General features: G+C 43.9%; 72 protein-coding genes and 1 pseudogene (1 of these 73 only partly in view). 29 read left to right on the top strand and 44 right to left on the bottom strand.

Features of this window, described 5'->3' with window-relative positions:
* Positions 1-365, top strand: a 365-nt coding sequence (locus AB9N12_RS18575; RefSeq protein WP_369893573.1) for a hypothetical protein, incomplete at its 5' end; no start/stop codon positions are given.
* A gap of 8 nt (positions 366-373) precedes the next feature.
* On the opposite strand, the gene AB9N12_RS18570 is transcribed toward AB9N12_RS18575, so the two are convergent.
* The 12 genes from AB9N12_RS18570 to AB9N12_RS18515 form a co-directional block, all read right to left on the bottom strand.
* Positions 374-874, bottom strand: a complete 501-nt coding sequence (locus AB9N12_RS18570) for a hypothetical protein (protein ID WP_369893572.1) — start codon at positions 872-874, stop codon at positions 374-376.
* A gap of 57 nt (positions 875-931) precedes the next feature.
* Positions 932-1183, bottom strand: a complete 252-nt coding sequence (locus AB9N12_RS18565) for a hypothetical protein (protein ID WP_369893571.1) — start codon at positions 1181-1183, stop codon at positions 932-934.
* A 91-nt stretch (positions 1184-1274) separates the two neighbouring features.
* On the bottom strand, positions 1275-1928 hold the full coding sequence (locus AB9N12_RS18560) for a DUF3164 family protein (RefSeq protein ID WP_369893448.1): 654 nt from the start codon (positions 1926-1928) through the stop codon (positions 1275-1277).
* A 33-nt stretch (positions 1929-1961) separates the two neighbouring features.
* Positions 1962-2132 carry a hypothetical protein gene (locus tag AB9N12_RS18555; protein ID WP_369893447.1) on the bottom strand — a complete coding sequence of 57 codons (171 nt, stop codon included), beginning with the start codon at positions 2130-2132 and terminating at the stop codon, positions 1962-1964.
* Positions 2129-2368 (bottom strand): hypothetical protein, encoded by a 240-nt coding sequence (locus AB9N12_RS18550; RefSeq protein WP_369893446.1) that lies wholly within the window; start codon positions 2366-2368, stop codon positions 2129-2131. Before AB9N12_RS18550 ends, AB9N12_RS18555 begins: the two co-directional genes overlap by 4 nt.
* Before the next feature lie 21 nt (positions 2369-2389).
* On the bottom strand, positions 2390-2572 hold the full coding sequence (locus tag AB9N12_RS18545) for a hypothetical protein (protein ID WP_369893445.1): 183 nt from the start codon (positions 2570-2572) through the stop codon (positions 2390-2392).
* Between the two features lie 33 nt (positions 2573-2605).
* Positions 2606-2842, bottom strand: a complete 237-nt coding sequence (locus AB9N12_RS18540) for a hypothetical protein (protein WP_369893570.1) — start codon at positions 2840-2842, stop codon at positions 2606-2608.
* The gene (locus AB9N12_RS18535) at positions 2842-3039 is read right to left on the bottom strand and encodes a hypothetical protein (RefSeq protein ID WP_369893443.1); all 198 of its coding nucleotides are present in this window, start codon (positions 3037-3039) and stop codon (positions 2842-2844) included. Before AB9N12_RS18535 ends, AB9N12_RS18540 begins: the two co-directional genes overlap by 1 nt.
* Entirely contained in the window at positions 3011-3424 is a 414-nt protein-coding gene (locus AB9N12_RS18530) for a hypothetical protein (RefSeq protein ID WP_369893474.1), read from the bottom strand. Before AB9N12_RS18530 ends, AB9N12_RS18535 begins: the two co-directional genes overlap by 29 nt.
* Before the next feature lie 75 nt (positions 3425-3499).
* The gene (locus tag AB9N12_RS18525) at positions 3500-4138 is read right to left on the bottom strand and encodes an ATP-binding protein (RefSeq protein ID WP_369893293.1); all 639 of its coding nucleotides are present in this window, start codon (positions 4136-4138) and stop codon (positions 3500-3502) included.
* 6 nt (positions 4139-4144) lie between these two features.
* Positions 4145-4759 (bottom strand): AAA family ATPase, encoded by a 615-nt coding sequence (locus tag AB9N12_RS18520; protein ID WP_369893442.1) that lies wholly within the window; start codon positions 4757-4759, stop codon positions 4145-4147.
* 245 nt (positions 4760-5004) lie between these two features.
* On the bottom strand, positions 5005-7008 hold the full coding sequence (locus tag AB9N12_RS18515) for a hypothetical protein (protein ID WP_369893569.1): 2004 nt from the start codon (positions 7006-7008) through the stop codon (positions 5005-5007).
* Between the two features lie 39 nt (positions 7009-7047).
* On the opposite strand from AB9N12_RS18515, the gene AB9N12_RS18510 reads away from it, so the two are divergent.
* Entirely contained in the window at positions 7048-7383 is a 336-nt protein-coding gene (locus tag AB9N12_RS18510) for a hypothetical protein (protein WP_369893440.1), read from the top strand.
* Positions 7384-7402: 19 nt separating this feature from the next.
* Here AB9N12_RS18510 and AB9N12_RS18505 read toward each other — a convergent pair whose 3' ends face one another.
* Positions 7403-7762, bottom strand: coding sequence for a hypothetical protein (locus AB9N12_RS18505; protein WP_369893568.1), 360 nt, complete (start codon positions 7760-7762; stop codon positions 7403-7405).
* Between the two features lie 165 nt (positions 7763-7927).
* Here AB9N12_RS18505 and AB9N12_RS18500 point away from each other — a divergent pair, with 165 nt between their 5' ends.
* Positions 7928-8353, top strand: coding sequence for an XRE family transcriptional regulator (locus tag AB9N12_RS18500; RefSeq protein ID WP_369893567.1), 426 nt, complete (start codon positions 7928-7930; stop codon positions 8351-8353).
* Between the two features lie 875 nt (positions 8354-9228).
* On the opposite strand, the gene AB9N12_RS18495 is transcribed toward AB9N12_RS18500, so the two are convergent.
* Positions 9229-9954 carry a glycosyltransferase gene (locus AB9N12_RS18495; protein ID WP_369893566.1) on the bottom strand — a complete coding sequence of 242 codons (726 nt, stop codon included), beginning with the start codon at positions 9952-9954 and terminating at the stop codon, positions 9229-9231.
* Between the two features lie 63 nt (positions 9955-10017).
* Between AB9N12_RS18495 and AB9N12_RS18490 the strand changes: the two genes are divergently transcribed.
* Positions 10018-10152 carry a hypothetical protein gene (locus AB9N12_RS18490; RefSeq protein WP_369893565.1) on the top strand — a complete coding sequence of 45 codons (135 nt, stop codon included), beginning with the start codon at positions 10018-10020 and terminating at the stop codon, positions 10150-10152.
* A gap of 338 nt (positions 10153-10490) precedes the next feature.
* On the opposite strand, the gene AB9N12_RS18485 is transcribed toward AB9N12_RS18490, so the two are convergent.
* The 10 genes from AB9N12_RS18485 to AB9N12_RS18440 form a co-directional block, all read right to left on the bottom strand.
* On the bottom strand, positions 10491-11477 hold the full coding sequence (locus tag AB9N12_RS18485; RefSeq protein WP_369893564.1) for a glycosyltransferase family 2 protein: 987 nt from the start codon (positions 11475-11477) through the stop codon (positions 10491-10493).
* Positions 11474-12655: a polysaccharide pyruvyl transferase family protein gene (locus AB9N12_RS18480; protein ID WP_369893563.1), complete on the bottom strand. Its 1182-nt coding sequence runs from the start codon at positions 12653-12655 to the stop codon at positions 11474-11476. The genes AB9N12_RS18485 and AB9N12_RS18480 overlap by 4 nt, the downstream gene beginning before the upstream one ends.
* Before the next feature lie 107 nt (positions 12656-12762).
* Entirely contained in the window at positions 12763-14475 is a 1713-nt protein-coding gene (locus tag AB9N12_RS18475) for a thiamine pyrophosphate-binding protein (protein WP_369893578.1), read from the bottom strand.
* Between the two features lie 66 nt (positions 14476-14541).
* Positions 14542-16296, bottom strand: a complete 1755-nt coding sequence (locus tag AB9N12_RS18470) for a thiamine pyrophosphate-binding protein (RefSeq protein ID WP_369893562.1) — start codon at positions 16294-16296, stop codon at positions 14542-14544.
* Positions 16297-16419: 123 nt separating this feature from the next.
* Positions 16420-16932, bottom strand: coding sequence for an SDR family NAD(P)-dependent oxidoreductase (locus AB9N12_RS18465; protein WP_369893577.1), 513 nt, complete (start codon positions 16930-16932; stop codon positions 16420-16422).
* A 2-nt stretch (positions 16933-16934) separates the two neighbouring features.
* A complete protein-coding gene (locus tag AB9N12_RS18460; RefSeq protein ID WP_369893561.1) occupies positions 16935-17288 on the bottom strand; it encodes an SDR family NAD(P)-dependent oxidoreductase in 354 nt (117 codons plus the stop codon).
* A 5-nt stretch (positions 17289-17293) separates the two neighbouring features.
* Positions 17294-18838, bottom strand: a complete 1545-nt coding sequence (locus AB9N12_RS18455; protein ID WP_369893560.1) for a lipopolysaccharide biosynthesis protein — start codon at positions 18836-18838, stop codon at positions 17294-17296.
* A gap of 426 nt (positions 18839-19264) precedes the next feature.
* Positions 19265-19861, bottom strand: coding sequence for a UpxY family transcription antiterminator (locus AB9N12_RS18450; RefSeq protein ID WP_369893559.1), 597 nt, complete (start codon positions 19859-19861; stop codon positions 19265-19267).
* A 356-nt stretch (positions 19862-20217) separates the two neighbouring features.
* Entirely contained in the window at positions 20218-21165 is a 948-nt protein-coding gene (locus AB9N12_RS18445; RefSeq protein WP_369893558.1) for a tyrosine-type DNA invertase cluster 3b, read from the bottom strand.
* A 113-nt stretch (positions 21166-21278) separates the two neighbouring features.
* Positions 21279-22250, bottom strand: coding sequence for a type I phosphomannose isomerase catalytic subunit (locus AB9N12_RS18440; protein WP_369893557.1), 972 nt, complete (start codon positions 22248-22250; stop codon positions 21279-21281).
* Positions 22251-22509: 259 nt separating this feature from the next.
* Between AB9N12_RS18440 and AB9N12_RS18435 the strand changes: the two genes are divergently transcribed.
* From AB9N12_RS18435 to AB9N12_RS18395, 9 genes are all read left to right on the top strand, one after another.
* Positions 22510-23607, top strand: a complete 1098-nt coding sequence (locus tag AB9N12_RS18435; RefSeq protein WP_369893556.1) for an aldose epimerase family protein — start codon at positions 22510-22512, stop codon at positions 23605-23607.
* A 50-nt stretch (positions 23608-23657) separates the two neighbouring features.
* On the top strand, positions 23658-24935 hold the full coding sequence (locus AB9N12_RS18430; RefSeq protein WP_369893555.1) for an MFS transporter: 1278 nt from the start codon (positions 23658-23660) through the stop codon (positions 24933-24935).
* A gap of 39 nt (positions 24936-24974) precedes the next feature.
* On the top strand, positions 24975-26129 hold the full coding sequence (gene galK, locus AB9N12_RS18425) for a galactokinase (RefSeq protein WP_369893554.1): 1155 nt from the start codon (positions 24975-24977) through the stop codon (positions 26127-26129).
* A gap of 289 nt (positions 26130-26418) precedes the next feature.
* Positions 26419-27120 carry an iron-sulfur cluster assembly scaffold protein gene (locus tag AB9N12_RS18420; RefSeq protein ID WP_369893553.1) on the top strand — a complete coding sequence of 234 codons (702 nt, stop codon included), beginning with the start codon at positions 26419-26421 and terminating at the stop codon, positions 27118-27120.
* Between the two features lie 19 nt (positions 27121-27139).
* Positions 27140-28150 (top strand): GGGtGRT protein, encoded by a 1011-nt coding sequence (locus AB9N12_RS18415; protein ID WP_369893552.1) that lies wholly within the window; start codon positions 27140-27142, stop codon positions 28148-28150.
* 410 nt (positions 28151-28560) lie between these two features.
* A complete protein-coding gene (locus AB9N12_RS18410; protein ID WP_369893551.1) occupies positions 28561-28797 on the top strand; it encodes an XRE family transcriptional regulator in 237 nt (78 codons plus the stop codon).
* A gap of 109 nt (positions 28798-28906) precedes the next feature.
* On the top strand, positions 28907-29890 hold the full coding sequence (locus tag AB9N12_RS18405; RefSeq protein ID WP_369893550.1) for a hypothetical protein: 984 nt from the start codon (positions 28907-28909) through the stop codon (positions 29888-29890).
* Between the two features lie 22 nt (positions 29891-29912).
* Positions 29913-30713, top strand: a complete 801-nt coding sequence (locus tag AB9N12_RS18400) for an outer membrane beta-barrel protein (protein ID WP_369893549.1) — start codon at positions 29913-29915, stop codon at positions 30711-30713.
* A 15-nt stretch (positions 30714-30728) separates the two neighbouring features.
* Positions 30729-31397, top strand: a complete 669-nt coding sequence (locus tag AB9N12_RS18395) for a hypothetical protein (RefSeq protein WP_369893548.1) — start codon at positions 30729-30731, stop codon at positions 31395-31397.
* Between the two features lie 160 nt (positions 31398-31557).
* Here the strand turns inward: AB9N12_RS18395 and AB9N12_RS18390 are convergent, their stop codons facing one another.
* Complete coding sequence (locus AB9N12_RS18390) at positions 31558-31809, bottom strand: transposase (RefSeq protein ID WP_369893547.1); 252 nt, start codon at positions 31807-31809, stop codon at positions 31558-31560.
* 74 nt (positions 31810-31883) lie between these two features.
* Between AB9N12_RS18390 and AB9N12_RS18385 the strand changes: the two genes are divergently transcribed.
* From AB9N12_RS18385 to AB9N12_RS18370, 4 genes are all read left to right on the top strand, one after another.
* Positions 31884-37514, top strand: a complete 5631-nt coding sequence (locus tag AB9N12_RS18385) for an alpha-2-macroglobulin (RefSeq protein ID WP_369893546.1) — start codon at positions 31884-31886, stop codon at positions 37512-37514.
* Positions 37515-37557: 43 nt separating this feature from the next.
* Positions 37558-39897, top strand: coding sequence for a penicillin-binding protein 1C (pbpC, locus tag AB9N12_RS18380; protein ID WP_369893545.1), 2340 nt, complete (start codon positions 37558-37560; stop codon positions 39895-39897).
* 83 nt (positions 39898-39980) lie between these two features.
* A complete protein-coding gene (locus AB9N12_RS18375; protein ID WP_369893544.1) occupies positions 39981-40418 on the top strand; it encodes a hypothetical protein in 438 nt (145 codons plus the stop codon).
* A gap of 77 nt (positions 40419-40495) precedes the next feature.
* Positions 40496-41155, top strand: coding sequence for a LuxR C-terminal-related transcriptional regulator (locus tag AB9N12_RS18370; protein ID WP_369893543.1), 660 nt, complete (start codon positions 40496-40498; stop codon positions 41153-41155).
* A gap of 33 nt (positions 41156-41188) precedes the next feature.
* On the opposite strand, the gene mnmA is transcribed toward AB9N12_RS18370, so the two are convergent.
* The gene (gene mnmA, locus AB9N12_RS18365) at positions 41189-42256 is read right to left on the bottom strand and encodes a tRNA 2-thiouridine(34) synthase MnmA (protein ID WP_369893542.1); all 1068 of its coding nucleotides are present in this window, start codon (positions 42254-42256) and stop codon (positions 41189-41191) included.
* Between the two features lie 174 nt (positions 42257-42430).
* Between mnmA and AB9N12_RS18360 the strand changes: the two genes are divergently transcribed.
* Positions 42431-43882, top strand: coding sequence for a S41 family peptidase (locus AB9N12_RS18360; protein WP_369893541.1), 1452 nt, complete (start codon positions 42431-42433; stop codon positions 43880-43882).
* A 6-nt stretch (positions 43883-43888) separates the two neighbouring features.
* Positions 43889-44689 (top strand): DUF4595 domain-containing protein, encoded by an 801-nt coding sequence (locus AB9N12_RS18355; RefSeq protein ID WP_369893540.1) that lies wholly within the window; start codon positions 43889-43891, stop codon positions 44687-44689.
* 354 nt (positions 44690-45043) lie between these two features.
* Here the strand turns inward: AB9N12_RS18355 and AB9N12_RS18350 are convergent, their stop codons facing one another.
* Both AB9N12_RS18350 and AB9N12_RS18345 read right to left on the bottom strand, forming a co-directional pair.
* Positions 45044-45862, bottom strand: a complete 819-nt coding sequence (locus AB9N12_RS18350) for an alpha/beta hydrolase (protein WP_369893539.1) — start codon at positions 45860-45862, stop codon at positions 45044-45046.
* 25 nt (positions 45863-45887) lie between these two features.
* Positions 45888-46322 carry a DUF2007 domain-containing protein gene (locus AB9N12_RS18345; protein ID WP_369893538.1) on the bottom strand — a complete coding sequence of 145 codons (435 nt, stop codon included), beginning with the start codon at positions 46320-46322 and terminating at the stop codon, positions 45888-45890.
* A 223-nt stretch (positions 46323-46545) separates the two neighbouring features.
* Between AB9N12_RS18345 and AB9N12_RS18340 the strand changes: the two genes are divergently transcribed.
* On the top strand, positions 46546-47328 hold the full coding sequence (locus tag AB9N12_RS18340) for a M48 family metallopeptidase (RefSeq protein WP_369893537.1): 783 nt from the start codon (positions 46546-46548) through the stop codon (positions 47326-47328).
* A gap of 98 nt (positions 47329-47426) precedes the next feature.
* On the opposite strand, the gene AB9N12_RS18335 is transcribed toward AB9N12_RS18340, so the two are convergent.
* The 13 genes and pseudogenes from AB9N12_RS18335 to AB9N12_RS18275 all read right to left on the bottom strand — a co-directional run bounded on the left by AB9N12_RS18335 (position 47427) and on the right by AB9N12_RS18275 (position 71490).
* The gene (locus AB9N12_RS18335) at positions 47427-48647 is read right to left on the bottom strand and encodes a glycoside hydrolase family 88 protein (RefSeq protein ID WP_369893536.1); all 1221 of its coding nucleotides are present in this window, start codon (positions 48645-48647) and stop codon (positions 47427-47429) included.
* Positions 48648-48736: 89 nt separating this feature from the next.
* Positions 48737-50383: a glycoside hydrolase 43 family protein gene (locus AB9N12_RS18330; RefSeq protein ID WP_369893535.1), complete on the bottom strand. Its 1647-nt coding sequence runs from the start codon at positions 50381-50383 to the stop codon at positions 48737-48739.
* 401 nt (positions 50384-50784) lie between these two features.
* Entirely contained in the window at positions 50785-52737 is a 1953-nt protein-coding gene (locus tag AB9N12_RS18325) for a glycoside hydrolase family 97 catalytic domain-containing protein (protein ID WP_369893534.1), read from the bottom strand.
* Between the two features lie 51 nt (positions 52738-52788).
* Positions 52789-54198, bottom strand: a complete 1410-nt coding sequence (locus AB9N12_RS18320) for a glycosyl hydrolase family 28 protein (protein WP_369893533.1) — start codon at positions 54196-54198, stop codon at positions 52789-52791.
* A 79-nt stretch (positions 54199-54277) separates the two neighbouring features.
* The gene (locus AB9N12_RS18315; protein ID WP_369893532.1) at positions 54278-55573 is read right to left on the bottom strand and encodes an alginate lyase family protein; all 1296 of its coding nucleotides are present in this window, start codon (positions 55571-55573) and stop codon (positions 54278-54280) included.
* A 60-nt stretch (positions 55574-55633) separates the two neighbouring features.
* Positions 55634-56890 (bottom strand): DUF5013 domain-containing protein, encoded by a 1257-nt coding sequence (locus tag AB9N12_RS18310; RefSeq protein ID WP_369893531.1) that lies wholly within the window; start codon positions 56888-56890, stop codon positions 55634-55636.
* Between the two features lie 15 nt (positions 56891-56905).
* Complete coding sequence (locus AB9N12_RS18305) at positions 56906-57649, bottom strand: IPT/TIG domain-containing protein (protein ID WP_369893530.1); 744 nt, start codon at positions 57647-57649, stop codon at positions 56906-56908.
* 32 nt (positions 57650-57681) lie between these two features.
* Positions 57682-58848, bottom strand: a complete 1167-nt coding sequence (locus AB9N12_RS18300) for a DUF5013 domain-containing protein (protein ID WP_369893529.1) — start codon at positions 58846-58848, stop codon at positions 57682-57684.
* 37 nt (positions 58849-58885) lie between these two features.
* Positions 58886-60640, bottom strand: a complete 1755-nt coding sequence (locus AB9N12_RS18295; protein ID WP_369893528.1) for a RagB/SusD family nutrient uptake outer membrane protein — start codon at positions 60638-60640, stop codon at positions 58886-58888.
* Positions 60641-60672: 32 nt separating this feature from the next.
* Positions 60673-63940 (bottom strand): annotated as a pseudogene (locus tag AB9N12_RS18290) (SusC/RagA family TonB-linked outer membrane protein).
* 50 nt (positions 63941-63990) lie between these two features.
* Positions 63991-64521 carry a sigma-70 family RNA polymerase sigma factor gene (locus AB9N12_RS18285; protein ID WP_369893527.1) on the bottom strand — a complete coding sequence of 177 codons (531 nt, stop codon included), beginning with the start codon at positions 64519-64521 and terminating at the stop codon, positions 63991-63993.
* 102 nt (positions 64522-64623) lie between these two features.
* Positions 64624-68703, bottom strand: coding sequence for an ATP-binding protein (locus AB9N12_RS18280; RefSeq protein WP_369893526.1), 4080 nt, complete (start codon positions 68701-68703; stop codon positions 64624-64626).
* 33 nt (positions 68704-68736) lie between these two features.
* Complete coding sequence (locus AB9N12_RS18275) at positions 68737-71490, bottom strand: six-hairpin glycosidase (protein ID WP_369893525.1); 2754 nt, start codon at positions 71488-71490, stop codon at positions 68737-68739.
* A 203-nt stretch (positions 71491-71693) separates the two neighbouring features.
* Between AB9N12_RS18275 and AB9N12_RS18270 the strand changes: the two genes are divergently transcribed.
* Positions 71694-72986: a hemolysin family protein gene (locus AB9N12_RS18270; protein ID WP_369893524.1), complete on the top strand. Its 1293-nt coding sequence runs from the start codon at positions 71694-71696 to the stop codon at positions 72984-72986.
* A gap of 56 nt (positions 72987-73042) precedes the next feature.
* Positions 73043-73519, top strand: a complete 477-nt coding sequence (locus AB9N12_RS18265; RefSeq protein WP_369893576.1) for a copper resistance protein NlpE N-terminal domain-containing protein — start codon at positions 73043-73045, stop codon at positions 73517-73519.
* 115 nt (positions 73520-73634) lie between these two features.
* On the opposite strand, the gene AB9N12_RS18260 is transcribed toward AB9N12_RS18265, so the two are convergent.
* Entirely contained in the window at positions 73635-75020 is a 1386-nt protein-coding gene (locus AB9N12_RS18260) for a GDSL-type esterase/lipase family protein (RefSeq protein ID WP_369893523.1), read from the bottom strand.
* A gap of 91 nt (positions 75021-75111) precedes the next feature.
* On the opposite strand from AB9N12_RS18260, the gene AB9N12_RS18255 reads away from it, so the two are divergent.
* The 3 genes from AB9N12_RS18255 (at position 75112) to mtgA (ending at position 78058) form a co-directional block, all read left to right on the top strand.
* Complete coding sequence (locus AB9N12_RS18255; protein ID WP_369893522.1) at positions 75112-76464, top strand: MATE family efflux transporter; 1353 nt, start codon at positions 75112-75114, stop codon at positions 76462-76464.
* Positions 76465-76620: 156 nt separating this feature from the next.
* Entirely contained in the window at positions 76621-77337 is a 717-nt protein-coding gene (locus tag AB9N12_RS18250) for an OmpA family protein (protein WP_369893521.1), read from the top strand.
* Positions 77315-78058 carry a monofunctional biosynthetic peptidoglycan transglycosylase gene (gene mtgA / locus AB9N12_RS18245; protein ID WP_369893520.1) on the top strand — a complete coding sequence of 248 codons (744 nt, stop codon included), beginning with the start codon at positions 77315-77317 and terminating at the stop codon, positions 78056-78058. Before AB9N12_RS18250 ends, mtgA begins: the two co-directional genes overlap by 23 nt.
* 107 nt (positions 78059-78165) lie before the next feature.
* Here the strand turns inward: mtgA and AB9N12_RS18240 are convergent, their stop codons facing one another.
* Positions 78166-78669 (bottom strand): RNA polymerase sigma factor, encoded by a 504-nt coding sequence (locus AB9N12_RS18240; RefSeq protein ID WP_369893519.1) that lies wholly within the window; start codon positions 78667-78669, stop codon positions 78166-78168.
* Positions 78670-78988: 319 nt separating this feature from the next.
* Between AB9N12_RS18240 and AB9N12_RS18235 the strand changes: the two genes are divergently transcribed.
* Positions 78989-79486, top strand: a complete 498-nt coding sequence (locus AB9N12_RS18235) for a DUF4251 domain-containing protein (protein ID WP_369893518.1) — start codon at positions 78989-78991, stop codon at positions 79484-79486.
* 7 nt (positions 79487-79493) lie between these two features.
* Here the strand turns inward: AB9N12_RS18235 and AB9N12_RS18230 are convergent, their stop codons facing one another.
* Entirely contained in the window at positions 79494-80117 is a 624-nt protein-coding gene (locus tag AB9N12_RS18230; protein WP_369893517.1) for a trimeric intracellular cation channel family protein, read from the bottom strand.
* Positions 80118-80209: 92 nt separating this feature from the next.
* Here AB9N12_RS18230 and wecB point away from each other — a divergent pair, with 92 nt between their 5' ends.
* The 3 genes from wecB to AB9N12_RS18215 all read left to right on the top strand — a co-directional run.
* Entirely contained in the window at positions 80210-81298 is a 1089-nt protein-coding gene (gene wecB / locus AB9N12_RS18225) for a non-hydrolyzing UDP-N-acetylglucosamine 2-epimerase (RefSeq protein WP_369893516.1), read from the top strand.
* 275 nt (positions 81299-81573) lie between these two features.
* Complete coding sequence (locus AB9N12_RS18220; RefSeq protein ID WP_369893515.1) at positions 81574-84150, top strand: DUF5686 family protein; 2577 nt, start codon at positions 81574-81576, stop codon at positions 84148-84150.
* Positions 84151-84154: 4 nt separating this feature from the next.
* On the top strand, positions 84155-84776 hold the 5' end (the start) of the coding sequence (locus AB9N12_RS18215; RefSeq protein ID WP_369893514.1) for a replication-associated recombination protein A. It continues 650 nt past the right edge of the window; the window shows 622 of its 1272 coding nt (coding positions 1-622); the start codon lies at positions 84155-84157; its stop codon lies beyond the right edge, outside the window.

Below are 84776 nucleotides of genomic sequence, written 5' to 3'. Positions count from 1 at the left end.
GGCCTTTGCCTGCCGTGTTCGTGGAGTTCGAGCCGATAGAGTGGCGGCAGCAGAACAACGGCGCACGACGCGGAGACGTGGCCGTGCGCCTGCATCTGGTGACACGCGCCATCGGCACACACGGGGTTGCCGACCCGAAAATGTCCGATGCGCTGGAATTTCTTGATTTGATAGACCGGATAAACTCCGCCATGCAGGGGTTGCGAGGGGGTAACTTTTCAGGCTTCCAGCTGACCACCTCGGCGACTAATCACGACCACGCGGAACTGATGGAAAGTGTCGAGCGGTACATCACCAGCGCGCAGGACATAACGGCAACACCCAAAAATGTTCAGATAAATTCGGTTAAACTGAGAATAACATAGATTGGAGACTAAAACCTCCTAAATTTCCAGTAGCCGGACGATGTCTTTCTTATACTGTAATGAATTGGGTAAGGAGTATCAGAGATATCTGTATTGGCTCCGTTTCGAACAACACTTTCTGCTGTCACCTCTGGGGAGACTATTTGATATATCGGAAATAAATCCAAATATTCTCCGATAATAGAGTTTATTCGATATACCGGAGTCCCCGTTACCCCCAAATCGGGGTTTGCACCTTTCATAAGGAAATTGATTTCTACAACCAATTGTACGCTATCCGGTAAATTGGCATTTACCCCAACATATTCGTAATATGCAATATGATCGCTGTCTTTATTGCGCTTACGAATCTCTTTGAGCCTGTATTTTCTGGTTCCTTTAGATAACAAATTATCGATCATTACCGGGACGTTCTCTTTATCCGCACATTCAAAATATTCGGCATATTTATCCGCTTTTGAAGGCAATACTGCGGATAGCATTAAAAATAAAATAATAATAAATTTCATGACCTATATATGTTATGTTTTGGGGCAAATATAAAGAATAAAAAGGAAATTCCCGGATTATTCGAGGGAATTTCCTTCTATTTCATTCCATAATGTGAGCTGTTTCGGCTGCTGCACTGGCGGAGGGGTCGGTATGCCTAAATAATTCATGTAGGTGCGATAGCAAATTTTGAACGTCGGGAAAATATGCTGCCGCCATACGGCCTTGTAACATCGCGCCTGATTGCCGCTTTCATAGTAACGCTCGGTAATGGTTCGAACCATCCTTATGCGCTCTATGGTACTTTCGTGGTGTTTTCGTTTCTCCATCTGCTTCCTTTTTATTACCTTTGCAAATGTCCTTTTGCAAAGGCTTTGCGCCGGTTCGCTATATTTTAGCAGATGGAGCTGGCGCGGCTTTTTATTCCACGTCGGTCATGCCGAGCGGAATATTTACCCAAGCACCCTTTTCGTTTTTATATTCAGCACGAATGTATTTCTTTGTTTCGGTGGGCTGGTAGCTTTCCTCGATGATTTGCACGCCCTCGATAAAACGCTCGTTGCCCGTTTCCTCGGCCATCTTACGGAGCTGGAGCACGCGGCTGGCCTTGATGTTCCCGCTTTGGTCACGGGAAAGCAGACGCAGCACGGCATTCACAAGGGCTTTGCTCGTTTCATCTTTGGCAAGGCTTTCAATATATTCCTTGACCATCGAGATGCCGTCCTCCACCGTGTCACGGTAACCGTCGATGGTGTTCACACCGAGGGTAAGACGCAGTTTGCTGTCGCCGGAGGTAAACGTATGGCTGCGCTGGTCGTCTTTCGTCAGTCCCAGAACCTCCGACTTCATTCTCAGAATGGCGTCGAAGTTGCCGAAAACGGTGTTCTTGACCGTCTTAATCTGTTCGCTCAACTCTTGGAGGACGGGTAGTGTGGTACGCAGTTCGTCATCTACCATCGCGGCGTAGTTCTCGCGCTGCCGCTTGCGCTGTGCCGAAGCTTCTTTCTTTTGTTTCTCCGCGCGGTACGCCTCAAATTCTTGGCGTTCTTCCGCTGTCATTGTTACATTTTCCATATTAAACGGATTTTGAAGTTATTAAAAAAGGGATTAAATGCTGTTCATCTGCTCTATTTCACGTTTGGCTGCTGTAAAATCCAGCACGCACAAGCATCCCGCCGCTTTTAACAAAATGCCTGAAAATATCAGAACAAAGGCGACCAACGCAAAAGGCATGGCGACTATCATTCTAATTACCTGTTGATAAGTTGGTTTTCTCATTTTTGATGATTATTTGATGGTTTCCACTCGATTGTTATCACGGCATCGAGTTTACCGCTACCGTTACACACGGGGCAGTCTTTTTTCACACGCTCCCGCAGTTCTTCACTCCAAAAGAAGCCGTTACCGTGACAATACCCGCACGAATGACCGCTGCTGATGATGTCTTCTTTCAGATTGCCACCCCCGACAAATGCAGGAGGTGTTACTTTGATGATGTCGCTTTTTACACTCATACCTGATTTGTTATTAGTTTATTAAAATGGCATCGTATTCCAATAGTTACGCCAATGCCCGAAACAATCACATCGGTTTCCGTCATTTTCTCTACGGACAAAAGCGAGATTGTTTCTATCAATCAATAGCTCATTGTAAGGGTATTGTTTAACTCTGATTTTATAGGCTCGTAGAGCAAGCCAGCGATTCTTTATTTTATTCATGCCTGTTTTGTTATTAGTTATACACAGATACTTTTAAACTCCGATTGAGAAATCTTTCCCTTTCTCTTCGATTACTCTAAAGAAAGCAGTAGCCGGACAAACATCTGCATCTGTCGTTGTAAGACAAACGCCATCAGAAGGGAAGTATTCACAACCTATATCATTGTCCCAATCTATATACTTTTGAGCTTCTATCGCTACTTTATCGCAATATTGCCTATATGAGATGTACGAACTTCCGACTTCGTTTATCAATCTCTTTATATTCATTACTGATTTGTTTGAAACATATTATACTGAAAATCATATCCCAATGTCCGCAGCCGTTTTTCCTGTACCGCACTGCGGTTCTTGCTGTCCTCCGGAAGTATGACCACCCGTTGTTCACGGTTGAACAGGTAGCCTTTCTTCCGCATCCAGTAGCGCAGATTGCGCTCCTTACGCATTTGCCTGTCTTTTGTTCCCATGACCTAACAGTGTTTGCATAAACAGGGTGTCGGCAATGTCATTTACCGCCTGTATGTCTTTTACCTTGTTGTTGAACGCGGCCACCAGATTGCGCAACCTTTCACGCGGTATCTTGTTAAAGTCCGTGTGTCCCGTGGCACGGCAGGCAATACCTTTAATCACCGTGGCGTTACTCTCTTTGCCCGTGGCTTTCAGATAGCCGCCGATGGCGGCCATTACACGCTTGCGCAGTTTGTCCATTTCACCCGCGCCCGTCTTTTCATTCACCTGTGCCGAAAGCTGACCGCACACGTTTATCAAATCGTGGGTATCCATGTCGCGGCTGCTTTCCACACCGTAGCTTTCCACAATGGCGCGTTTCTCCGCGTCAGTCAGCCCCAACACGCTGCAAAGGGTGTGGAACTTCTTCAAAATATCCCTGTGGATTTCATCCATCGTTTTGTTTTCTGTCATATCATTTTACATTTTATCAATCCAATACTCCTGTGCGCCTGCTTCCCATATCACGAAGTCCGCGCCGCCCTCACCGAGGTCGGCAACCTCGTAACGGGTAGTGACGAATGCCTTGTAACCCTCCACACGTATTTTTATCTCACTGTCATAGCGGATGTTCTGTGCCATCGTGCCTTTGGGCTGGCCTGCCTTTTCATGGCTAATGAAAATAAACAGTTTGCCGGGGAACTCGTCACGCAAAGTCTGGTACTGATCCATATTGAAGCGTCTTAAATAATGTACGCTGTCAATCACAATCACGTCAGGGCTTTGTTTCTTCTTCAAACGGGTGCGCAATTCTTTCAGCTGTTCTTTATTCAGCAGTATAATGCGGTTGCCGACTTCCGCCATGCCCACGCGCTCCCATGCTTTTTGCAATGACAGGCTTAAACCCTGCTCCAGACTGTTATATGCCACGCGACGAAAGCGGGTAAGGTACTTGCAGACCTGCATCACAAAGGTGGTTTTACCTGAGCCGCTGCCGCCGTAGATTATCCATGCGCCACGCAGTTCCGGCCGTCCGAAGCTGGCAAGAAATGCCCCGTCAAAGTCGGCCACCTCAAATTTTGCCGTCAGTACGTTTTTATTGCTTATCGCCCGTCCCATAGCTATTTATTTATCCTCCTTTTGCAAAGCCCAAATAGCGCGTTTTACACGACGCAAATCACATTCGCAGTCCTCCACTATGCGGTTGATGGCGTTCGTGGCTGTAATGCCGTTTGCTACGCAAATGGCGGCTACATCCTCGCTGTTCACCACCTGCAACTCCACGAACTTGCGTCCCATGCGGCTGTAAATTTCCTCGTACCCCTTGCGTTTGGTGCGCAGCCCTTTTTTAATGCGCTTCTCCAGAAAATTGGTGGCGCAAAGGATGATTCCACAGTGTCCCTCCAGCTGGTTGTAAAGGCTGATAAAGAAATAAAGCACCTGATCCGAAAGTTTGTCGGCCTCGTCAAGCACCACAAGCGGATTTTCCTTGCGTTTGAGCGTGTCGATGATGTCGTCCATCATATCCGACACCGTGCTGCCCGTGAAGTCCACACCCATACATTGCAGCAGCTTGCCCATGAACGTGCGGCGGTTCCAATACTCGGAGCAGCAGAGGTGGTAAACGTGGCGGTGCGCGGCGGCGTAGTTCTTTATGGCTTCCGTCTTACCGCATCCGGCATCACCCGTAACGGCCAATACAAGGCTGTCCTCGCGGGCATTGTCAAGCAGGAAGCCCATGCGGCTGTACGCGCGTGTTTCAGCAATGCGCCACGCTTTTGCCTCGTGTCCCGTCTGGGCGGCTATCGTGCGCCACATTTCCTCGCTGATGGTGTCCCAATCTCCTGCCAGCACCTTGCTGACAGTGGCCGCGCTTACGCCGTTCATGCTGTTGGCCGCCTTGTTTTGGCTGCCTTTCTGCGCGCAGTAGTCTTTAAGACGTGCGGCAATCTGTTGTTTTTCGTCCTTTTGCATCTTATTTCGTTTTAGAAAATTGAATAATCGTCTTTATCTGTCGAGGGTGCGCCCTGCGGTATAATGGGAACTTCCACCGTCTTAACTTCTATCGCCTCCACATCAACAGCTTTCAGACGTTTCTGCGCTTTCGGCAGTTTATGCTGGCCGCGGCTGTCACATAACAGTAGGCGGTTTAACGTATTATCCTCACGCATGTACGTATCGGCCTTTTCATAAGCGGCATTCAGGTTCTCCAGAACGTACCCCTCCAGCCGTTCGTTAAAATCAAACACCTTTTGAAGTTCCGCGGCATCACCCGTCTTTCGGTCGGCAAGTGCCATCGGCTGCACGTATTTTTCTGTCAGCATGAAACGCAGCGTGCCGTCTTCATTCACAGCCAGAACCTCATGCAGGTTGTCAGGATCGTACTTGACCGTCCAGCGTGTTCCCGTGTGTTCCCTGAAACGGATGTCAAAACAGTCATAGTCGCGCTTCATACCCAGAAGCGTGGGGCGCAGGCCGCTGCCCTCGATGGCGTTCTTGAAGCCTGTCGCCGCGCCGAAGCTGTACAGATACGCCTCACGGTTCAAAGGCAGGCGGCGTTCCGTCGGCAGGTTCTCCATCAATGCGCGGAACTGCGCTATTTTTAAGGCGCGTTCAGCCTGTATCATTTCCTCTATCTGGCGGCGGACGCCTGCCTCGTCGGGGAAACTGTGCCGAAGCCTGTTCAGGGCTTCCGCATTGGGCTGGCGTTTCGGGTTCGTCGTCACGCCGTAGCCGCTCCAGTTGTTCCACTTGTTACAGTAGGTTTCATTCAGGTAGTCGAAATACGGTTCTATTACCTTTGACTTGGCGTTCTTCACGCGGGCGGGGGTCAGCAATTTGCCCATCACGCCATAAACAGGCGTCATGGCCTTAATGGCATAGTGGTCGCATTGTATCTGGTTTGCCCGAAGCATGACCCCGAAAAGCTCCTCGCTGTGCTTGGCTGCATTGCGCAGTGCTTCGGCTATCAAATCGGGGGTCTCGTGCGTGCCGATGGCATACCCTATCGGGTAATTTATACACGGGTCAAGCACCACCTCCAACGTCAGACGGTTGTCGTAATTGGCAACGTTGTGTCCCTTGCTGTTCGTCTTGGTCTTTTGATAGAGCAGTTCCACATCCCAACCGTCAAGCGTCCACATCAGGAACGGAGCGGTCGGACGGCTGCGCTTCACTTGCATACTCTTTTCGTTGCGGAAATTCGTAAGACCGCGGCGGCCGACTGAAATTATAAGGTCTTTTTTCTTTCGCCACACACCGACGGCGGAGGGGGTGATCTCTTTCCAGCCGTTCTTGCGGGCTTCACGGTTATAATACCCCGCGATTGTTACGTCGTCAAGGTTGTTATGGTGCGCAAGTATGACCGTTAAAACGCTTTCCTTGTCTTCGTCATCCACCTTTGCGGCGTTGATATTCTGGAATTTCTTGCTGATGAAGCACGCATAACCCTCGTGCAGGTACTCGTTGAACTTGCGTTGCAGGCGGCGATCGCTTTCGGGTAACGAGTGCGGGAAGCGGTCAGCCAGGCGAGGCAGGGCTGCCGCGGCCTTGCGCCAGAACTCCGTCTTGTTCACACGCGGTTTGCTCTGACGCATGCGGTGACTGTTGCTGGTTTCGATACACTGCCGAAAAGCGTTCATGATGGCACAGTTGTTTGAATATTCCGCCTGCTTCTCGGGGGAGAGATGGCGACCATCGGGCAGCACGTAGGCCTCATAAAACCGCATGGCCTGTCCGTCCGGGGTGATTGTATCCATAAAAGGCTTGCTGTCGGCTTTTTCCTGTAAGTCGGGGTTGCGGCGGTAAACCTCCGTGCGGTATTTTAATGGCAGGCTTTCAACGGCAAACAGCGCGGGTGTACCATAACAGGCACGTTGCACCTGCTTAATCTTCCCCTCTCTTACATAGTAGTTAAGGTTAGATTTCGACATGATGCCTGCCGTTAATTCTGCATGGCTTATACAAAGCGTGTTACCGTAATATTCCATAATTTGCGTATATTTGTAGCGGTTGTTAAAATTACATTTATGGAAGTCAATATTTACTGTCACTTGTCCGCTCCAGCTGTGGAAGAACATAACGTTCGAGAATATTTAGAAGAGTTTCTGTCTGATATATCAGGCATTCTACAAGTTGTGGCTCGGGCTTTCTTGATTGTATGGGAAAAGTCCGATCTTGCACCCGAACCAAACTATTTACAACATTCATTTGATGAAGAAGGCACCCTGACGCTGCCTTTATCCTTTCAATATTCCTGTCTGGAACAGGCATATTTAAGGGTTGAACTAATGAAATCTCTATTCTCAAATCTGGCCTACAAGAAAGGGGTTGAGATTGTTTTCGAGTACCACCTTGACGATTGATCCTGTTTTTGCTCATGGCTTAAAGGTTTTGTGCTTCCGCCTGTATGGCAGGAAACTGGTTTAACATTACGTTTTTGTAGTTCTTCACCGGCTTGCCGTCCTTGATGATGTCCACACGCCCCGTGTTCTTATCGCATTCCAGCATCACACCATTGGGGAAATACTGACGCATATAGCCGTCAACATCGTGCATTGTTTCCATTGCGGGGGAAACAATCATTAGAATACCACCACGTTGCAGGGCGTGAAACTGAATTTTCCGAATGGTGTTAGTGTCCTGCTCGTATTTGAGCGCTTTCCATACCGTAACGTCCGACACTCCGAATGCTTGTGCCAAAAAATGACGATCTTCCTTAGTCACATGAATGTACTTTTTCATTGTTGCTTGTTTATGTTTTACACCTTAAATTCACCATATCACCTTTTTTTCGTATATTTGGGCGCTGGTTAATTTTTTAATCCGTTGCAAAGATAATGCGCATTTGCGCATATAACAAATAAAAATAGAATTATTTTGCGCAAATGCGCTATTTTTTGATTACTTATGAGTATAAATGAACGGTTCGGAAAGATAATACGCACGCTATATGGAGGCAACAAGAGTGCTTTTGCCAGTGCAATTGGAGTAGCTCCGTCTGTTGTTGAAAATATAGTAGGAAAACGACAGGGGAAGCCGTCCTTTGATGTAGTGGAAAAAGTATGCGCAATTGCGGAAGTAAACACTACATGGTTTATAACAGGTAGAGGAGATGCTTTTGATTTCCGCCCCGAAGAGGAGAAAGTGGTCGGTGCTTCACCCAGCACAGGGATTGAAGATAAATTATTCGCAATAATTCAAGAAAAAGACGCAACGATTCGTACTATGTCCGAAGAAATCGGGCAGCTACGTGAGCGCATAGCCCAAATGCAACAGCGTTTTGAAAAAAATGCAACCAATGCGAACACCGATACTATTGCCAATGTCGGCTAATTCGGTACACCAACACACTGTCTACATTCATACTGCCGACATCCCTAAAATGGGGCAAAAAGGATGATGATTAGCTATTTTCTTCATTTTTGGAGAGTAAATCATGCATTAAGCACTTATAATCAATTACTTATACAGATTATAGCCGTTATTTTTCCTATATTCAAAAAGGAATTAAAGGGGTAGATTTTCACGAAAAAGCCGCTTTTTTATAGTCATTTTTGCCATTTGGGGGGAGTATTCCCCTACCGATAACTATACCCAACACTATACCCAACACTATACCCAACACCTATTTTTTAAACGAAACGTACCATTTTACCTCCTACCTACACGAACATTTACTACCTTAATTCTATCATTTCCGAAGGCTCATTTAACAGGCGGTTAAATACCCATTAAACAGTGTTTGTGTTCCATTTGCAACCTCACCTTTCCAATACCGACTCCATGTTAGGAAACGAACAGACATACGGGCAAAAGCCCCATTTAACGCAGTTCTTGCCCATTTGTAAGCATTGCCGCCAAACAAAAGGAAGCGGTCAGAAAGCCTCTAAAAAGCCACCTGACCGCCCATGCGATTAAAGCAAATTAAACCTGAAGCAAAGCCGCATTAAACACCTGCTTAAACACTTTGCTTTCGTCTTAAACCAAAACTAAACCAACTTAAACCTTTTGTACGTTTCGTTTTATAGTACTCTATCCTATTATCCCTACTTATATATTTAATTATCAAATCCTTATATCCTAAAACGAGTATTATGCTTTTGTACGTTTCGTTTTCACGCCCATAATTTGATTTCCTGATAATAATTTTTATAATTCTTTTTATCTCAGTTTTCTTTGTCTCATTTTTTATCTTCATAAATGGAATATTACTCTTCTATCACTTTCACCCACTTATCCGCTACTGTTGCAGGCTCGAATCTATGTGCACTTTCAATGGCTTGACATGCAATTTTCCGACGTAATTCATCATTGTTCATTAATTCAAGCATTCGGCTTGCGTATGTATTGATATCCGTATCCGGAATGATGAAACCATTATATCCGTCTGTTATGATGTCACGGAGTGAACTGTAACTGTCGTATGCCAATGGAACGACACCCATCTGCTGGCTTTCGGTGAGGGTAAGCCCCCACCCCTCACTGCGGCTGGTCATCATAAAAAGAGATGCCCTGCGATAGTAAGGCTCCGGATTTTGACGACCATGAAACGTGACTCGCTGCAGACCGAGTTGACGGACCAAGCGATAATAACGGGCTTCGTCCATACCGTGCCCGACGATATGAAGCGTCCAATCCTTATTTCCCGAACTTTGTTCAATCTGTTGCCAAATACGCAGGATATGGGAAATACGTTTTTGAGTTTCCTCCAGACGGGCAACCACAAGTACAATTTTCTCTTTATGGGGTATCTCTGTCTCAGACAGGAACGCAGAGAAGGACAACATATTGGGAATGAAGCGCAGTTTACTACCATCGGTTATGCGGGCATAATCGAGAAACTGTTGGCGGAAGCCCCTGGAAAGCAGCACCATGCGGTGCGCGCTTTCATAACCACGGTGATATTGGCATGATATGCTTGCGTTATAATGCATTTTAAATAATGGATATGTTATAAGATAAAGTAGCGCCCGACAAGAGGATAACAACCTAGGCGAATGAAGCAATTTGAAGAATATGCTGCGGAACGTTATGAAATGTTCCCCCCATCCTGGCTCGAAGTGATGGACCAATATAAATCTGATGCCCATCCCTTTCAAGCAGTCAGCAAACCTTGGCTGCATGTTGAATGATCCTTGATTGATGATAATCGAAATTTGATGGCTCGTTACAAATCGGTGCAATTGCTTCCGCCAAGCCTTGCCATACCAACGAGGTAGACAAAATGATCCGTCAAGATATTCAAGCTTGTCAATCTTGTCGGGTACCATATATGCGGAATAACATTTGTATCCATATCGACTACGCAGTATGTTGGCTAAAGAAAGTGTTATACGCTCTGTACCTCCCTTGGTAGGCGAAAGCTGATAAGTTGTAAAAAATAAGATGTTCATAGCTATGTGATGCAAATAAAAAATGAGTTGGATGATTCATCCTTTCCGTTTTATCTGCGCCACATGGCTGTATAGACTCAGATACTTGTAAGATAATGTTTTACGGGACTCAGCATAAAAGATAGTATTTTCCGAAAGAATTGAAGCGTACGGAACATTGCCACCGCCATGCGGTAATGGCCACCGAGTGCTGTCACTCCGAAAAGATACGATTCAAGGTTGGGGGTGTCTATGCACACATCTTTGCAAGAAGGAAAGAATGAGTAATATTCATCACGGGTCATCAGGCCGTTTCGTAGCGCATCAAGTTTTGCACGGTGAGCCGCGAGACGGACAAGGTAGCTTTTACCCCCCCCTATTTTGTCAAGCATTTTTACGTATTCCTTTTGCATATTATAAGTCTTTATCGAAATATCTCGTGTTATGCTCTTCGGAGCATAACAATAGTGGTAGTAAGCACGGGTCAAAGAGACCACGCGCTGGGAGTGACGTGCCAATTGGGCGAGAATAAGCACATCTTCGCAATAGTCCACTCCATTGAAAAAACGTAAATTATATTTTTTATATAAATCATGACGCATAAGCTTGTTACAAAGCGAACCGTGAACCCGCCCGTGAATAACATCGTCGATAAGTTGTGAAGTAGTGTTACCCGTAGGTCGCTGGCGGCTCACATATCGGAAACCTCGCTTATTCTCACCGTAAAAGTCGGTTACAACAAGATCTGCACCCGTTTCACGAATGTAGGAAAGCATGTCGGCAAGCATCGCAGGCTCCACAAAGTCATCGGCGTCCGCATGGATGGAATATTCACCCCGTGCATTATCCACCCCCGCCTGACGTGCGGATGCGACACCGCCATTCTCCTTGTGTATCACACAAAAACGCGAATCGCGGTCAGCATATTCATCACAAATCGCTCCTGATCTGTCAGTCGATCCGTCATCAATCAGCCAGACTTCCCAATCCGTGAAAGTCTGCGCCACAAAGCTGTCTAAACAACGTCTCAGGTACTCTTCCGCATTATATACGGGGATAATAATTGAGATCACCGGATTCTTCATATCTTTTTCTTTTTAGATAGTGCATCACGAAGGAACTCCCATGATTTGCTGCGCAACGCAGAGAGTCTCCGTTCTACATCATCCCAGTCGATGGGCTTGTCCATCAATGCTTTAAAGTCGGATCCATCAGCCATGATACGCTCTTGCAAACCAAGACTTCCAAGCAATGATGTGAGACGGGCATTGGCTTTGCTCCTTTTACCCGTAAGAGGTATTGCAACAAATGACCGGTGATAAATAATACTAAATACAATACCATGAAAGGAACTGCTGGCTACGCAACGGGCATCGCGGATGAGGGTGATCCACTCCGGAATAGTGGCCGACAAGCTATCGTTGCCTTCAAACAAGTTACGCCCCTGATAATAACCGGATGAATACACCGTCTTCAGTTTCAGCCCCTTTGATAACCGGTAAGACTCGATTTCACCGGCATGTATTTCTTGTTGTGTGCGTACATTAAGCACATATACGAATATATAATCTTCATTATGCAGCTTCTCCCCTTTTGTCAAAGCCGAATAGGATTGGCTGTCAATAAGGAGGGTGGGATCTATAACCTGCATGATATCCGTGCGACTGGCCCTCTGACATTGTTCCCATCCTGACTGCTCGCGTACACTGACCGCGTCAAGCCTTTGTATCAACCGGGTGAAAAGTTTCTGTTCGCTCGGAAGAATTTCCCGTCCGATACTTGCTGCGTATGAGATACGTAAAACTGATTCTGACCCAAAATCAAGATACCAAGCCCTGTTGTTGGGATTTGAAAGCGTATCAAACCAGACCTGATCGCTACCTGTTATATATGCATCAGCAACAGGAGGGGATTCCCTTAACTCAGATAGGGTTGTATAAATCCTGTCAGACATTGCAATATACTTGTTCCTGAACTTGTCAAATTCCCGCTTGGGATTATTCGCTTTATTGATGGCGGCAAGTTGCTTTTCAATTCTCCATTCAGCTTTTTCTCGTGAACGCCTGCCACTAATAAGATGTTTAAATGTCGAAAGCTGAAATTTATTCATAACATGTTTCCACAATGATGGACATTGCGCTACAAATCTCACAAGATAGGGCTGGTGCCCTTGTCCTCTAAGGTATTGCTGCAACGCCCAGCATTGCAACTGTTGCCCGTAGTTGTCTTTGCTACTCCAGCAAGTTAGTATCCCTATTCTCATTAATTCTTAATTTATTGAGTTACACCCTACTACAAGTTTTTATAAAATATCCTTCAGGTATTCAGACTTATTGATTTACAAAATGTTATCGTTCAGCCTAAATCAGATCATTTATCCAATAAGTTCTTTACAACTCTCACACCACCCTCTCCAAGTATTCCCTTGGCAAAAATTTTGACTTTATGCTTCAATACATAATTTTTAGAACTTCTTATATGGCAAAGGGTATAAAGGGCTACATTCTCATCCTTACTGTCGGTAAACACCTCGAAAAGCATCGGACGATCCGTGACTTCGGGTATGAGCCAACGCTCGGCAGCTGTAAGGTATTCTTGCTTATTTGAGGCAGTAAGGTACTCAAAACCGCAGTTCTCGGCTGCATGGCGCAGGAGTTGCTGCGACTTGTTGCCGAAATGCCCAGCTGCCGCCATATACTTATCGGCATCGTCACCGAAAATCTGGGCAATGTGGTTATAATTGCGGAATTCCGTGCCCTTTCCATTGTTGATCACCATAATCCGGAGATTATTGTTAATAGATGCAGATGCAATCACGTTGATGTCATAGAAGAAAGCGAGATCACCGAAAATGCCGAAATAGAGTTTGTCAGGATGAACGAGCGAAGCCCCCACCAGCGATGATACGCAGCCGTCGATGCCAAATCCTCCGACGTTGACCTGTGATGTCACCCCGTCGGTAAAGGGAAAGAAATTCCAATGTCTCAACGAATTGAGTATTCCGAGCTGAACGTGTGAACCGGCAGGTATGAGATGGGCTGTATGGTGTGCTATCCACCCGTTACTGAAAGGCAGTTCCGGAATTTTGCTTGCTGTAATTTCATATTCTGTACGGCAAGCATCAAGATAGGAGTGGTTGCCTGTGCCTGATGCCGCATAATGGCTGAAGAACTCACGTTCACTCATGTTAAACAGGTGGGTGAGACAATGAAAGAAGTCACGATATGTACCATCTTCCGACACACGCCACACTTCCTTATGAGCCAACCGTCCTGCGGTGTAATCTCCTGTTATCTCACCGATATGAATAAGCAGATCGGGGTACATGAAGGACGAATCATAATTCTCCTGTGCCAATGGCAGAGCAAACTGTATACGATAACGTCCGTAATAGTTGCTTGCAGCATCGCAAAAAACAACAGCATCGTTCGTTGAGCAAAAAGCGTCAATGGTATTGGTGTCTTCATCGGTGAAACGTTTATGGCTTCCCACGAATATGGCTATGCGTCCTTGCGGCAACGGTGGAAACTCCATGCCCCGGTCCACCCTGTGCAGGATGCGTGTGGGTGGCAGATGCCTTACAGAGAAATCACGACTGTAAACGGTTATAAGGTTGACATGAACCGGTCCGCCACCATTGAGAGACAATCTCGACACGGCCTCATTAGCCTGTATCACAGCATGTGCCTCGCCATCGGACGATTCCACCGTATCAATCTGGAATGACTTTACCACCGTGTCAGCTGGAGGTGTTGACCGATCGGTAACCTGTGCCACCAGCTGACCTACACGGCTTAGACGTTGACTGGAAGTCACGACCAGCACGGGCAGGTGTCGGTAATAAGCATCGGTAAGGGCCGGCATATAGTTGCGCGAGGAGGTTGCTCCCGTACAGCTCAGCACTACCGGATGCATAGTTTCGGCAGCAAGTCCAGTAGCCATATATGCGGCACTGCGCTCATCAACACAAGAATAGAGCTCGAAGAACGGATCGTTTTGGATGCTACCAACAAAAGTCACGTTGGTAGCTCCCGGCGATGTCACCACGTGATGGATGTCGTTGGCTTTCATCACAGCTATCAGTATCTGTATATTTCTTTCGGAAGTGTAGGATTTACCCCCCCTATTTTGATTTTTTTTAACATAATATTATTCCCCTAAAATATTCTTGATTGTTTGCACAGCCCCCTCACCAAATACATCCTTCACGATGCCTTTCATCTTTCGTTTCAGTACAGTCTTCGCGTCAACCATGAAATTTGAGATCAGCTCGAGAGCCTTATATTCCTCTGCACTGTCGACAAACACTTCGAAAAGTATCGGACGATTGGTAACAGAGGGGTGGAGCCAGCGTTCTACCGCCGTAAGATATTCTTCCTTGGTAGAGGCTGCAAGGTATTCATAGCCCAGGTCCTCAGCATAGTGCCGCACAAGGTCTGCCGATTTATTGCCGTAGTGTCCGGCCGCCGCCATATAAGGTTCAGCGTCTTTGCCAAATGCGCTGCATGGATGACCGTAGTTGCGGAACTCACCTCCCTTGCCATTGTTGACGAGCATGATACGGATATTGTTACCCACATGTCTGTTGCCCACCACGTTCATGTCGTAGAAAAATGCAAGGTCACCAAACACACCGAAATATAACTTTTCGGGATGTGCAAGTGAAGATCCTATGAGCGATGACACATCACCATCGATACCAAAGCCTCCCACATTGGAATAACCTTCCACGCCTTCTGGCATGGGAAAAAAATTCCAAGAGCGTAACGTGTTGAGGATGCCGAGATGGAGTACGGAGCAAACTGGCAGTCGATGCATGGTGTGCTGTGCCGCCCAAATATTGCCAAAAGGCAGTTCCGGAATCCGGCTACGCACGACAGCGTCCTCCTCGCGACAAGCGTCAAGGTAGGCATGGCGGCTTTGCCCCTCCTTGGCATAGTGCCTGAAGAAATCAGCCTCGGGCATTTCAAACACTTTGGTCAACCTGCGCATGGGATCACGCAACTCGCCATCGAGGTTCACACGCCACACTTCATTGCTCCGCACCCCCATGCCTGAATAGTCACCGCTTACTTCACCGATATGTATAAGCAAATTTACTTTACGGTTGGATGATTCATATTGGTGTTGTGTGGCCACAAGTGAAAATACCACCTTGTAACGGCCATAATATCCGCTGGTATTGTCGCAGAACACCACGGCATCATGCGTGGCACAGAAGTCATCTATCGCTTGGGTCTGCCCTTCGGTAAAACGAAGGTGGGAACCGACCGTGACGGCTATCTTTCCTTCCGGCAACTGCGGCATTTTGTCATTAGGGGTATATCTGCGTATACAACGGACGACAGGAAGTTCCTTCACGGAAAAGTTCCGGCTGTACGTCGTAAACAGGTTTATATGCACGGGACCTCCGCCATGACGTGTAAGAGCCAGCAGGGCATTGTTCACATTGATGGTGCAAAGTTGCTCATCATTGTCGTCTCGGACAAGAGGAGCCTCCACACTCAAGGTCACAATGTCGTTTGGTAACTGCCGGCGGTCTATATTCTGCGCAATCAGCTGACCTATGCGGTAGTTGCCTTGGTGTGATGTCAGGGCAAGGACAGGCAGTTTGCGGTAATAAGCCTCCGTAAGCCCGCTATAGTAGTTGCGCGAAGCGGTTGCCCCAGTGCATGTAAGCACCACGGTCTCACCGCTTTCTGCAGCCAGGCCGCAGGCAATATAGGCAGCACTGCGCTCATCCACCGAACTGTAAATCTCAAAGTATGGGTCTTGCTGCACACTGCCGACAAACGTAATATTGGTAGTACCGGGCGAGGCTACAATCTTACGTATACCATGCGCTTTGAGCAAAGAAATGACAATCTGCACATTGCGCTCATCGGTATAATACTTTTGTTCCATGTATTGTTGAATGTAATATTTATAGACCTGTAAGTCTGTGAAACCTATCGGGAATAATTTTTAATGTGGCACCTGCGTCAAACAGGGAAACAGTTACGGTAACAGTCTGCTATATTGTAAGAATCAGTTAAAGTCGTAATCCATATCTTCATTTGTACAGTTTCCCGCCCCTCCGGTCATATAAACAATATCCCCCACAATCATTCGCCCCATGCCACTCACAAGGATAACGGCCATGTTGGCAATTTCTTCCGGCAGCGCAAAGCGGCCCGTCGGGTTGGATGAATGATAGATGTTCTCTTTTACTCCGCCAGTCATCAGCATCGGTGTTGCCGTGGGACCCGGAGCCACACCATTCACCACAATACCGTGGGGCGCAAGCATGCGTGCCATGCCGAGTGTAAGCCCGCGAATTCCCCACTTGCTGATAGTATATGCAGACGTGGCCGGACGCAGACTTGATGAGGAGGCGATATTAAGAATGTTCCCCTTGATATTGTTGGCTTTCATATAGTGTGCAACGGTCTGGGAGAGAAAAAATACGCCACGGAGATTTGTATCAAGCACTGCATCAAAATCCTCTTCTTTGCCTGTGCCGAAATTGCAACCAAGTACACCTGCATTGTTTACAAGGATATCTATCCCCCCCCCGCAACAGCCTCTTTTAGTTTGTCGGCAAAGGTTCCGGTTAGAGTATTATCCATCACAAGACCACGTATCATACCTTTGTTGACTACTTCGTCATTGATGTCTCTGCAAGCCTTATCGATGCGTTCTTGTCTACGACCGGTGATAATCACTTTTGAACCGGCATTGATATAGGCCTTTGCTATCTCATAGCCGATGCCGCTTGTGCCGCCCGTAATGAGGGCGGTGCGACCTTTCAGCAGCTCATTGGGAGCCAGACATGACACTTGAGGATAGACGTTCACAGTGGGCACACCTTTGATTATATAACGTATGCCGCGTTTGATGATACTTTTGACTGACATATATGTTAGATTCTCTTGATTTTATTTTTGTATATGTTCACCACTTTTTGTGTGACAACCTTCTGCTCGTGACTGTCAAAGCCCACATAATAGGTAGCCGCAATGGATGATGCAAGACAGACCATTGTTGAAATGACAAGTCTGGAAAATGATTCATCTGCCATATAAATGACCAATGATGGCAGAATACATGAAACCATCGCTACAAGCAGTATTCGCCCGATTACCCCGCGCACGAAACTCATGACGGGAAACTTCAGCAACCCTTTCATAACATAAAGGCGGACAGCGTCAACTGCCACATATACTCCGCAGAATACGACGTATACAGCTTCCACCGGTGCACCTATTTCAAAAACAAGGTATGTGACGGGGAACACCAGACACCCTACAGTACTTACCAACAACACATAGCGGCGTATGGTGCCTGTGGCCATGCATGCAGTATAACCGGTATTGCCAAGACGGTCGAGCATTGTGGCAATGATGCCAAGACGCACAAAGGCAACAGTGTGTGGAGGCACTTCTTCAAGCCAAAGACCAAGGATATAGTCCGCTTCAAATAACACAGGCAAAGAGATAGCCAAAGTAAGAAAGGCTGAAAATTTTGCTCCACGGTTGACAAGTTTGTACATCTCGTTCATCTGCCTTGCAGCATAACTCTTGGTGATTTGAGGATTGAGAGCCGTTGTAAAGTCATTGACAAATTTTATCATCGCTGCTTCAACCTGCGTTGCTATTCCCCTTGCCGCATTTACAGTTACACCAAAAGACAGGTTAATGAGAATATTAATTCCTTGTGTGTTAAACATATAAACTGCATTAGTGAAAAATCCCCAACCGGCAAATAAAGCCATCTCACGAAGCAGGGTACGGTCATGAACCCTCTGATAACGAGTTTCCGCAAAGTATCGGTTACAATATACCCCATACACAATTCGTATGACTATGGCAACCAAAACAAGAAGCAATGAGTATACTATTAATTTGTCCCATGCAGAAATATAGAGAAAATAGACTATGAATAATTTTAATGCTGCTTCCAAAATGCTGACATAAGCAAAAACGGACATTTTCTCATGAGCTATGATGACAGCATTATATGGGACACTGATCAAATTAATAATAAATGTTGCCAGTGAACATTGCAACACCCAATTGGCTGCATGCAACCGTTCTGCCGGAATGTCAATCTTGTTGTTAAGGAACCAAAAACCGATAGTTTCTCCTAACAAAAAAATGAGTAATGATATGCCTATTTGTATATTAATACTTGTAGAAAAGATGGTTCTCAGTCTGTTTACATTGCCATGTCCCAGTTCAAATGTGATAAAACGGCTGATGGAACCAGACAAAGCACCGGATACAACAGAGAACATGGCAACAACACCACCTACCACATTGTATATACCATAATTGTCCACACCCAAGACAGAAAGGATTACACGGCTCGTATATAACGAAATGACCATAACAAGGATGGTACGTATATACAGCAACAGCGTATTTCTCGCAATGCGTTTGTTGTTTGATTGTGTTTCTATGCTCATAGTAAGCACTCAACAGTGTCCACCCTCTTAAAAATCAAGAAGATGAACTTTGAGTATTTTAAAAATTAGCGATTTATAATGTTTATATAGCCATCGACATAGGAACAAACTCTTCATAATTCTCATTTCCGTCCATCAGCAGCCTGATTGTAGTTGCAATATAGTCACGGGCATTGAGGCCTACATTCTTGCAGGGTTTAATCAAGGGGAACATTCAATCAATGCTGCCGGATATTTAAAATCCAACTCATTGACATAAAAGAACGCCTTTGAGTGCTTACATGAGCATAGCTCACCACCCAAATTTCAGGTGAATCTGTTTGGACGATGAAGGTAATCAAATGCTTGCTCATATCAGATTCTTTCAATCTCATCTATGGAAAGTCCGAAAGCCTGTGAGATAAATTTTAACTAAAACATTTGGCTTTAACCACACCGGAAATTCGGCATACGACCATCGTCTAGCAACTCCACATACCCAACCGGCATATCCGCACAAGCACACCCCAGCATATCCAGACGGACAGCGATCTTACTCTTGCCGCCAACCGTGACAAGCTCGCCCACAAGCCCCGTCAAAGGACCTTTGATGACACGGACCTTCTCACCACGTGCCAAGGGAGCACTGTTCATACTGATCGCCTCTTCCGAATAGTCGAGCATAAAACGGAAACGGGCCATCTGATCATCGGGAATTACTGCAGGACTGCTCTCACCGCGCATGACCATATACCGGCTGACTGTAGACAGGGAAAGGACCTCTTTGCGTTCTTTCCCATCCGCATGCACAAAAACCATCATGGGAAGCAACACACATTCGACCACCTTGCGGCGGTCGCTCCATTGATGTACTTCCTGCTGGACCGGTACAAAATTCTCAATCCCCATCTTGCCTAAACGCTCGGCCACTTTCTTCTCATGATGCATGCGAACCAAGGCGACATACCAGCGTTTAGGGTGTGCTACGCCTTCCCCTGTCCCATTTTTAGGCCCAGCACTTAAAGTTTCTTTCGTTAGAATCATACTTTTTTACCCCATACTAGTCCGTTACTTCTTAGGTAACGGATAAGGTACTCATTCACAGGGAAAACAGATGAAAGCAGAAAAACATGGACAGGAGCTACCTACAAGGATGTTTTTCTAACCTAAGCGAAGGGAAAAGCAGCTTTGAAAACAGGGTATAAGAATTTAAGACATGATCAGACAACGGCATCATGTCCGGATAGTTTTTTGTTGCATATTTCAACAAATCTGTAAAAAAATGAAGATTTTACTTGTTTGTTATTTGTATTTTTACATATCTTTGCATCGAATAATTATCCGTTACCTAAGAAGTAACAGACATAATTCGATATTGATTTCTAATACTTTACCGTTAATCATTTACCTGAACGATAGTTCCTGATGTAAGATAAATTCCCCTTATTTACCTCTGTGCGTTCTTTAAGACCGAAGCCTTTCAAATAGATTTGTGTGGTTCTGATAGATTTGTGTCCCAATGATTCACTAATCATTTCGATCGATACTCCCCGATACTTGGCGGTCGTGGCCCAGGAATGGCGGAGGGTGTAAGAAGTGACGGGAGACTTCAGATGTAAGGCTCTGGCCAAGTCTTTCAAACAATTATTGAACTGACGCAGGGCGGACTGGTATTCCCGATAAGCCCGTTCATCCGTCCGTTTCTTGTCACTACTAAGGATGTCAAACAGATAATCCGGAAAATCAGGACGAGAATCCTGACGGCTACGGAGCCGGTTGATCATCTCCTTTGCCGTATCAAGCACTTCCACACTCATCGGAGTCTTGGTCTTGATTCGGTTATACCGCAATACATTCTGATCCAAGGCAGATTTCTCCAGATGGGCCAGATCTGCAAACGACATTCCACAGAACTGGAACATCAGGCAGGCAATCGCCTGTGTTCGACGCAATCGATCCGACTTGGGATCTTCATACAGAAGCTTGTGCAATTCGACAGCGGGCAGGGCTTTCTTCTGGCGGACATCCACTCCCGTATAAACATCGTGGAACAGTCGCGGCACATAAGGCGCAATGCCAGCTTCCACTCCCCGATTGTAAATGCTACGAAGCATACGCATATACGTGGAAATCGTGTTCAGTCTCAAGCCACACCCGTAAAGGTACTGACCATAACGCCGCAAACTTCCACGGCTGACCTGTCCGAACGACACATGGGACGTGCCGCAAAACTTGCTGAAAGAATAAAGGGCATTCTGATAGACATGTGCTGTTGAATAACGACCCTCCTTTCGTAAACGAACGATGTAGTTCTCCCCACACCGGCTAAATCCATTTTTGTTCCTCATTTGCATCATTAATTATTTTATTTATTGTGCTATTGGGCAAGCGGCAAAAAAAAGAAAAATAGGGGCATCCTCCCAAAAAGAATGCCCCTCCATAATTTTATGTTTATCTCGTTTTATACGTATGTTTCCAGCATTTTCACACCTCCTTCTTCAGGAGTGATAATGACATCCTGCGTGGTAGCAGGCAACAGGATAGATTCACCTGCGCTGACAGTCACTTCATTACCTTCATTATCTTTCATCTTACAGGAGCCTTCCATACAGATGAAGATCACGAATGAATCAAGTTCAGAATAGTCGCAACTGATTTCTTCAGTCATGTCATACAGAGAAGTAGTGAAGTAAGTGCAGGCAACCAGTTCTACCGGTTCATCCTTCAACGGTTCGTATTTAGTGCGGTAGTCATCCAAAACCTCATAGTCGATGGCTTCACGGGCTAAATCGGTGTGAAGTTCGCGGGTTTTGCCATTCGCATCTTTACGGTTGAAGTCGTAGATACGGTAAGTTATGTCAGAGGTTTGCTGAATCTCGGCAATGAAAGCACCCGCCCCGATGCTGTGCACACGTCCGGCAGGAAGGAAGAACACATCACCCGGATGGATTTCATATTCCTGCAATACATCGGTAATCGTATTGTTCAACACGCGTTCTTTATATTCCTTCGGGGTAATCTGTTCAGAGAATCCTGAACGCAATTTAGCTCCTTTGTCAGCATCTATCACATACCACATCTCCGTTTTTCCCATCGAATGGTGGCGTTTCTTCGCCAACTCATCCGTCGGGTGTACCTGGATTGACAAATCCTGTTTGGCGTCGATAAACTTAATGAGCAGTGGGAATTTGTTACCGAAACGGGCATAATTTGCTTCTCCAACCAACTCCTCACGATACTTTCTTACCATATCGGTCAAGTTTAAACCTCTATCCGGGCCATTAGCCACCACGGATTCGTTCTCGTCAACGCCGGAAATCTCCCAGCTTTCTCCTACTCCTTTCAAGTCTGAATTCAAATGCTTGAACGGAATAATCTTGTCGCCTCCCCAAAGCGTCTGCTTCAGAATAGGTTCGAATTTTAATGGATACATTTTTGTTTTTCTTGTTATAAACTTAGATTAAATTCGCTCGGATTGTTACAATCCGGCAACAAACATACAAAAAATAGTTTAGTTTTTAAGAAAAGGAGGATGAAAAATCATTTAAGATAGAATCTTTTGTCCTTGTATCCGAAGAAGATGGAATCATAAAGCTAAACTTTCCTAAAGCATCCACTATATTTAGACGGAATAATTTGTGAGAAAGAAAGAATTTCCCTTTATTTGCAGGAAATTTTTAATCATACCAGACATGAATAACACATTCCCAACAGAAGGGAATCTATCAGGGCTCAGCCGGAAAGATTTCCAAAAGGAGATAAATGATAAGAAAACTGATTTATTTATCCTCAAAAACGCAAAGGGAATGGAAGTAGCTGTAACCAATTACGGATGCGCCATTCTTTCTATTATGGTACCGGATAAAAATGGTAAGTATGCCAATGTAATCCTCGGACACGACAGCATCGACCACGTCATCAACAGCCCGGAACCTTTCTTAAGCACTACTATCGGACGCTATGGCAACCGTATCGCGAAAGGAAAATTCACCTTGTTCGGTGAAAAACATGAACTCACCATTAACAACGGTCCTAACTCTCTGCATGGAGGGCCTACCGGTTTCCACGCCCGCGTATGGGACGCTGTCCGGATTGATGAGAGTACAGTGCAATTTAACTATGTCTCTGCTGACGGCGAAGAGGGATTTCCCGGCAATCTGGAAGTAGAAATGACTTACCGCCTGGACAACGAAGTAAATGCACTGAATATCGAATACCGCGCTACCACCGACAAAGCTACAGTCGTTAACTTGACTAACCACGGTTTCTTCAACCTCGCCGGTATTTCCAACCCCACTCCTACCGTTAACAACCACATCGTTACAATCAACGCTGATTTCTATACGCCTATCGACGAAGTTTCTATCCCTACCGGTGAAATCGCTAAAGTAGAGGGTAGTCCGATGGATTTCCGTACTCCGCACACAGTAGGCGAACGTATCGACGAGAAATTCCAGCAATTGATTTTCGGTGCAGGATATGACCACTGCTATGTACTGAACAAGATGGAAAGCGGTTCGCTCGAACTGGCTGCCACTTGCAAGGATCCGGAAAGCGGACGTATCATGGAAGTATATACCACCGAAGCGGGGGTACAACTCTATACGGGCAACTGGCTCAACGGATTTGAAGGTGCACACGGAGCTACATTCCCTGCCAGAAGCGCCATCTGCTTTGAAGCACAGTGCTTCCCGGATACGCCGAACAAAGCACATTTCCCATCGGCTACTTTACTGCCGGGAGATGAATACCAACAGATCACTGTCTATAAATTTACCGTAGAAGAATAAGATTTGAAAAATAACTAACCTAATTTATAAACTAACATTTTTTTTGAACCATGACACAAGTAAAAAAGAGTGGTAATCTCATCGCTATTATCACCATGTGCTTTATTTTTGCGATGATTTCTTTTGTTACTAACATGGCCGCTCCATTCGGTAATATCTGGGGATTCCAATATAGTTGGGCTGCCATGATGGGAAACATGATGAACTTTGCGGCTTACCTGTTTATGGGTATTCCCGCAGGTAAAATGCTTGTCAGATACGGCTATAAGAAAACAGCGTTGAGTGCTTTGGCAGTAGGTGCTGTCGGATTGATAGTACAATATCTTTCCAGTATTTTCGGAGCAGACATCGAGACTTTCACTTATGATGATCAAATCGTTGCCTTGAACCTTATTATTTATCTGTTAGGCGCATTTATCTGCGGTTTCTGTGTATGTATGCTGAATACTGTAGTAAATCCGATGTTGAACCTCTTAGGTGGCGGCGGGAACAAAGGGAACCAGTTGATTCAAATCGGGGGTACCTTGAACTCACTGACCGGAACATTGACTCCGCTATTGGTAGGTGTATTGATCGGACAAGTTACCGCAGAAACAAGCATGAGTAATGTAGCTCCTCTTTTGTTCATCGGTATCGGTATATTCATCCTGTCATTCATCATCATTTCATTTGTCGCCATCCCCGAACCGCAAGCTAACACAGGAAACAAGAAGTTTGAACACAGTCCGTTGGCTTTCCGCCACTGCCTGTTGGGCGTTATTGCCATCTTCTTCTATGTGGGTGTAGAAATCGGTATACCGGCACAGCTAAACTTCTATATCACGAATCTGGGATTCGAAGGTTCTGCAGCCATAGGCGGTACATTGGCTGCCAGCTACTGGTTCTTGATGCTTATCGGCCGTGCTTCCAGCAGTATCATCAGTGGAAAAATTTCAACTACTGCACAAATGACTGCCGTTTCTCTATTTGCCATTATCATGTTGCTGATTGCTATCCTCATGCCTGAAACAGTCACTGTGGAATTCAAGGGAAATGAAATTCCAATGAAATGTTTCCTCATTGCAGTATGCGGACTTTCCACTTCTGTAATGTGGGGTGGCATCTTCAACCTTGCCGTAGAAGGACTGGGCAAGTATACAGCTGCTGCATCCGGCTTATTCATGATGATGGTAGTCGGTGGCGGTATCATGCCATTGATTCAAGACTTCATAGCCAAAGCAACCAACCCGATCACAAGCTACTGGCTGATTATCGCTATGTTGGTCTATATTTTATATTATAGCAAGATCGGTTGCAAAAATGTCAACAAGGATATTCCCGTGGAATAACAATATAATTAATTTATTCACCTTTAAAATATAAATATCATGGATACAGAATATGTAAGAAGTCGATTCATTAAACATTTTGACGGTACTACCGGATTTCTATATGCTTCTCCGGGCCGTATCAACCTAATTGGCGAACACACTGACTACAACGGTGGATTCGTATTTCCGGGCGCGATAGATAAAGGGATGATTGCTGAAATCAAACCTAACGGTACCAACAAAGTTAGAGCTTACTCTATCGACTTGAAGGATTATGTAGAATTCGGTTTGAATGAGGAAGATGCTCCACGCACCAGCTGGGCGAGATATATTTTCGGTGTATGCCGTGAAATGATTAAACGTGGCGTTGAAGTGAAGGGATTCAATACCGCTTTTGCGGGTGATGTGCCTCTGGGTGCAGGGATGTCTTCTTCTGCTGCTTTGGAAAGTACGTATGCTTTCGCATTGAACGAACTGTTCGGTGAAAACAAAATCGATAAATTCGAATTGGCTAAAGTGGGTCAGGCTACAGAACATAACTATTGTGGTGTGAACTGTGGTATTATGGACCAGTTTGCTTCTGTATTCGGTAAAGCCGGCAGCTTGATCCGTCTGGATTGCCGTTCACTGGAGTATCAATATTTCCCATTCCATCCGGAAGGTTATCGTCTGGTTCTGATAGATTCGGTGGTGAAACACGAATTGGCTTCTTCTGCTTACAACAAACGTCGCCAAAGCTGTGAAGCTGCTGTTGCCGCTATCCAGAAAAAACATCCGCACGTAGAATTCCTGCGCGACTGTACGATGGCTATGCTGGAAGAAGCAAAAGCTGATATCAGCGCTGAAGACTATATGCGTGCAGAATATGTAATCGAAGAAATCCAACGTGTACTGGACGTTTGTGACGCATTGGAAAAGGATGATTACGAAACTGTGGGTAAGAAGATGTATGAAACTCATCACGGCATGAGCAAGTTATACGAGGTAAGCTGCGAAGAACTCGACTTCCTGAACGACTGCGCTAAAGAATACGGTGTAACCGGTTCACGCGTAATGGGTGGTGGCTTCGGTGGTTGTACCATCAACCTTGTGAAAGAAGAGTTGTATGACAACTTCGTTGAAAAGACAAAAGATGCTTTCAAAGCTAAATTCGGCAGAAGCCCGAAAGTGTATGACGTAGTAATCGGTGACGGTTCCCGTAGACTGGAATAAGCTATTATTTGAATAACGATAATAAGAAAGACTGTCTGACAAGTTTAGACAGTCTTTTTTTGTTTCCTAATTACAACAAAGCAAAGAATAGATAGTTTCCCCGGCTCTAATCTTTCACAAATGCAATCCCGACTTTACAAACGATGAAAAACGTAAAGCGATTTGTCTCTTTTCACAAAAAAGTAATAAAAGGCAATTTGCAGAAACAAATAAATAGACTACCTTTGTAGACGATTTAGAGAAACGTGACTACGTATTTTTAATTATATTACTAAAAAAAGAGCTAATTATGACTTATTCACACGAAGTGGAACACATGTGTGTTGTAAAGAAGGGTCCTAACCACGGACCGGCTCCCATACCCGAAGAAGGCAAATGGGTAAAATCTAAAGAAATCGTTGATATTTCCGGTTTGACACATGGTATTGGTTGGTGTGCTCCTCAACAGGGTGCTTGTAAACTGACACTGAATGTTAAAGAAGGTATCATTCAGGAAGCTTTGGTTGAAACTATCGGATGTTCCGGTATGACTCACTCTGCTGCTATGGCTGCTGAAATTCTTCCGGGAAAAACGATCCTTGAAGCATTGAACACTGACCTGGTTTGCGATGCTATCAATACAGCTATGCGCGAGCTGTTCCTGCAAATCGTTTACGGACGTACTCAATCTGCTTTCTCTGAAGGAGGATTGATCATCGGTGCAGGTTTGGAAGACTTGGGAAAAGGTCTGCGTAGCCAGGTAGGTACTCTTTATGGTACTTTGGCCAAAGGTCCCCGTTACCTCGAAATGGCAGAAGGGTATATCAAACAGATCTTCTTGGACAAGAACGACGAAATCTGCGGATACGAATTCGTACACATGGGTAAGTTCATGGAGGAAATCAAGAAAGGTACCGATGCTAACGAAGCTTTGAAAAAAGTTACAGGTACTTACGGACGCGTAACAGCAGAACAGGGAGCAGTTAAATCTATTGATCCACGTCACGAATAATATAAGGAGGAAAGAAACTATGATTAGAGAAGTAAAATTCGAAAGCCAAGACCGTCGTATGAAAGGTATCATTAAAGCCTTGAACGCTAACGGCATCAAAGACATCGAAGAAGCTAACGCTATTTGCGAAGCTGCCGGACTTGATCCTTATAAAACATGTGAAGAAACTCAGCCTATCTGTTTTGAAAATGCAAAATGGGCTTATGTAGTAGGTACTGCCATCGCTCTTAAGAAGCACTGCACAAACGCTGCTGATGCTGCTGAAGCTATCGGTATCGGTCTGCAGTCATTCTGTATTCCCGGTTCTGTAGCTGACGACCGTAAGGTGGGTATCGGTCATGGTAACCTGGCTGCTATGCTGCTGCGCGAAGAGACTAAATGTTTCGCTTTTCTGGCAGGTCACGAATCTTTTGCTGCTGCCGAAGGTGCTATCAAAATCGCTGCCAAAGCAGACAAAGTACGTAAAGAACCGTTGCGTTGCATCCTGAACGGTCTTGGAAAAGACGCTGCTCAGATCATCTCTCGTATCAACGGCTTTACTTATGTTCAGACTCAATTCGATTACTTCACAGGTGAACTGAAAGTTGTCCGCGAAATCGCTTACTCTGACGGTCCTCGTGCAAAAGTAAAATGTTATGGTGCTGACGATGTTCGCGAAGGTGTGGCTATCATGTGGAAAGAAGGTGTAGATGTATCTATCACAGGTAACTCTACGAACCCGACTCGTTTCCAACATCCCGTAGCAGGTACTTACAAGAAAGAACGTGTTCTTGCAGGTAAACCTTATTTCTCCGTTGCTTCAGGTGGTGGTACAGGTCGTACTCTTCATCCGGACAACATGGCTGCCGGTCCTGCTTCTTATGGTATGACCGACACGATGGGTCGTATGCACTCAGATGCTCAGTTCGCAGGTTCTTCATCTGTTCCTGCTCACGTAGAAATGATGGGATTCCTGGGTATCGGTAACAACCCGATGGTGGGATGTACAGTGGCTTGTGCGGTTGACGTAGCTACTGCTTTGAGTAAGTAATTTATTACTTTTATATATAAAGAGAGTGCCGTATTGAGCACTCTCTTATTTTTTATAAAAACAAAAACTTTCGGAATAGCGATTCCATTCCTATATTGATTAAAAGATACTTGAGCTTTTAGCTCTCTGAAAACCGCCAATTTGAAGCAAACGAGAATAAGTAACTGAAAGTTTACGTCCTATGGGCGTGAACTATTATGAAGAATGTTACATTTTATCTACACTTTTGTTGTTTACTTATCTACAATAATATTATGCTATCAAGTAACTATAAACATACCTTTGCACAACAATAATATAAAACGATATTACATATTCTTCAATAGAGATAAACAAAGAGAGGAGATAAGAGAGAGAAACTAATGGCATAAATAAAAGAATTATTAAACTCTCGAAGATCACTCGAATGTATGATACATATAGGACAACTGATTGAAATGGAACTTCACCGTCAAGAACGTTCTGTGACCTGGTTTGCAAATAAACTATATTGCGATCGAACAAACGTGTACTCTATATTCAAAAGAAAGAGTATTGACACAGAGTTACTATTACGCATTAGTTATATATTAAATCATAACTTCTTCAGTTACTATTTTTCCGAATTTGAAGAAGAACAAACAATACATCCGAAAATTAGCAACTAACACGTGAATAATATTCTACAGTTCTGTATGTATACTTACAACAACATATTTTTAACCTTATACGTTTTACAAGCTATCTTTGCATTAGAAATAAAACAAAATTATAGATATGCAAAACATTAAATATATCATATCAATAATCTCTTTATTTACAATATGCAGTTACACTTACGCACAACAAGTTGACTACTCTATTGTATCAGTACCCGAAGAATCTGGAATAGATTTTATGAAAATAACGTCGTCCGGTGATTATGTATGCATGCCAGTTGTAAAACGTTCGTCAGGAAAAATAGATTGGCTTTCTAACCATATACTAGATATTTCTGTAGATGGAAAAAATATAGCTTATCTTTCATACAGAAATAATACAACCAACATATTTATTAAAGAATTAAGCAAACAAGGCAGTTCTATCCAGAGAACAAACCGAACAGGGGTATTAGACTTCTCTTATTCTCCAGACGGAAAATATATCTGTTTTTCTGAAACAAGAGGAAATACCAATCAAATATTTCAGACTAATGCGAATAGTGGATACGTTTGCAGGCAAATCACTAATGGAAACCAAGATTACTCTCCCATATATTCCTCAGATATGAAATTGATTTTTTTTGCACGGCAAGAGATGAAAGGAATAAGCATATGGAGCTATAATATTCAAAATAACTTCTTATCTAATTATAGCAATGGAATGAATCCATGTCCGATAAACAAAGAAAGTGCATTTCTTTGTACACGTATCAGTGGAACTGGAAAAAGCGAGATATGGAAAATTAATTATAAAACAGGTGTAGAAGAATGTATTGTCTCTGATCCGCAGCATAGTTTTACTACTCCCACTCTTTCACCAGACGGTCAATGGATTCTATTTGTAGGAGACAGCAGAATCGATGGTGATAACTTCAGCTATCTCAACACAGATATATTTGTATGCAAAGTTGATGGAACAAGATTTTCACAAATTACTTATCACGCAGCGGATGATCTTAGTCCTGTATGGAGTAAAGATGGTAAATATATCTATTTCATCTCCCAACGTGGAGACCAAACAGGAACTGCAAACATTTGGAGAATGAATTTTTCTTATTAATTTACTAAAAGCATAAAAAACAATGAAAACAATGAAACTTTTTCTAGCAGCTAGTTTAATATTGATAACAAACGCTGCGTCAGCACAATTCGCAAATTCTAATACTTCGACTTCCGGAACTATGCCACAAAGTTCATCGCGCAATGTAGACACTAATGGCTGGCAAAGGATTTCTCTTTCATATAATCCCCTAAAAATTACATCTGATAAATCAGATGCTGAAGATATTAATGGAACGGGGATTGCGCTTGAGTATACTAAAGGGTTCAGCATTGCAAAGGAATTTCCAATCTTCTTGGAAATAGGTGTAAATGCCATGTACTCATTTTATAAAGTTGATGAAAATGAGAAAGGGCAAGATTATACACTTATTAATGGCACTAAAGCAGAATTAAAATATACCCATCTGGCACTAAAGGTTCCTGTGAATTTGGCATATAAATTTTCTTTGTCTAATAAGAATATTTCTATCGTTCCTTATGTTGGAATTAATTTTAAAGGGAATCTTCTAGGGAAAGCCAAACATAAACTAGTAGATGATTTGGATGAAGAAACAACAGAAAAGGAATTTTGGCAGGATTACGAAGAGGATTATGCAGAAGATCACGGAATATCTGGTAGAGAAGAAAGTAATTTGTTTGACAAAAAAGAGACTGGAAATAAAGATGCCACATGGAAACGTTTCCAAATGGGTTGGCAATTAGGAGTAGGTCTTTATTATAACCAACTGTACGTAGGGGTAGGATATGGCAAGGATATTACCGAACTGTGTAAGAAAACTAAAATAGGAACAACCTCAATAACATTAGGATATAGTTTCTAACACAAAAAGAAAAACATGAAGACATTTAGATTTTTTACACCTATTGTTATAGTAATATTATGCATGGGGCTAGTCTCCTGCAATGATGATGAAAAAGACGAAGGTGAGGATACATTACAGAGCTTGGTAGGAGAATGGGTACGTGAAAATGATGGCGGTGAAGAAGTATCTGATGGATATATTTTTTATAAGGACGGTACCGGTATAGAATGGGAGATAAAATCCGAAGAGAGATGGGAAATTAAGTGGAGCTATTCCAATAACCAATTGACTATTACCGATGAAGATGGAGATAAATATACTTATCAGGTTAAGTTAAAGAAAGGTGAAATAAAAGATACCATGACTTTAACGGAAAAAGATGGGGAGTATACTCGTACCTATAAGTATTGTAAATATCATGATGTTGCCGATGAATCTAACAACGATAATATTAAGGGAGCATGGTATTCGGAACGTGAAGAAGAAGGTTGGTACTTTGATGGAAAAGGAAATGGCTATTTCTTTGATAAGTATGGTGATACAGAAAATTTTACTTATAAATTAAGTGGAACCAAGCTCACGATAAAGGAAAACGGGGGTACTTATTCCGTGACAGTAAAAATAAGCGGAAATACGCTTAAAATAACAGATGAAGGTGAAAACCTTACTTATACGAAAGTAGATATTAATGATTTTCTATAACAACATACGGGAATTATAAAAAGAAACCCCTTTTTTTGTATTAACCACATTCTTTCTCTGTGATGGAGAGGGGTGTGGTTTTCTATTATTTAGGAGAGTGCCCCACCTGATCAGAATACGAAATCTTTGACGCTGTCCCTAACAACGGCTCAGTAGCAAATTAATGGGGATATGCATATAAGTTAGCAATTCGAAAAAGAAAGAACTTTTTGTCTGCGACTCCTCTTAGATTAGCCCGAAACAGTTTGATTTTAGCATCGAAAGACTCCGCCAGTGCATTTGATGAGCGATTATTGTATAAGTTCAATATTTCATGACTCTTTGTTTCAAGATGTTTCAATTGCTTGAAACACTTTGTTCCAAGGCACAAAAACTTTCCTTTTCCCCATAAAAATTGATTAAGAACTTGCAAAAATAATCAGAATAACAAAGGATTTAGCATAAAAGCTGTATATTTGTTTGTTGAATTATAAAAAAATCTTCGCTATGGGATTAACAAAGACTACACGTAGCATCAGTGCTACCGGACTATGCTTACTTATCATGATGACTGTAGGCCTATATTCATGCACACATACTCAAAAAGACATTATTCCTTCTGCCGATTATGCACCGTATGTCAATGCGTATACAGGAGGAGTTATTTCGCAAAATTCGACCATACGCATAGAACTGACCCATGACCAGCCCATGGTGGATCTGAACAATGAGTTAAAAAACAATCCGTTCAGTTTCTCACCTTCATTAAAAGGAAAAGCATATTGGGTTAGCAACAACACCATTGAATTTGTCCCTGAAGAAGGGGCGCTGAAACCGGGAGCACTTTACGAAGGAACTTTCCTGCTCGGAGATTTCATCGAAGTCGATAAAAAGCTGAAAGAGTTCAACTTCTCATTCCGTGTACAGGAACGTAACTTCACCTTGCAACTGGAACCATTGTCGATTACAGCTACCCAACCGAATGAAATAAATGTGAAAGGAGAGATACGTTTCAGCGATGTAGTGAAAAAGGAAGAGGTAGAAAAGATGTTGACTGCCAGTGACGGGAAAAAGAGTTATCCGGTGGAAGTCACCGCGGCAGACAGCCATACCCGGTATTCGTTCACTATCCGACAAGTCCCCAGAGAAGCCGCTGATTACTCCTTAACTATCACAGCCAACGGCAATCTGGTCGGCATCGAACGTAAACAAAGTGAAGAAGTGCTGATACCGACAAAAGATTGTTTCCGTTTCCTGTCTGCCAAACGTATCGACCAACCGGAAAATGGAATCGAGATTGTTTTTTCCGCTCCTTTATCCACTACCCAGGATTTAAAAGGACTGGTTGAGATCCCGGAAATCTCCTCATCAATCTTCCAAATCAGCGAGAACAGAGTTTATCTATATTTCGAAGCAAACACACTGAATAAACTGACGTTGAATATCCATGAAGGAGTCAAAGACAGTCAAGGTAAAGCGTTGGGAACTTCCCATACGATCTCATTCAGTGAAGTGAACTTGAAACCACAAGTGGAAATGTCTACTACTGCCGCTATCCTACCCGATTCGAAAAGTCTGATTATCCCTTTCAGGGCTGTCAACCTGTATGCGGTGGACCTGAGCGTGATCCGTATTTTCGAGAACAATGTATTGATGTTCATGCAAACCAATTCACTGCCCTCTGCCAATGAGCTGCGCCGTTCGGGAAGACTGGTTTACAAGAAAACATTATGGCTTGCCAAAGATGCTTCCAAAGACATTCATCATTGGGGAGATTACTCGATAGATCTTGCCGGATTAATTCATCAGGAACCGGGTGCCATCTATCGTGTGATACTTTCATTCCGGCAGGAATACTCTGCCTATCCTTGTGGAGGGGGCGAGAATCAGGATATGAAATTCACCGACAACAACATCTCTGACGGGCTGACCAAAGTAAGTGGAAGTGTCTTGTCCGAAGAAGATGAAGCCATCTGGGACACTCCCGAAGCTTACTATTATTATAACGGCGGCACAACGGACTGGAGTGTGTATCGATGGGCGGAACGCGACAATCCCTGCCATCCGTCTTATTACATGACTTCAGATCGGATTGCTGCCTGCAATGTTTTTGCTTCCAACCTGGGAATGATTGTTAAACGGAACTCACTGAATAAGCTGTGGATTGCCGTTAGTAATGTTTTGGATACAAAACCGATAGGGAAAGCACAGGTAACAGCGTATAACTTCCAGTTACAACCCATAGGAAAAGGAGAAACCAATGGAGAAGGATTTGTGGAAATTACTCCGAACGGTGTGCCTTTCATTATCGTGGCAGAATCGGAGAAGCAAAAGGCATATGTCCGCGTTGTGGACGGTGAAGAACAGTCTGTCAGCAGATTCGATGTGGGAGGAAAAGATGTTCAGAAGGGACTGAAAGGATTCATATATGGCGAAAGAGGGGTATGGCGTCCGGGAGACACGCTACACATTTCCTTTATATTGGAAGACCGCGAAAAAAGAATCCCCGACAAGCACCCCGTAGCACTGGAGATTTACAATCCGAAGGGACAGTTCTACACGAAAATGATTTCAACACAAGGAATGAACGGATTTTATACATTCGATGTTCCGACACAGGCAACAGACCCGACCGGGCTTTGGAATGCGTATATCAAGGTGGGAGGAACCACCTTCCACAAAGGTTTGCGTATCGAAACCATAAAGCCCAACCGCCTGAAAATAAATCTGGCATTGCCGAAGGTTCTTCAAGCTGAGGACAAAGAATGGTACGCCCCACTCACTTCAACCTGGCTGACAGGAGCAACTGCCTCCAAACTGAAAGCCAAAGTCGAAATGTCTTTATCGAAAGTAAATACACAGTTTGAGAATTACGAACAATATATCTTTAATAATCCGGCTACGGATTTCACGACTATCAAAACAGAAATATTTGACGGTACACTGGATGCAGAAGGAAGAGCAGGCGTCACACTGAAAGTCCCGACTGCAACGGAAGCACCGGGTATGCTGAATGCCACTTTCACCACTCGCGTGTTCGAACCGGGAGGAGATGCCAGCATCTACACTCAAACAATTCCATTCTCACCATTCACCTCTTATGTCGGTATCAATCTGAACCAGCCGAAAGGCAAATATATTGAAACTGACAAAAATCATGTATTCGATATTGTCACTGTAAACTCACAGGGACGGCTAGTGAACAGTTACAATCTGGAATACAAAATATATCGCATCGACTGGAGTTGGTGGTGGGAAAACAGCAATGAATCTTTCGGGACATACATCAACAACAGTTCCATCACTCCTGTTGCCAGTGGCAACTTACAGACAAGAGGCGGAAAAGCATCTTTCAAATTCCATGTCTCTTATCCATCGTGGGGACGCTATCTGGTTTACGTAAAAGATAAAGAGAGCGGACATGCCACCGGAGGTACCATTTATATCGACTGGCCGGAATGGCGGGGACGTTCGAACAAAACCGATCCTAGTGGCATCAAGATGCTTGCTTTCTCCCTGGACAAAGATTCTTATGAAATCGGAGAGACAGCCACAGCAATCATTCCTGCAGCAGCAGGAGGACGTGCACTGGTATCTATAGAAAACGGTTCTACCGTGTTACGGCAAGAATGGATAGAAGTTTCCAACGGAGAAGATACGAAATATACATTCAAGATTACACCGGAGATGACTCCCAACGTATATCTACATATCACTCTGCTACAACCTCATGCGCAAACTGTCAATGACCTGCCTATCCGTATGTATGGGGTCGTTCCGGTATTCGTGACTAACCGTGAGACAGTGCTGCAACCGCAGATACAGATGCCGGAAGTGTTACGTCCGGAAACAAACTTCAATGTGACCGTCAGCGAAAAGAGTGGAAAACCGATGACTTATACATTAGCCATTGTAGACGACGGTTTGCTGGATCTTACCAATTTCAAAACCCCGGACCCATGGAATGATTTCTATTCACGCGAAGCACTCGGCATCCGGACATGGGATATGTATGATCATGTATTGGGAGCTTACGCCGGAAGTTACAGTTCCCTTTTCAGCACAGGTGGAGACGCTACATTGAAACCTGCGGATGCAAAAGCGAACCGCTTCAAACCGGTAGTCAAGTTTGTAGGTCCTTTCTATTTGGGAAAAGGTAAGAGCCGGACGCATACGCTGAAACTTCCGATGTATGTAGGTTCGGTACGCGCCATGGTGGTTGCCGGACAAGAGGGAGCGTATGGCAATGCGGAAAAAACGGCTTTCGTACGGACTCCGTTAATGATGTTGTCCACCTTGCCCCGTGTACTTAGCATTCAGGAAGAAATCACCGTTCCGGTCAATATCTTTGCAATGGAAAATCAAGTGAAGGATGTAACCGTATCACTTCAGGCATCCGGCGGAGGAGTACAGGTTGTAGGGGCCAACCGGCAATCGCTCTCATTTAGCCAACCGGGTGACCAGCTCGTGTTCTTTACCTTAAAAACAGGTAGCCAAACAGGAAAGGCTACCATCCATCTGACAGCCAATGGTGGCGGACAACAGACGAAAGAAACCATTGAAATAGAAGTACGCAACCCGAACCCCGTGGTTACCCTGCGCAACAGCCAATGGGTAGAAGTCGGACAAAGCAAAGAACTTTCATACCATCTAAGCAGCTCTTCTGCAAACAGCCAGATAAAGCTGGAAGTATCACGCATACCTTCGGTTGACATCAGCCGCCGTTTCGACTTCTTATACAACTATCAGCACCATTGTACGGAACAGTTGACTTCCAAGGCATTGCCTCTTCTGTTTATCGGTCAGTTCAAAACAGTAGATAAGACGGAAGCCGAAAAGATAAAGACAAATGTACAGGAAGCTATCCGGCAGATTTATGGTCGTCAGCTCCCCAATGGCGGATTTGTATATTGGCCGGGAAATACTGTTGCCGACGAATGGATCAGTTCGTATGCAGGAATGTTCCTGACACTGGCACAAGAAAAAGGATATGCCGTTCATTCGAACGTGCTGAACAAGTGGAAGCGTTTTCAACGTGCTGCCGCGCAAAACTGGCGGATACCGCAGGATGCAAGCGGCTGGCAACAATGGCAGTCGGAGTTGCAACAGGCTTTCCGTTTATATACGCTTGCATTGGCAGGAGTACCTGAATATGGAGCCATGAACCGGATGAAAGAGCAGGCCGGATTATCCATTCAGGCTAAATGGAGACTGGCAGCAACCTATGCACTGGTGGGAAAGATGAAACCGGCTGGAGAACTGGTGTACAATGCGGAAACAACAGTAAGCCCCTACTCTTCCATGAATCAGATTTACGGTTCCTCCGACCGTGATGAAGCGATGATTCTGGAGACACTGATCCTGATGAACCGGGAGCGGGATGCTTTGCAGCAGGCGAAAGTCGTTTCAAAGAATCTGTCACAAGAGGAGTGGTTCAGTACACAATCCACCGCTTTTGCTCTGATGGGCATGGGACGTCTGGCTGAAAAGCTGTCAGGCACACTGGATTTCGTATGGACATGGAACGGCAGACAACAACCTGCCGTGAAATCGGCCAAGGCTGTGTTTGAGAAGGAGATAGCCACCACTCCCCCATCCGGTATGATTACTGTGAAGAATCAAGGGAAAGGAGTCCTGGGCGTAGACCTTATCACACGCACACAATTGTTGAACGATACATTGCCGGCTATCAGTGACCACCTCCGCATGGATATAAGATATGCCAACCTGAACGGTACACCGATCTCTGTCAATGACATTATACAGGGAACTGACTTTACGGCTATCATCTCCATATCCAATATTAGCGGAACTTCCGATTACAACCATTTGGCACTGACGCATATCATACCGTCCGGTTGGGAGATATACAACGAAAGAATGGTTGCCCCCGAAACGGAAAGCGTAGCAGCCGACGGTTCCGGTAAATCCGTCAGCAAATATAATTATCAGGATATACGCGATGACAGGGTATTGACTTATTTCAATTTGCGTCGTGGTGAAACCAAAGTGTTCACTGTCAGGCTGCAAGCTACTTATGCAGGTAACTTTATTCTTCCCGCCGTTCAATGTGAAGCGATGTATGATGTAAACGTACAGGCACGCAGCAAAGCCGGAAGGACGACTGTCAGTCGATAAATGTTAGGCACGGTTGTCACAAAGATATGTACCTTAGATTTAAATGAATCCTATAAAATTCTTCAAACGGTTATCTGTTGCTAAGAAAATAATGACCATAAGCATTGCTCTTTTGGTGATAGGATACATCTTTTGCCTTCCCCGGCAACTGTTTCATGTACCCTACTCCACCGTTGTGACTGATCGAAACGAAGAATTACTGGGAGCCCGTATCGCTTCGGACGGTCAATGGCGGTTTCCTCCCCGCAAGACAACACCCGAGAAAATCAAGCAATGCCTTATTACCTTTGAAGATAAACACTTTTACCACCACTGGGGAGTTAATCCATTATCTATCGGACGGGCGGTTTATCAAAATTTGAAGAACAAACGTGTTGTAAGCGGAGGCAGTACCCTTACCATGCAAACCATCCGTCTCGCTCGGAACAAGCCCAGAACTATCGGAGAGAAAATCATTGAAATGGTATGGGCCACCCGTCTGGAATTCCGGGCTTCCAAAGAAGAAATCTTCTCCATGTATGTCTCCCATGCACCATTCGGAGGCAATGTAGTGGGACTGGATGCTGCCGCCTGGCGTTACTTCGGTCATTCTGCGGAAAATTTATCATGGGCGGAATCTGCCATGTTGGCTGTCCTGCCCAATGCCCCCGCCATGATTCATCTATCCAAAGGACGAGAGAGACTTCTTTCCAAACGTAACCGTTTATTGAAACAACTTCTTGAAAAGGAGATTATCGATGCGTCTACCTATGAATTGGCTATCAGCGAACCGTTACCTGACGAACCGCACCCTCTTCCTCAAATAGCCCCTCACCTGGTAACTCACTTCTATCAAGAAAGAAACGGATTATACACCCGCTCAACCATCGATAAAGGAATACAAACCCATATAGAGAACTTGGCGGAACGGTGGAGTAACGAATTTAATCGAAGTGATATCCGTAACCTGGCCATCTTAGTTATCGACATTCCTACCTATCAAGTGGTAGCCTACTGCGGAAATGTACACTTCGACCGTAAACAAGAAGGGAATCAAGTAGATGTGATTCAGTCCCCCAGAAGTACGGGCAGTATTTTAAAACCCTTTCTCTATGGTGCCATGCTACAGGAAGGTAGTCTATTACCGCAAATGCTGTTGCCGGACATACCCGTTAACATCAACGGTTTTACTCCACAAAACTTCAGTATGCAGTTTGAAGGAGCCGTTCCTGCTTCCGAAGCTCTTGCCCGCTCATTGAATATCCCGGCTGTCACGATGTTACAAAGGTATGGAGTACCTAAATTCCATCACATGCTGCAACAAATGGGGTTCAAGACGATTAACCGGTCAGCCTCTCATTATGGATTGTCACTCATTTTAGGAGGAGCAGAAGCTACCCTGTGGGATGTGACAAATGCCTATGCACAAATGGGGCGAAGCCTCTCCCACCACCGTGTTTCTATGAATGTCTCCCAAAGAAAAGAGGCACAGATACTACTGGAAACAGAAGAAAAAACAGATTCGGAAGAAACTATCTGGGCTGATGCAGGAGCAGCCTGGCTTACCCTTTCCGCCTTAACAGAAGTCAACCGGCCTGAAGAGATCGACTGGAAATCAATACCTTCCATGCAAACTATTGCGTGGAAGACCGGAACCAGTTACGGATTCCGTGATGCCTGGGCTGTCGGCGTGACTCCCCGCTATGCAGTAGGCGTATGGGTAGGAAATGCAACAGGAGAAGGTAAACCCGGATTGATCGGTGCGCAAACTGCCGGTCCCGTATTATTCGATATATTCAATTATCTCCCTTCTTCCCCCTGGTTCGAACGTCCCACAGGAGTTTTCGTTGATGCAGAAATATGCCGCCGCTCCGGTCATCTGAAAGGACGTTTCTGTGAAGAGACCGATACCGTACCGATCCTTCCCGCCGGATTACGGACAGAGGCTTGCCCTTACCACCACCTCGTCACACTATCCGCTAACGAAAGCCATCGCATCTATGAGAACTGTACCCATACAGAACCCACCATTCAGAAATCATGGTTTACCCTGCCTCCCGTATGGGAATGGTTCTATAAACAGCACCATCCGGAATATAAACCGCTGCCACCTTTCAAAGCCGGCTGCGGAGAAGATTCTTTCCAACCCATGCAGTTCATCTACCCCCCGATGAATGCCCACATCAAGTTACCCAAGCAACTGGATGGCAGCAAAGGCTTTATCACTGTCGAACTGGCACACAGCAATCCCAATGCAACCCTCTTCTGGCATCTCGACGACACCTATCAGACACAGACACAGGACTTCCACAAAATTTCCCTGCAACCTACTCCCGGTAAACATTCCCTGACAGCAGTAGACGGAGAAGGCAACACAGTTTCCACCACTTTCTTCATCGAATAAACATCTTATTTTTTATCTTTGCCGCATGAAACAGTCATTGAAACAAAACGGACAGTCAAACCGTTTATTATAATAAAAAGCCCATGAAATACGGAGTTAACAGAGACATCTTACTTATCACAGCCGGTATCGTCTGGATGATAGCCGGTGCCAATATACTGCGAATAGGAATTGTAACCTGGTTAAACACCTCTCAGGATTGGATGTTCAAGATAGGAGAAACGATCGTTGTTTTCTTGTTATTTTTCGTTCTGATATTCAGAAGACTCTATTATAAACATACCCGGCGAATCGAACAAAAGAAAGAACACAGAAATTGCCCGTTTTCCTTTTTCGATGTGAAAAGCTGGATTACAATGATCTTCATGATTTCTTTAGGAATCACCATACGCAGCTTCCACCTTCTGCCCGAAAGATTCATTTCAGTTTTCTATACCGGATTATCTATTGCCCTCATCCTGACAGGAGTGTTGTTCATCCGTTACTGGTGGATCAGGCGTCCCTGGTCATCCGAATCTTAAGAATCTTATCATTACTCTGCTGCCAATCGCACAAAATGCGTACATTTGCAGCGGAGTCTTTTTATTCAACATGGCTTATGAGAGAATTTATCATTGCAGACAATCAGGATATCAGTAAGGCGGGAATGATGTTCCTGTTGAGTAAACAAAAGGGGGTATCCCTCCTTTTAGAGGCTGACAACAAGGCCGAACTGATTCAGCAGCTACGACTGTATCCGCAAGCAGTGATTATCCTGGACTATACTCTGTTCAATTTTACCGGGGTAGATGAATTGCTCATCTTGCAGGAAAGATTCAAAGAAGCCGACTGGATCCTATTCTCCGATGAACTGAGTCTGCACTTTCTCCGTCAGGTACTATTCAGCAGCATGGCTTTCGGGGTAGTGATGAAAGATAACTCAAAAGAAGAAATCATGACTGCCATTCAATGCACTACCCGCAAACAACGGTATATTTGCAGTCATGTGAGCAATTTGCTGCTTTCGGGAGCTTCTTCTCCGCTGGCAGCGTCAGGCATGGATGATCATCTGCTGACGCAAACAGAGAAGAATATCCTAAAAGAGATCGCATTAGGGAAAACAACGAAAGAGATTGCTGCAGAGAAAAAACTTAGTTTCCATACAATCAACAGCCATCGTAAGAATATCTTTCGTAAGTTGGGAGTGAATAATATGTATGAGGCTACTAAATATGCCATGAGGGCAGGAATTGTGGATTTAGCCGAATACTATATCTGACATTGCTCCATAAGGACAATCCTATACGCCTATTTAACAGACGATTTCTCCACTTCCTACACAAACTTTCGCATCTTCGTCATAAATCACTCCAAACTGTCCCGGAGCAATGCCTTGCAGCTTTTCGGAGGACAAGATACGGAACTCCTTCTCTCCTTCCTTTATCAGTTTTCCTTTGGTAAAGTCGGGCGTGTGACGAATCTTGAAAGTGATGTCTATCTCCTTTTCCTCTCCTTTCCATGGATTATCAGTAATGAAATGGAAATCATGCATCCGGAACTCATTGCCGTACTGTGTTTCCACACCGTAGCCACGGGACACATAAATTATATTTTCTTCTATATCCTTCTTTACTACAAACCAGGGGCCACCGCTCAATCCAAGCCCTTTCCGCTGACCGATCGTATGAAACCAATAGCCGCGATGCGTACCCAATTTCTTCCCGGTTTCCCATTCTATAATCATCCCCTCCTTTTCTCCTAAAAAGCGACGGACGAAATCATTGTAATTTATCTTTCCGAGAAAACAGATGCCCTGACTATCCTTTCTTCTGGCACTCGGCAATCCGGCTTTACTTGCAATCTCACGCACTTCCTGTTTCATCAATCCTCCAATGGGAAACAGGAGTTTGGAAACTTGCAGGTAATCAATCTGTGCGAGAAAGTCCGTTTGGTCTTTCACAGGATCTTTCGCTGTGCCCAGCCAAGTTTTACCGTTACGTTGCAAGGTGGTGGCATAATGACCGGTTGCCGTAAAATCGAAATCTTTCCCGGCACGCTGTTCAAAGCAGCCGAACTTGATAAGCTTATTGCACATCACATCCGGATTCGGCGTCAATCCCTGCCGGATTTTATCAATGGCATAGGCTGCCACATTCTCCCAATACTCCCGATGCAAATCCACTACCTCCAAAGAGAGACCGTACTTACGTGCCGTAGCGGTAGACAACTCCATATCTTCCTCTGCCGAACAGTCCATATATTCCGCTCCGTCCATGCCTATCTTAATATAAAAAAGAGTGGGCTTATATCCTTGTTCACAAAGGAGATGTACAACAACCGAACTGTCGACGCCCCCTGATAATAATGCAGCTATATCCATAAATAATGATTTTCCTATTAATAACGTTCTAAGCGAATACCTATTAAAATCTTCCAGACTGCAAAGATAAAGCAAGAATCTCTAATAACCAACCACATATTGGAGGCATTTTTATACCATAAATGTGGTAGATAAACAAAGTATTTCCTACATTTGCACAGTAAAAAGCTTATTATGATGACGAAAGTAAGAAAGATAATCCTCATGCCTGCCCTGAGCATCGCATTTATCAGTGGCTTTTTCTCCTGTGGTGTCGACCGCTGGCCGGAGTATGCCCATCAGATCGCATTGGATTCATGGATGTACGACATCATGCAGCAGAACTATCTGTGGTATCAAGATCTACCCTCCGACAACAATGATTTGAATCTGTTTCTGGATCCAGCCTCGTTCTTGTCGAAAGTGAAATCCCCCAACGACAGTTATTCGTTTGTGGATTCCGTGATGGAAACTCCGCTGCCTACCTACGGATTTGACTATTCACTTGTCCGAAGCGTAGATATTGATACGGCCTACAATGCATTGATTACTTATGTAATTCCCGGTTCACCGGCGGCAGAAGCCGGACTGATGCGCGGCGACTGGATTATGAAAGTGGACACCTCCTATATCAGCAAGAGATATGAAACGCAACTGCTGCAAGGAACAGAAGCCCGGGATTTAGTGATGGGAGTATGGAAAAAAGTTCCTGTCGAACCGGAAGAGGGAGAAGAAGGTGGAGAAACAGCATATCAGTATAAGGTAGTACCGGATAACAGGACGCTGGATTTACCCGCCGCACGAATTGTCGAAGATAATCCGGTACATCAAACTAAGATATTAACACTGGATGACGGCAAGAAAGTCGGTTACATTATGTACAATAGCTTTACGGCAGGGACAAAAGCAGATCCGGAAAAATACAATGACGAACTGCGTAAAGTCTCACAGGAATTCTTAGCGGCAGGTGTGCAGGACTATGTCGTACTCGACTTACGATACAATGCAGGCGGTTCATTGGATTGCGTTCAGCTATTAGGCACCATCTTAACTTCGGGCGAGCGATTAAACAAACCGATGGCTTATCTGGAATACAATGACAAGAACAGGGATAAGAATACAACAATAAACTTTGATCCCCAAGTACTAAAGACAGGGGTTAATCTAAACCTACCCGGTCTATTTGTAATCACCAGCGGGACAACGGCGGGAGCGCCGGAAATGTTAATCAGAAGTCTTTTTTTGGAAGATTCTTATCCTGTCATTGCCATTGGTAGTACCACCAAAGGGCAAACCGTAGCAACAGAGCAATTTATCAATGAAGAATTTCTATGGTCTGTGAATCCCGTAGTCTGTACAGTCTATAATTCCACGCGTGACAATTGGGGGGCTATCGCACCTAATAATAATTTTAAGGTCAGTGAAACAACGATTGACGGAGTTGCCAATTACAGTGAATTCCTGCCGTTCGGTGACCCGAATGAAAGACTACTGAAAATAGCTCTCGGAGTAATCGACGGTACTTATCCGCCGACCACTAATGAAGATACGGAAGATAAAGCAAAGGAACAATTCAAGATAGAGAAAAATGTAATAAGTCCCGCAAGCCGACGATATACGGGCGGCAACGGACTAAGAATCCAATAAGGCGAAATGAAAAAAATCTTTTTTCTATTCATTACAGCTTTACTCCTGGGTTGTTCTGAAGAGCCTGATGATGAGCATCATATAGAAGACAACCGATGGAGTATTGTCTTCCATGAAACCATCATAAATGACTCATATCCTGTATATAAAACAGAGACATTTCTTTTCGACCGACAGCAACTGATACAGCACAGTGTCAACCAGAAAGCCTTAGAAAGCGAAATCAATTATGAAGCAAGCCTTACCTATTCCGACCATAAAGTGGACGTACTAACAGAAGGAATCACCCTGTCCTATATATTAAATGACAAAGGTTACGCCACCCGATGTATGTATAGTACCGCTTCCCAAAAGCGTGAATATCTATTTTCCTACTCCGCTGAAGACTATTTGATTCAACTAAATGAAACGATTGAAAACAAACCATATTCTATCACGACGTTCACTTACGATGACGGAGATTTGACGTCCGTCACTTCATCTTTAAACGGAATAAGCAACACTATCCACTACGAACCGGACGAAAACGAGAATTACGAATATTACATACCTTGCCTGGGTTTGTTGGATACTCACCCCGTCACTCTTCATATAGAAGCCGTTTATGCCGGATTATTGGGCAAATCTCCCCGCCATCTCACTGCACATACCAGCCCCGAAGGGAATGATGATGAATATACCGACTATACCTATCAATTCGATGATAAAGGAATTCCAACACATATAAAGAGCCAGACATTCTATCAAGGCAAGAGTTTCGATACTTATTATCCCAACTTACGCAACATCTCAATCACTATCGAATAGATTCATATTTGTCAAGAGCAGATTTACGCATTATTAACAGAACAGCGGCCTTATTCCGTATCTTCCAAACAAAGCGTCGGTTTATACCAAACAGAGCATCGCTTTACACCAAACAGAGCGTATGATTTACCTTGATAAAGCCTGCGATTTACCATCCCCCGGTCACTAAAACTTCTTTATATACCGGCTTACTACCGCTACAAACGGGAATAAGGTCCTCCGTCACTGCAGCATGCAACAAAAAAAGGAGAAAGCTTTCACTTCCTCCTTCTATCGTAGTTTAACCTCAATCTATTTTATGATTCTATGTACAAAGATACGACATTGAAAAGCCAAAGTCAAGTATTCTCCGGTTTATTTCTGAAAAAACTTATCAAAGAACAGGATTTGATAATCAATGGAATTGTTCCAGTACTTTCCTGTATGCCCACCCGGACGAGTGATAAAGTCGTGATCAATCTTTCGCGCCAACAGACGGTTGTGTAAATCCTTGTTCACGTTCAGGAAGAAGTCCGCTTCACCACAGTCGATGATCATTGCCAAATCCCCATTTTTTATTTTATCAATCTGGTTGATGACCGTATGTTCATCCCATACCTTCTTGTTAGCGGCAAATTCGCCCAACTGCTTCGCCATCTCCCAGTTCTGCGGAAACGGTCGAATGTCCATCCCGCCACTGGTAGTTCCCACAGCACCAAATACATCTTTATGACGGATAGCGTTCCACATGGCCCCGTGTCCACCCATGCTCAATCCGGTGATGGCACGTCCTTTCCTGTCGGCAATCGTCTTGTAATGCTCGTCGATATACTTCACCAATTCCGATGAAATAAAAGTTTCATAACGATAAAACGGATTGAGCGGACTATCCCAGTACCAACTATTCTTTCCGTCGGGACAAACGAATATGATTCCTTTCTCGTCTGCAATTTGAGGAAGATTCGGTTTAATACCTATCCATGCTTTAGCGTTCCCACCGTAACCGTGCAACAAATAAATGACGGGGCAAGCAACCGCCTTCTTTCCCAACGCAACATCCGGCGCTACCACCACCACTTGCACTTCCTTATCCATGGAAGCACTTTCAACTAATAAGGTATCTACTTTGGCAGCAAAAGAGGGAGCCACCAGAAGTAAAAGAAGAGCAATTAATAAAAGTTTTTTCTTTTTCATTATGTTGTTATATAGTTAGATATAATTATTCCTTTGCCACTGCCGAAGGATCAAATTTAGAAACCGGCATTTCAAAGTTTTCACGACACTGTTTACAGGTGTAGATCCAATGGTTGTCTCCCGGAGGAGCAACCGCCAATGCCGAAAGGATAGCAGCTCCCATCGCACGCCATCTCTTTCCTTTTCTCAAAATCAACCGGATATCCGATGAACCGCAGTACGGACAAAGCGTCAACTCCTCCGGCCAGCTATCGTTATCCCTCAACACTTGAACAGCTTTATCATACTCTTCCTCTGCCACCAATATATCTACCCCTGAAATGCTGCTCGCATAGCTTTTATACAAAGTAGAAAAATGCTCGTTATGCAGAATAGACTCAATGCCTTCATTCTCCAATGCTCCTTGAAGGATATGCGCTCTCATTGCATCATTACAAGTTATCAATTTTACGGTCTTCATAAGCAATATGTTTTAATTTTCCACAAAAATAAGAGATAAAAATGAAATGTGAAATAGAATCCGGCCAACTTTATCAAGAAATAAAACGGTCCCAACAAGAAGTGATTCTATTTTTATTGATGGAAGGTATCATTCTTTAGTACTTTTTTCGTACTTTCGCAGTAATAATTTGCAATCGGATAAAAAACTGTTGACACATAAAAATATCAAACTATAGAAAAGTATGAAAAGAAAAATTGTTATGATTGCCTTCGTATTGTTGGGCATGGGAATGACAGCTTCTGCACAATTCGGCAAGAAGATTAATCTGGGAAAAGTGTTACAAGCCGGTAAAGACGTAGTATCGGCCGTTACTTTATCCGATGTGGACATTGTTAACATGAGCAAGGAATATATGGAATGGATGGATGCTCATAATCCTTTAACTAAACCTGATTCCGAATACGGCAAACGTCTGGAGAAGCTGACCGGACATATCAAAGAAGTAGACGGACTGAAGCTTAACTTCGGTGTATACGAAGTGGTAGACGTAAACGCCTTTGCCTGCGGTGATGGCAGTGTACGTATCTGTGCCGGTCTGATGGATGTTATGACGGATGAAGAAGTAATGGCTGTGGTAGGACATGAAATCGGTCACGTTATTCACACGGACTCCAAAGATGCCATGAAGAATGCTTATCTCCGCTCAGCTGTAAAGAATGCGGCAGGCGCCACCAGCAATAAAGTAGCCAAGCTGACTGATTCTGAGCTGGGAGCCATGGCGGAAGCTCTTGCCGGTGCGCAATATTCGCAGAAGCAGGAAAGTGAAGCAGATGATTACGGTGTAGAGTTCTGTGTAAAGCATGGCATCGATCCCTATGCGATGGCTAACTCACTGACTAAACTGTCCGAACTGTCAAAAGATGCTCCACAGGCTTCTTATCTGCAGAAGATGTTCTCGTCACACCCGGATACGGTGAAACGTATCGAGCGCGCCAAAGCAAAGGCTGCAACCTACGCTAAATAACAAGCAAGAGAATCCTTCGGATACGGATGACGCGGAAAACACGGATCTATCATTTATCAGATCTATGTTATCCGCGTTATTTGTGTCTGAAAAGCTTGCTATCCTAATACTCCGTGTCCTTCCTGCAAACGTTTTAATCTCAACAATGCTTCGATATAATAATAGTCTGCATAAATAATAGAAGCATCTATCTCGGAATGAGCAGGCCAATGTCCTACACTGTGCAACAGGAATGACGGTTTACTTTTACCACTCTGATAACTGTCAGAACTCAGATTCGTCAGCATCTCCACCGCAGCATCTCTGTAACGTTTGCCCGTAGCATTCGGAAGATAGGTAGATAATTCGAGTAAAGCAGAGGCCACCACTACCGCAGCCGAGGCGTCCCGGGGAGCATCCGGTATTCCCGGGGCACTGAAATCCCAATAAGGAACTTTGTCTTCGGGCAGACGTTCGAGATAAACATCTGTCACCTTCTGCACGAAATCAAGATACTTAGGATCTTTCGTTTCACGATAGACTACTGTGTATCCATAGATTGCCCATGCTTGTCCGCGTGCCCACATGGTGCTGTCGGCATAGCCCTGATGAGTCACCCCTTTTATCAGGTTCCCTGTAATGGTATCATATACTGCTACATGGTAAGAAGTATAATCAGGGCGGAAATGACATTTCATTGTTTTGTCGGCATGAGAAACGGCCATATCATACAAATAAGGATTGCCACCATTCTTCGCCGCCCAGAACAACATTTCAAGGTTAATCATATTATCCATGATTGTGTTGTGGGGCCAGTTGCGAGGTTCCACTTCACGAGGCCATGAAAGTATGGTTCCCACTACCGGATTAAACAGAGTAGACAAAGAATCGGCAGTATCCAGAATCACTTTCTTATAAGCCGGATTCTTTGTCAAACGATACCCATTTCCATAACTGCAAAACACGAGGAATCCCAAGTCATGGTCATAGGCGGGAATTTGAGAAAGAAACTCCAATGAGCTCGTGAATCTCTTGGCTTCTTCCAAAATACGTGTATCCCGTGTATATTCGTAATCATACCAAAGTACCCCCGGCCAGAAACCGGCACACCACTCTTCTTTCGTTGCCTTGCGGCAGTTCCAGTGATGTTCGTCAGCCATGATATTACGCGGCATCATCGTATAGTTAATTCCGGAATCTGTTTTCAACTCCGTAAGTGTACGCAGTGTCTGTTCCGCGCAGTAATCCAATGCCTGATTCACATCCAATGTACCGGAAGGCTTGTGGGTACACGTACAAAAAACGACCATCACAGCCATACCTATTACCATCTTTTTCATCTTCGTTTACTATATTCGTGTTAATTCTTATTCTTTATTTCTCTTTGTCGATTACTTGGCCATTCATCCATTACTTAGTCATACACTACTTATTTAGTCACCCGGAACCAGTCTATATCTGCCCATCCGCGATTACCTTCATTCGGAGTCACGCAGAATACTCCCACTTTGGCTCCTATCCATTTGCCTTGTCGGGCTGTGAAAGACTCTCCCACTGTCGTATATTCCTTTCCGTCCAGACTATAAGCGAATGTACAAACAGCTCCTTTACGAACCTTTACTTGCAAGTAAACTGTTTGCCATTCATTATCTGCTACTCCCGGCATCTTCAGATGTTCCACCGGAAGGTTTGCCAATTCTTTTATCTGTTCGGGAGTATGCTGTTCCGCATCTTTACAGATTGCCTGTTGCAGAATGAATTTATCTCCCGCCTTACGAATAGAAAGATAACTGTAATCCCATCCCATCACGATCAGTCCTGCCTGTTCACCATCCTGTTTGGCAGTAAAAGTCAATTTGGTAGTAGCTGTAAACTCTTCAGCCGGAAACTTCTGCATCAACAGATTAGGCACTTCCCAGAAGTTCACGAATTCTTTTGAAAGGTTGCCTGCATACAAACGGATATATCCTAAGTCGGTAGTGAACACGTAAGTCTCTTTTTTATTAGCATGCCATTGCCACTGTAGTCCCAAATGCCGGGTGTTGAACTCATCACTCTCCGGCGGAGTAGCTATCGGATAACTTTTTCCGACATTTGGCTTCTTATAGGTTGTTACCGGTTCACCGCAACCGTCTTTATCTTTATCTACTCCGATTACGGGCCAATCATTTACCCAAGTCATCGGATTCAGATGAATCACACGCCCGTAAGCTCCTTTATCCTGAAAATGAATGAACCAGGATTCTCCCGTATTCGTATCTACCCAACCGCCCTGATGGGGACCGTTGATAGTTGTCTTTCCTTGTACCATGACAATCTTCGATTCGTAAGGACCGTAGATATTCTTTGAACGAAGAACCAGCTGCCAACCGGTAGCCACCCCGCCTGCCGGAGCAAAAATGTAGTAGTATCCGTTGCGTTTGTAAAGCTTCGGTCCTTCTATCGTATGGTTCTTGCCATCATTTCCGTCAAACACCATCACCGGATCGGAAACAGCTTCCGTACCTTCAACATTCAACTCGCAAATCGCGGCAATACTATTTACTCCACTGCGACTGGCAGCGTATGCATATACAAGATACACCTTACCGTCTTCATCCCAAAGCGGTGTCGAGTCAATCATTCCTTTTCCGGCCTTTACCAATACCGGCTTGCTCCATTTTCCTTTCGGGTCTTTTGTCTTTATCATGTAGATTCCGTAATCCGGATCACCCCAGTAGATATAAAATTCCCCGTTATGGAAACGGATAGAAGGCGCCCATACTCCCTTACCGTGCTGTGCCTTATCGAAAAATTCTTTCGGCTCCTGCACCGGTAGTGCATAATTCACCAGCGACCAGTTCACCAAATCGTTGGAATGAAGAATAGGAATCCCCGGAATACAATTAAAACTGGATGCCGTCATATAGAAATCATCTCCGTCCGCACAGACATCCGGATCCGAATAATCGGCATGAAGAACCGGGTTCCGATAGGTTCCATTCCCTTTATCAGCCACCCAAGTTTGAGAAATATCTTGTGCACCTGCCAATGAACAGCAAGCCATCATTCCTGCTAAAAACAATTTTTTACGCATATATTCAGCTATCAATTCATTCAATACTTAATAGAAGACTTACTTGTTACTCCTGAAAACAAGTTCTTTTCACCTTTATCTTATTTGTCAACCGGTTTGTTTATATATACGAAGGAGATTAGATAAATACCTACTCTCCTCACAGTTATTCTTTAGTATAACACAAGGTGATAGGTGACAGATACGGGTGATAGGTTAACGACAACCTATCACCGCTCTGTAAATACGATGAATAAAGAGTTTCAGGACGATGGTGATAGGTTGAAAGAGGAATTGACGAAATCAATAGGGAGAGGATTGGCTGCAACTCGGTTGGTCTGCACGAACAGAGATAACAACACATGAAAAAAATAGTGATTCATACTGTTTCTTATAATTGCATTTATCAGTAATCAGCCATTTCATTTTTCCAGTGGAACAAAATGCAATGCAGCCCCGCCACTTACTTTCAACTTTAAAATAAGTTTATCTCCGGCTTTTATCTTCTTATGAGTACTGCGTACTTTCGTTCGTGTATTCAGCTTGTCATCATCTTCGTACAGATGAAGCATGTACTTCTTACCCGGTTCCAGAAAATCCGTAGTCAATATCATCGTACGGGCTTCCGTATTTGTCATTGCTCCTACAAACCAGTCATTCCCCGAACGACGTGCCTGAATGATATATTCACCAATTTCTCCATCCAATGCTCTACTGTCATCCCATGCACTCGGAATCGCTTTCCAAAAATCCAGTTCTTCTTCTCCCTGATAAAATTCGGGTCTGTCATACCAGAACATAAATTGCAAAGGACTGTAATACACTGCTGCCATTGCCAACTGATGTGCTTTCGTATTCTTCACCCGGCTATTGAAATAACAAAGCGTATAATCTCCTGCACCTGCCAGATAGCGGGTGAAAGGAAGGGTCGTATTGTGTGTGGCATCCGGCATTTCTTCATTACCACGAATACCCTCTTGCGTCATCAGGTTAGGATAAGTGCGGCTGAAACCTGTCGGACGATATTCGTCATGAATATCTACCATCAGACCGTATGCCCCGCATTTACGGACAGCCTCATGCAACCAAGTGCTCCAATGTTGATTGCCAATCTGCACAAAACCGAACTTGATTCCTTTCAACCCCCATTTCTTATACAAAGGCAACAAGGTATCCAACTGTTGCACCAACGCACGCTGATTGACATACACCATGAGTCCTATTCCTTTCGATTCGGCATATCTACACAAATCGGGTATAGCAAGGTTTTTATCAGGAGAGACAGTGGCAGCGTCCGAACTCATCTTCATTTCCGGCCCGTACCAGCCGGCATCCAAATGCACATACTGAATACCACGCTCTGCTGCAAAGTCAATGGCAACTTTGACTCGTTCCTGTTTCAGATCTCCCGAACGAAATACTTTTCCCGGTTTAATCCAAGAAGTATCGGACAGTTTGCAAGCCGGATTCAGATTCAAGACGATATCATTATTATTAATCAGATCGACCGGACGTTCTCCAACCATAATAACACGCCACGGAGTACTGTAAGGAGAAATAACATCGACGCTACTATACAGACTTGTCTCCAAAGTGGAAGGTTTATCTGCCGATAAACGGAACTTGCCACGGGCATAATCCACCATTTCCGCCTCCAACAAAGCTACCGATAATCCATCAGGTAGCTTCAAAGTCAAAGGACGTTCACTCTCCTCTTTGCCCCATCCTGCCAACGGACGAAGTACGCAAGGTCCTTGTGCCCAACGCTCGTAATATGCCATCGTTCCTTCAGGCATTGTGAAGCTAGTCTGCTCACCGATGATATGCAAGAAAAGTCCGTTTGTCGTTTCCGGAAAATGATAGCGGAAAGCAACTCCTTCATTATAGGCACGAACGATAATGTTCATAAAGTAATTCTTACGCTTATCGTAGCCACCATTCTGGTTGCCATTCCCTTCTCCCTTCTTGAATTTCAAAGTCATCTCATGATAGCAGTCACGGACCTTTGCGCGTTCGCCATATACGGGTTTCCATGTCTCATCCGCTTTCCGATGCTCTGTCCCCGTCAGCTTCAGGTTCTCACACCAAAAATGACAAGTATCATTCGGAATCCCCAATGCTGACTCAAACAGTTGATTCTCAATCAGAACTCCCAACCTACTTTCTTCAATCACCGGACGGTTCTTGTAAGTCAGGGTATAATACATTGGTGCATTATCCTTTCCCACTGCACGCTGATAGAAGGTAAAGCGATAAGATCCATCGGGAGAAGTCAACTCTTGACGGGTTTCTGTCATCACATCTTGTGCTTTCATCAGCACCGGTATTATCAACAACAAAAACAGAATTCTTTTCCTCATTCTATTTACCTTCATGTTTATTCATCTTTCCTAATTATATGCGAACAAGAAAGGAATAGTTGTTAGCTACCTTATCCGTATCTCCTCTACAAAATCTTTTTTATCTATATTCAATTCTTCCAAAGAGGTGATCCGCTTGCCGTTCAACACAATGTTCTCAAACAGGATATTCTCAACTTTCCTATTCTTATCATACCCTTTCATCAATGAAGGATTGATATATTTCCCGGTACATGAAATATTACGGAACGTTATATTCTTGACACCCCTGCCGGGACCTGTGTTATATTTGGGGTTATACATCACACGAAGATGGAACAACTGCCCTTCTTGGATATGTTCCACACGGATATCTTCAAAAGTGATGTTTTGTGCGAGGTTGTGATCTCCTACGTTGATAGTCATGCAGCCTTGATAATCCCGATCGTCCTCATCATGTTCCAATATATCGATATTCTTGAATAGTATGTCTTCCAGAACTTCATCCCCGGTTTTCGTATTGCCATGCGTACCTATGTTGATAGGGTGCGCAATGTCCGCCCACAGTGTAGAATTAAGTACGCGGATATTACGAGAATCTCCATAATAATTCCACCGATGTGTATAAAGGGCTATACAATCGTCTGAATTACGAAGAAATACATCATCAATCGTCACATCCGAACAGGACATAAAATCCAATCCGTCACTCCATCCTTGATAGCTGAATGATTTCAGGTTTTTGATAGTGATTCCTTGCGATTGACCACCGGAGACAGTGTAGTGACGGGAGTTGACGACAGTAATTCCATCAATCAGTACATCCTTGGAGTAAGCCACCGATATTCCCTGCTGCGGTTCAAGCAGCATGCCATGTCCGAGAATCTTTACATTCTCCACACTGTCGCAAGTCAGACAACCCTTCAGCACCGCTCCACCTTCCAGATAGACAGTCGTGTTGGAAGGAATACGGAAGCATTTGCCTGCCACATCAGTAGGTTCGTGTATACCGGACTCAAAATACATCACATTCGGATCATTCTTATCCGGTACATTTCTGATGATCGGATTGGCAAACACATGCAGATTATTCAACCGGTCCCCGTTGAATTCTATAGAGAGCTTTTGCGGTTTATCCAATGTAAACAACAGAAAGTTTCCGTCTATCTCCGGCTGAATACCTTTGGATAGCGGACGCACCACTGCCGAACGGATTTTTCCGTTGTTCTTTTGCACCAGCACTTCCACTTTACCGGAGAAATCAAACTGTACCATGGTTGCATCCGATTGGGTATCCATATCCACCTTTACGTTATACTCATAAAGGTCTACCCAATCTTTTTCACCCACTTGACGTACCTTTACTGTGTAGTCGTCATTGTGACGGGCATAGTAGATGCCTTGTGGCACCGGATAGATAATGATTTCCGCCTGCACAAAACTCCATCCGAAAAGTGCAGAAAGAGAAATCAATGCCATTCTTTTTAATTTATTCATACCTACTTTTTTTTATCTACTTCCATTGTCTCTTATCAGTATAATTCGAACAAGTCCTCCTTTTTACTCAACGATCCCTTTATCTTGCGAACATCAATGTGCCAAGTCCCAACACATCATAGCCGCCGGAGTTAGCGTCGTAATAACCACCGCCACCTTCGATGCCTACATATTCTGTAGCCACTTTGGTATATTTCAACAAGTCATCCTGCACACCTTTTACACCTTTATAATGATAATATGGCAATGCCCAGATGGCACGTTTAATCCATTTACCACCACCTAGAACCGGTTGTTCTTCAGGTACAGGATATCCCCAAGGGCTCTGTTTCTGCCAAATATAGGTGGTGAAAGGCACTTCATCCTCAGTATAGTTGCAACATGCGGCATACTCGCAGGCCCTCAAGAAAAGGTTGTCATCGTAAGCGAAAAAGTCGTCACCCTGACTCCATGCCAGCTGGCAGATAACCCCCATCAGACCGACACACATCAGTGTGTGTCCTTGGTCACGTCCGCTTTCCTGCCATTGTGCAAAGTTGTATTGCGGTGCATAGTCGTGATAGATGGCACGGCGAAGACGACCGTTTGTATTTCCGGACTGTAAGTGTTCAATACCTTCATTATAAATTTCACGATTATCCGTCACAATACCAATAGCCATTTCTGCAGCAATATTACACAGACACCAGTTTGCCCAATAATGCAAAGGGTTAGTATCATGGTGACGCTTCAAGAAGTCACGATTGGCAGGAATAAAAACCTTTATCAACCAATCCTGAAAGGCACGGAACTCTTCCGGTTTCCATCCGTCGTAATCTCTCAATACCTCACCGGCAATGGCAAACTCATAGCCATAAAGTCCGGCTGCCAAAGAAAGATTACTATTGCCAGTCACACCGACACATGTCTGTACCCATTTATTCATATTTTCCACTGCTTTCTTTGCATAGTCCTCATCGCCTTCAATCTTCCATCGCAGTGCTTGCTGATAGATAATAGAAGCACCTCTGGCGGCATTGATGTAATTCTCGTCACCGGATACGCCACGTTTAATCATTTCGACCGGATAAGTATCCGTATTCTTTTGTGCAAAATTACTTTCCTCAAGTAGTTGATAGGCAGATGCCCAAGGTTCCTCTCCATTAGCCAACTTTTCACGGATGCGTTCGAAATCTTCCTTCGTATGAAATCCCGGATGCATCATAGGCTCCGTATTTGCCTTCAGTTCCACCTGCACCAAATTCAATTCATTATCCGGAAGAGGTATTTTATTCAAATCAGTTTCTACACCGGGAGAAGGCAAGTCCACGCCATCGCCACATGCAGCCAAAGAAACAAATGCAAAGGCTGCTGCTATGTAATATAGTTTTTTCATAATGTTCTTTGTTTAAGAAGTGCACCGCACGGCGTACGGTGCACCCATTTATCTAAATTATTATTCTATCATTTCCAGTTTAAACTCATTAATCTTCGCACGCCCTTGTTTGTCCACAATAGTAGCAACAAAGCCAATCACAACCTCTACCTTTTCATTTATAGAGAATTCTGTAACCACATCGCCTGTAGCGGTGATAGAAGCATGAGCCAAGCTTTGAGCAGGTACATCGTCCGTATCAAGCATCTTGTCACCGGCACAAACAGCAATATACCCCGTAAAACGTTTGCCATTCCCATATTCGTAAACATGAGCCGTCAATCTATAACGTCCTCGCTGCAATGTGGTTTTCTGATAAATCTTACCGTTATTTTTCGGGTTATCAAATCCCCAGTCTGTCTGTAAAGCTAAGCCCGTACCGCCATTAGTATCGCCTTTATTACTGAATGCCAAATCAACGGCGCAACCACCTTCTCTATCTTGCAATTTAGAGTTCTCAAGCGTCCATCCAACAGCTTTGGCCCATTCTCCGCCTTTACTGAATCCATCACCATTTTTACCACCTTCTCTGACATAATCAAACGGTTGTTTGTAGTTCTGCAATGCATATCGTGAGATATCTCCATCTGCAGGCAACGGTGCTAACTCATCGCTCAACACCGGTTCATCGATACCGGCAAACAACATAGTCACTTTTCCGCCTGTAAATCCAGCCGGTACATTGACCGCTATGGCGATAGAAGTAACGCTGTTTACCTCAACCGGCGCAGTCACCCCATCGAAAGTAACCGTCACAGCATCCTTGTTCGTGCCAAAACCATGTCCGATGAATGTAATCTCTTCGCCAGCTTTCACTAATGTCCCATATGGATATACATAAGGAGTCTCTACACCGGTGATTTCCGGAGTTTCCCATACCTCGAATGTTCCATGTCCGCTCATGTCAATCGTCATTCCCAAAACGGTCAAGGTGATTGCATTCTCACCTGTCGGAATGCCTTTCGGTACATTCACCACGATATGACCGTCTTTGTTCAAGGTCACTGCTTCACAAGCCGTCTCACCGAACTTCACTTGAATATCTTCTGCTTTATCACCAAAGTTTTTACCGGAAATAATGACTTCGGCATTGATATATCCGGCTGCCACAGAAAGCCCGGTCACTTCCGGCATGGGCAATACGGTATAGTCCAATGTCTTTTCAATAGTTTCAAAAGAAGTACTGACAGCTATTTGATACGTACCGGCAGACAACGTAGCAGGAACTTTCACTGTCACCGCTTCATTAGTCGGTTCACCTACCCATTCGGCTTCCACCGGTTCATTTTTTCCCTACTTAAACAAGACTTTCACTCCAGAAAGATCCGCATCAGCCAAAAGTTCCGGATTCAAGTGAGTACCATGAATGGTAACTTCACTGCCGGCAAATCCCTGTGTGGCAGACAGTCTGTCAAGTGTGGCATGCTGAAGCACTGTGAACTGAACCGGCACGTTCACCGGCTTTTCTATAATGGTCAATGCAATAGCACCACTCTGCGCACCTTCGGGCACTTTCACGGAAAATCCTTCATGAGTGGGTTCGTCCGCCAACAAAGCGGCTTCTGTCTTTCCGGCAAACAATACCTGATAATAAGCAGAAGATACTCCCAAATCATGACCGGTAAAAGTAATTACATCACCGGCAAAGCCATAGACCGGAGAGATTGCAGTCACCCCTGGCACTCCCAGCACGTCATATTGCAACTGCGTATCCACCCGCTGTCCATACACCACAACAGAAAGTTTCCCTGCCGAAGCCCCATCGGGCACACGCACCGTAAGCAATTGGTCTTCGCAAGCGATAAGTTCGAGTCTAGTGCTTCCCAAATACACTTCTACATCATCCATCACCACACCAAAGTTAGTACCCGTAACAGTGAACTCCGTATCCACGTATCCGCTCGCCGGAGAAATCTCGGTCACTGTTACCACCGGCTCCTGCTGGTTCATGTAAACCACCTCTTCATCATCGTTATCGCAGGAAACTACACACAATGAGAGCAAAATCGGCAACAAATAGTTATATATTTTTTTCATATCTGTTTTCATTTTATACATTGTTACTTGCATTATTCAAGAATCAACTTCACTTCCGTCACTTTGAAATACGTATTGTTTGAGTGTATTGTAGTAACAAAGCCAATCACCACATCCGTAGCCTCATTCAACGTAAAGGCAGATGTCTTCAATGTACCGGTTGCTTCATCTTTCCCCCAATCACCAAACGTAGTATAAACACCATTTTCGGGAGTGATTGCAGAAACCTTATCCACATCGGGAATACTTGCAGCATCCGTACCCTTTACAATAACGGCAGCTACACCGTTTCCATCACTATTCGGTATATAAGTGCCCGCGTAAGTGACTTCCATCCGATATGTTCCGGCACGCAGAGTCGTAGCCTGCCATATCTTGGCATTAGCCAGCTTACTCTTTCCCCAGCCATTTTGGAAACACAAGAATGTCACCCCTTTTTGCGTCTGTAAACATCCGGTAGGATTCTTCACACTTTGATTCCATACGTCAGGATCAGTCCACTCACCCGTTCCGGAACCGGTGAACGGCTGTTTGTAATTTTTCAGATAAGCCACCGTGACGTCACCTTTCGAATTCGGATTGAACATGACGCTACTCTTAATCTCATAGCCGCGAATATTCACTACTACATTTCCGGTATCATATCCTTCGGGGGCAATCACCGTAATTGTCTTGTCGTCTATCAACTCAAAGTCCGGAGCCAACGTTTCATTGAAACGAATGGAAATAACGGACTTATCATTTCCAAAGTTTTCACCGGTAATGGTAATCTTATCTCCCGGTTCAGCAATGCCCGCACCAGAAGCATTATCGGACTGTGCCGCACTGATATAAGGGGTAGGCAACACTTCGTATCGGCCTATCACACCGACCTCGTTCGTCCATACCTGCAAAGTGACATCGCCACTCAATGCATTTACGGGGACTTTCACTGCAATGCGATTGTTCTTGCACATCTCAACATCGGTAGCTTGAATTCCTCCGAAGAATATTTTCACTGCTTTCGCTTCGTTTCCGAAATTTTGTCCCGTAATCACTACTTGCGAAGTGACATATCCGATATTCGGTGTCATCCCGGTCACCTCCGGCATGGGATAGACGTACTTTTTCAGTTGCGGATCTTGCTCACAACGGGCAAACAATATACCCATTGCCGCCAATACAAGCATCCCTCCTATGTTTTTCAATAACTTTCTCATATATTGTTTACTATTTTATACTATATTATTCGTGTGATCAATATCCCGGATTCTGTTTCAGATTCCCGTTCAGGTTAATTTGATCTTGCGGAATGGGATAGAGATAATGCGCCTTACGAACCTGACAGTTGGATTTGGGCGTAATACATACGCAAGACAATTCGCCATCTCCAGTCTGAACTTCCTCTTCACCGAAACGATAAGAATCGGTATCATAATTAGCGGTAATGACTGCCCCTGCCGCATTCTTATACGGAGTGAGATAACCTGCCTGTCCTACTACCATTCCCAAACGAGATTGGTTGAGTGTTTGTTCCAAAATCCCCCAACGCTTCAAGTCGTCATAACGGAAACCCTCGAGGAACAATTCCACCGCACGTTCACGACGTATCTCATCCAACATATCCAATTGGTTATCCTCTACCAGTTTGTTTGTCAAAGCAGCAATACCGGCGCGCGAACGTAGCTTGTTGATTGAAGCATTCAAAGCTTCATCATCAATGGAGCCATGACGTTCATACAACGCTTCTGCGTAGATCAGATAAACTTCCGCCAGTCTAAGCACTGGATAATTAGGAGACTCCTCTTGATCTTTTGCTCCGGGACACGCAAACTTCTGAACACCGTAACCGTTGAATCCGATAGTTCCGGACAGTTTGGCAACACCCGTTGGCGCTCCTATATATGCATTCATACGATAGTCGCGGTTCTTAAACTCATCACCAACGGCATGATAGCCTTCAAACTGTTCATTCCCTGAAATGGGCAATCCGTTCTGACAAAGGAACATATCGATAAACTTCCGTGTGGGATACAAATAAGGAATAATATTCTTATTCAACTCGATAGCACCGGCATTTACCGTCCGATCGAATACGGAATAAATGATAAACTCCTGATTCGTATTGCGCCCGTGCTTTCCCGGGTTGCTGTCTTCACTCTCGATGCAAAACAAATAACGACTGCTCAAATTGTTCATTACAGCCTCACTGTTATAGTTCCAAAGCCTGAACGCCGGGTCATCCATCACTTCTTTTGCCAAAGCTGCTGCTTCTTCAAGAAATTCATTCACTTGGTCGCGTGCAGGTCCGGCAGAACCTTCAAAGTCGGTAGACGTACCGTTATACTTTCTCCAGGTAGCTTCGTAAAGCAATACGCGTGCTTTAAAAGCCTTCGCTGCCTGACGACTGATATGTCCTTTATCACTATCAATTATATTCTGTTCAACAGGCAAACCTTCTATTGCTTTTTTCAGATCGGAAAGAATAAAATCGACTACCTCATAACGGCTATTACGCGGATTACGCAACTCGGCAGAACTGGTACCCAACGGAACTTCAACAATAGGCACACCTCCAAAAGCTTGCAACAAAGAAAAATAATTGTAAGCACGGAAAAAATGAGCAGCACTGATATACTCCTGGATTTCTTTTACATCGCCCGGATATTCCTTGGCTTTCTGAAGAAGAATATTATTGGAACGAATACTGTTGTAGAGTCCCCAACGCCCGTCATTACCTCCTGCCACCAATGTACCATATCCCAAATCGGACTGTTCACCATTGCGGCTAGTGATCAGATCGGATTGCAAATCCATGTGTCCTGTCAATCCGGAACGCCATCCGAACAGTTGAGAATAAAATCCGTTCGTATATTCCCTGAAATGAGTCGGATCAAGGAAATAGACTTGGTCCGTTTTTGCATCCAACGGTTCCAGATCAAGGAAAGAATCCGCACAGGAAGAAAATCCCAACATACAAGCACAAGCCAATATATAAGTATATTTTTTCATATAATTTCAAATGTGTTTAAATAAAACGTGAATTATAAAGTAACATTAAGTCCGAACGACCATGTTCGAGCAAACGGATAACCGCTGGTGTTGGAAGCGGACCCCATTTCCGGGTCGAATCCGTCACGAATACTGGTAGCTTCCCACAAGTCGTTACCGGAAAAATACAAACGGACTTTCTCCAATTTCACTTTACGAGTCCAGATTTGTGGCAATGTATAACCGACAATCAATGTTTTCAAACGAATGTAACGACTGTTCTGAAGCATGAAATCATTGTTCTGATAGTTCCATGCGGCACGCTGCGTGCTATTCGTCATACGCGGGAATTTCGCGTGCGGATTATCCTCCGTCCAAGTCTGCCCCAAGAAAGTGGGGTTCTGGTTGGTATACAGTGTGCGGAATGGATATGCCATCCAGTCATCACGCATGATATATTGCTTGACCACACCTTGGAACATGGCACTGAAATCAATACCTTTCCAAGAAGCACCCACTGTCATACCGTACACAAAATGCGGATTGGCATCGCCCATAAATTGCAAGTCACTGTCCCAACTGCCCACATCGGTAATCTTATAGTCGCCGTTCATATCAAGACGCTTAGTATCGCCGGGACGTAGTTCGTTATCCGTGCCTTTTCCTACGGATCCCATTGAAGTACTCTGTCCTCCTCCATAAAGCGCATAATAACGATCGACCTCAGCCTGGTCTTTAAAATATCCATCCGTACGATATAAGAAGAAAGAATTCAACGGATATCCATTCACGGTTTTATTGACTCCTGCGCCATATGTATCCGCCCCTTCCAGTTCTTTCAGCATGCTCTTGGTATCACCTATATTGAAATTGGCATAATAAGAGAAATCTTTAATCTCATCACGCCATCCAACCGTAAACTCCCATCCTTTCACATTCAGATGCCCACTGTTGGCCTTCGGTGAGGTTCCACCCAATACCCCGGGGAAAGTTACATTTGACAGCATACCGATATTATCTTTGATGAAGTAATCGAAAGAAGTGGTCAAACGACTATCAAAAAAATGCAAATCCACACCGAGGTTCTTCTGTTCTACCCGCTCCCAAGTACGGTCCAAACTAACCAGACCATTATTACCCAGTCCTGAGTTAACCTGCAAATTAGGGCTTGTGGAACCGAAAGCGGTTGTACCTTGCGTAACAAGAGTTACATAATCGAAATCACCCAGTCCGGCATCATTCCCCGAATTACCATAGCTGAAACGAAGTTTACCGAAATTGACAACTGGAGTAATCGGTTGTAGAAATTGTTCTTCTGTGAACACCCAACCGGCAGATGCGGATACGAAGTTTTTAAATTTATACCCTTTCGCAAATTTAGAATTACCATCCCTACGTCCGATAAACTCAACCAGATATTTCTCTGCATAGTTGTAGTTCAATCGCATGATGTAAGAGTAAGAACCGTTCTGAGACTTTCCACCGGCATTACCTTGAGCGCCATAAGCCAGATTCAAATCATACACGCCTGCATTCTCCATTTTCTCGCGGGCAGTAGTCATATTCTTAGACATCCACTTTTCCGCATTGATGCCCAACATCGCTTCCACATTGTGCACTTGCGCAAACGTACGCCTATATTTCAATAAGGCAGAATAATATTGGTATTGCCTGTTGTTGGCTTGCATCAGATAAGCGGGATTGTGAATATTCTTCAGATTCAAAACGTCTGTCGGATAAATCAAAGATTGTTGAGTATTGTCCACTAATTTCGTAGCCGGATTACCATACCAATCGTATGTTCTGAACTTCATTCACATAACGGTCGCGACGATATTCTTCATTTTGGAAAGAAGCCATTCCTTCAAAACTGATGCCTTTCCATATATCCACCAATGCCTTCACATCCACGCGGGAAATCAGACTCATTCGCTCGTCACGTCCACCATCTGTGGTTGCAGCTACCGGCTGGCGGTCTCCCACTCCACCAAAATTCGCATACCACTGGCCATAGGGGTTCTTTGCCGGAAAGAAAGGTGGCTCGTTTCCGTACATAGTTTTGTCAATTCCGGCAGAAGGCATCTCCGTATTGGTTTTAATCATACTTGCCGAAGTCTCCAGTTTGAACCAGTCTGTCAGTTTAATCCCGTAATTCAAACGCAAGTTCAACTGTTTCTGACCATCGTAAGCAGTCGCCAAGTTAGCCTGATTGTCAGCGTATGCCAAAGAAATACGATAATCTGTTTTTTCTGTAGCACCAGACAGACTCAAATTGTGCTGATAAGAATAGCGACGGGCAAACATCTCCTCCAAACGATTGGCATTGCCAATAAAAATGTCATATCCCCAGTCCTTCACATTGGTATGATAGATGCCCTCAATTCCCTGTTGCATCATCAGCATATTTTCTTCCGAACTCCAGTTCCACCAGTTTTTAATTTTCTGTTCTTTGTTGGCTTCAATCCACATGGTGGCATATTCCTGCATACTAGGAGAGAACGCCATGATGCCATTGGTGGTAAAACGCATATTGAAATTATAATCAACCGTTGTTTTTCCCTTTCCTTTTTTGGTAGTCACCAAAATTACCCCATTAGCGGCTTTCGCACCATAAATAGAAGCCGAACCGTCTTTCAGAACACTGATACTTTCCACGTCGTCCGAGTTCAAATTTTGAAAAGCACTGGCATTTAAAGCGGGCACACCATCAATAATAATCAACGGACTTCCACCATTGACAGAGGTTGCTCCACGAATCTGGAAGTTCAATCCTTCATTACCCGGACGTGAAGAAGAACGAGTGACTACCAAACCCGGAGTAGCTCCTTGCAAAGCAGCACCCACATTGGTAATGGCACGGCTTTCCAGCACCTTACTGCTTACCTGTTCTACCGCCCCTGTCAGCGTCGCTTTTTTCTGTGTACCATATCCCACCACCACAACTTCATCCAATGCATTATTATCTTCCTTTAGTACCACTTTAAAATCAGAGCGATCATGAAGATTGACGACCTGCTCTACATATCCGATATAACTAATTTTAATTTGTTTGGCATCAGCAGGAATATTCAGTGTGAACCGACCGTCAATATCGGTAATCACTCCTGCATTGCTTCCTACGACCACAACATTACAACCAATCAATGGTTCGCCATTCGCATCTGTCACAAGTCCTTTGATGGTACGATCTGTCTGAGCAACCATCAAACTCTCTTCTACAGAATCATTTGCATAAAGCAATACACCGGGCGAACCACCCAGCAGCATGGCGAAAGCCAATGCGACCCCTTTTGAACACAAGAATTTGGATTTAATTTCCATAATACTATTAATATTGTTAAAGTTAATATCTGTTTTTCCGAATCAGGTATTTAACCGACTCTGGAAAATTCATTTTTCAAATAAGTACGAACCGTTTTGCGAGCCAGCAATAATTGACATTCTACTGTACGGGGGGATAAGGACAACTTCCCTGCAATGACAGAACAAGACAGGTCATGCTTGAAACTAAGTTCATAGATCTGACGGCGTTTGACAGGAAGAGCTTCCATCACTTTGTCATGCATCTTCTTTAATTCACGATAATGAACGGTATCTTCTGTGGTATTCCGCCCGGTGTCTTCCATCTTATTATATATATAGGCGACGAAATCTTCCTGTTTATAATAACGACGGATTTTATCAGTTACAATATTGCGGGCGATAGTAAAGAGCAAAGACCAGACTGTATCCTTGTTAACAAATCCCCTGTATTCCCATAAGCGGACAAAAACATCCTGTACCAGATCTTCCGCTTCATGCGGATGGCAAATCCGGATAGCGATGTAGTTCTTGATATACCCCTTATATTTAAGGTAGCATTCAGAGAAGAAGTCGTCAAATGTAGCTTGCTGTTTATCCATGGCATTAAATTTACCCGTTTAATGATGATGCAAAAGTACGGATAAACGACAAAAGCAAATGACACATAAGTAACAGATAACAAAACTATCGTAACAAGCGTGTTATTTTACAAACTTTCCCGCTTCCTCCACATATTGTCTGGGGAGCATCCCGAACATTTCCCTAAAACACTTCGAGAAATAGCTGGGTGAACTGAACCCTACCCGATTCGCTATTTCAACAATCGGCAACTGGCTTCCTTGTAATAACTGTGCCGCCCGTTTCAAACGGATGCTGCGGATAAAGTCGGTGGGCGTATGTCCGGTGATGGATTGTAACTTACGGTAAAGGCTCATACGTACCATACCCAAATCCCTACTCAATTCTTCTACACCATATTCCGGATTGTCCATGTTCTTTTCTATGTATTCCAAACACTTCTGTATGAGCTGTTCGTCCACCGAAGTGATCGTGATGGCACTCGGATTTACTTCTATGTTTTTACGGAATTCCTGCTTTCTCTTTTCCTGTTGCTCTATCAGCTTTTCAATGCGTACCATGAGCATATCAAAATTGAAAGGTTTCGACATATAAGAGTCCGCTCCTACTTCATAGCCGTTAATTTTGATATCATCGGCAGTGCGGGCGGTCAATAATATCACCGGTATATGGGAAGTCTGCACATTTGTTTTGATTCGATGGCAAAGCTCGATACCGTCTACTTTCGGCATCATAATGTCGCTGATAATCAGGTTCGGATTTTCCTCTATTGCTTTTCGCTCCCCTTCCTCACCGTCTGCTGCTTCAACGATCTGATAGAAATCTTCCAACTGTTCTTTCAGGAAAGTACGAAATTCCTGATTATCCTCCACTAACAACAGTTTCTTCAGGTTATCATCGACTGTGGATGTAGCGGTTTCTTTCTCTTCCACATCCGTTGTATCCGTTCCGTTGATTTCTTCCGACAGTTCATCCGGTTCCGGTTTTAGATCCATCGGCAGCCAAACGGTGAATACCGATCCGCGATCTATCTGACTGTCCACTTTAATGCGACCGCCATGTATATTTACATATTCCCTAACTAAATGAAGTCCGATGCCACTGCCTATTTTTTCGTCCCCTTCATTTCCTACTTGATAAAAACGGTCAAAGATATAAGGAAGATCAGATTCAGATATTCCGATTCCGGTGTCGGATACGGATATTCTCACATAGTTTCTTCCTTCTATTTCTTCTGTTGCAAGCAGTAAGTCTACCGTCCCGCCTTCTGGTGTATATTTGAAGGCATTGGACAATAGATTATTTACAATCTTATGTACCTTATCCCGGTCGAAGAACATATAAATCGATCTATGTTCCGATTGGTACACAAAGTTAAGATGCTTCTCTACTGCCATTGGCATGAAGTTGCTGTAGGCAGAAACAATAAACTCCTCCATATCACCGTTCATCAGATGCAACCTCTCTCCTTTCATTTCCAATTTGCGGAAATCGAGCAACTGATTCACTAATGACAATAGGTTTTGAGCATTCTTATAAATGGTATTCAGTTGTTTTTTCATTGCATCGTCTGTCAATCGACGTATCATCATATCCAATGGCGTAATAATCAACGTCAACGGAGTGCGGAGTTCATGGCTTATATTTGTGAAGAAGCGGAATTTCATCTGATCCAGTTCTTCTTTCTGCTTCATCGCTTCTTCCTCCTGCATACGAATCATCTTTTGCCGGTTACGGTGGTTTATTACATAGATCAGCCCGAAGATAAAAAGAATACCTACAATTACGTAGAAAACACGAGCGACCAATGTATCCCAAAACGGGGGCTGAATGACGATTTTGAATGCAGACTCAGGTCCCCATATACGGTCGTTGCCGGCAGCGGACACACGAAAAACGTATTCGCCCGAAGGAAGATTGTTATAGACAACACGTCCTTGTCCATTCTCAAAAAGGGTTTCCGTCCATTCCTTGTCAAATCCTTCCAGCCGGTAACGGAAAGAGGTTTGGGAAGGATTGGGGAAGTTCAGTCCGGAGAATTCAAGTGTGATGTAGTTCTCATCATATTTCAACCGCACTTCATCCGAATAACTCAATGCTTTGTCAAATAAGACACGCCCATTATATGATTCACCCGAAACAACCGGAACATTAAACAAGCGGAATGAGGTAAACAGAGGACGATTGATACACTGATTATCTATCATATTTCCCGGTGAGAAAGCGATAAATCCGTTCATCAATCCCAGAAAAAGCTGATTATCCCTAGTCATTAACGAAGGGAAACTAAATAAATCATCCTGACGGATTCCATCTTCCGACAGACAGCTGATTACATGAAAGCCGTATTTATCAGCTCTTCTGTCTACTTTTATCTTATAAATAGAAGTGACTGTCGATATCCAGATATCATGGTTCTTATCTTCTACTACGTTCAGGATGGCTTGGGACAAACCATCTTCTTTCCCTAATGTATAGCTTTGCCCATTGTAAGTCAAGACGCTCAAGCCATATTGAGTGGCAAACCATAAAGTTCCCTCATGGTCTTTGAATATTTGGTTATACTTGATACTTCCCTGATTGAAGATTGAATTAGCCTGACCGTCTTGCTCCGGTATCCATATTTTATTCGTTGCAGGATCGTAAATGTAAAGTCCATTATCACTGCCTACGATCAATCGGGATTGGTTATCTATGGCCAACGCATTGGCTACTTTGTATTTTTTGAGTTCGGGGAACTGTTCGGACAGTAAGTTTATTTGTCCGTTCTCCTGATTAAATAATCCTACCCCCCCATATATACTTACCCACAATCGACCGGAAGAATCTTCGACCATAATACGGATATTACTGAAATCCAGCTCATTCTGATAATCCGTATCGGGATAATCGTAAGATCGTACCTTTCCATGATCTATACAATAGAGTCCATCGTGGAATGTTCCGACCCAAATACGCTTTTTGCTGTCTTCATAGAGTACACGGCAATTCTTCTGACTGAATTCATGATAGAATCTATACATTCTTTTAGTCTCCGGTTCATAACGATAGACACCTTGTGTAGTACCCATCAGGATTTCTCCTTTAGACGTTTCGAGCATACAACGTATTTCCTCTCCTTTCCAGTCACCATTTACCATCTTTTTATTGTACAGCACTATTTTATTCATGCAAGGATGATAATAGCACATTCCCTGATTGTAGAGTCCTATCCAAACAGAATTGTTTTCCCGGTCACAATAGATACTCTGAATACCGTTACGCACTGTGTTGCCTGATAATAAAGGAATGTTTAGTATTTGGGTTACGGAAAAATTGTGCATATCAATGACATAGAATCCATCGACAACAGTTCCTACCCATGCATTTCCACCTTTATCAATATCCATAGAAGTAAACCAGGAATAGTGTCCGAGTCGGATACCTGAAATTTGATTCCATTTTTTATTATAAACATCATAATAGCCTACTCCACGATCCCACATCAGCCAAAAGTCACCATTATCGAGTATCTTCAGAACCACACGGTCATCCGGTTTCAGTTGACCTTTCAGGAAATCAAGTTGTTGTACAAAACGTTTCTTTTCCAAATCGTAGCAGCGGATAAATCCTTTCTGATGAACCATCCAACTGTATTTCCCATGACTTTCCACCCTGATCAATCCTCCATAGTATCCCATAAACTCATCATTCCTGCAAACCTGCTCGATTGATTTTGTCTCCGCATCGTACATATAGACAGCGGAACCCGGTGTCAGAAACCAGCAGCGTTTCTCTGAATCAATAATCAGGTCCGACACCTTATCCTTTAAACCGAATTGTCGGAATAAAGAATCTACGTTATAGATATACTGTTCGGTAACCAAATCGAAGACACGCAGACTCTTGCGTTCTTTCATCCACAAACGTTTATCAGCATCGATATACTGTTCGGGAATGATATGATTATATGCTATCGAATATTCGCCATGAACATTGAAAGGGAAATTTGAATAGTGTGCACCGTCATACAGGCTTAACAGCACAGTACTTCGTACACCGATACGTCCGTCCGGAATGGGAAAAACACTCTTTACATAGTTATCCGGTAATCCTTCGGCAACTCCAATCTGACGGAATACATATGGGGATTCTTGCGAGGTAACATAACTCGGATACAATAATCCCATTAGTACGATAAACAAACATATTCGATTTTTCATGTCCATCTTTTTGTAGTACTACTATTTAAAACATCAGATACGCAACAACATAGGCTCCGGTACAGCATCTGATTTGATTTTCTTATCACCGATAACAACCGTACAGGGGGCAGAAGAAATAATATACCATTCCCCCTCTTTCTTTTCGAGCAGTACATTGGCGGCATTATCGGTCTGAATCATTATCCCGGGCGTAACCAATAGGGTCCCATTCCCTAAAAACAACGTCCGTTTTCCTGTATATTCATTGCTGATAACAGCATAATCCGCTTTCACTTTCATTCCCTGATAAGCAGCGGTTTGTGCGGCATCGGATAGAGAGAAAATATGATCTATACGTCCGTTTTTGCTTTTCACACAGATTCCGGCAAAGTCTTCCAAACCTGTCCCCTCCGCATCAAAGTAAGAAACGGACTGAATAGCGGACGGCTCCTTTTTCGTACTCGGTTCGTATATCGAAACAAAAGGACGATTCCAAGCTTCTCCATGTTGGCGGGCAACAAATGTCAGCGTTGGCTGTTCCCTTATATTATAGGGCATATTCGGTGTACGGCTCAACCCTTCGGTCATTGGCGCCAAGGCCGTAAAGACTTCACGTTCCGGTTCTCCTTTCATCCAAAGATTCATGTATATAGCATCACCGTCCTTATCTTTCATATCTATAGTGAAAGTTGCCTTGACATCCTTATCGGTTGCAGCCACTTTCTTATCATATAAATAGGAATAAGCGTAAAGATGTGCACCTGCAAAAGATAGTTCTTCCGTAGGTCGGAGATTCAGGTTGCTGCCATCTGCTGCCGTCAATGTCAAAGTCTGCCCAAGATTGTGATAAAAATAATCGTGCATTTTATCCCCCCCTTTCTCTTTCCGACTACGGAATACATCGACATAATATCCTGTTTCCGTCCCGGTAGTGACAATACTCATCATGCGGGTCTGATCCGCCCTACTTTCCGGTTCACGGAAAGAAAGGTTACTGTAAGTAACAGACGTAAATGTTTTGCCCGGCTCCGCTGATGCAGGGAAACAGGAAAGCAAATCAAAAGAATGGTTGCTTTTCATCACCGGATAGCTTGATATTCCATCCACACAAACCGTATTATGACTGGGAAATTGAGAATAATATTCCGCATAATCCAGCCCGCTATACAGGGATAGTCCGATACCTGCATCCGGACCCAGTACATATCCTTTTCCGTAAAGTTCCATCGAAATGCCGTTAGAGTGCATGTGATTACCTTCACTGCCATTCAATGAAATCATCAAACTGTTGCGCGGATGCATACCGTTGCGCTGTACCAGCCACGACACATTGGGAGCATAAAATAAAGGAGAAACATAATCTTCGATTTTTCCCGGCTGCACTTTAGGATTCAGTGTCAATGGTTTATCTTCAAAGAAAGAATTGACAGATACACGCACATTCCTCTTTCCTGTTTTATCATTTCCCAAATCCGGGTTCAGGCATTTCAATAAAGCAGTGAAATAGATTTCCTGTTCTTTTTTCCCATTCGCTTGTGCATTCTGTATCATACGGATAAAGAAGTTCGTATTCAAATACCCGGGATGCGTATCTCCAAATCCGCAAATCATACGGTTAGGAAACAGATACTGGGGAGTGGCTGCTACCGCTTTCGACAATACAGGCATTGCTTTCACCAAATCGTATTGCAGATTCGCATCAAACAAATTCACGAAATTGGCATAATCATTGATTACTACACTGCTATATCCCGGACATTCAGCCCAAATTCCTGTATTAGCGTCGAAACCGTAATTCGCCAATCGCGTCAGGCTCCACTGGCGGATACCGGAACGGTTCATCACATAGTCGATATAATACTCGCGTCCTTTTCCGTCGGCATACTCCTTATCATCTTCCAATACCAATCCGACATTCATAATAAACCGTGCCTGCAACAAATTCCAATTGTTATGAGGTACACCGTTCGCAATGATATTATCCGCCCATTTCTTGAAGGCTCCAGCATAGATTTCCATTTTACCCGGATAATTAGCCTTTAGGTAATTATATAGAAAATCATATAAAGGGACAGCGATATGGAGTGCATCTTCATGGATTACCTCGAAAGATGTCAACCCTACCAATGTTTGCTGATGCCCGTGGTTCAAGTCGATGGGTACATTCCTATAATAAATACCCGTCATGTATGTATCAAAGACACCTGCGGCGAGTTTGGCGAACTTCTCTTCATCCGTCATCCAATAAAGAAAAGCGGCATCACGGGCAATTCCCAGAATTTCGCAGTTCAGACTTTCGATATTCCGCCCGGTTTTAGACGGATGTACACTCTCCATAGGACGATCGGGAAGTGCATTATTGCAAAAAGTCACATTCCCGTCCTCATCATCATAAGGAACGACATCTGCCAATGGAGGGCGACCGTGAGTAGCAGTCGTTCCACGGGTTCCTGTGTAGCGTACCGTAGGATAAGGAGCTTTCTCACCACCCGCATGGTCGAACGTTTCACCTTTCACATATACCTCCGTGGCATGGGATTTCCAGTACATCGCCAAACGGGACAACAACCAAGATGGTTGGGCATCTGTCAGGTTTGTATATACTTCCGTCCGTTCTCTCAATTTATAAAAGACATCTTTCGCCCATTCTTCTTTTCTAATCAATTTCCATATTTCCTGCTTTCCCGCCAGGGTGGTCAATACTCTCGGATGTGCCTGCGGCATCTTTTCCGGCAAAGGAATCTCTTGTCCGGATGCACTGTTTAGAAAGAACAAAAAACATAGTCCCAGTAAAATACATCTCATACTTCAATTATCTTTTATTAAATTTGATACCTATTTAAATACGAAGATAGGGATTTATTTACCTAAATCCTCCGTCAAAGATCAGTTTTATTTGCGTCCGAAAAGACAACACGACTATTAAATATTCATTAATCTGCCACATATTATTTGCATCGTGTCTTGATATCTTGTAAATTCGAAGCAATAACCATTTAAATCCATTTATGGAATTTCTTATTATACTTCTTTTACTTGTACTGAATGGCATTTTTGCTATGTATGAAATTGCGCTGGTATCATCCAGCAAAGCGCGTCTTGAAACACTCTTCGCAAAAGGTAACAAATCAGCCCGCGGAGTTTTGAAACAATTGGAAGAACCGGAAAAGTTCTTATCTACCATTCAGATTGGTATCACTCTGATTGGTATCGTATCCGGTGCCTATGGCGGTGTGGCTATTGCCGACGACCTCGTTCCTTTCTTTTCTCTCATCACAGGCTCAGAAGTTTATGCACGCAACCTCGCAATGATTACTACCGTAGCAATCATCACCTATCTTTCTCTGATTATCGGAGAACTGGTTCCTAAATCGATCGCTCTGAGTAATCCGGAACGTTATGCGATATTATTCAATCCTATCATGATCCTACTGACAAAGGTCTCCTACCCTTTTGTATGGTTGCTTAGTGTTTCCACCCGGCTATTAAATAAACTGATTGGCCTGAAAAGCGAAGAACGCCCCATGACACAGGAAGAAATCAAAATGATTCTCCATCAAAGTTCGGAACAGGGTGTGCTCGACAAAGAGGAAACAGAAATGATACGTGACGTGTTCCGCTTCTCCGATAAACGGGCCAACGAACTGATGACACACCGCAGAGATCTTATTATTCTTCACCCTGATGATACGCAGGAAAAGGTGATGAAGATTATCGAAGAAGAACATTACAGTAAATATATGTTGGTAGACGAACGGAAAGACGAGATTATCGGTGTTGTTTCGGTCAAGGATATTATCTTGATGGTAGGCAATAAAATGCCGTTTGATCTGCGCGAAATAGCCCGTCCTCCCCTCTTTATTCCGGAAAGTTTATATGCAAATAAAGTTTTAGAGCTATTTAAGAAGAACAAAAACAAGTTTGGAATTGTTATTAATGAATATGGTGGCACAGAAGGTATCATCACCCTGCATGACCTGACAGAAAGTATCTTCGGAGATATCCTTGAAGAGGATGAAACGGAAGAAGAAGAAATCGTCACCAGACAGGATGGTTCGATGCTGGTGGAAGCTTCGATGAATATCGACGATTTCATGGAAAAGATGGGAATCCTATCCTACGAAGATATAGAGTCGGAAGACTTCACCACCCTAGGTGGTCTCGCCATGTTCCTGATTGGCCGTATCCCGAAAGCAGGAGACATCTTTACCTACAAGAATCTGCAATTCGAAGTGGTGGACATGGACCGCGGACGAGTAGACAAACTGCTTGTCATCAAACGGGACGAAGAACAGGAATAGGATAGTAAAAACGAGCAATAGCTCACTATATTTATATTAACTTAAAGCATATAATGATGAAAAAAGTAATTATGTTAGCAGCAGTTGTAGCAGCTTTGGCATCTTGCCAATCAAAAGCAAACAAAACCGTAGAAGCACAAGCAGACAGTCAGGCTATTGTTATGACACCGATTACCGAATCGACCGCAGTTTATAAAGGTACTATTCCTGCAGCCGACGGTCCGGGTATTGACTATGTCTTGACCCTGAGTGATGCAACCGATGGTATGGATGCCATGTATACATTAGATATGACTTACCTCGATGCTGAAGGCCAAGGACAAAACAAGACTTTCACTTCAAAAGGAAAACAAGAAACGATACAGAAGGTAGTAAACCAAAAAACCGTGACAGCTGTTAAGTTAACTCCGAACGATAGTGAAGCTCCAATGTATTTCGCAATTGTGAATGATACCACTCTTCGTCTGGTAAACGATAGCTTGCAAGAAGCTGACAACAATTTGAATTATGACATCATCAAGGTAAAACAATAAAAGAAACCTAATTCTACCCCCCCAAAAAAGAGGGTATCAAAATTCAATAAAGGACAAGAAAAGAGTCGTATCATTACTCAAAACAGAGTTTGATACGACTCTTTTAAGTTTTGCTTTACTTTTTCAAAGACTGATAAACGGCTTTTGCCATCATTTTAGCGCCTTCTTCATTGGGATGAATCTTATCAGGGAACAGATCAGGCTTTCCGTCCATTGCCGCATGAAGATCGATGACAGGTAGGCCATTTTTCTTAGCAACCTTCCTTATCATCGGAATAATTTCTTTGGAAATAATATCATCATTAATGTTATCTCCGGTCTGATAGGCTTTGGAAGGATAGCAAAGATAAATCTTCGGTTGAGCAGGCAATGCTTTGAAAGCATCCACCATCGTCTGCAGATCTTTCATGAAGTCTGCCTTATACTTCCAGTTGAATGATTTGCTGTCATTTGTACCCAACTTAATAACTACGATATTGGGATTGAAAGCCAGCGCATCCTGATAAGCCTTCTCCTTCATATAGGGACGATCCCCCTTGTTCAACAAAGTGCGTGCACTTACTCCGAAATTCTTTACCCAATAAGCCTCTCCCAACATACGACTTAGCACAGCCGGATAACTGTCGCGATTGCGATTCTTGATACGTGCTCCATACGTAATGCTGTTGCCGATACAAGCTACACGGATCGCATCTTTATGAGGCACTTTAAAACTACGAAGCCAGGATGTCAGCTCATTCAGCATTTCATTTTTATAAAGAAAATTTTCGCGAATCCCCCATCCATGCCCACCGGAAGGATAGATATGAAGCACGGAAGGCACATTATTCTTGTTCAGCGCCAGATAATAATTAATCCCATTGGCAGGCGGAACAACCTTGTCGTCATCACTATATACGATAAAAGCACGCGGCGTATCTTTCGTCACTTGCTTTTCATTCGAATATTCCTTTTCCAGTTTGGCGGAAGCATCTTCACCCAATAGATCATTATGAGATCCTATGTGGGTATAAGATTTATCCATCGTAATCACAGGATAGAAAAGAATCTGGAAATTCGGACGAAGTTCCGGTTTCGCATGAGTGGCAATGGTGGATGCCAGATGTCCACCGGCAGAAGATCCCATGATACCGATGTCATTCGGATTCAGATTCCACACATCAGCACTGTCACGCACGATTTTCATAGCAGCTTCAGCATCCGAGATTGGCAGCGTGCGGTCACCTTTCGGCATGCGGTATCTCAAAACAATCAACGCAATTCCTTGTTTGTTAAAATAGGGTGCCCAATCATAACCTTCATGGTTGACTGCCAAATGACTATATCCGCCACCCGGACAAGCGACCACGGCACGCCCCGTTGCCAGTTCCGGTGCAGGAAGGAACACGCGAAGTGAGGGTTGTTCAATATCAAAAGGTTTCGGAACATTCTGTGCTGCTACCTGTGAACCTGCCAGCAAAATGAGTAACAGAAGAAAAAGTGTAGAAAATTTCTGATTCATAGTATCTATATACTTTGATTAATGAATAATTAGATGTGCGAAGATAGTGATTTTCCATATCTTTGCACCTCATTTTGAATAGAAAAATCATATGAAAGGAATAAAAAATCTGACACAGGGATCTATCAATCGTCAATTGTTTAATCTGGCAATGCCGATCATGGCAACATCGTTTATTCAAATGGCATATAGCCTTACAGATATGGCATGGGTAGGAAGGCTGGGAAGTGAAGCTGTGGCCGCCGTCGGTTCCGTCGGAATCCTGACATGGATGTCCGGTTCCATCTCTTTGTTAAATAAGGTGGGATCAGAAGTGAGTGTCGGACAATCCATCGGTGTACAAAACCAGGAAGATGCCCGCCACTTCGCGTCCCATAATATCACAATTGCCTTGATTATTTCTATCTGCTGGGGCGGACTCCTTTTTATATTAGCAGAACCTATCATACGCATCTATGAACTTGAAGAACCTATCACGGCCAATGCCATCCAATACCTTCGGATTGTTTCCACCGGATTACCTTTCATTTTCCTTTCCGCCGCCTTTACCGGAATTTATAATGCAGCAGGGCGAAGCAAAGTCCCATTCTTTATCAGTGGTACAGGATTGATACTGAACATTATTTTAGACCCACTTTTTATATTCGGTTTCGGGCTGGGAACCAACGGTGCGGCATACGCCACTTGGATTGCGGAAGCAAGTGTTTTCCTGATTTTCATCTACCAGCTGCGTTGCAGGGATGCTCTGGTAGGCGGTTTCCCTTTCTTCACCCGACTAAAGAAAAAATATACGCGGAGAATCCTTAAACTGGGATTACCCGTAGCCACTTTAAATACACTGTTTGCTTTTGTCAATATGTTCCTCTGCCGCACTGCTTCGGAACAGGGTGGACACATCGGTTTAATGACTTTCACCACCGGAGGACAAATCGAAGCGATTACCTGGAATACCTCCCAAGGATTCTCCACTGCACTAAGTGCCTTCATCGCCCAAAACTATGCCGCCGGACGCATCGAACGAGTGCTTAGAGCTTGGTATATTACCTTATGGATGACGGGCATCTTCGGTGTATTCTGTACCCTGCTATTCGTTTTCTTCGGGAATGAAGTTTTTGCCTTATTCGTCCCCGAACAAGCGGCCTACGAAGCCGGAGGTGTATTCCTTCGTATCGATGGATATTCCCAACTCTTCATGATGCTCGAAATCACCATGCAGGGAGTATTCTACGGTATCGGACGCACCATACCTCCTGCCATTATCAGCATCAGCTGCAACTATATGCGTATTCCGCTTGCCATCCTGTTTGTACGAATGGGTATGGGAGTGGAAGGAATCTGGTGGGCAGTCTGCGTCACCACCGTTGCCAAAGGTGTAATTCTCTTGGGGTGGTTCATTTGTATCAAAAAGAAGAGCTTAAGCATTCCTTCAACGATAAAAAGATAATTATTATTTTATTAACAAAAGAAGGAGATCTTCCGAGTTATTTTAACTTAAAAAGTATACGCTTGCCAAATAATTCCTATCTTTGCATTGTTATTTATAATGCGAAGCGATTCGTATAAAACATTTTTTATAAACCAATTAAAAAACATCAACATTATGAACAAGATGAAATTTATGGTCCTCTTCATGAGCATTGCCATGATATTTGGTAGCTGTGGGAGTCTGAACAACACAGGTAAAGGTGCTGCTATCGGTGGTGGTTCAGGCGCTGCTCTAGGTGCAATCCTGGGAGGTGTTATCGGTAAAGGTAAAGGTGCCGCTATCGGTGCTGCTATCGGTACGGCAGTAGGTGCAGGAACAGGTGCCCTTATCGGTAAGAAGATGGATAAAGCAGCGGCAGAAGCAAAACAAATTGAAGGCGCACAAGTAGAACAAATAACAGACAACAACGGATTGCAGGCCGTGAAAGTAACATTCGACTCGGGTATTCTTTTCACTACAGGTAATGCTGCTCTAAGTGCTGCTGCAAAAGCTGCTTTAAGCAAGTTTGCCAACAATGTGCTTAACCAGAACCGGGATATGGATGTATCCATCTACGGCTACACCGATAACCAAGGTTGGAAAAACAGCACTGCGGAACAGAGCCGCCAAAAAAACCTCAACTTGTCACAAGAGCGCGCACAGAGTGTGTCCAGCTATTTGTTGAGTTGCGGTGTTTCTAGCAATCAGGTCAAAAGTGTACAAGGAATGGGCGAAAGCGATCCTGTTGCAAGTAATGATACGGCTGCCGGCCGCGAACAAAACCGTCGTGTAGAAGTATACATGTACGCAAGTGAGCAAATGATTAAAAATGCACAGGCAGCTGTTAAATAAAAAATTACTGCGCTATATGCGTAGCCTGCTGATATTCTTCTTTACATCAACTATACTAGCAGTGATTGTCTATCGTTTTATGCCGGTTTATGTCACTCCCTTGATGATTATCCGAAGCGTTCAGCAGATTTTTTCAGGAGATAAACCCACGTGGAAGCACACGTGGGTTTCTTTTGATCAGATGTCTCCCCACCTGCCGATGGCAGTCATTGCCTCCGAAGACAACCGTTTTGCAGAACACAACGGATTCGATTTCATAGAAATCAAGAAAGCGATGAAAGAGAACGAAACACGCAAACGAAAACGCGGAGCAAGCACCATCAGCCAGCAAACAGCCAAAAATGTATTCTTATGGCCTCAATCTTCATGGGTACGCAAGGGGTTCGAAGTCTACTTTACATTTCTCATTGAATTGTTCTGGTCGAAAGAACGAATTATGGAAGTCTATCTCAACTCCATAGAAATGGGAGATGGCATCTACGGTGCACAAGCCACCGCAAAGATCCAATTCGGAACAACAGCCGCCAAGCTAACCCGGAGACAATGCGCACTCATCGCCGCTACCCTGCCCAACCCGATACGATTCAACTCGGCGAAACCTTCGTCATACATGCTAAAACGGCAAAGTCAGATATTACGGCTGATGAATCTGATTCCTAAATTTCCGCCTGAAGAAAAGGTAGTGAAAAAGAAAAAAAGCAAGAACAAAAGAAGCAAATAATAATTGAATTATTTACGATTATAATTAAAATAAAAAAAGAGCAATGAGGATTTATCCCCTTGCTCCTTTGCTAACAAGCTTGTTTGTTCGTGTGTGTACATCCGCATCTATACAAAATCTTTCAATTCCTGCTGCAAACGTTGACGCGTGAAGAATATACGGCTCTTCACTGTACCTAACGGCAATCCCAATTTTTCCGCAATCTCGCGGTATTTGAAACCAGATACGTGCATAGAGAAAGGAATCTTATACTCCCGGGGAAGTGCGTTGACAATACGATGCATCTCTTTCAGATCGTAAGTACCTTCCGTACTTTCAAATCCTGAATCTTGCGGTAAGTTTAAGTGATAATAATTATCGGTTGTATCTACAAAGATTTGATCGCGTACTATTTTGCGGTAGTTATTAATAAAGATGTTGCGCATAATTGTGTACATCCATCCTTTGAAATTTGTGTCCGAGACATATTTCTCCTCATTAACTAATGCTTTTAAAGATGTTTCCTGCAACAAATCATTTGCTTCTTCACGGTTGGCCGTTAATTTATAAGCAAAGCGAAACAACTCCTCCTGTACTCCAATTAATTCTTCTCTGAAACTTAAACTCTTCATACTTTACTGGTTTTATGGTTAATATTTCGTTTTTCTCAACCTTTGCAAGTTTAGCGTTATTTTGTGTAGCCAACAGGGGATAATTCGTCATTTTTTAGGGGTAATTCTATCAAATAATAGATTTTAGGTGCTTTCTGATAGTTTTCAGGTGATGATGGATGAAAAAACATCCTCTATCTTTTGGTTAAAAGACACCAATAGGGCTAAACCTATAAATAACAGAGATTTCTGTTTAATTTATATAAAAAGTGACAGAAGTATCCCAGTCTTTTCGTATATTTGATCATTATACATATATATCAACCTAAATACCACTGATATGAAAACGAAGAAACAAATATTTATGCTGTTACTGGCTTTACTGCTAGGCGCCTCTACCCTTTCGGCTCAAAGTAAAAAGGAAAAGAAGGAACAGAAAAAAGAAGCGGTAAAGAAACTGATCGAATCGGAAAACTACAAGATAGATGTCAACACTGCCATGCCGATGCGCGGACGCTCTATTCCTTTGATGTCTTCCTACTCACTGGAAATCAGAAATGATTCGGTTATCTCTTATTTACCTTATTACGGACGGGCTTATAGCATCCCCTATGGCGGAGGTAACGGACTTGATTTCAAGGCGATTCTCAAAGAATATAATGTGGAAACAGATAAGAAAGGGAATATCATTGTTAAATTTATCGTACGTAATTCTGAAGACAGGTATGAATTCAGGGCCAAAGTATTCCCTAACGGTTCGGCAAGTATCGATGTCAATATGCAAAACCGCCAGTCCATCAGTTTTCTGGGAGAACTGGATATAAAGGAGGAAAAGTAATGCCTTCTTATTCTTTCAGCTCTTCGCTACCTTTTAATATAGGTAGGCAGATGTGGTATTTGACAGCTAAGATGCGGGTTAGGAATACCGCTAGTCCGCCAATCAACTGACAGGCGTATGATTCCAATCCTGCAACGTCACAAATCCAGTATGCAATACCGCCAACAACACAAGCCATTGCATAAATTTCCTTTCGGAAGATAAGAGGTATTTCATTGATAAAAACGTCACGAATCACCCCACCGGCTGCTCCTGTAATACTACCCATAATAATCGCCACCCAAAAAGGATAGCCCAAAGCAATACTCTTGCCTGCCCCTACTACGGTAAACAATGCCAGCCCGATAGTATCAAAAATAAAGAAAGTATTATTGAGCCGGATGAGCGAACGTCCGAAACAGATTACCCACAACAAAGCCAGTCCCGTACAAATCAGATATATGGGATCGGTCATCCATCCCGGTGTCACATCGAGCAGGACATCACGGATAGTACCGCCACCGATAGCCGTAGCAAGTCCTACCACATAAGCTCCGAACCAGTCGAAACGTTTCGCCGAGGCTAGCCGGATACCACTAATAGCAAAGGCAAATGTGCCTATAAAATCAAGAATTTGAACGAATGTGGGCATATATTTGTTATTTTGTGTGCAAAGTAACAAATAAATTCCGTAAGAAAACGTACTTTTGCTTCACGAATTAAACCGAATAAGATAGAAACAAGATGAAAATAACAATTGTTGCGGGGGCACGCCCCAATTTTATGAAGATAGCTCCCATCACACGCGCTATTGAAGCCGCACGGATGCAAGGTAAAAGTATCTCTTACCGACTGGTATATACAGGAAAGAAAGAAGATGCAAGTCTGGATGCTTCTCTCTTTTCGGACCTTGATATGAAAGCTCCCGATGTCTATCTGGGAGTGGAAAGCAGTAATCCAACGAATTTGACAGCCGGAATCATGATAGCCTTCGAACAGGAGCTGACGGAAAACCCGGCACACGTGGTTCTCGTGGTAGACGATCTGACTGCCACCATGAGCTGTGCCATCGTAGCCAAGAAACAAGGAATCAAGGTAGCGCATCTCGTAGCCGGCACCCGTTCTTTCGACATGAAGATGCCGAAAGAGGTCAACCGTATGATTACAGACGGAATATCCGACTATCTGTTTACTGCCGGCATGGTTGCCAACCGCAATCTGAACCAAACAGGAACGGAAAGTGAAAATGTATATTATGTAGGTAACATTCTCATAGATACCGTTCGTTACAACCGGAACCGTTTGCTCAAACCGATATGGTTCTCCGTACTGGGACTGCAAGAGGGAAATTATCTCCTGCTCACCCTCAACCGCCGTGTATTGTTAAACAACAAAGAGAATCTGCGTCAGCTGCTGAAAACAATCATTGAAAAATCTGCCGGCATGCCTATCGTAGCACCACTACATACATACGTACGAAATGCCATCAAAGAATCAGGCATCGAAGCTCCGAACCTCCACATAATGCCTCCGCAAAATTACTTGTTCTTCGGCTATCTGATAAGCAAGGCGAAAGGAATCATTACGGATTCGGGCAATGTGGCCGAAGAAGCGACCTTTATGGGTATTCCATGTATCACGCTTAACACATATTCCGAACATCCGGAGACATGGCGTATGGGAACCAACGAACTTGTCGGGGAAGACCCCGTCCTGCTTGCCAAAGTAATGGATACCCTGATGCAAGGTGAATGGAAACGAGGTGAGCTTCCCGAGCGTTGGGACGGACGGACAGCAGAACGTATCGTGCAGATATTGACTGATAAAAAATAGTATTGCTATAGAGATACCTTTCGTCTTCCGGCACGTTACTTTCCATTTCATGCCGGAATACTTTATTTATCCCGTAAGGGGAACGACAGTTTCCTATAGAGAAACAATCGTGATCTACGCGGGAAACCAATTTATCGAAAGGTGAATTGCTCTCTATTCCCTTTCATCGACAGACAACCCAGGCTTGTAAACAACCAAAAACGATGGGTAAAAAAAGTTATATATTCTGTTATCCTTAGAGTTATTTGTTAACTTTGCACGTTACTACGTACATTATGAAACAACGATATAGCAAAATATTTATACTGTTCTTACTCGTATTGGCTGCTTCAAATGCTTTTGCGCAGCAAATAAAAGGGGTAGTCACTGATTCTGTTACCCACGAGCCATTGATGTATATCTCTGTTTTCTATCAGGAAAAGAGGGATATGGGTACCATCACCAATATTAACGGAGAATATAGCCTTGATGCCCGAAGAAACGGAGGAACTCTTGTGTTTTCCGCTGTAGGTTATATCAGTCAAACGGTTCGGGTCGGTTCCAATAATCAGACGGTAAACGTTAAGCTGGCTCCGGATAATGTGGTCCTGAATGAAATTGTCGTGAAACCTCAAAAGGAGAAATACTCCCGTAAAAACAACCCGGCAGTCGAATTCATGAAGAAAGTAATCGAACACAAAAGGGCACAAGTCCTTGAAGTGAATGAATACTATCAGTACGACAAGTACGAGAAAATGAAGATGTCTATCAACGACCTCACGCCGGAAAAACTGGAAAAGGGAATCTACAAGAAATATTCATTCCTAAAAGATCGGGTGGAAGTGTCGGAAACAACCCATAAATTGATTCTACCGATTTCCGTACAGGAGACGGCTTCACAAACCATCTATCGCAAAAATCCCGAAAACAAGAAAACGATCATCAAAGGCAAGAATTCCAATGGTATAGAAGAATTCTTCTCCACAGGAGAGATGCTCGGCACTGTACTGAAAGACGTATTTGCTGATATCAATATCTACGACGATGAGATCCGATTGCTCCAACAGCGCTTCGTGAGCCCTATCGGTAATAATGCCATCTCATTCTATAAATATTATCTGATGGACACGTTGATGGTGAACAAACGCGAATGTATACACCTCACATTTGTTCCGCAAAACTCGCAGGATTTCGGATTCACCGGACATCTTTACGTATTGAACGACTCTACTTATGCCGTTCAGAAATGCACGATGAACCTGCCTAAAAAGACAGGTGTAAACTTCGTCAACCGCATGGACATCGTCCAACAATATGAACAACTTCCTAACGGCAACTGGGTGTTGGCGGATGATGACATGACTGTAGACTTGTCCTGGAACTCCAACAAGACAGCAAGTGGACTGCAGGTGGAACGAACCACGAAATATAGTAATTATAAGTTCGACCCTATCGAACAACGCCTGTTCCGGTTGAAAGGCAGCGTGATCAAAGAAGCGGATATGCTTTCGAAAAGCGATGAGTATTGGGCAAATGTCCGTCAAGTACCGCTGACAAAGAAAGAAAGCTCGATGGATGTATTCGTCAACCGCCTCGAACAGATACCGGGATTCAAGTACATCATCTTTGGAGCGAAAGCGCTGATCGAAAACTTTGTGGAAACAGGAAGTAAGGGCCATCCGAGCAAAGTGGATATCGGCCCTATCAACACCATGATTTCAAGCAACTACATTGATGGTACACGTTTCCGGCTGAGCGGCATGACAACGGCTCATTTCAACAAGCACTGGTTCTTGAAGGGATATGGGGCTTACGGCCTGAAAGACGAACGGTGGAAATATAGCGGTACGGTGACTTATTCATTCAACAAACGCGATTATGTAGTTTGGGAATTCCCGAAACATTATCTTTCGGCTACGTACAGCTATGACGTAATGTCTCCGATGGATAAATTCCTGTTCACGGATAAAGATAACATCTTCCTGTCAGTAAAAACAACCACAGTAGACCAAATGTCATACATGCGCGACGCCACCATTAATTATGAGCTCGAAACACTGACAGGATTCGGAGTGAAAGCCATGCTGCGCCACCGTAACGACGAGCCTGCCGGCAAACTGGAATATCTGCGTAATGATGCCGCACAAACCCGTGTACATGATATCACGACTTCGGAAGCAAGCTTGACGCTGCGTTATGCTCCGGGCGAATCATTTGTCAACTCCAAACAACGCCGCGTACCCGTATCCCTGGATGCCCCTATCTTTACGTTGACTCATGCCATGGGTTTCAAAGGAGTACTAGGCGGAGATTACAGTTTTAACCGTACGGAAGCAAGTGTGTGGAAACGTTTCTGGCTTCCCTCTTCCTGGGGAAAGATTGATTGCAGCTTGAAAGCAGGCGCTGAATGGAACACGGTTCCTTTCCCATTGCTGATCTTGCCGGAAGCTAATTTATCCTACATCACCCAGCGCGAAACGTTCAACTTGATTAATAACATGGAATTCCTGAACGACCGTTACGCTTCCCTATCACTATCTTATGATATGAATGGAAAACTATTCAACCGTATTCCTCTCATCAAGAGCTTGAAATGGAGGGAAATGTTCCGTTTCCGTGCTTTGTGGGGAACATTGACGGATAAGAATAATCCGTTTAAGAGCAACAATCCCGATCTGTTCCGTTTCCCGACACGCGACGGTAAGTTCACCAGTTTCGTAATGGACCCGAAAGTGCCGTATATCGAAGGAAGTGTAGGTATCTACAACATTTTCAAGTTGCTGCACATTGAATATGTACATCGTTTCACTTACCGTGACAATCCGGGTATCAACAAAAACGGTATTCGTTTCATGGTATTAATGGTATTCTAACATTATGCAACCTTTAGCAGAACGGTTACGGCCTCAAACTTTGGATGAATATATCGGTCAGAAACATTTAGTGGGACCGGGAGCCATCTTGCGGAAAATGATTGACGCAGGACGCATCTCTTCCTTTATTCTCTGGGGACCTCCCGGAGTAGGTAAAACGACTTTGGCACGAATTATTGCCAACAAACTGGAGACACCTTTCTATACATTGAGCGCTGTGACTTCCGGTGTAAAGGATGTACGTGAAGTGATAGACCGTGCCAAGAGCAATCGTTTCTTTTCGCAATCCAGCCCGATTCTGTTTATCGATGAAATCCATCGGTTCAGCAAGTCACAGCAGGATTCACTGTTGGGTGCGGTAGAGAATGGAACAGTCACACTGATTGGTGCAACAACGGAAAACCCGTCGTTCGAAGTCATCCGCCCTCTCCTGTCCCGTTGCCAGCTTTATGTACTCAAATCCTTGGAAAAGGAAGATCTGCTGGAACTCCTGCAACGTGCCATCACTGCAGATGCCGTACTGAAGGAACGAAAAATTGAGTTGAAAGAAACAACAGCCATGCTACGCTTCTCCGGTGGCGATGCCCGTAAACTACTGAATATATTGGAACTTGTCGTACAATCGG

This window comes from Bacteroides sp. AN502(2024) (assembly GCF_041227145.1).
Lineage (GTDB): Bacteria > Bacteroidota > Bacteroidia > Bacteroidales > Bacteroidaceae > Bacteroides.
The sequence above is the reverse complement of the archived record's forward strand: the minus strand, read 5'-3'. Positions and strand labels throughout refer to the sequence as shown.

Coding starts and splice junctions, on each gene's coding strand:
- AB9N12_RS18335 (WP_369893536.1), bottom strand. CDS start 48,647: ATGAAAAAGATGGTAATAGGTATGGCTGTGATGGTCGTTTTTTGTACG.
- AB9N12_RS18350 (WP_369893539.1), bottom strand. CDS start 45,862: ATGAAAAAGAAAAAACTTTTATTAATTGCTCTTCTTTTACTTCTGGTG.
- AB9N12_RS18345 (WP_369893538.1), bottom strand. CDS start 46,322: ATGAAGACCGTAAAATTGATAACTTGTAATGATGCAATGAGAGCGCAT.
- AB9N12_RS18325 (WP_369893534.1), bottom strand. CDS start 52,737: ATGAAGGTAAATAGAATGAGGAAAAGAATTCTGTTTTTGTTGTTGATA.
- AB9N12_RS18520 (WP_369893442.1), bottom strand. CDS start 4,759: ATGGGCTTCCTGCTTGACAATGCCCGCGAGGACAGCCTTGTATTGGCC.
- AB9N12_RS18565 (WP_369893571.1), bottom strand. CDS start 1,183: ATGGAGAAACGAAAACACCACGAAAGTACCATAGAGCGCATAAGGATG.
- AB9N12_RS18445 (WP_369893558.1), bottom strand. CDS start 21,165: ATGAGGAACAAAAATGGATTTAGCCGGTGTGGGGAGAACTACATCGTT.
- AB9N12_RS18385 (WP_369893546.1), top strand. CDS start 31,884: ATGGGATTAACAAAGACTACACGTAGCATCAGTGCTACCGGACTATGC.
- AB9N12_RS18230 (WP_369893517.1), bottom strand. CDS start 80,117: ATGCCCACATTCGTTCAAATTCTTGATTTTATAGGCACATTTGCCTTT.
- galK (WP_369893554.1), top strand. CDS start 24,975: ATGGATACAGAATATGTAAGAAGTCGATTCATTAAACATTTTGACGGT.
- AB9N12_RS18395 (WP_369893548.1), top strand. CDS start 30,729: ATGAAGACATTTAGATTTTTTACACCTATTGTTATAGTAATATTATGC.
- AB9N12_RS18545 (WP_369893445.1), bottom strand. CDS start 2,572: ATGAATAAAATAAAGAATCGCTGGCTTGCTCTACGAGCCTATAAAATC.
- AB9N12_RS18470 (WP_369893562.1), bottom strand. CDS start 16,296: ATGGAACAAAAGTATTATACCGATGAGCGCAATGTGCAGATTGTCATT.
- AB9N12_RS18420 (WP_369893553.1), top strand. CDS start 26,419: ATGACTTATTCACACGAAGTGGAACACATGTGTGTTGTAAAGAAGGGT.
- AB9N12_RS18450 (WP_369893559.1), bottom strand. CDS start 19,861: ATGATTCTAACGAAAGAAACTTTAAGTGCTGGGCCTAAAAATGGGACA.
- AB9N12_RS18405 (WP_369893550.1), top strand. CDS start 28,907: ATGCAAAACATTAAATATATCATATCAATAATCTCTTTATTTACAATA.
- AB9N12_RS18540 (WP_369893570.1), bottom strand. CDS start 2,842: ATGAATATAAAGAGATTGATAAACGAAGTCGGAAGTTCGTACATCTCA.
- AB9N12_RS18300 (WP_369893529.1), bottom strand. CDS start 58,848: ATGAGAAAGTTATTGAAAAACATAGGAGGGATGCTTGTATTGGCGGCA.
- pbpC (WP_369893545.1), top strand. CDS start 37,558: ATGAATCCTATAAAATTCTTCAAACGGTTATCTGTTGCTAAGAAAATA.
- AB9N12_RS18355 (WP_369893540.1), top strand. CDS start 43,889: ATGAAAAAAATCTTTTTTCTATTCATTACAGCTTTACTCCTGGGTTGT.
- AB9N12_RS18495 (WP_369893566.1), bottom strand. CDS start 9,954: ATGCATTATAACGCAAGCATATCATGCCAATATCACCGTGGTTATGAA.
- AB9N12_RS18510 (WP_369893440.1), top strand. CDS start 7,048: ATGGAAGTCAATATTTACTGTCACTTGTCCGCTCCAGCTGTGGAAGAA.
- AB9N12_RS18330 (WP_369893535.1), bottom strand. CDS start 50,383: ATGCGTAAAAAATTGTTTTTAGCAGGAATGATGGCTTGCTGTTCATTG.
- AB9N12_RS18315 (WP_369893532.1), bottom strand. CDS start 55,573: ATGAAAAAACTATATTACATAGCAGCAGCCTTTGCATTTGTTTCTTTG.
- mtgA (WP_369893520.1), top strand. CDS start 77,315: ATGCACAGGCAGCTGTTAAATAAAAAATTACTGCGCTATATGCGTAGC.
- AB9N12_RS18285 (WP_369893527.1), bottom strand. CDS start 64,521: ATGGATAAACAGCAAGCTACATTTGACGACTTCTTCTCTGAATGCTAC.
- wecB (WP_369893516.1), top strand. CDS start 80,210: ATGAAAATAACAATTGTTGCGGGGGCACGCCCCAATTTTATGAAGATA.
- AB9N12_RS18485 (WP_369893564.1), bottom strand. CDS start 11,477: ATGAAGAATCCGGTGATCTCAATTATTATCCCCGTATATAATGCGGAA.
- AB9N12_RS18320 (WP_369893533.1), bottom strand. CDS start 54,198: ATGAATAAATTAAAAAGAATGGCATTGATTTCTCTTTCTGCACTTTTC.
- AB9N12_RS18240 (WP_369893519.1), bottom strand. CDS start 78,669: ATGAAGAGTTTAAGTTTCAGAGAAGAATTAATTGGAGTACAGGAGGAG.
- AB9N12_RS18255 (WP_369893522.1), top strand. CDS start 75,112: ATGAAAGGAATAAAAAATCTGACACAGGGATCTATCAATCGTCAATTG.
- AB9N12_RS18480 (WP_369893563.1), bottom strand. CDS start 12,655: ATGAGAATAGGGATACTAACTTGCTGGAGTAGCAAAGACAACTACGGG.
- AB9N12_RS18265 (WP_369893576.1), top strand. CDS start 73,043: ATGAAAAAAGTAATTATGTTAGCAGCAGTTGTAGCAGCTTTGGCATCT.
- AB9N12_RS18400 (WP_369893549.1), top strand. CDS start 29,913: ATGAAAACAATGAAACTTTTTCTAGCAGCTAGTTTAATATTGATAACA.
- AB9N12_RS18525 (WP_369893293.1), bottom strand. CDS start 4,138: ATGGGACGGGCGATAAGCAATAAAAACGTACTGACGGCAAAATTTGAG.
- AB9N12_RS18440 (WP_369893557.1), bottom strand. CDS start 22,250: ATGTATCCATTAAAATTCGAACCTATTCTGAAGCAGACGCTTTGGGGA.
- AB9N12_RS18560 (WP_369893448.1), bottom strand. CDS start 1,928: ATGGAAAATGTAACAATGACAGCGGAAGAACGCCAAGAATTTGAGGCG.
- AB9N12_RS18295 (WP_369893528.1), bottom strand. CDS start 60,640: ATGAAAAAATATACTTATATATTGGCTTGTGCTTGTATGTTGGGATTT.
- AB9N12_RS18360 (WP_369893541.1), top strand. CDS start 42,431: ATGATGACGAAAGTAAGAAAGATAATCCTCATGCCTGCCCTGAGCATC.
- AB9N12_RS18375 (WP_369893544.1), top strand. CDS start 39,981: ATGAAATACGGAGTTAACAGAGACATCTTACTTATCACAGCCGGTATC.
- AB9N12_RS18340 (WP_369893537.1), top strand. CDS start 46,546: ATGAAAAGAAAAATTGTTATGATTGCCTTCGTATTGTTGGGCATGGGA.
- AB9N12_RS18515 (WP_369893569.1), bottom strand. CDS start 7,008: ATGGAATATTACGGTAACACGCTTTGTATAAGCCATGCAGAATTAACG.
- AB9N12_RS18370 (WP_369893543.1), top strand. CDS start 40,496: ATGAGAGAATTTATCATTGCAGACAATCAGGATATCAGTAAGGCGGGA.
- AB9N12_RS18455 (WP_369893560.1), bottom strand. CDS start 18,838: ATGAGCATAGAAACACAATCAAACAACAAACGCATTGCGAGAAATACG.
- AB9N12_RS18250 (WP_369893521.1), top strand. CDS start 76,621: ATGAACAAGATGAAATTTATGGTCCTCTTCATGAGCATTGCCATGATA.
- AB9N12_RS18550 (WP_369893446.1), bottom strand. CDS start 2,368: ATGAGTGTAAAAAGCGACATCATCAAAGTAACACCTCCTGCATTTGTC.
- AB9N12_RS18280 (WP_369893526.1), bottom strand. CDS start 68,703: ATGAAAAATCGAATATGTTTGTTTATCGTACTAATGGGATTATTGTAT.
- AB9N12_RS18270 (WP_369893524.1), top strand. CDS start 71,694: ATGGAATTTCTTATTATACTTCTTTTACTTGTACTGAATGGCATTTTT.
- AB9N12_RS18570 (WP_369893572.1), bottom strand. CDS start 874: ATGAAATTTATTATTATTTTATTTTTAATGCTATCCGCAGTATTGCCT.
- AB9N12_RS18410 (WP_369893551.1), top strand. CDS start 28,561: ATGATACATATAGGACAACTGATTGAAATGGAACTTCACCGTCAAGAA.
- AB9N12_RS18555 (WP_369893447.1), bottom strand. CDS start 2,132: ATGAGAAAACCAACTTATCAACAGGTAATTAGAATGATAGTCGCCATG.
- AB9N12_RS18535 (WP_369893443.1), bottom strand. CDS start 3,039: ATGGGAACAAAAGACAGGCAAATGCGTAAGGAGCGCAATCTGCGCTAC.
- AB9N12_RS18220 (WP_369893515.1), top strand. CDS start 81,574: ATGAAACAACGATATAGCAAAATATTTATACTGTTCTTACTCGTATTG.
- AB9N12_RS18435 (WP_369893556.1), top strand. CDS start 22,510: ATGAATAACACATTCCCAACAGAAGGGAATCTATCAGGGCTCAGCCGG.
- AB9N12_RS18260 (WP_369893523.1), bottom strand. CDS start 75,020: ATGAATCAGAAATTTTCTACACTTTTTCTTCTGTTACTCATTTTGCTG.
- AB9N12_RS18235 (WP_369893518.1), top strand. CDS start 78,989: ATGAAAACGAAGAAACAAATATTTATGCTGTTACTGGCTTTACTGCTA.
- AB9N12_RS18415 (WP_369893552.1), top strand. CDS start 27,140: ATGATTAGAGAAGTAAAATTCGAAAGCCAAGACCGTCGTATGAAAGGT.
- AB9N12_RS18430 (WP_369893555.1), top strand. CDS start 23,658: ATGACACAAGTAAAAAAGAGTGGTAATCTCATCGCTATTATCACCATG.
- AB9N12_RS18500 (WP_369893567.1), top strand. CDS start 7,928: ATGAGTATAAATGAACGGTTCGGAAAGATAATACGCACGCTATATGGA.
- AB9N12_RS18505 (WP_369893568.1), bottom strand. CDS start 7,762: ATGAAAAAGTACATTCATGTGACTAAGGAAGATCGTCATTTTTTGGCA.
- AB9N12_RS18275 (WP_369893525.1), bottom strand. CDS start 71,490: ATGAGATGTATTTTACTGGGACTATGTTTTTTGTTCTTTCTAAACAGT.
- AB9N12_RS18460 (WP_369893561.1), bottom strand. CDS start 17,288: ATGTCAGTCAAAAGTATCATCAAACGCGGCATACGTTATATAATCAAA.
- AB9N12_RS18490 (WP_369893565.1), top strand. CDS start 10,018: ATGAAGCAATTTGAAGAATATGCTGCGGAACGTTATGAAATGTTCCCC.
- AB9N12_RS18305 (WP_369893530.1), bottom strand. CDS start 57,649: ATGAAAAAAATATATAACTATTTGTTGCCGATTTTGCTCTCATTGTGT.
- mnmA (WP_369893542.1), bottom strand. CDS start 42,256: ATGGATATAGCTGCATTATTATCAGGGGGCGTCGACAGTTCGGTTGTT.